Raw genomic sequence first — 96937 nt, forward strand, 5'->3', positions numbered from 1 at the left:
GAGTAGGTCATCGTCAAGCTCTTAAACGAAATACCCCGTCCTGTTATGCAGGGCGGGGTTTTTTTATGCCTGTGAGAAAGCAAGGGCGGACGCTGAGAATAAATAACCCGGGACTGAGCTGGTAAGGGATACCGATGGTTGAGTACGGGTGGGTTTTTGGATTGAAAACAGAATGAGCTATACAGTAAGGTGTCCTGTCGTGACAGGAGAATACTAACTATGACAGAAGATACTGTTTTTGGAAAAATAGCGCGCGGTGAAGCCCAGGCCAATATAGTTTATGAAGATGATCTGGTGGTCGCTTTTCGTGATCTTTACCCGGCAGCACCAACTCATATTCTGATTATTCCGCGTAAACCCATACCTCGCTTGTGTGATGCCGCAATCGAAGACAAGGCATTGCTTGGTCATATGCTGCTGACCGCAAATCAGGTCGCCGAGAGCGAGGGGTTGGGCGACAAGTTCCGTTTGGTGATTAACAATGGCGCAGATGCTAGCCAATCGGTTTTTCACTTACATATGCACGTGATTGGTGGTCGGCCGCTGACCTGGCCGCCGGGTTGAGATAACGATGAAGTTTGAATCAATACAGGCAAAACTGCACGATGGTCGTTACCTGAAGGTAGCGCAGTGGGAAGTGACTGACGGACAGTTCTGGGCCATTGCCGGCACCAATGGCAGCGGTAAAACGGCGCTGTCCTGCCTGCTGGGCGATCAGGTCAAGCTGAGCCATGGGGCGGTTGATGGGCTGCTGGATAGCGTCGCTTATGTGTCTCTCGAGGCACAGGCGGAGCTTATTGAGCATGAGCGCAAGGTCGATGAAAGCGACCTGACGGATATGGCCAGTAAAGGGACTCTGGTTCGGGATCTGATTGCGCCGGTAGAGGATGTTGCAGCGCTGGTTGATGGCTTGGGTATTCGGCATTTGCTTGATCAGGGCTTCCGGTCGTTGTCGACCGGTGAAAGCCGCAAAGTGCTGTGGGTCAGCCGGTTACGCCAACAACAGGACCTGCTGGTGCTGGATGAGCCCTATGAAGGCCTGGATGTTAACAGTCGCGCCTATATCAAACAGTGTCTGGACGATTTGGCTTCCCAAGGCCGGAGGATTGTCTGGGTTGCCAATCGGCTGGATGAACTGCCGGACTGGATCACCCACGTTGCGTTTATGCACGATGCAGAGTTGCTGGCTCAAGGGCCCCGACAAGAAGTTTTGGCGCTGCCAGAAGTAAACGCCTTGATTCACTTCGACAATGAATTACCCGAGTTACCTCCTGCGCCTGTCCCGCCGCTACAGCTTGCCGATGGCGAACCGTTGGTGTGCCTGACTCAAGGTCGCATCCAGTATGAGGAACGGGTGTTGTTTGATCAGCTGGACTGGACAATTACACCAGGGCAGCATTGGGCAGTACAGGGGCCGAATGGCTGTGGCAAAACCAGTCTGTTACAGATGCTGACGGGGGATAACCCACAGTGTTATCGCAATAACCTGCGCTTGTTTGGTATTCAGCGCGGCACCGGTGAAAGTATCTGGGATATTAAAAAGCATATCGGGCTGGTCTCGGCTTCTCTGCAGTGGCAGTACCGCGCATCGACCAATGTGATCAGTGCGTTGGTTTCCGGGCTGCACGATAGCATCGGCTTGTACAAAGCCGTACGCGATGATGACAAAAAGCTGGCATTACAATGGCTGGATATTCTGGGGCTGAAAGAGAAAGCTAACCAGAGCCTGCAACACCTGTCGTATGGTGAGCAGCGTCTGGTGCTGATTGGACGGGCCTTGATCAAGCAACCGGCGTTACTGATTCTGGATGAACCCTGTCAAGGGCTGGATGATCTGAGCCGTCATATGGTCTTGGCGTTTATCAACCGCCTGGTGGAGCAGCAGCGTATGACGATGCTGTATGTGACTCACCATGCGGATGAAATTCCGACGGAATTTTCCCATCGGTTGGTTTTTCAGCCGCAAGCAGAGGGCCGCAGCCTGATTCTGCAAGTAACGGAGGCCTGATGGTCTCCGGAGTCTATCCCCTGGTGTCAGGGGTTCCTGGGTGCGGTGGCAGTACCAGACTCCAGTGCCTGCAGGCGGTTGGTCAGCTCACGAATTTTCTTTTCCAGCGGTGCCTTGATATTGGTCGCCTGCTCGTTCGCTTTCTGTACCAATGCCAGGGTCTGGTCGAGAAAGGCCATATTGCGTAGATCGCCGGCATTCAACGCTTCTGCTAACTGGTGCAGATAACTTTCAAAGCGCAGGGCTGCTTGCTCTGCGTCATCAATATCCATGTTAATGATCTTCTCGGCTTCGCGGCCAATATAGAGTGCATGCTGTGCTGCTCGAAGTGCACGCTTACCAATCTGTTCCGATAAGGTCCGATTGGTATATTGGTCGCTGATGGTGTTGTTGGCCTCTTCCGTTAGCGTTTCTGCAAATTTGAACGTCTCCAAAGCAAAATAATCCACCCCTTCATCCTCGGCTTTTTCCAGGGTCTTTTGAGCCGGTCGCCAATGCAGTTCAAGCATGGTGTCGCGTTCCAGCTCTTGCATGTCTTCCAGTAAGTCACCGATATCGTCATCGAGGCTGTTATCACGTCCGGCTTCAATCGCTTGGGCCAATGATTTGATTTTCTCGAATTGCTTTTTATAGGCAGAGGGCAAGACCTTGTCGGCCTTGATGTCTTCCAGAACTTGTTTTTGTGCCAGTAGCACGGACAGTGTTTCGGCGACCTTGTGTTTATTGGCCATGCCGCTTTCAAACAGTGTCAATGTCCTGGCCGCAGACTCAAGTGCCTGTTGGTCATTGCCTGCCAGATCACTTTTACGGGCGGCGCTGATGGCAGTATTCATCTGTTGCCAATGCAGTGGTGAATAGAGGGCAAGATTTTCACTTCGGCCGGTGATGACTGACTCTTCAGCGGCATCGAGAGCGGTATGGGTATCACCGGTAAAGGTTTTGGCTTTACGGGCGGCGAGATCATCGAATGCATCTTCGTTTGCAATATGTTTGCTGGCACAGCCTGATACCAGTAGCAAGGCCAGCAGAACAGACAAGAAAGTACCGTGCCTGAGCGTCATATAAATATCCTCTGGTGGCAAAAACAGCGCGGCGACATCCATTGTAATGTCGCTGCGCCACCATCAATGACGCATCTGGGCGTCAATAAATCAGACTGCTTTGTGGCAAGCCGGTTCTCGATGGCTGGTATCAATCGAGTAACAATTTGTCACGTACTGCACCCTTGTCGGCACTGGTCGCAAATTTGGCATAAGCCTTGAGCGCCGTGCTGACTTTACGAGGACGCAGCTCCGCTGGCTTCCAGCCCTTGGCGTCTTGCTCGGCACGACGGCTCGCCAGTTCTGCATCATCCAACAGCACATTGATGCTGCGATTGGGGATGTCGATCAGAATAGGGTCGCCGTCCTTGAGCAGGCCAATAGCACCACCGGAAGCTGCTTCTGGTGACGCATGGCCGATCGACAGGCCAGAAGTACCACCAGAGAAGCGGCCATCAGTCAGCAGGGCACAGGCTTTGCCGAGACCTTTGGATTTCAGATAGGACGTTGGATACAGCATCTCCTGCATTCCCGGGCCACCTTTTGGACCTTCGTAACGAATGATCACCACATCACCGGCCACCACTTCGTCAGCCAGAATACCTTTGACGGCTGTGTCCTGGGATTCAAAGATCTTGGCCTTGCCGTTGAACACCAGAATCGAGTCATCCACCCCGGCTGTTTTCACGACACAGCCATCCAGAGCGATATTGCCGTACAACACGGCCAGGCCGCCTTCACGGGAATAGGCGTGTTCGAGGTTACGAATACAACCGTTGGCACGGTCACCGTCCAGGGTTGGCCAGCGCGTGCTTTGGCTAAAGGCGGTCTGGGTCGGAATCCCGGCCGGTCCGGCCTTGTAGAACTCCAGTACTTCCGGCGTTGGATTACGCATAATATCCCACTTGTCCAAGGCCTCAAGCAAGGTGCTGCTGTGCACCGTTGGCAGTTGGGAATGCAGCAGCCCAGCGCGTTCGATCTCGCCGAGAATCCCCATAATGCCACCAGCACGATGAACATCTTCGATATGGTATTTGGGCGAGTTGGGCGCCACTTTACACAGTTGTGGCACGACACGAGAGAGACGGTCGATGTCTTTCAGGTCAAAGTCCACATCCGCTTCCTGGGCTGCCGCCAGCAAGTGCAGAATGGTGTTGGTAGACCCGCCCATCACGATATCCAGGGTGATCGCATTCTCGAAAGCATCAAAACTGACGATGGAGCGTGGCAGTACGGATTCGTCATTGTCTTCGTAATAACGTTTGGCGTTTTTGACAATCAGGCGAGCGGCATCGAGAAACAGCTCTTCACGATCAGAGTGCGTTGCCAGCACGGTGCCGTTGCCAGGTAACGACAACCCGATTGCCTCAGTCAGGCAGTTCATGGAGTTGGCAGTGAACATGCCGGAACAAGAGCCACAGGTCGGGCAGGCGCTGCGTTCATATTCTGCAACGTCTGCATCTGAGGCGGTGTCATCGGCGGCAATCACCATGGCATCCACCAGATCCAGCTTGTTCTCAGACAGCTTGGTTTTGCCTGCTTCCATCGGGCCACCGGAGACAAACACAACCGGGATATTCAGCCGCAGGGCAGCCATCAGCATTCCGGGGGTGATCTTGTCGCAGTTGGAAATACACACCAGGGCATCGGCACAGTGGGCATTAACCATATATTCGACGGAATCCGCGATGATTTCACGGCTGGGCAAGCTGTACAGCATACCGTCGTGACCCATGGCGATACCGTCATCAACCGCGATGGTATTAAATTCCTTGGCGACGCCACCGGCTTTTTCTATCTCGCGGGCCACCAGCTGGCCCATATCCTTAAGATGGACATGTCCCGGGACAAACTGGGTAAAAGAGTTGGCGACGGCGATGATCGGTTTATGGAAATCGTCGTCTTTCATTCCGGTGGCGCGCCACAGGGCACGGGCACCCGCCATATTACGACCCGCAGTGGAGGTCTTGGAGCGGTACTCAGGCATGGTGTCTCTCTCTTTGTTCATAGATCCTGCCACAGAGCGGGCAGTCGGGCTGTTTTATAGTGCCTCGGGTGGCGTCAGTCGCAGCCCGGGTACGTGAAAGACCTTCAGTTTAGCAAAAGGCGGGTCACAACGCAGTGCTCTTGGTGTGCCAGAGGCGGATCGCCCGGTGCTCGACAGGAAAACAAGCGGTGGCCAAGGTCGTAAAGTTATCCCTGTTTTCTGTGGATAAATATTGGGATAACTTTGGGGTAGCCTAAGGATAACAGGCCACATCGCTGATGCTGGCTATCGACACGCTGGACTGGTCAAAAAACGCACAGTCCTGCTGGGTATTGGATTATTTCTCAAGATTTGGGATTTTTATTATAAGTCTTTGTATTTTATTCATATTTTCTGATTTGTTTGGAAGTGCTTACACATGCTGGCGGACTCGCCTTGCCTGGGGATTGATGACAGTCTCTGTCTTGTTAATGGCTGATCTGTGGATAAGAAAATCCCTTGGCAGGATAAGTCTGTGCATAACGTCAGGATAACTGCCGTTATCCTGATCGTTGGTCGACAATTGAGCCTATCCCGGAATCAAGCGCCGGACTGGGTTATTGTTTTTGGATAGCTGTCTGTTCGCCCTGTTCTGGTGTCGCGCATCTGGTGAGACGCCATGCGTGTCTCAGTGTCGATCCTGGCGCACATAGGGCTGACCGAGTGCCGCAGGCTCCATGCCTTTTTTGGAACCGGAACAAGCCGCGACCAGCAGCACCGCGATGGTGAACAGATAAGGGAGCATATTCATCAGATAGATCGGAGCCGGTATACCGATCGCCTGCAGCCGTGGCAACAGCGCTTCGATAGCACCGAACAAAAAAGCCCCGGCCAATGCCTTGAGTGGCTCCCAGCGGGCAAAGACCACCAGCGCAAGGGCGATCCAGCCACGTCCGGCCACCATGTTATCGACCCAGATGCTGCTGCTTGCCACCGACAGGTATGCCCCGGCCAAACCACAAAGGGCACCGCTGGCGGTGATAGCCAGCAGTTGCTGCACCTGCACCTGCACCCCGGCGACATCGGCGCTGGCAGGGTCTTCTCCAACAGCACGGATTTTCAGGCCTGCGCGGGTATGTTCCAGCAGAAACCAGAGTGCAAAACCGATCAGCACGGTGAGATAGACCAGAATATCCTGATGAAAGAGTAGCTGGCCGACCAGCGGCAGCTGATCCAGCCAGGGGAGATCCAGTGGTTGCAGGCCTTCAAAGCTTTTATGGACATAAGACCGCCCGACCACTCCGGCAATACCCAGCCCCACCGCCATGGTGGCAAGGCCAGCCAGAATCTGTTCGCAGCGCATCACGACCACGGCAAAGCCAAAAACCAGTGCCAGGGTCGCGCCAGCCAGGACCGCACAGAGGATACCAATCGCGGGGTTTCCCAGCGTCAGGGTCAAAACCGCCGCAGTCATGGCACCCAGAGACATATAGCCTTCGGCACCCATATTGAGGACACCAGCGCGTTCGCAGAGCACCAGTCCCATGCTGGCCAGAGCCAGGGGAATCGCAAATGCCGGTGTGCTACCGAGCCAGTGGGTGATGAACTGTTCCATAAATCTCTTGTTCTCTCAGGTGATCTGGCGTGCGGTTTGGGGTGGAGTCCGGCGCAGCAGGGATACACGGTAACTGCGGAAAAACTGCACCATCAGCAGTGTTAACAGCACGATGCCCTGTATCAGCACCACAATGGCATCCGGGATACCGTAGAACACCTTCAGCGTACTGCCAGCGTTATAAATGCCCGCCAGCGCAATAGCCGTTGGCAATATTGCCAGCGGATTAAAACGCGCCACAAAGGCGATAACGATGCCACTGAAGGTGGTATTGATACCGATGGTCTGGGTCAGGCGATGTTCGACACCGGTGACGATCAGCCCACCCGCCAACCCGGCCAGCGCCCCCGAGAGCAGAATCATCAGGGTGAGGGTCGCAGTGACCGGAATACCGGTCGCCAGAGCCGTGCGGCGATTATGGCCAATAACATCAATGTAGAAACCCGTACGGCTTTTCTGTACCAGCACTGCCATCAGCAAAGTGATGGCCAGCGCCAGATAAATACCGGAATGCAGATTGCCAAAGCCCAGACTGGCGAGCTGCTCGTTGTCATCAAAACGGGGAGAAACCGGAAAGCTGTTGACCGGATCTTTCCAGGCACCAAACAGCAGATGCTGTAACAACAGATAGGCGACGTTGGACAATAACAGGGTTACCACCAGCTCGTTGACATTGGCCTTCAGCTTTAACAGCAGTGGTACGGCGATCCAGATGGCACCGGCGAGCGCCGAAGCGATCAGCATGATGGGCAGACGCAGCGCCTCACTGCCGAAGTCGTTGTTGGCGACCAGCGTGGCCCCAATGGCACCGAGCCACAGTTGGCCTTCGATCCCGACGTTCCAGAAACGCAGGCGCATGGCCGCGAGGGCTGCCAGACCGACCATAATCAGCGGTACGGCCAGCGTCAGGGTCTGCGCCAGACCGCGAGCGCTGAAAAAGACCTGAACCACCAGGTCATCCATCAAGGTTGAAGCCGGTGCGCCAGCGGCAAGCAAAACCAATACACCGCAGCCCAGCCCAACCAGCAAACCCAGAATATAAGTCGCGGCGGAGCGCAGGGTACTGACTTGCTGTCGCCGTTCGAGCGTTAAGCGGAAATTACTCATGACCAAGGATTAGCCTCCCAATATCAGCGGCACTGGCGTCGCCGGGCAGTTCTCCGGTAATTTTACCGGCGCTGATCACACAGATACGATCAGACAGCGCCATGATTTCTTCCACATCTTCACTGACCAACAGGCAAGCAGCCCCTTGGGCGACCGCTTCACGCAGTCGCTGATGCACCGCCGCTGACGCCCGGATATCCAGGCCGCGGGTGGGCGAATGCGCCAGTAACAGCTTCATGCCGCTGTCGATCTCCCGGGCCAGCAAGACTTTCTGTGCATTGCCGCCCGACAGCAGGCCCATACGGCCGTGGGGACGCGCCCCGGCAATGTCGTGCTGTTCGATACTGGCTTTGGCTTCACGCTCCATACGGCGGCGGTTGAGCCAAAAGCGTCCGAAGCGGCCCCTGACCACCGCGGTCAGGGAGAGATTGGCGGCAATCGTCAGGTCGGATGCCAGCGCGGTTGCCATACGGTCAGCGGGAATCACCCGCAGACCCAGCTGACGGCGCTGATTGGGGGGGAACTCCAGGGCATCGGCACCATCAATCATGACGCTGCCAGCGCTGGCGGAACGAATACCGTTCAGGGTTTCAACCAGCTCGTGCTGGCCGTTGCCGCCGACACCCGCGAGGCCGAGTATTTCACCGGCCCGAACCCGCAAGCTGACATCGGTGAGTGCCGGAGCACCGTCATCCCGTTGGGCGTGCAAGTGGGCGATAGCCAGCAGGTCCGGCCCTCGAGGTTGAAGGCTGCTGGTCGTGGTGTCCGGTGTGCTGCTGGGTGCGACGCTGGATGCCGAGCTGCCCATCATCAGGCTGGCGATTTTTTCGATCGACAGTTGGGTCGTGTCCAGCCCCGCCGCAACGGTCTTGCCGCGACGCATAATGGTCACCCGGTGGCTGAAACCCACTACTTCGCGCAGCTTGTGGGTAATCAGGATAATACTGCGGCCGGATTCGGCCATGCGACGAATGGCACCGAGCATGGAGCTGGCCTCGGCGTCTGTCAGAACGGCAGTGGGTTCGTCCAGAATCAGAATACGAGCGCCGAGGGCCAACACCTTGCAGATCTCTGCACGTTGTTTTTCGGCCACCGACAGTTCGCCCACCGGACAGTCCGGGTTGAGCGTAAAGCCAACTTCCCTGGCGGTTGCCAGCAAGGCGTTGCGGGCGGCGGTGCGGGTCTTCAGGTGAGGATGGTCGTCGGCCGCCAACAACAGGTTTTCTGTTGGCGTCAGCCGATCCACCAGCCGGAAATGCTGATGTACCATGCCGATCCCATGGCGCGCACTGTCCGAGGGCTTGCCGATAATCAGCGGCAACCCCTCCAGTGTCAGGGAACCGGCATCGGCGCTGTAGACGCCGATCAGGATATTCATCAGCGTCGATTTTCCGGCGCCGTTCTCGCCGAGCAAGGCATGCACCTCGCCCTTGGCCAGATCGAACGAGACACCCTCAAGCACGCGATGGATATCAAAGCTTTTATCGATGGCGCTCAGTGTTAACAGGGGAGCCCCCTGGCTCATTGGGCGCCTCCCTGCGTACCTTTCACCAGATAATCCATGGACCAGAGTTGCTCGTCATCAAGAGAGGCGCCGCTGGCCAGCTTTTCGCTGCCATCCTGGGCCAGGATCGGGCCATCAAAAGGGGTCATCTCTCCCGCGATGATGGCGGCCCGTTGCGTGGCGATGGTTTGTTTGACCGCCGCCGGAACGCTGTCTGGCAGTGGCGTGATATCCACAACGCCTTCCGCCAAACCCGGGAATGCACCGTATTCAGACGGTTCCCAGGTGCCTGCAGCGATCGCCTCGATAGTTGGAACCAGGTATTTGTCCCAGTGGAAAGTGACCGAGGTCAGATGGCCTTTGGGGGCATTGGCGCTCATATCCAGCTGGAAGCCAATACTGTATTTGTCTGCTTTTTCCGCTTCGGTGAAAGGCGCGGCGGAAGACAGGTTATTGGCAACAACGGAGACGTTTTGCTCCAACAGGGATTTGGCCCCTTGACCTTCTTTTACCGGGTCCCACCAGGAGTTGGTGTAGAGCACCGCTACCGACGCATCTGGTTTGCTGACCTGAACCCCTCGGGTAAAGCCGTTGATATCCCAGTTGACCACGCTGACGGGGAAGCCGGCCAACATGCCCAGTTTATTGCTATCGGCCATGGCCCCGGCGGCAATACCTGCCAGATACCAGCCTTCATACGTGCGGGCATAGAAGCTTTCGAGGTTGTCGGCATTACGGGTGCCGGAGGCATTGACGAACGCTACATTGGGGTATTTTTCCGCCGCTTCCGCGATGCCATCGGAGTAACCGTAGGTAGTACCGACAATAATGTTGAATCCCCGCTGAACGTACAGATCAATGGCGTTTTTCAGGGCGCTGGCATCTTCCGGGATGCTTTCAGCCACAGCGATCGGGTAGCCCAGCTTGTCGGCGACGACTTGACGCGCATCGTCGAGCGCCTCGTTCCAACCACCATCCCGGGCAGTCGCGGCATAAATAAATGCGATTTTGGGTTCACCTTTCAGCTGAAAAGCATCAGCCTGAGCCAGATTCGGCAGCAGGCTGGCGCTGAGAAGTGTCAGGGATAGTGCTGAAGCAAAGACAGGGTTACGCATCGGTTGGATTCTCCGGTTGGGTGCGGGGTGAGCGCTGTCCTTCAGGACGGCGTCTCCGTGCTGCGATGGGCATAGGTTTCGTTAAAACGTGACTGGATGTAGTCGCTGGCCTTGATCGGTTCAAACTGGGCTGGCCAATCCGGGCGTTGACATGAAGGTAATACTTCAATCATGGCGTCGGAGTTGGTGCCGTAGAAAAACGGAATGGAGTAGCGTTGCTTGCCGGAGCGGTTAATGGCGCGGTGCAGGGTGGAGGCGAAATAGCCATTGGTCCAGCGCGCCATCAGGTCGCCGACATTGACGATAAAGGCGCCGGGGATCGGTGGCGCCTGTATCCATTCGCCAGCGCAGTTCAGTACCTGTAACGATGGTGTTTCATCGGTACAGAGAATGGTGAAACACTCGTAATCGGAATGAGGGCCGATGCCGATCTGGCGTTCATCGATGGGGCCTTCCTGGCTCGGGTAAGAGAGTACCCGCATCTGGGCCATGGGTTTGTTGCTGAGGGGGGCAAAAAAATCGGCTTTCAGATCCAGTGCCAGCGCGAAGGCAGAGAAGATTTTTTGTCCAAAATCCAGTACCGCACGCTGGTAATCGAGCAGGGCATCCTTGAAACCGGGCAGGTTTTCCGGCCATTGATTGGGGCCATAACCAAATTTGCCAGCCATAACGTCAGGGTCATCGGCAGGCAGGTCGAGGGCAATATCGAAACCTTCATGCAGGTCGCCCAGCCCTTCGGCATTGGTGTTTTCTTCCAGCAATCCGGTGTAACCGCGCAGGTTGGGCGATTGGGCAATATCGACTTTTATCTTGTCTTCCAGCGGCTGATCAAAAAACAGCTGCGCTGCCTTGAATGTCTGTGCGATTACCTGCTCAGGCACCTCATGGCCTTTGGCATAGAAAAAACCGACTTCGGTACAGGCCCGGCGCACGGCTTCACCAACAGCGGCCCAGGCCGCGCTGTCATCGGAATACATGGCGGAAAAATCAATCACCGGAATGGATGAGAAAGGCACCGCGAGGCTGTCCAGGTCGTTGTTTTTGACGGCGCGGGGGCCGTTACCCGTCATCACTGTTGCCATGATAAATTCCTGAGTTGGCTTTTGTTCGGTTTTTGGCTGTGCACTTTGTTCGCCTGAGACCCGGTTTGTTAAGTCTCTGTCAGTAGACTAGAGCAAGGGCTATACCAAGTAATAAAGGGCTTTGGCGGAAAATTTCCGCAGTGGATAATGAACACCATATGCCAGAAAGGTATGTGCAGGTTGCACTGTTTGTTCTGATTTGATGGTGGGCTGGCGGCGCAGCGTAAAGACTGGTTCCCTTACGCCGCAAAAGCCGTTTTCTGTCTGCTGTTTTTTTGCTCTCTATCAGTGCGTTGTCCGGCGATAACCGGTCGGTATTGGGCATGGTGGGGTAGCGGCCATCATGCGGACAGATACGTGTCGCTGATTACTCGCGCCGGTGTGCGTTGCATGATGATGTTGCCCTGGCGGACAGACAGCAGCACGTCACCCTGCTTGCGTAATACGCTGTAGTCATCTTCGCCATCGAGCAGGATAAAGCTGCCGGGCTTGCCGATCTCGATGCCGTAGTGCGCCTGGATATTCAGGGTGCGGGCACTGTTGTCGGTAATCAGGTCCAGTGCGGTTGCAAAATCACGATAGCCCATCATCTGACAGATATGCAGGCCAAAATCCAGACTGCGCAGCAGCTTGCCGTTACCAAGGGAATACCAGGGGTCAATAATGGAATCTTCAGCAAAACAGACGTTGATACCGGCTTCGTTCAGCTCTTTGACCCGGGTCAGGCCGCGCCGTTTGGGGTAACTGTCGAACCGGCCCTGCAAGTGAATACTTTCGGTCGGGCAGGAAATAAAATTGATGCCGGCGTTCTTGAGCAAACGGAACAGCTTGGAGCAGTAAGCGTTGTCGTAGGAGTGCATGGCGGTGGTATGGCTGGCGGTGACCCGGGGGCCGAGTTCATGCCGCAGGGCTTCATAGGCCAGTACTTCAAGAAAACGGGAATGAGGGTCATCGATCTCATCACAGTGCACATCCACCAGACGGTCGTATTTTTGCGCCAGCTTGATCACGGTTTGCATCGACTCGACACCCAGCTCGCGGGTGTATTCAAAGTGCGGAATACCGCCGACCACATCGGCACCAAATTCCAGCGCTTCCTCCATCAATCGCAGCCCATTGGGAAACGAGAGCAGGCCATCCTGAGGAAAGGCGACGACCTGGAGTTCGATCTTGTCCTTGAGTTCATCGCGCAGGGTGCACAGGGTCTTGAGTCCGACCAGGCTGGGGTCGGAGGTATCGGCATGGGTCCGTATATGTTGCACACCATTCTGGACCAGCAACTCGATGGTATCGAGCACGCGGCGGCGAATGTCGGCCTCGTTCAGCATCGGTTTGCGTTCACCCCAGCGTTCAATGCCTTCGAACAGGGTGCCGCTCTGGTTCCAGTTTGGTTCGCCAGCGGTCAGTGCCGCATCAAGGTGAATATGAGGTTCAACAAAAGGCGCGCATAACAAGGTGCCGGCGGCGTCGATGGCGTCTGCGGGGCAAGGCAGAGCAGCGCTTTGTGGCGTTATCTGGCTGAATACGCCGTCGGTGATCTCGAGGCTGTGGAGCTGGGACTTCTGTCGCAGACGGGCGTTAACGATTTTCATGGAAACCTCTTCAGAGTTCTTCAGCCTTGGGAGGCTGGGTGTCGATATTGTGATGCTGAAACAGGATCTGCTCGATCAGCAGGGCATTTTGCAAATTCAGACGCACAAAGGCGTCGCCGAGTCGATGGCCGACCAGCTGTTCAATCCGTTTCAGGCGATGTCTGAGCGTATTGCGGTGGATGCCCAGCACTTCAGCGGTCTGTTGCTGGTTGCCGAACAGGTTGAGGTACTGGGTCAGGGTTTCCTTTAGCTGCAGTGACTGATCGTTGCGGGAAAAACAAAGACTGCCCAGCTGTTGTTGGCAGAACTGGGCCAGCAGGCTGCGTTGCGGAATGGCAGCAAACAGACGGGCGATGCCGAGCTGGTCATAAAAGAACAGGCGCTGGCCGCCGTGCTGAACGGCAAATTGTACCGCCTGACGGGACTGTTCGACGGCGGAAGACAGTTGGCTGAGGCCCGGTTGCAGATCACTGGCCCCGGCGTAGAGCTGCAAGTCCGGCATCCGCTGTTGCAGCTGGTCGAGTGCCGAACTGAGGTCTTCGGCCAGGTCGCTGGCGTGGTCACGTTCGGTTGGCCAGATGGCGATCAGATCCTGTTCAAGTACCAGCACTGGCCAGTCGATACCCCGGCGTTTCAGTAGTTCGCCAAACTGCTGCTCCAGCTCATTACGCTGGTTGATCAGCTGCCAATGCTGTTCCTTGTCTTCACTGAGCAGGCGCTGGTGGAAGCCGGAAAGGCGCACGGAGACCACGGTATAGGGGCGGTTGTCGTTGAGATCCAGTTCGGCTGCCCGTAAATGAATAAGCTCCGGTGCATCGGCAAAACCGTTGATCAGCCGGGTCAGGAACAGCTTGGTGGACTGGCCGATCAGGTTGTCCTGCACAATGGCGTTGCTGATAACTTCAGTGACCAACACCATTTTCAGGGAGTAGGGTTGCTCCAGAATCGGGAAGTTGAGCGCGTTGGCCAGCTCCAGCACACCGGCCGGAATCCGGCGGATGTACTCGGGGCCTGTCAGGATCACCAGGCCAGCGACCTGATGCTCAACCGCTTCCTGCACCAGTTGCTTGAGGTTGGCTTCGCTGCGATGCAGGTTGATGCCGGTGACAAACACCAGCTCGCCCCCGCGAACCCAGGGAGCGATGGTTTCGTTTTCGGCAACATAGGGCCAGCGAACGGGCCGGTTACCGCCTTGCAGGCCCGCCCGAAAGAGAATTTCCTCCAAACCGGGCAGGCGCGAAATATCGGCGCAGGTGATGGCCATCTCAACTCTCCGTCGTTGTTGGTGCGCTGCGGAACCGGCAGTGACGCTGGTGGGCCTGTCGATCTGTGTGTTGGTCAGTCTGTTGGTCTGAGTGTCGATTGATGTAGTGATCGATCAGGGTGGACAGCTTTATGGCTGGCTCGGCGAAAGGGAGTGCCGTTGGATGTTTCTGATTGGGCACTTCGCTTAACAAGTTGTCTGGGTGTTGCATCGCCTGCTCCGTCTGGTTTTATCCATGGTCGTTTTGCCTGAGTGCAGATAAAGCAAGGCTTGTTCCAGTCTTCAGGGAGGCTTGTGGCGGTTAATGCTGGTGGTCGGTATCGGTGGCTTTCTGGTTTATATGTTGTGCAATATGCACATTAATAATAAGCGGGCAGGGAATACGGATAAGTGGGCAGGCGGTGGCTGCCCTGTGCCGGTTCATTGAATGCTTTATTGGAGGGCAGGGTGATGGGTTGGGTGAAAGGCAATGAAATGGCAAGAGAATAGCCCGGCCTGACAGGAGGATTCCCGGTTCATCAAGAGAACGGCTGTGCCCGGTTGCAGCATGGATTCTGCACAAGGTCGCAAAATCGTGAGTTTTTGAGTCTGGAGCGGGTGCGTCCTTCACCCGGAGCGCTGAATTTGCGATACTCGCCTTCCTTTCCTGTTTATCGATATCAATCTGATTCCCTGCTTATGAAACCGCAAATTGCTGAGCTGTTGTCCGCCGCCGTTGTCACCCTCAAAGATCAGGATGTGATTCCTGCCACCCATGAAGTGCGCATTCAGATCGATAATACCCGTGACAAGGCCCATGGCGATCTCGCCACCAACCTGGCTTTGACTCTGGCCAAACCGGCGGGCAAAAACCCTCGGGAACTGGCGCAGCGGCTGGTGGATGCCTTGCCTGCAACGCCCTTGATCGAAAAGGTTGAAATCGCAGGTCCTGGCTTTATCAATTTTTACCTCAGTCAGGCCTCAACCAGTCATCTGGTACGAGCAGTGCTGGAAGCGGGTGCAGACTACGGTCGTAATCGCTCGGGTGCGGGCAAAAAAGTGCAGGTGGAATTTGTCTCGGCCAACCCCACCGGGCCACTGCATATTGGTCATGGTCGTGGTGCCGCCGTCGGGGATTGTCTCTGCCGCCTGCTGGATGCCAATGGCTGGGAAGTGACCAGTGAGTTTTATTACAACGATGCCGGGCAGCAGATCAATAATCTGGCGCTGTCGGTACAGTCCCGTTGCAAGGGCCTGACCCCGGACGACGAAGGCTGGCCAGAAAACGGCTATCGCGGTGATTACATTACCGATCTGGCCGCCAGCTATATGAATGGTGACGTGGTGGAAGCCGCCGACCAGCGTTATACCGGTGCCAAGGATGCTGATGACCTGGAAGCCATTCGCCACTTCGCGGTAGCCTATCTGCGTCGTGAACAGGATCTTGATCTCAAGGCCTTTGCGGTCGACTTTGATGTCTATTTTCTCGAATCCTCGCTCTACCATGAGGGCAAGGTGAACAACACGGTTGAACGGCTGATCGACAGCGGTTACACCTACGAAGACGGTGGCGCCCTGTGGCTGAAAACCACCGAATTCGGCGATGACAAAGACCGCGTGATGCGTAAATCCGATGGGGGTTTCACCTACTTTGTCCCGGATGTGGCTTACCATCTGGATAAATGGCAGCGTGGCTTCGAGCGGGTTGTTAACGAACAGGGCGCGGATCACCACAGCACCATTACCCGTGTACGCGCCGGATTACAGGCACTGGATGTTGGTATTCCCCAAGGCTGGCCGGATTACGTGCTGCATCAGATGGTGACGGTGATGCGGGGCGGCGAAGAAGTGAAAATATCCAAGCGAGCAGGCAGTTACGTGACCCTGCGAGACCTGATCGATGAAGTTGGCCGCGATGCGACCCGTTATTTCCTGGCGGCGCGCAAGGCCGACAGTCAGTTGACCTTTGATATCGACCTCGCCCGTGAGCAGTCTTCCGATAACCCGGTGTACTATATTCAATACGCCCATGCCCGGGTTCGCTCCATTTTCCGCAAGCTGGCGGAATCGGGTCTGAGCTGGGATAGCGCCACCGGATTGGCTGCGCTGGAGCATTTGCAGCTGGATTCCGAGAAAGAACTTATCGTGAAGCTGGGACGTTTTCCAGAAGTGGTCAAAGCCGCGGGTGCCGCCAACGAACCGCATCAGGTGGCCAATTATCTCAAGGATCTGGCCGGTGATTTCCACACTTATTACAACTCTGAGAAAACACTGGTCGACGACGAAGGCTTGCGTAACGCTCGTCTGACATTGGCAGAAGCTGTACGTCAGGTGATTGCCAACGGTTTGTACCTGCTGGGTGTCAGTGCTCCGGACGTTATGTAAATCCGCTGGTGATAACGTCCGCTAACACAATTGATTGTTGCCGCTCACTATTTACCAGGATGATAGAGTTATGTCCGACAGTTCCAGCCGCATCCCCGGTTGGGTATGGATTACAACACCGACACTGGCCATTGCCTTTGTCGGATTTGTGATTTATCTCAGCACCTTGCCTGCCAGTGATGAACCCGGTGCAGCCCAGGACGATGCCCGTCAGGCGTTGCAACAAGGGATTGAACGGGCCAAGGCCAGTGTGACAGAGGCCGTCAAGGAGCAGATAGCCAGGGAGGCCGGAGAACCGGCCTACGACTTTTACCAGTTGCTGGAACAGCAAAAGGTAGAAGCGCCACAGGTGGATGCCTATGTCTCGACGCCCAAAGACGCGACGGTCAGCTACGAATACCTGCTACAGGTTGGCTCGTTCCGTTCCGGTGAGGATGCCGACGAAATGCGGGCCAATTTATTGCTGTTGGGCATGAGTGCCTACGCGGTGGAAGCCAGCGTCAATAATGGCACCTGGCATCGGGTATTTGTTGGCCCGTTCAGCAATCGCTCAAAACTGAACAAAGCGCAGGATATTCTGGTCAGTAACAACATCAGTCCTTTATTAATCAAGAAACCGCTGCCCGCAACCTCTGGAACGCAGTAACTTGCACTCCGGGTTTGCTGATGGCGATGGCGAGGAAGCCGTATGAGTCAGCAAGCCCAATCCTGCCGCTATACCTATCAGACCAGCGAAGGTTCGCATCAGGGTCATTATCTGTATTGGCCTTCAGCCCGCCCGGATGCACCACTGTTGGTGTGTGTGCATGGCCTGACGCGTAACGCTCGCGACTTCGATATTCTGGCGCAATCATTGACGGATCACTATCGTGTTATCTGCCCGGATATTGCCGGACGAGGTGATAGCGAACGGCTGCGCACGCCAGCGCTGTATGGCTATCCGCTTTATGTTGGCCAGATGCAGCAATGCCTGCAGCACCTGATGCTGAAGTACCAGGTGACCGAATTCGACTGGGTCGGCACCTCCATGGGGGGACTGATCGGCATGATGCTGGCTGCCCAACCGGTATGTCCGTTGCGCAAGCTGGTGATCAACGACGTCGGTTTTTTTATTCCCAAGGCCTCGCTGGAGCGCTTGTCGGGTTATGTCGGCAAGGGTACCGACTTTGCCGATCTGGCCGCAGTGGAAGTCTATCTGCGCGAGGTGGCGGCCACGTTTGGGCCGCTGACCGATGCACAATGGCAACATCTGGCCCGTTACAGTGTTGAATTATCCAACGGCCGTTACCGGCTGCGATACGATCCTGCCATTGCCCAGGCGTTTGTGGGGGTCACACCGGAAGACGTTGACCTGTCGGCGATCTGGCAATTGGTGCAGCTCGAGACCTTGCTGATTCGTGGTGGGGATTCTGATCTGCTGCTCCGCGAAACGGCGCAAACCATGGCCGCGCAAGCGCATGTCACGCTGGTGGAGTTTCCCGGTATTGGTCATGCACCGGCCTTGATGGCGCGGGATCAGATTCGTGCGATTCGCCATTTTCTTGGCTGTCGGTAAAAAAAGGCGTGTATCACAGACTAGCAACTACACGCAAAAGATGAAGGTCTGGTAACGAAGAATAACCAGCCCTGCAGCAAGCGGATTTATCCTGCTGCATCGACCATCAGTGAACGGGGGAACCGTATTGATGACCTATGAAGCGCATCCCTGCGTTTCATATCTGTTTGGCTTGCGGGCTGCCAATCAGAATTTTACCTTGGTACCTACGCCGATATTGTCATTGTCGGAATCGCTGTATTTACCGGCTTCCATCCAGACTTCCAGCATTGGATCAACCTGATAGCTGACCTTGGCCAGTTTGGCGGTATCAGCGGTCAGCACACCGGCACTTGGCTCTTCACGGTTCTGCCAGGATACGGCCGCAGAGAATGCCCCATCGGTGTACTTGCCGGTAATGGCCTTGACGTTAAAGTCGGCACCGGCAGTGCCCATGGCGGTGTTTTTCTCGTACACACCGGCCAGACCAAAGTTGTCCCAGTTGTAGTGAGAAGCGACGACCAGACGTTTACGGTCATCGACGCCGTTGGAAATACCAGTCAATGACTTGTCATAGACCGACAGGTTGACACCAAACATAAAGCGGTCATCACGGTAAACACCGTGGATGATTTTCAGGTCATCGGCTTCGCCGGATTCGTTGGTTGTCGAGGCGTACACCATTTTGGCAAACATATGGTTCCAGACCGGTGTTTTGTAAACCAGGCCATCTTTGGACCATTTGGTTTGCGTCCACATCCGTGAGCCATTCGGTGCGCCGGTCGGAGTGCTGTCCTGGGTGTTGACTTCGAACACGTCAACCGCGGAGTAGAACTCAGAGTAAACCCCGGACATGGCGTCACCGAAGGCAAACAGACCGTATTTTGTGATCAGGGCTGCACCGGCGTAGCGAATGAAAATAGGGTCTTCGGTTGATGTGGAGCCGTAGTATTTACTCTCGGTACCGTCGGCTTCTGCAATCGGAGCAAAATCAGCCTCAAACTGATAGGCCAGCTTCATGCCGTTGCTCAGGAAGTGCATGCCCTTGAGGCCGACGATGCCTTCGTACAGGGTCGGTGTGGCGTCGACATCCTGACCAATGAAGTTGGTATCACTGAAATCAACGACGCGTGCACTCATGGTGCCGTAGACATGGGGTGGTTTGGTGTCTGCAATGGCCTGGGTCGAAAGAGCCAGGACACAAGCGCCAGTCAGAGCAGTTAGAGTCTGTTTCATGCAGAATTTCCCTCGGGTGCCGGTTGTTTCCGTTTCATATAAGAAACGGTGTTTTGTATTTAAAATAAAACTAAGTGTCAAACGGCCTCAGGTCAATTACTGAACGAGTAAAATTGTTGAGATTGCTGCTTTTCTCATCAAAATCGGCTTTTGGGCGATTGAATGGAATAAATCGTCCTGTTTTCCGCAGGATTACCACCGCTGCGGCATATATCGGTTTGACAAGCTTTGTCTCGCTGTGAGAATTTCCAGACCCGGAGTCGTGCCGCCAGCAGGATGGCAGGTATCGAACAGTGCATACGGAGCAAACCATGAGTGAAAAATCAGAAGGCCTGGAGCGGTATGTGGTACCGGGCCTTGAACGTGGGCTGAAGCTGCTGCTGGAATTTAACCGCCAGAATACCTTGCTGACGGCACCAGAGTTGGCCAAACGGCTGGACTTGCCACGCACCACCGTTTTCCGGCTGCTGGCAACACTGGAAAGCATGGGCTTTGTGACGCGTCACGGGAATGAATACCGTTTGGGTATGGCGGTGTTACGGTTGGGCTTTGAATATCTGGCATCGCTGGAGTTGACGGAGCTGGGTCAGCCAATACTGAATCGCCTGAGTCAGGAAATAGGCTACAGTTGTAACCTGGTGGTGCGGGATGAACGCTCGATTGTGTATGTTGCCAAGGTGACGCCACCTACGATTTTGGCCAGTTCGGTCAACGTGGGGACTCGTCTGCCGGCTCATGCGACGGTGTTGGGGCGTATCCTGCTGGAAGATCTGAGTCTGGCGGAATTGCACGAGCTGTACCCAGAGGAACAGTTACCTGGCTATTCTGACAGTACACCGCGCACCGTGCCCGATTTGCATGCCATGGTGCAGCAAGACATGCAGCGCGGTTACGCGCTGAGTGAAGGGTTTTTCGAATCCAGCATTTCCACCATTGCGGCACCGGTACGGGATAGTACCGGCAAAGTGGTTGCGGCATTGGGAGCGACCATTCCTTCTGGTCATATCGATGACCAACTGCAGCCGCTGGTGAAGCTGGTGCGTAATAACGCCGATGAGCTGTCCCGCCTGCTGGGTTATACCAGGGGCCGACGAGCGCTTGAATACTGAATCAAGGATGTAGAACAGATCAGGCCTCGCAGATGCGGGGCTTTTTTTTGCCTGTTTGCCGTATGACGAGTACTCCGGGCAGGCTATGGCGCGGATATGGCAAATACCTGCTCACTATTGGTGCGAGCACCCCTTGAGTGCGCGAAATTAGTGTGTCGTCTCGACACATTGAGCTGAAATGGTTACCTGGCTACCCATCAGGAGTCTGGCCGGATAACTTGGATGCACTCGTCTTGATTATATAACTTATTGAAAACAAAGAAATTTGTACTATTTTTTAGACTGTTACCCAAGGATCTTGACGGGCTGGCATTATATCTGCATTATAATTTCATATATAAATCAATAATTCATATCTGAAACAAAGGGTACTACCAATGACCTCAACCAGCCCTGTGTATGTCGTCAATGAATCCGCAAGCGGAGAGTCCACTGTGGCGGCTGGTCCTGATAGCTCGAACCATTCAAAACGGGTTGAAATTGAGTTTCGCGGTGTCAGCAAGGCGTTTGCACAAAAAGGCCAGAAAGATGCGCCTGCAGTGGTCAAGGATCTGACCTTTTCGATTCGTAAAGGCGAAGTCGTTTCACTGATCGGGCCATCTGGCTGCGGCAAGAGCACGCTGCTGAACATGGGCAGCGGATTGTACTCAGCCACCACGGGTACCGTGATGGTTGCCGGGCAGGAAGTCAAAGGCCCGGTCAAACGGGTAGCCTTTATGCTGCAAAAAGATTTGCTGATGCCGTGGCGTACCATTCAGAAAAACGTGGAAGTCGGCATGGAAATCGCGCGGGTTCCCAAGGCCGAGCGTCAAGCTGTTGCCCAGGAAATGCTGCATAAATGCCATCTGGCCGGTTTTGAAAAACATTACCCCTTCCAGCTATCTGGCGGTATGCGTCAGCGGGCGGCATTGGCCCGTACTCTGGCGATGAAACCGGATGTACTGTTTCTGGATGAACCTTTCTCGGCGCTGGATGCCCAGACCAAAATGGTGCTGCAGCAGGATCTGGCCAACACTCTTTATAACGAACAGAAAACCGCTCTGTTTATTACCCACGATCTGGCCGAAGCCGTTGCGCTGTCGGACCGCATTCTGGTGATGAGCAGCCGTCCCGGCACCATTATCGAAGAAATCACCGTTGACCTTCCTCACCGCAACAATCCTCTCGAACGGCGCAAACTGGCGGGTACTGGTCCGTTGATCGGTCGCTTGATGGAGCTGCTGCATGTGGGTGATGAAGACGCCATGCACTGAGAGCCATAACTCTCTGAGCAATAACCCGAATACCGCAAGACACTGACCGACTGTACCCACAGGAGCATACGATGAAGCTGTTTAGCAAAAACCTCGCCAGAGTCACGATGGCCAGCGCGGCCATAATCTGGTCTGCCTTCTCTCAGGCAGAACTGAAGGAAATTACCTATTTGATGCCAGCTCCACCTACTTTGCCGGCATTTGCCCCCTGGACCCTGGCCCAATACAAGGGTTACTTCGAGAGTGAAAATCTGAAAGTGAATTTTGTCACCGCCCGTGGTGGTGTGGACGTTGCCAAACAGATTGGTACCGGTAACGCCATGGTGGGCGGGGCTATTGGTGATACGCCACTGATCGTGCGTGCCAATGGTATTCCGGTCAAGGCCGTAGCGGTATTGGGTGCAGGCAGCCTGACGGTATTGGCGACCGGTGATGATGCCGGTATCAAGAGCGTGGCTGATTTGAAAGGCAAAACTGTGACCGTGATGTCTTATTCCGACACGACTTATTACGCCTTGCTGGCGACGCTGAAAAAAGCCGGCCTCAGTAAGACCGATCTGGACATTCAGGCGGCAGGCCCTGCCGGTGTCTGGAAGCTGTTTGCAGCAGGTAAGGCGGATGCCATGGCCGGTGCGCCGGATTGGGTGGTTTCTGCTCGTGATGGCGGTCGCAGTGCCAGCCTGGTCGACGAAGCCAATATGTTCGACAGCATGGCTCAGGCCATTCTGGCCTCGGATGATGCGATCAAGAATCATCCTGACGTGGTGCAGGGCGTAGTGACTGCGACGCTGAAAGGCATGCGCGACATCATGGTCGATCCGAAGCAAGCCGCGATTGATTTTGCTGCTGCCGTGCCGTCATTCAAAGGTCGGGAAAGCTACCTTGAACGTGCCTTTATGCTGTTTAACGAGCGGGTTTACAAAAACCAGTTAATGCCTGGCCTGATTGACGAAAGCCGTTTGGCGGGTGTTGCCCGGTTCTACCTTGACGAAGGCATCGTCAAGCGTGAAGTACCGCTGCAAGACCTGTTCACCAACGAGTTCGCCAGAAACGCACGCCCTGGCAGCACGGTGACATCTCAGTCAGTCAAGCCGCACCTTCGGGCACCTGAAAAACATAACAATCTGTAATACCAACGTACACCGGGAGACCTAATCATGAATTACCGAACCATTGCTGGCAGCATCGCGATCCTGTTGGTGTTTTTGGCAAGCTGGGAGTGGGGTCCTGCGGCCATGGGTATGCCGGAATACGTGCTACCCAGCCTAAGCAATGTATGGCATGAGTTTTTCATCATGTGGCAACACAGTGAACTGCTCAAACATACCTTGATTACCGCCGCAGAAGTACTGCTCGGCTTTGGTATCGGGGCATTCCTCGGATTGGCAATCGGTGTGGCTCTGGGCTTGTCGCCAACTGCGGAAGCCATGTTGTCACCGTACATTCTGGCGCTGCAGATTGCCCCGAAAGTGGCCTTTGCTCCGCTGTTTGTGATGTGGCTGGGCTACACCATCTACCCGAAAATCCTGGTTGCCGTACTGATCGTGTTCTTCCCGGTCATGATCAATGTCTTGTCGGCGGTCCGTGCCGTTGACCCGGACATGGTCAATCTGATTCGCATCATGAACGCCAGTCGCTGGCAAATCTTCCGGCTGGTGGAATTTCCATCCGCGATGCCAGCCCTGTTCTCCGGCCTGCGTATTGCCTCCACTCTGGCGGTGATTGGCGTCACCGTTGGTGAATTGGTCGGCGGCAACCTGGGACTGGGCTACTTGCTGGTGGATTCCGAAGGGCAGGGTAATACCGCTGGGGTCTTTGTCGCCATTGTGGGCCTGACCGTGATTGGCATTGTGGCATACGCCGCGGTGGTGTTCGCAGAGAAGCGGGTACTGCATTACATGCCGAAAGCCAATCTGGCCACCGCGTAAGGATGGATGCAGCAATGAATACGGTTAACCAACTGCTGGATGGTCGCAAGATACTGGTCACCGGAGCCGCACGAGGCCTTGGTTTTGCCTTCGCCAAACAATTGGCACTGGCCGGTGCCGAGGTGGTGCTGGCCGACATTCTGGAAGCGCAGGTCATGGCTTCCGCTGCTGATCTTCGGGCATCCGGTCTGAACGCCACCGGCGTCAGCATCGATGTCCGTGATCCGCACGCTGTCGCCAGCGCTGTCTCACAGGCGATAGAGATTTTGGGTGGTCTGGATGGTCTGGTCAATAACGCCGCCATCACCAACTCCGGTGGCAAAACCACCGAAGAGCTGGATATGGATACCTGGAACCGGGTGATGGAAGTCAATGTCCGGGGCTGCTGGCTGGTCACCAACGCCTGTTTGCCGGCGCTGCGGGCCAGTGGCCGGGGCGCGATTGTGAACCTGGCGTCGGATACCGCGATCTGGGGTGCGCCCAAGTTGTTGGCCTATACCGCCAGTAAAGGGGCTGTGATGGCCATGACCCGCACGCTGGCGACCGAACTGGGTGACGACAATATCACCGTCAACGCTATCGCACCGGGACTGGTCGCTGTGGAAGCCACCGAATATGTACCGCAAGACCGCAAGGACCTGTATTGCCAGCAACGTCCATTAAAACGGACTCAAGTGCCGGAAGACGTGTGTGGCGCAGTGATTTTTGCCTTGTCGGATATGGCCCGTTTTATCACCGGCCAGACCCTGCCGGTGAACGGCGGTTTTGTGATGCCATGAATCGGGTGCAAACCTGATTAAAGCAAGCTCTGAGCAGGAACAGACGAATGAGTGTATTAGGAATTGATGAAATCACCTTCGGTGTTGAAGACCTGGCCTTGTGTCAGCAGTTTTTCAGCGATTGGGGGCTGACGTTGCTGAGTCAGTCGGATACCGAACAGGTGTTCGAAACTTTGAACGGCTGTCGGGTCGTAATCAAGCACAAGGATGATCCATCCTTGCCCCCGGCGTTTGAAGAAGGCCCGACCCTGCGTGAAGTGGTCTGGGGGGTAGAGTCGGACGACGATCTGGATCTGTACGCCGGACGCATGGTCGCCAAGCCCGGTTTCTTCTCCACCACCGAGCGGGTTGGCTGTCTCGATCCGAACGGCATGGGCGTACGACTGCAAAAAAGCCGCAAACGGGCGGTAACGCTGGAATGTGTCGGCCATAACACCTGGGCTGAGCGCGGCCGTATCAATACACCAAGCCCGGTGTACGACAAGGCAACACCGATCGAAGTCGGTCACGTGGTGTTTTTTGTCAAGGACGTCAACGCCTGCGAAGCGTTTTACCGGGATACCTTCGGCTTTGTGATTTCCGATCGTTACCCCAACAAAGGCGCTTTTATGCGCTGCTCGGAGGAAGGCAGCCACCACAATATCTTTTTGCTGCAGCCGCCCGAACCACGCGCCGGACTCAACCACGTCGCCTTTACGGTACGGGATCTGCACGAAGTCTTTGGCGGCGGCATGAATGTGTCACGGTTAGGATGGGATACCGAACTGGGCCCCGGCCGTCACCCGATTTCATCGGCCTTTTTCTGGTACTTCCGCAATCCGGCCGGTGCGCTGGTGGAGTACTACGCTGACGAAGACTTGCTGACCGCTGAATGGCAGCCTCGCGAGTTTGAGCCTGGCCCGACCGTGTTCGCCGAATGGGCGATTTCCGGCGGCATCGACGGCAATACCCGGCGTCAGGCCAATGGCCCGCAAGCCGCCAGCAAAACTTTTATCACTGCCCGCGAAAAATCGTAAGGAGCTGGTTATGGAAAAGCTATCGATTGGTGTTGTGGGTGGTGGTATTGGTGGATTGACCGCCGCCATTGCCCTGCAGAGAATGGGGCATCGTGTCACTGTTTATGAACAGTCGAAGGCGTACGCCCGTATCGGAGCCGACATCAACCTGACCCCGAATGCCGTCAAGGCACTGGATGGCCTGGGTCTGAACGACGCGATTCGCAAAACTGCCGCACGTCCGACCCACCGTATCAGCCGGATGTGGGACAGCGGTAAAGAGACCTCACGACTGGCGATGTCGAATGAAGCCGAACTCAAATACGGCGCACCGCAGCTGACCATTCACCGGGCTGACCTGTTGGTGGCGCTGGCGGATGCCTTTGATATCCAGAATGTCGTCTTCAACGCCCGTATCGATCAAATCACAGAACTGCCCGGTGCCGGTGTGCGTGTAACCACCACCAGCGGCCGCTGCGATGAACTGGATGTGGTGATCGGTGCCGACGGTATTCACTCCGCGGTTCGTGCTTATTTGTTTGGGGCCGAACAGCCGCGCTTTACCGGTGTGGTTGCCTATCGTGCGGTCGTGCCGGCAGAACAGCTGCAAGACCTGCCCGATATCCAGGCATTCACCAAATGGTGGGGTGAAACTCCGGAAAGCCAGACCGTCACTTTCCCGCTGAATCAGGGCAAGGACATCTTTATCTTCGCCACCACCGCACAAGACAGCTGGACGGAAGAAAGCTGGACTGGCGCAGGTGACTGTGACGAATTACGCAGCCACTACACTCATTTTCATCCACAGGCCCGGGCCTTGCTGGATCGTTGTGATGACGTGCTGAAAACCGCCCTGTACGAACGGGACCCTCTGCAATACTGGAGCAAAGGCCGGATTGCCCTGCTGGGCGATGCCTGTCATCCGATGATGCCGTTTATGGCCCAGGGTGCCGGTCAGGCGATTGAAGACGCCATCGTATTGGCGCGGGCGCTGGAGCACGCCAGCAACGGCGATGAAGCAGCAGCGGCTTTACACCTGTATCAGGCGGTGCGTCAGGATCGTGCGCGTCAGATCCAGATCGGTTCGCGCTCCAACCAGTGGCTCAAGAACGCGGGCAGTGCCGACTGGGTTTATGGTTATGACGCCTGGACGGTACCCCTGCAAGGCACTGCAGAAGAAGTGACAGCATGAATAGTGAATCTCAGGAGCTGACACAGGATACCCAGCCAGCACAGGACACCATGTTGCTGACGGTATTGCTGAAGCATGATCAGTCAAAAAACCTGGAAGACATCCAGAGCCATATGAAAAAAATGGACTGGTGGGAACGTTTTCCAGTGGCCGGGGTAGAGGTTGTTTCCTGGACCGTGGCCATGGGCCTGGGGCAAATCGTGACCTTGCGATTGCCACCGGCCTTACTGCCCAAAATCAACGTAGAACTGGAGCGCTCCGCCTGGGGCGTATTCCGCACCGAATGTTACCCGACGTATGACTTTGTACCGGTACGCGCCATGATCCGCGAACGTGTACAGAATGGAGGACAATAAATGAAAGCACCGTATCTGGAGCCCCATCAGGCTCGCACCCGTGATAACACACCCTTTGAAGACCTGCTGGCCGATTCGATTGAGCGTGCATTCGGAGAACAAATTCACGACCTGGATGGCCTGGTGAATTTTCTCAATGTGGTTGGCCCACCGTGCCCGACAGCCACTGGTCTGTGGACCGAAGAGTCTTATAAAACCCTGATGAGCAAGCTGGGCGAGTAACGCGGCATAGCAGAGAGAGAATCAAGTATGAACATCATTCAAACCAGCGCCGATCCGGTCGAAAAAATTCTTCAGCAAGGCATCAAGGATCGTTGGTATCCGGTGCTGCCATCCGACCAGCTGACGGCTGACAAACCGGTCTCGTTGCGGATTCTGGGCTACAAGATTGCGTTGTGGCGCGATACCGACAATACCGCGCATGCGGTCGAAGACCACTGCCCACACCGGGGCGCACCCCTGTCACTGGGAGCCAACCTTGGCGACCGGTTGCAGTGCCCGTATCACGGTGTCGAAGTGGACTGCAGTGGTAAAGTCCGCAAGGTACCGGGCAGCCCGGGCTGCAAACTGGAAGGTAGCAGACCGACCCGTCGTTTTCACACCCAGGAAGTTGCCGGTGCGATCTTTCTTTATAACGCCGTCGATCCACAGCTGGAAACGCCACCAGAGCTGATCCTGCCAGAGCAGCTGACCTCGGACGAATACTCCAGCTTCCTGTGCTACTGCGAATGGAAAGCCGATTACCGTTATGTGCTGGATAACGTGGCTGATCCGATGCACGGGGCTTTCCTGCACAAGATGTCGCATTCCATGTCGGAAGGCGAAACCCAGGCCAAATTTGTAACCACCGATACTGACCACGGTTTTATCTTCGAGAAAGAAGGCCAGCGTGGCGTCAACTTCGACTGGAGTGAATTTGCCGATACCAACCTGATGTGGCAACGGCTGGAAATTCCCTATCCCAAGACCGGTGGGCCTGGTGGCAACTTCCATATTATCGGTATGTACGTTCCCCTGAATCCACAGCTGGCAGGCGTGTTCCACTGGCGTTGTCGCCCGCTGACCGGCTGGCAGGAAGATACCTGGCGCTTCTTGTACAAGAACCGTCTGGAAGCCCGTCACTGGCACGTGCTGGAGCAAGACCGGGTTGCCCTTGAAGCCATGGAACCGGACGCCAACCAGCGTGAAATGCTGTACCAGCACGATCTTGGACTGGTGCGTTTGCGTCGTTATATGAAAAACCTGGCCAAGCAAGAACTGGAAGCCAGCAAGTAGGCGGAATTGAGATGACGGATATGAACAACCTGGTCGCCCATGTTCGGGCAGACAGCGTCCCGGAGCTGGCTACCGCCAGCTGGTCCAATGCCCTGTTACTGGGGCGGGAGCTGGTGACATCCGGCATGACCGGCCACCCGGCGACTCGTCAAGCCGCGGCGGCGGGTGAGCCACTGGATGCGTACCAGCAAACCCTGGTGGTTTTGGGCAAGATCCAGGCTCTGGTGGAAGCGGCCGGTGGTCATATCGGCAACATCTACCGGCTGACGGTGTACGTGACGGATATTCGCGATAAAGACGCCATCAGCCGCGCCCGCAAGGATTTTTTTGTGGGGCAATCGGTATACCCGACCTCCACCCTGGTGGAAGTGTCCGGGTTGGTATTTCCGGAGTTGTGCGTCGAAATCGAAGCCGGTATTCATCTGGATGCCGACCTTGGCAACACGATCAAACAGGCTGATTAACGGAGCCGGACTATGAGCAATGAAACTCTCACCGCATTGGTGTCCCAGATACGCTACGAAGCGGAAGGCATCATCAGTATCGAACTGCGTCCCGAGCCCGGGGCTGCCGATTTTCCGGCGTTTACGGCCGGTTCGCATATTGATCTGAACTTGCCCAACGGCATGGTGCGCAGCTACTCACTGTATAACTCACCGGCGGAGCCAAACCGCTATGTGGTGGGCATCCTGCGAGACAAAAAGAGTCGCGGTGGCTCAGAGTGGGTGCATCGCCAGTTGCGGGTGGGTACCCGGCTGGCCATCAGCGCTCCGCGGAACAACTTCCCGCTGCAGCCGCATAATGGCCACAGCGTGCTGGTCGCGGGTGGCATTGGGATCACCCCGGTGCTGTGTATGTTCCGTGAGTTGCTGCAACAAGGGCAATCGGCGGAACTGATCTATTGCGCCCGCACTCGCTCAGAGGCTGCTTTTATTGCTGAAATCGAGGCACTGACAGCAGAGCTGGGCGGGACTGTCCGCTTCCGCTTTGACGACGAAGCCGGTACACCGCCCAATCTTGAACAGCTGTTGCAAGGTCAGGCGGCCTCCACCCACTTCTATTGTTGTGGCCCGACGCCGATGCTGGATGCGTTTGAAGCCGCTTGTGCCCAGTTGAACCATGCCAATGTGCATATCGAACGTTTTGCCGCTGTCGAGATTGCGGCGTCGGACGATGCCCGCAGCAGCTATGTAGTGGAATTGGCCAGGTCCGGCCAGATTATCCAGATCAACCCGGGCGACAGCTTGCTGGAACGGCTGGAAGGCGAAGGGCTTGACCTTGATTGCTCCTGTCGTGAAGGCGTTTGTGGTGCTTGTGAAGTGGCAGTGCTGGAAGGCGAGATTGATCACCGCGATGGCGTGTTGACCAAAGCCGAACGGGCCGCCAACAACACCATGATGATCTGTGTGTCGGGTTGTAAATCAAGCAAGTTGGTGCTGGATATCTGATCGGTTGATCGCTGCCGTACGGCGGTAGCGACAAAGACGACGAAACAGTCACGACTGGTCAGATTTTCACCTTGACCGAGGGCGGAAATCTGCCTAGCATGTTTCATATAAAGACTGATGTTTTAAATATAAAACAAATGTCGCATAATAAGTACGACCGCGTTATGGATCATGATCCCCGTAACGCAAGCCGCCGAGGGTACGGCAGCAGACCAGTCGGGCCGCTTTATCGCCCGCCACATATGGTGAACTAACCTGAGGAAAACAGCATGTCTGAGACATTCGAAAGCTGGAACAAACCAGCAGAAACAAGCCTTGAAGACTTCATGGCTGGCCGGATTGCCCGCAAGGAAAATCGTACCTACGATTTTAATGCACTGAAATTCCAGGCAGATTACGACCCCAAATACCGCCGTGCCCAAATGCGCTACATGGGCACTGGTGCTGCCGGTGTAACCAGCGATACCAATACCGTGCCATCGGAACATTTCACTTTCTCCACCATGTTGTTACCGGCGCAGTGTGAAGGCCCGCTGCACTTGCACGACGATGTTGAAGAAGTGTTCTTTATGCTGCGTGGTTCGATCCGTTTGACGATGGAACTGAACGGCGAGACCTGTGAGACCGTCTTGAACGAACGTGATCTGGTGTCGATTCCACCAGGCATCTACCGGGGCCTGTACAACTTCACCCAGGAAGATGCGCTGATGTGTGTGATGCTGGGAACGCCGAAGCCGGTGATCCCGACCTATCCGGCCGATCACCCGCTGTCACAGATCAAACGCGATAAAAAATAAGCTCAATTGTCGGGAGCCAGAGCATAGCCATGAACACAGCCACATGTACTACCACATTGATTCAACAACTCGACGACTTTCCCCGTCAGAGCATCCGGCTGGGCGACGTTAACCAGTCCTGGCGCGAGTCTGGCCCGGAGAGTGGTGGTAGTGGTGAGGTGCTGGTGTTACTGCATGGTATCAGCTCGGGTTCCGGCTCTTGGGTGCAACAATTGGCCGCACTGGAAACTGACTGCCGGGTGCTGGCCTGGGATGCCCCCGGATATGGCGACAGTGATGACCTGAGCGTAACCGGGGCCAACGCCAAAGACTATGCCGAACGGCTGGCTCATTGGCTGGATGCGCTGGGTATTCAACGTTGCTGGCTGGTTGGCCACTCGCTGGGTGCCATGGTTGCCGCCGCCTTTGCTGCCCGTTATCCGCAGCGTCTGGCCGGTTTGATGCTGGCCAGCCCGGCCCAGGGGTATGGTCAAGCCGATGCTGAAACCCGGGAGCGGGTGTACCGTCAACGCCCAACCATGCTGGCACAATTGGGGCCTGCCGGATTGGCTGCACAACGTGCCGCCGCACTGGTTTCTGTTAATGCCAGCGCCGCACAGGTGAGCCTGGTTGCCGATGGCATGCGCCAGCTGCGTTTGTCCGGCTTTCAGGCCGCTTCCTGGCTGTTGGCCAACGATGATATCTGGTCGTACTTGCCCGTCGATGTTGAGTCCCGCCGGGTCATCTGTGGCGCTGCCGATACCATCACTCCACCGCAGGCCGCCCGGCAATTGGCCAGCGACCTGGATACTACCGAATTTGTTGAAATCGCCGCCGCAGGCCACGCCTGTTATGTCGAAGCCGCGGCGGCAGTGAATCAGGCGCTGAAGGACTGGATGTCTTCGGCGACCTCCCGGACAGGTACCTCGTTATGAGTTTTATGCTGAAAGATCGTGTTGTGGTTGTCACCGGAGGCTCCTCTGGTATTGGCCTGGAAACTGTCCGGCTGCTGCTGCAGGAACAAGCCAAAGTTGCCTGGTGTGGCCGTAACGAAGAGCGTCTGCTGGCCTCGGAAGACGCGATGCGTACCGCCTTCCCTGATGGCCAGTTTATGACCCGGGTTTGCGATGTTCTGAACGCCGACGACGTTGCCACGTTTGCCGAAGCGGTCAAGACGCAGCTGGGCAACACCGACTGCCTGATCAATAACGCCGGGCAAGGGCGGGTTTCCGGCTTTGATAACACCAGCGACGATGACTGGATGGCTGAAACCGGGTTAAAACTGTTTGGCGTGATCCGTCCGGTACGGGCTTTTATGGATCAGTTGCTGGCATCGGGAATGGGTTCTGTCACCAATGTGAACTCCTTGCTGGCGAAACAACCGGAGCCACACATGATGGCGACTTCCGCGGCGCGAGCAGCGTTGCTGAATTTTACCCACTCACTGGCCCACGAGTATGCGCCAAAGGGCGTAAGGGTAAATTCAATTCTGCTCGGTATGGTGGAGTCTGGCCAATGGCGTCGCCGCTATCTGGATCGATCCGATACCGATGCCAGCTGGGAACAGTGGACCGGGGCAATTGCCAACAAGCGAGGCATTCCGATGGGTCGACTGGGTCGTCCGGAAGAACCGGCCCGGGCGCTGGTTTTTCTGGCCTCGCCCTTGGCCTCGTACACCACCGGCTCAACCCTGGATGTCTCCGGCGGTTTTGCCAAACAGATTTGAATTGTCGCTGACTCAGCCAGCGACCTGCAGACGGTAATCAGACCGGGAACCGACACATGAAACAACTGATGATGATTGGCTTTGGAGCCATGGCAGAAGAAGTACTGGCGTTACTGCCAGAAGGCTTGCGCCTGGGCTGGGTCGTGACCACAGAGCGCAGCCGCGAGCGTATCGCCGCGCAACTGGGCGATCAGGTACAGGTAATTACGGCCATTGCGGCATGTGATGGCCAGCCCGATCTGGTTTTGGAATGTGCCGGTCAGCCGGGTATTCGCGCCCATGGTGTCGAAGTGCTGAAACGTGGCTGGGACCTGATGATGATTTCGATTGGTGCGCTGGCGGATCGTCAGCTGGCGGATCAACTGCAAGCGGCCGCGACGGTGGGTAACGCCCGTTTGCATGCCCTGCCTGGTGCCATTGCCGGTATCGACGGTCTGGCTGCGGCCCGTGAAGGTGGTCTGGATCAGGTGACCTATACCTGCCGTAAAAGCCCGCAAAGCTGGCGTGGCAGCCCGGCAGAAAAACTGATCGACCTGGCGTGTGTTGAGCAGCCGCAGGTGTTTTTTGAAGGCAGCGCCCGGCAAGCCGCGCTGACTTTTCCGGCCAATGCCAATGTCGCCGCAACGATCGCGCTGGCCAGTCTGGGTCTGGACGACACCCGGGTGCAGCTGGTGGTGGACCCGACGACGACCACCAACCAACACCAGATTTCAGCCCGTGGCCGGTTTGGTGAAATGAGTATCCAGCTGTGTGGCAAACCACTGGAACGTAACCCGAAAACCTCGACCCTGGCGGCGTTGAGTGTGGTCCGGGCCTGTCGCCAGAGTGTGTCGACGATCGTGATCTAGTTCGTCGTCCCGTACTGGGCAAGTTAACCCGATGTGCAAAAAAAGATTCCCGAGTGGGAAGGGGCTCCCCTTGCCGTTCGACCGCAATAACAGATGAGGAGGCGGATTATGGTCAAGCCAATATACATCGCAGGTGAATGGAAAAATGGCCGTGGCGATCTTCGCAGCACCTTTTTTCCTGCGGATGGCAGCAGCAATGCCGACATCGCCACCGCCAATGTCGATGATGTCGAAGAAGCGGTACAAGCGGCCGACCAGGCCTGGCGTGATCCGTCCTGGCGCAACAGCTTGCCCCATGAGCGCGCCGCGATTCTCTACCGTGTGGCGGATCTGATCACCGCCCGCGCCAGCGAACTGGCGGCGTTACAAACCCGCGACAACGGCAAGCCGTTGACGGAAACCATGGGTCTGGTGATGAGCGCCGCAGGCACTGCTCGCTACTTTGCCGCCGCCTGTGAAACGCTGGATGAAAGTTTGCCGAGCCAACGCTCCCGCGATTTTATGACCGCCAGCGTACACGAACCGCTGGGAGTGGTGGTGGCCATCACGCCGTGGAATTCCCCCATTGCCAGTGAGATGCAGAAAATAGCTCCAGCGCTGGCCGCTGGGAATGCGGTGATCGTCAAACCCGCCGATGCCACACCGCTGGCTGCTCTGGAACTGGCCAAACTGTTTGAACAGGCCGGCTTGCCCAAAGGCTTGCTGAGTGTCTTGCCTGGCCGGGGTTCGGTCGTGGGTGAAGCGCTGGCCCGCCACCCGAAAGTGAACAAGATTTCGTTTACCGGCGGCACCTCAACCGGTCGCCACCTGGCTCATATTGCCGCTGAAAAGCTGATTCCGATCTCGCTGGAGCTGGGCGGCAAATCGCCCACCATCGTGCTGGAAGACGCCGATATTGAAATGGCTGCCCGTGGCGTGTGTTACGGCATCTTCAGCTCCGCAGGCCAGGCCTGTATCGCCGGTGCCCGACTGTTTGTGCATCAGAGCATATACGACACCTTTATGGCGCGCTTGCTGGAATTGACCCGGGGTTTGCGGGTCGGGCATCCCGAGCACGCCGATACCCATATGGGTTCGCTGATCAATATGGCTCACCTCGACAGTGTGGCCGGATTTGTTGAACGCGCTCGTGCTGATGGCGGCACCGTGTTGTGCGGTGGCGAACGTCTGACCGGCAAAACAGCAAGCTGTGATTACGACGCCGGGTGTTTTTATGCCCCGACGATCATCAGTGGCCTGAACAACAGCAGCTATGTCTGTCAGGAAGAAATTTTTGGCCCGGTGCTGGTGGTGCTGCCGTTTGATGATGAAGCCGACCTGATCGCCCAGGCCAACGACAGTATTTTTGGCCTGGCTGCGGGTATCTGGACGGAGAACTTCCGGCGCGGCTGGCGTCTGGCCCGGACTCTGGAAACCGGCACCATCTGGATGAACACCTATAAAAAATTCTCGGTGTCGGCACCGTTTGGTGGCTTTAAAGAGAGTGGTCTGGGGCGCGAGAAAGGCCGTGCCGGAGTGCTCGAATACATGCAACAAAAAAGTATTTATGTGGGCTTGAGTGACGAGCCCAACAACTGGTCTGCCTGATGGGCGACGAACCGCTATTGTTGGAGTGAATAGAATGAAAGAACAAGTAACCGTCGGTGAAGTCGTCGCTCGTATTCTGGAAGCCCATCGGGTCTCTGATATTTACGGCGTGATATCGATTCATAACTTGCCCATCGCCGATGCGATTGGCCGTCGTGAAAAAATGCACTTTGTTTGCGCCCGGGGTGAAGCCGGTGCGGCCACCATGGCCGATGCCCATAGCCGTTTTCAGGGGCTGGGTGTGTGTTTGACCAGCACCGGAGCCGGAGCCGGCAATGCCATTGGCTCCTTGATCGAAGCCTGCAATGCGGCCAGCCCGATGCTGCATATTACCGGTCAGGTGGAGTCGGCGTATCTGGATCGTGATGCCAGCTTTATCCACGAAGCCAAAGACCAGCTGACGTTTTTACGTGCGGCGAGCAAGGCAGCTTACCGGATTACGCACCCGGACCAGGTCGTTGGCATTCTGTGTGAGGCCATTCGTGTTGCCCGTACCGTGCCGATGGGGCCGGTCAGTGTTGAAATTCCGATCGATGTACAAGCTACCACTATTGATTTGCCCGACAATCTGGGGCCGATTGCCGTCCCGGCCATGCCAGTTGCCAATCAGGAAGAACTGAATGGCCTGTTGCAGCAGCTGCAACAGGCGCGTCGTCCTGTGATCTGGGTGGGCGGTGGTGCTGTTGCATCCGTTGCCGCCGTTACGGCACTGGCCGACAAAGGCATCCCGGTATTGTCGACCACACATGCCCGGGGCTTGCTGCCTGATGCGCATCCGCGCAGCCTGCGAGCCTTCCACAACAGCCCATCGGTCAAGCAACTGCTGGAAGACGCCGACCTGGTACTGGTGGTGGGTTCACGCTTGCGCAGTAATGAGACAGCCAGCTATTCGACTGAATTTGGCCGCCCGTTGATTCAGGTGGATGCTCATCCCGGTGCCCATAATCGTAATTATCAGGTTGACCAGTTTATTTGCTCAGACAGTGCGCCGGTACTGGAGTATCTGGCGGAATATCTGCCAGAACGTATCGACAGCGATTATGACCAAGCGATCACACAAGCCGTTGTACAGGCCGAAAGCACCTTGATTGAGCAGGTCGGCAACTACGCCAATATCTGTCAGGCGTTGCGTGATGCCTTGCCTGCTGATGGCATTTTTGTTCGCGATATCACGGTTTCCGGCTCAACCTGGGGCAGCCGCTTGTTGCCGTTCCAGCAGCCAAACCAGAATATCCACTCGCTGGCCGGTGCCATTGGTCTGGGCCTGGCTCATGGCATCGGTGCGGCTCTGGCCAACCCGGACAAAAAAGTCGCCACCATTGTGGGTGACGGCGGCTTGATGCTGGGTATTGGTGAGCTGGCCACCATGGTGCAGGAAAACACCGACATGGTGCTGATTGTGATGAACGACGGTGGTTATGGCGTGATGCGCGGTATCCAGAACAACTACTTTGGTGGCCGTCAGTATTACAACGAGCTGCACACCCCCAACTACGCCGAAGTGGGCAAGGCGATGGCAATGCCAAGCTGGCAAGTGGGTTCCAGTGACGCATTCCATAGCGCCATTGCGGAAGCTATTGCGCTGGATGGCCCGGCGCTGATTGAAGTCGACATGACACTGGTTGGCCCGCTGGAGTTTGCCGGACCACCCCAGAAAAAACTGTATTAGAGAGGAGATTGCTGACGTCATGACGGATGCTGTTGAATATCGGCTGGAAAAAGACCTGTTGGGCGAACGAGAAGTACCTGCCAGCGCGTATTTTGGCATTCAGAGTCAGCGGGCAAAGGATAACTTTGACTTGAGTGGGGTGACGCTGGCGCATTTCCCCAAATTGATCAACGCCCTGGCGATGGTAAAGCAGGCGTGCGCGCTGGCCAACACCGAGCTGGGCTTGTTGGATCAGCAACGTTGCAACGCCATTGTGGCGGCGGGTGACCGGTTGCTGCAAGGGCAGTTTCACCAGCAGTTTGTGGTGGATATGATTCAGGGCGGGGCGGGCACCTCGACCAATATGAATGCCAATGAAGTGATTGCCAATATCGGTCTGGAGCTGATGGGCCATGCCCGTGGTGACTACCAGTATCTACACCCGAACAACGACGTTAACCGGGCACAATCGACCAACGATGTGTACCCGACGGCGGCCCGGCTGGGCATTCTGCTCAGCCATGGCGATCTGGTCGAGTCACTGGTCAGCCTGCAGGCCTCGTTGCGAGACAAAAGCCACGAATTTGCCGATGTGATCAAAATGGGTCGCACCCAGTTGCAAGACGCTGTGCCCATGACCCTGGGACAGGAGTTTGGTGCCTGGGCTTCGACCCTGGGTGAAGATGTACGGGTGATCGCGGCCCTGTCGGAGCTGCTCAAGGAAGTCAATCTTGGCGGTACAGCCATTGGCACCGGCATTAACGCCGACCCCCGGTATGGCAAACTGGCCATCAAGCACCTGTCGAGTATCAGTGGTTTCGCCCTGACCCAGTCGGAAGATCTGATTGAAGCATCATCGGACATGGGCGCGTTTGTGCTGTTCTCCTCCATGTTGAAACGATTGGCGATCAAGCTATCCAAAATCTCCAATGATTTACGCTTGTTGAGTATGGGGCCACGGGCCGGTATCAATGAAATCAACTTGCCGCCGCAGCAACCTGGCAGCTCGATCATGCCTGGCAAGGTTAACCCGGTGATCCCGGAAGCCGTTAATCAGGTCGCCTATCAAGTCATGGGTCATGATTTGGCCATCTGTATGGCAGCTGAAGCTGGCCAGTTACAGCTGAACGCGATGGAGCCATTGATTGTTTACAATCTGCTGGAATCCATGCGACTGATCAAACGTGCCATGGTGATGCTGGAAAAACGTTGTATCAACGGCATTACCGCCAACCGCCAGGAATGTGCGGATATGGTGCATCATTCCATTGGTTTGGTAACGGCATTAAACCCCTATATCGGCTATGAAAATGCGACCCGGATTGCCCGTCGGGCCTTGCAGGAAAATCGCACAGTGATCGACCTGGTGGAAGAAGAGCAACTCTTGCCTGCCGCGGAACTACGCCGGATTCTGGAGCCAAAACGCCTGATCCATGCGGTACAGGACGTCGCTGTCCAATAGTCTGAGGCTGTAAAGCAACTAATTCAGCAAGCCCCGGATATTCTGTTACCCTTGCAGCTTTCATGTGTGGATATACAGGTATTTATGGCCAGCTTCTCAACCCATCTTGGCGGTGCCGCGATCGTCAGCGCGATGGCTTCATCATTGTTAGTCGTGACCAGCTGGGCTTCGTTTCCTGAAGCCCTCGTCTTGTTTCTGTTGGGGATGTTGGGCGGTATCTTGCCCGATATCGACTCGGATACATCCCGCCCGGTGGTCTGGGTCTTCAACTGTCTCGGATCGTTGGCGGCGGGGGTGGCGTTGTGGCTGCTACTGCCTCACGCCAACGCCAGCTGGACGTCGCTGGCCACTGTCTGGGGTGGCATGGCGCTGGCTTATGCCCTGGCTGGCCCTGCTGCGATGGAGTTGTTTACGCGGTTAACGGTGCACCGGGGAGTGATTCATTCCCTGCTGGCGGCTTTCTGCTGTGGTTTGTTGACCGTCGTGATCATTGATCAGCTGTTTGATCGTGTCGCGGATTTCTGCTGGATCGGTGGTGGTTTTGTGACCGGTGGCTTTGTTGTACATTTATTGCTGGATGAACTCTACGCCGTGGATTTTAATGGGATGCGGTTAAAAAAGTCCTTTGGTACTGCCATCAAACCCATCAGTCTGGTTAACTGGCGTGGAACCATTGTATTGTTAATCACTTGCGGCGTGCTGTATCAGGTTGCTCCGGCACCCATGCGACTGACGCAGCCGGTTCAGTCTCTGATTGACCAGGTTATGACCCGGATACCATTGGTCGGACAGTCATAACAACGGCTATAGGCGTTTGTAGAAACAGGCGTATTGTAGGCCCGTAACTGATGTATGGCTCGCAGACAAGTCGCCATGTTGGCGGTATCGTAATGACACGGATGACACAACGATAATCAGCCCGGCAAGGAGGCCTGTGTGTTCCCATTGGTACGTTATACGGCGTTGATAGTCTGCCTGGCAGCCCTGAACAGTGGCTGCTCAAGGGATGACGCCTCTGATCCAGCGGCTGCAGCAGCCGATACCGCCGCCGGTTCTGGTATATCGGCTTTGGCCAGCTATAACGCCGATATTCAACAGACCTCGGTTTCTGGCCTGTCATCCGGGGCCTTTATGGCCTCTCAGCTGTATATGGCTCACTCCGATATTATGGTGGGCATCGGGGTAATTGCCGGTGGTCCATATCTGTGTTCCCGCTCCTGGCCGATGGCCGCTCCGGCATTGACTGCCACCACCACCTGCATGACACCTCAATCCGAGCTGTTGCGACCCAATGTCTCGCGGCTGGTTGGCCTGACCCGGGAGCTGGAGCAGCAAGGCCGCATCGATGCGGTTATCAACCTGCAGGATGACCACCTATACCTGTTCAGTGGTCGCAGTGACGATACCGTGATCAGTCGAGTAGTGGACGCCACCCGAGACTATTTTGTACAGCTTGGCGTACCAGCCCAGCAAATACTCTACAACGACCAGATTAACGCTGGCCATGCGATCCTCACCAATAACAGCGATGATACCGATTGCGCCCTGACCCGTACTCCCTTTATCAACAACTGCCAGTTTATGCAGTCCACCCGCATTCTTTCCTACCTGTATATGGATGCGATTCCACCGGCTCCAGAGGTATCCGGAGAACTGCTCGCATTTGACCAGCGCCCCTTTCTGGTCGGTGAACGAACCAGCATGGCAGAGACCGGCTATGTGTATGTACCGCAATATTGTCGGCAAAACAGCCGCTGCCGTATTCATGTGGCGCTGCATGGCTGCAAACAATCCTACGATGAAATTGGCGACGCCTATATCCGCACCACTGGCTACAACCAGATGGCCGACAGCAACCGGCTGATTGTGCTTTACCCCCAGGTGAACGTGTCTGACTTTGCACCACTGAACCCGCTCGGTTGCTGGGATTATTGGGGCTACTCATCAGAAGATCTGATTGATGCGGATTTTTACAGCAAGAAAGCACCGCAGATACAAGCGATCTACGCCATGATCCAGCAACTGGCCAGAGGGTGAGAAACCAGTAAATCAATGGGTCTGATATTGTTGGCCAGAGCAGGGTTTTTTGTGCAAATGGCTCAGTCTTACAAGAGTAAAACTTCAGTATTCAATGAAGGTGTTTTTGAGGGAAAACAGACAGACACAAAAAAACCGGCAAAAGCCGGTCTTTTGTGTGCCCAAAGTAGTCTGGACTACTTTTCTGGCCAATCAAGCTATTGTAACTGCTTGATTTTTAAGTAATAAATGGTGCCCGGAGGCGGAATCGAACCACCGACACGGGGATTTTCAATCCCCTGCTCTACCGACTGAGCTATCCGGGCAACGTTAACGAAAACTTTGCTGCTACGCTGAGCGTGGCGTGCTGTTCGTTAAGTGGCGCGTATTAAACCGCTCTGTTGATTTTCTGTCAACAGTATTTGGGTGATTATTTTTCAGAATTTTCAGGGACATAGCCATCAGCTTTGTCGAAGTCGGTGCCGGAGAAGAATTTTTCGCGTTGTTCGGTCAGGTATTTACGTGCTTCCTTGTCCATCATGTTGAGGTGTTTTTCGTTGATCAGCCGGGTTTGATGGGCGGTCCATTCTTCCCAGGCCTGGGCGGAGATGTGTTGGAGGATGTGTTCTCCGGCTGGGCCTGGGAGTGGGGCGGTGGCCAGTGCTGGCAGTGTTTGCTGGTATTTGCGGCAGAAGACTGTGCGGCTCATGTGGCGTTCCTGGTGTGGTGAGTCATAGGCTGGCGTGCAGTAGTTTTTTGACCGGTGCGGCCAGGCCCAGTTCGCTCGGGTTGTGTGGATTGTACCAATGCTGTTGTGCTTCGCCTATGTATGTCGGGGCGCGGGGCAGGTGCACTTCGACCGGGTGTATGTGCAGGTGGTAGTGGCTGAAGGTATGACGGAAGCTGCTGAGTTCTTGAATGTCGGTGCTGTCGCCGTAGTGAGTGCTTAGCCACTGTTCAGCTTGTGCCAGGGAGGTGGCTTCCGGAAAACTCCACAAGCCACCCCAAATGCCGGTTTGTGGGCGTGGCTGCAGCAGGTATTCACCGTGCGGGTTGCGTAGCATCAGCATCCAGGTGTGTTTTTCCGGCTTGTCTTTTTTGGGTTTGCTGTTGGGGTATTGGGTCGGGTTGCCGCTGGCGTAGCCGAGGCAGTCGGGCTGGAGCGGGCAGATGCTGCAGTCGGGTTTGCTGCGGGTGCAGAGGGTGGCACCCATGTCCATCATGACCTGAGTGTATTCACGGGGGCGGTGATTGGGGGTCAGCCGTTCGGCAATGTCCCAGAGCCGGTTTTGTACGGCCGTGGTGCCGGGCCAGCCTTCGATGGCGTAAAAGCGGGTAAGGACTCGTTTGACGTTGCCATCGAGGATGGCGGCGCGGATGCCCATGCTGATGGAGACGATGGCTCCGGCGGTGGAGCGGCCGATGCCCGGCAGCTCTGTCAGTTGTGTTACCGATGGGGGAAATTCACCCTGGTAACGTTCGACGATTTGTTTGGCGCAGGCATGCAGGTTACGGCCTCGGGCGTAGTAGCCGAGGCCGGTCCAGAGGTGGAGTACGTCATCCTGTTCGGCGGCGGCGAGCGCTTGTACGGTGGGAAAGCGTTCCATAAAGCGTTGGTAGTAGGGAATGACGGTGGCCACCTGGGTTTGTTGCAACATTATTTCTGAGACCCACACTCGATAGGGTGTGATGTCTTGTTGCCAGGGCAGGTGTTTGCGCCCGTGGTGGTCATACCAGTGGAGCAGGGTGTCAGAGAATGCGGTATCGGTCTGGGTAGAGGTCATCAGGCTGAGTCATTGGTTGAGTGGGGCGATTGGTGCTTTGTGCAGAAACAGCTGCAGTTGCGGCAGTGTCAGTGGTCGGCTGAACAGATAGCCCTGGCCTTCATCGCAAAGGCTGTTGCGGAGGAAGTTTACCTGATCGTCGGATTCAACACCTTCGGCCACGACGGACAGGCCGAGTTTGTGGGCCATGGCAATGATGGCGGCAGTGATGGCCATGTTGTTGACGTCGGTGGTGATGTCGGCGACAAATGACGGGTCGATCTTGAGTACGGTGATTGGCAGGCGTTTGAGATGGGAGAGTGATGAGTAGCCGGTGCCAAAGTCATCGATAGCAAAGCGGATACCAAGCGCTTGCAGGTTGTTGATGATGGCAATGGAACTTTCGACATCGCGCATCAGGGTGCTTTCGGTGATTTCCAGCTCCAGGTTGGCGGCCGCCAGACCGGATAGTTGCAGTGCTTGCTGAACGTTTTGCTGCAGGTCGGGGGCGGCAAACTGACTGGCCGACAGGTTAACGGACAGGCGAGCGTCGGCGGGTAGTGCTCTGGTCTGCAGGAGCGATTGCATATCGGTGCAGCTGCGTTCCAGAATCCAGCGGCCAATGGCGAGCATTTGACCGTTTTCTTCCGCGACCGGGATAAATTGGCTTGGGGGTATCAGGCCGTTCTTCGGGTGATGCCAACGAACCAGGGCTTCCAGGCCTGTGGTGTGATAACCCTGCAAGCTGATTTTGGGCTGGTAAACGAGGTTAAACTGGTCTTCTGCCAGGGCGGTGTTGATTTTTTGTTCCCAGTCCAGGTGTTCGAGGATTGAGCGGTTCATGTCTTCGGAGAAGAACTGGATGTTGTTACGGCCCAGTTCTTTGGCGCGATACATGGCCAGGTCGGCATTTTTCATCAGGGTGTTGGGGTCGCTGGAGTCTTGCGGTGTCAGGGTGATGCCGATGCTGACGGAGGTGGTGATGTCCTGTCCTTTGATTCTGACCGGGCGGTTGAGAGTGGAGAGTAATTTTTCGGCCACGGCGAGGACGTCGGAGGTCTGTTTGATATCGGTTAGCAGGATGGTGAATTCGTCGCCACCGATACGGGAGACTGTGTCTCGATCACGAACGCAGTTGCTCAGTCGTTTGGCGGCTTCTTGCAGAAGCTGGTCGCCGGCATCATGGCCCATGGAATCGTTGATGCGTTTGAACTGGTCCATGTCGAGATAAACGAGCGCCAGGGTGGATTGGGTACGCTGAGCGGATTTGATGGATTTGGTGAGTCGGTTCTTGAACAGTCGTCGGTTGGCGAGGCCGGTGAGCGAGTCGTAGAAAGCCAGGTTCTCCATTTGTAGCTGGGCGTATTTCAGTTCGGAAATATCAGAGATGGCTCCGAGATAGCCCACGACTTCTCCGTCTGAGCTGTTCATTGGGCTGGCCATCAGATGAATCCAGGTCTGGCTGCTGTCGCGATTCAGTAGGCGCAGGTCCATGGCAATGCCTTCTTGTGTGGTGATTAATTGCTGCCAGGCGTCGCGCAGGCTGACGAGGTCGGCGGGGGCGATGCTGTCAAACCAGCGTTCCAGTTGCGGTAATTCGTCGTACAGCTGGTGGATTTCCCGCCAGCGCTGATTGACGTATTGCAGGGTTTGCTGGGTGTCTACCTGAAAGATGCCAACGGGAGAAAAGGCCGCCAGTTTGCGGAAACGGGCTTCGTTTTCCTTGAGTGAGGCGTGTTCGGTTTCAATGGTTTGCAGCAGGGAGTTAAACAGGTCGACCAGAGCGCCCAGTTCATCGTCGGTTTTACGGGTGGCACGGATGGAGTAGTCCTGGTCTTGCGCAATGCGTTTGAGCGTGGCGTAAAGCTCGTGTAACGGACGCAAGACCAGTTCTTTCAGGTGCGATGAAGCAACAAACCCGAGTAATAGAGCCAGTATGGCAATCAGGATTGAAAAGAGGCCAAACTGCTGCAGTCGTTTGTTTCTGGATTCCTGGGTGGTGTGCAGGGTCAGGGTGCCGACGGTTTTGTGTTGATACTGGATCGGGAATATCTGTTGCTCGTGGTTGTCATGGCTCATGTCCCGTTGTGGTGGGCAGGGAGCCAAGGATGGCTGATTATCGCGCAGGTAAGTGATGACCAGCAGGTTGTTGGCGTCGTAGATGCAGCCGCTCAGAATATCGCTGTTGTCACTGAGGGAGCGGATGCTTTCTTTCAGTTCGCTGGTGTGTCCGGCCAGGAGTTCGTGTGCGCTGTGGCGAGCGATCATGGTGCCAATGGTGTTCAGTTGGCGTTCGTTGTCCTGGCGGGTCAGATAGTATTCCAGCCAGGTAAAGGCGATGCTTGAAAATATCAGAGTCAGGGTGGTCGTCAATAACGTGACGATAACCAGCTTGTGCTTCAGGCGTTGTACCTGTAGATGCATGTCTCTCGGCTCGTTTGGGGCGGTTACGTGATGTGGTCCGCTTGGAATAAACCATAGCATGTACCATAAATCAGGTATTTGCCTAGAGAGACCCGGAGTGCGTATGGGGTTCCGACCACCATACGCACTGAATAATGGCGCGTTTTCTTATTCAGCGGCCAGGTTGGCTTGTGCTGCCCGATCCGCTTCTTGCTGAAGTTGCTGCAACAGGTCGTCCATGCGGGTTTTTGCGTTGCCTGGGTGGGTTCCTTGCAGGCGTTCAGCCATTTGGTCCCGGTAGGTTTTGACCATACTCAGACCCGAGACGACTGCGTCGTATACACGCCATTGGTCTTCCGTATCTTTGCGGTAAAGTTTGAAATCAATTGGGACAGTGTTGCCATTGGACTGGGTCAGAAAGCCTTGAACAAAGGCTTTGTCGCCTTCGGGGTTGATACGGGCTTCTTCAAACTCCAGCTTTTCACCACTGAATGCCTTGAAGGCACCGCTGTAGGTGCGGATCTGTAATTCCCGAAAACGATCGATGAATTCCTGTTGTTGCGTCGAGCTGGCCAGCCGCCAGTATTTGCCCAACGCCCCTTTGGCGATTTTTTCCTGATCGATGGCAGGCACAATGAACGACATTACAAGTTCGCGCACCAGGTTTTCGGTACGTTGCTCTACCGGCGTCTGATTCAGACGCTCGGTCAGTTGGCTGGTTGCCTTGGCTACTACTTCCGAGGGCGTTTGCGCGGCCCAGGCCGTAAGGTTGCAAAGCAACGCTGAAATAAGAATCAAGAATCGAAACATGAGTGAGGCGTCCATTGTTATGTTAGAGGTGGCTACAGGCACAGATCAGGTTCTGATATCTGTGCAGTATGTCGTGCCGCGCATTGCTTGTGTAGCACCCGGGTGGTGAAAAGATTGTTGCCTGTAACGCTTGAAAATGTATCCATGATCGCAGCGGGTACATTGGTATGAACAGGTTACGGCTGCCATACCCAGGCGGATTCGGTGAACTCAAATCCGCGTTTTTCCAAGGCCGGTGCCAGTGTATCGGGTGCTGTTTCGATACGAAGGGTCATGGCCTGATCCCTGGCCCAGTGTTGTAGCAGGTGTATTGTCTGATGTATGACACCCCGGCGCTGCGTAATTGTTCTCACGGCTGCGTTCGACAGGGTTATTGTCTGTTGGTTCTGGGTACAGAGTATGACACCGACGATGCGGTCGTTAAACCGTGCGGCAATAATCCAGCCTTGGTTGGCGAGCCGTTGTTGCAGCATGGGAGCTTGCAGTTGTTCGTCAGCGGTATCGGCCTGAATCTTGGCGATATCAGCCCAGTCGGCAGCAGTAGGCTGTTTGATGTGTTCGAGTAGAACGGGCACTTGGGACTCCTGATTATGGTTTGAAGGGCAAGCGTTTGGTCTTCAGATGCTTGTTGAGGTTTCATGGAGGTTTTTCACTGCGCCCTTTATAATGGTTTCCTTTTTCTTTGGCGATAGTTGGAGCATTCCATGGCCCGTACGGCAACGGTCGAACGTAATACCCTGGAGACCCGGATTCGGGTCTCCATCAATCTCGACGGTACTGGCAAAAGCCAGTTTGATACCGGTGTGCCGTTTCTGGAGCATATGATGGATCAGATTGCTCGCCATGGCCTGATCGATCTGGATATTTTCTGCGAGGGTGACCTGCATATTGATGATCACCACACGGTGGAAGACATTGGCATTACCCTGGGGCAAGCCTTTGCGGAAGCGATTGGCGACAAAAAAGGCATCGTTCGTTATGGCCACAGTTATGTGCCGCTGGATGAAGCCTTGTCGCGGGTGGTGATTGATTTTTCCGGTCGTCCTGGCCTGTGCTTCAATTGTGATTTTACCCGCGCTGCGATTGGCAAGCTCGATACCCAGTTGTTCTGGGAGTTTTTCCAGGGTTTTGTGAATCACGCCAAGGTCAGTTTGCATATCGATAACCTCAAAGGGTTTAACGCACACCATCAGGCTGAGACCATTTTCAAGGCGTTTGGCCGGGCACTGCGGATGGCGGTTGAGATGGACCCTCGAATGGCGGGTGTCATGCCTTCCACCAAGGGCACTTTGTAAGATTTTTTGGAAGGAAGTGGTTTCGTGACAAGTAAAGTGTGTGCAGTGATCGACTATGGCATGGGTAACCTGCATTCCGCCCATGGTGCGTTGCAGGCCGTCGCCCAGGATACCAGGGTGCTGGTGACCAGTGACCCGGAAGTCATTCGTGCTGCTGACCATGTGGTGTTGCCCGGCGTGGGTGCGATTCGGGACTGTATGGCTGAAATTCGCCGTCAGGGTATCGATCAGGTGGTGGAAGAAGCACGCCAGACCAAGCCATTGCTCGGGATTTGCGTGGGCTTGCAGGCCATGATGGATCGTTCGGAAGAAAACAACGGTGTTGATTGTTTGGGGTTGTTTCCTGGGCAGGTGCGGTTTTTTGGTCACGATCTGGTCGAAAATGGTGAAAAACTGAAAGTACCGCATATGGGCTGGAACCAGGTCTCGCAAGTGGATCATCCGCTCTGGCATGGCATTGATAACCACAGCCGCTTTTATTTTGTGCACTCCTATTATGTCCACGCGGAGCGGCCGCAACAGATTAAAGGTCGCGGCCATTATGGTGTTGAGTTTGCTGCCGCGATGGGGGAAGACAATGTATTTGCGGTGCAATTTCACCCGGAAAAAAGCCATAACGCCGGTCTGGCGTTGTTAAAGAATTTTCTCGAATGGGATGGCCAGGCCTGAGGGTCGGCTGTCACTCTGATATTAAGGTTTTCTCATGCTCGTTATACCTGCAATTGATTTGAAAGATGGCGAATGCGTTCGTCTGCGCCAGGGTCGTATGGAAGACTCTACCGTGTTTGGTGATAACCCCGTAGAAATGGCCCGTCGCTGGGTAGACGCTGGTTGTCGGCGGTTGCATTTGGTAGATCTGAATGGTGCCTTTGCTGGTGTACCCGTCAACGGTGGCGCGGTGACGGCCATTGCCAAGGAATTTCCGGGCTTGCCGATCCAGATTGGTGGTGGCATCCGTTCTCTGGAAACTATCGAAGCCTACGTTAAAGCCGGTGTCAGTTACGTCATTATCGGTACCAAGGCGGTGAAAGAACCGGCGTTTGTCAAAGAAGCCTGTGCCGCGTTTCCAGGCAAGGTCATTGTGGGGCTGGATGCCCAGGATGGTTTTGTTGCCACCGACGGCTGGGCTGAGGTTTCTGAGGTCAAGGCGGTGGATCTGGCCCGGCAGTTCAAGCACGACGGCGTATCAGCCATTGTTTACACCGATATTGCCCGGGATGGCATGATGCAAGGGGTGAATGTGGCTGCAACGCTTGAGTTGGCCGTCGAAGGAGGCATTCCGGTGATTGCATCCGGTGGTGTGACCAATATCGACGATATTCGCCAGTTGGCGATGGTTGCCGGCCAGGGGATTCTTGGCGCGATTACCGGTCGGGCCATTTATGAAGGCAGCCTGGATGTTGCCGAAGCCCAGACTCTGGCGGATACGCTGGTGGCGAAGCCAATCGCCTGATTCAGGCCTAATACAGGTAGTGCAGGAGAGTTCCTATGGCTTTGGCCAAACGTATTATTCCTTGTCTGGATGTGGACAAGGGCCGGGTTGTCAAAGGCGTGAACTTTGTCGGTATCCGGGATGCGGGCGATCCGGTAGAGATTGCCAAACGTTATAACGATCAGGGTGCGGATGAAATCACCTTTCTGGATATTACCGCCAGCCATGAAGGGCGTGAAACCACGGTTCATATGGTGGAAGCCATTGCCGAACAGGTGTTTATTCCGCTCACTGTCGGGGGCGGTATTCGGGAACTGGACGATATTCGCCGGATGCTGAATGCCGGTGCCGACAAGGTATCGATCAATTCCGCCGCAGTATATAACCCGGAATTTGTGCGTGAAGCTTCACAGAAATTTGGCGCGCAGTGCATCGTGGTTGCGATTGATGCCAAGCAGGTGGGTGATAACCATTGGGAAATTTTTACCCATGGCGGCCGCAAGCCAACCGGTATCAATGCGGTCGAGTGGGCGGTGAAAATGGCCGACTACGGCGCGGGTGAGATCTTGCTGACCAGTATGGATCGTGACGGTGTGAAATCAGGTTTTGACCTTGGTGTAACGCGGGCAATCTCGGACGCGGTGAACATTCCGGTCATTGCCTCCGGCGGTGTCGGTAACCTCGATCACTTGGTTGAAGGCGTAACACAAGGGCGAGCGGACGCGGTATTGGCCGCCAGTATTTTCCACTTTGGGGAGTACACCGTGCAGCAGGCCAAGCAGCATATGGCCGCTGCCGGGATTGAAATGCGTCTGGTGGATTGACCACTGGTCGAATCCAGTCGTTTTTTGATGCTGATATGGGCATAATCCACAATGTCTCTGTGAACTAGCGCAACTGTGCCGATGGATTGTTTTATGCCTCGTATTGGACGATATATTGGTCTGGTTGCCAGTGTCTTGGGATGCCTGGCAGGCGGATCAGATGTTTGTCAGGCCCAGGCTCTGGACGACTTTGAACCCGACCTGCCCGTTGTATTAAGTCCAATCCGGCTGCAGCAGCCGATGCCAGAAGTGCCTGCCAGTGCAACGCTGATTACCGCCGAGCAAATCCGTCTGTGGGGTATTCAGCGACTGGTGGATGTCTTTCAGTATGTGCCCGGAATGTTTGTGGCACAGGAGCTGGATTCCAACCAGTCGGGTGTGGTGTACCACTCCGGCGACCTCTCTTTGTCCCGCCGCCTGGAAGTGCTGGTGGATGGGCGTTCTGTCTATGGTGCCATTTTTGCCAGTGTTGACTGGGATCAGCTGAATATCGCGCTGGAAGATATTGAGCGGATCGAAATTACCCGTGGCTCCAGTGCCTCTTCGTACGGCATGAATGCGTTTCAGGGGGTGATCAATATCGTCACCCGTCATCCGGGCGACAGCCGCTCGCTTGATGTGTCTGCATCGCTTGGTTCCGACTCCCGCCGTCGAGGTTATTTGTCCACGGCGTTTGATCTGAATGGCTCCCGTCAGCGATTGAGTGCCTTTGGCAGCCAGGAGGGCACCGCTGGCGATTATGACTATGAGTCCGGGGATCTGCCGGATTACAACCGGATGGTGGGTCTCAACTGGAGCGGTGCCAGTGATATCTCCGACGATCTTGAGGTTTTCTGGCAAGCCGGGCGACAGAATCTGCAGCGTAATATTCTCGTGGATGAAAACTTTCATGAAGCGTCGCCAGAGATGGATGCCACAACTGATTTTGTTTCCATCGCGTTTCATGGTCTGGAAAACAGTCGCCATGAATGGAAAGTAAAAGCTTACTGGCAAGCGGAAAACCAGGAAAAATCCTATCGGGCGTGTACGGCAACCATTGCCTACGATCCCAATCTTCGGACACTGTTTAATCTGGATTCTGAGCTGGCCACGGCCCTTGGTTATGGTGTGTTACCGTTATTGGATAGTGATACAACGTCCTCTGAACGAACGGCAATCGAGCAGTATTATAGTGCCTTGGCCTATGGCTTGATGGATGCGTCAACGTTGCAGGCCTATCTTGCCAGTGCGGGTGTTGATACAGAGGTGTCGGAAGAAGAGCTTGCGCTGGCCCAGCAAATTGCAGCAACGGCTGTCGGTGCCGATGGGCTGGATGAAACCACGTGTGGCCAGGGCGATTATGACCTTTATGAGCAGCGCTGGGAAATGGAGGTGGAAAACACCATCTGGTGGAATCGGCGACTGCGTTCCGTTCAAGGCCTGGTGTATCGTCGCGATGAAGTGAACTCCCAGGCTTATTTTGGCCGTGCTCTTACCCGCAACAGTCTGATGGCTTTCTCGAGTGTTGAGTACCGCTTGAGACCCGATTGGCTGATGTTTTTCTCGTTGACGGCAGAGCACCAGACTGACAGTTCGGTGAATTATTCCCCCCGGTTTGCGGTGACTCATCTGCTGACCCCGGATCAAAGCCTGCGGTTCCAGTATTCCCAGACCCATCGTTCCCCCGACCTGGCCGAGCAATACCTGAATGCCAATGCAGACGTGACACAATTAACGGATAACTACCTTGGGCTGGATAGTGGTTCGTTGTTCCTGACCGTGAATGCCGATGACTGGAACAGTAATCTGGAAGGTGAAAGCATCCATGCCTGGGAAGTGGGTTATTACGGCGCGTTCCTTGACCCTCGACTCTCGGTGGATATCAAGTTTTTCCATGAGTGGATGTTCCAATTGATTGAAGGGCAGGTGAATTTGCTGGATGGATCGCTGGATGATAACAACAGCATGACGCTGATGGGGATGGAGTGGCAGCTCGACTGGCGCCTGGCTCGACTGCAGCGTTTGTGGCTGGTGGGCTTGCTGCAGCATCGGGAATTATCTGGCAGTAATGAAGGTGTATTGGGGGCTGAGCGCAGCTTGCGTGCCGCATGGACCTACACTCCTGGGAATTCGGAGTGGATGCTGGGGCTGATTCTGGATGAAGGAAATGGCAGCGTCGGATCAGGCTTTGCGGGCCAGCAATTTTATCGGCAGCGTAAAGTGCAAAGTCGCTTTGGCCATGATTTTGGTCATGCCGGGGTGGCGTTATCGGTTCAGTATGATGCGGATGGCGGCCAGTTGTACTTTGAGCGTACGCCCCGTTGGTTGACGTGGGTGAATGTGCGTTTCCGGCTTTAGCTTCAGGTGTTGGCTGTCGACTGGCTGGCAACGGTATCGCGTAATGACGATTGCATGAAAAACGGCCTGTCACTTTGGTGGCAGGCCGTTTTTGTATCGGCGTGGTATGCGGCTGTCACCAGCCGCTATCCAGCAGGATCAGTACAATACGCGGGCACGAATGGTACCTTCAACTTCCTTGATTTTCTCCAGCGCCAGTTCACTGGCCGATGTTGCCACATCAATTACAACGTAACCGATGTCTTCAGCCGTTTGCAGGTATTGACCGGCGATATTGATGTGATTTTCAGCAAAAATACTGTTGATCGCATTCATCACGCCAGGAACGTTCTGGTGGATGTGCAAGATCCGGTGAACATTCTGGTTGGATGGCAAGGCGACTTCCGGGAAGTTGACGGAGGCTGTGGTGGTACCTCGGTCACTGTAGGTTGCCAGTTTTTCGCCCACTTCTTTGCCGATGTTTTCCTGCGCTTCCATGGTCGAACCACCGACGTGTGGCGTCAGGATAACGTTGTCGAATTCACGCAACGGGCTGACAAACTCTTCCTTGTTGGAGCGAGGTTCTGTCGGGAATACGTCGATGGCGGCTCCCAGTAATTTTTTGCTGCGGACGGCATCCGCGAGCGCGTCGATATCGACGACAGTACCGCGAGAGGCATTCAGCAGGATGGAACCTTGCTTCATTTGGGCAAATTGTTCCGGGCCCATCATCCATTTGGTGGAGGCAGTTTCTGGCACGTGCAGGGAAATGACATCCGACATTGACAGCAGCTCATCGAGTGAGCCGACCTGAGTGGCGTTACCGATGGGCAGTTTGGTGATGATGTCGTAAAAATATACCTTCATGCCCATGCTTTCAGCCATGACCGACAGCTGGGTACCAATGCTTCCGTAGCCAACAATCCCCAGTTTTTTCCCTCTGATTTCATATGAGTTGGTAGCTGACTTGCTCCAACCGCCGCGGTGGCACTGGGTGCTTTTCTCTGGAATGCCGCGCATCAGCATGATGATCTCAGCCAACGACAGCTCAGCGACGGAGCGAGTGTTGGAATAAGGCGCGTTAAATACGGCAACGCCGCGTTTGGTGGCGGCTTTCAGATCAACCTGGTTGGTGCCAATACAAAAGCAGCCAACGGCGATCAGTTTTTCTGCGGCGGCAAAGATGTCTTCGGTCAGCTGGGTGCGTGAACGAATGCCGATAAAGTGTGCATCCTTGATGCGCTCTTTTAATTCGTCTTCAGGCAGCGATGTCTTCAGATAGTCGATGTTGGTGTAGCCAGCGGCATGAAGGGTGTCGAGTGCCGATTGATGCACGCCTTCCAACAAGAGGAATTTGATCTTGCTTTTGTCGAGGGAAGTCTGGGCCATTGGGGTACCTTCTCAAGAGGTGACGGTCAGGTCTGGGAGGGCCTGAGTCCATGCTGATTATATGCGGTCGTGCTGTCCGGGGGCGAAAGCTCTCCGAAAAACAGGGCGCATATGATAGCATACGCGGCTTTCAATGTGATCCTCCGTCCGCACCTTCAAATCGATGATTCTTCAGGATGGTGTGACGACTCTTCATATTCCTGGACTGCTCATGACACAACTTACCCAAGATGTCCTTGTTGAACGCCTGGCTGCCATTGTTGGTGCTGACAAGGTCCGCACTGATGCTGATTCGCTGGATAATTTCGGCAAAGACTGGACTCGAATTTACGAGCCTTGCCCCTGCGCGATTGTTTTTCCCAAAACCACCGAGCAGGTACAGCAGATTGTACTGTTGGCCAATGACGTCGGCTTGGCTCTGGTGCCGTCCGGTGGTCGAACCGGTCTGAGTGCTGGTGCCATGGCATCAAATGGCGAGGTGGTTGTGTCGTTTGACTACATGAATCATCTGACTGATTTTAACGCAATTGATCGTACGGTCCGATGTGGCCCCGGGGTGATTACCGAGCAACTGCAAACCTTTGCGGAAGAGCAGGGATTGTTTTACCCCGTCGACTTTGCTTCGGCAGGCTCTAGCCAGCTTGGCGGCAATATCAGCACCAATGCCGGCGGTATCAAGGTGATTCGTTACGGTATGACCCGCGACTGGGTTGCGGGACTGACCGTGGTGACGGGTAAAGGTGACATTGTTCGTTTGAACAAGGATCTGCTGAAAAACAATACCGGTTACGATATGCGCCACCTGTTTATTGGGGGTGAAGGGACTTTGGGCTTTATCACTGAGGCGACCATGCGCCTGACGCGTCCGCCACAGAATTTGACCGTGCTGGTGCTGGGTGTGCCGGAAATGTCGGCCATCATGAGTGTGTTGCACAAGTTCCAGTCGGGCATCGACCTGACGGCTTTCGAGTTTTTCTCGGATAAAGCGTTGAAAAAAGTGCTGGCTCGCGGTGATGTTCAAGCGCCGTTTGAGACGGAGACGGAATTCTATGCCTTGCTGGAATTTGAAGCCGAGACCGACGACAAGATGAATTTGGCCATGCAGTTGTTTGAGGATTGTATGGAAGCAGGCTGGGTCTACGACGGTGTGATCAGCCAGAACGAAACCCAGGCCGCCAATTTGTGGCGCTTGCGTGAAGATATTTCCGAAACCATTTCACACTGGACTCCGTATAAAAACGACCTGTCGGTGGTTGTTTCCCGAGTGCCTGATTTTCTGCAGGAAGTAGAGGCCGTGGTTGTGGAAGAGTATCCCGACTTCGAGATCATCTGGTTCGGGCATATCGGTGATGGCAATCTGCATCTGAATATTTTGAAGCCGGATGACTTGCCGAAAGAGCAGTTTTTCGAACGTTGCGCACGAGTATCAAAACGAGTTTTTGAAATTACCGAACAGTACGATGGTTCTGTATCAGCCGAGCATGGCGTTGGCATGACCAAAAAACCGTACTTGCACTATTCCCGTTCTGCCGCTGAGATCGGGTATATGCAGGCGATGAAGGCTGCTTTTGACCCTAACAACGTGATGAATCCCGGCAAAGTAATTGATATGAATTGATTGGTCAGCTCTGCTGATACAACAATGCCGATCTCATGAATATGGATCGGCATTGTTGTATCTGGCATTCAGTTAAAGGTCAGAATAGCAGCTCTGGTGTGGCATGCAGGCCACCGTTGTCGCCATTGCCTGAATCTGAGTATGTCGGCATCACCATTTCGGTGGGGACATTTTCGGTGCGGAAATATTCGAAAATCGCATCTTCTTGTCCTGGTGCTGCCAGCAGTCCGGATTGAGGATCGATACGGGTCGAGACAATACCGTCAGGCTGTTCCATGGATACCTGTGGTTCGGTTTCGAGGGCGGTAGCCATGTAGTCAATCCAGATAGGTAATGCCGTTGAGCCACCCAGAGCCCATTTACCCATGCTTCTGGGCTGATCGAAGCCAACCCATACTGTTGTTACCAGGTTCGGATTAAAGCCAGAGAACCAGGCATCCACTTGGTCGTTGGTGGTGCCTGTTTTGCCAGCCAGGTCATGACGATTAAGTGCTCTGGCCCGGCGACCGGTACCGCGCTGGATAACATCCTTGAGCATGTTCACCATCAGGAAGTTGGTGCGTTTGTCCATCACCCGTGGAGCCAGGGTTGGTTCAGTGGCTGTTTCTGGCGCTGCGGTAGTGGATGCCTGGTCGTTAATCGTAGCTGCTGGAGCATTGGCTGATGAGTTGTCGCACTGGCGGCAAGCGATTTCCGGAGTAGCAGCAAACAGCTCATCACCGTCGGTTGTGGTGATGCGTTGGATAAAATAAGGCTTCACCGCAAAACCGCCATTTGCCAGCACGGAATAACCCGTGGCCAACTCTATGGGTGATATCGCTGAGGAGCCCAGCGCCAGAGACAGGTCGGCGCCAAGTTTGGCTTTCGGGAAGCCGAAGCGGGTAATGTAATCGACGGCATTGGCAGGACCGATCTGTTTGAGGATACGGATGGATACCAGGTTCTGGGATTTGTACAGGGCCTGGCGCAAGCGGGTCGGGCCGTAAAACTTGCCGCTGTAATTTTCTGGTCGCCAGGTGTTTTCCAGCCCTGAGTCGTTAAAGACAACCGGGGCATCATTGATGATGCTGGCAGGGGTGAAGCCATTTTCCAAAGCCGCGCTATAAATAAAAGGCTTGAATGATGAGCCTGGTTGGCGATCGGCTTGCAGGACGCGATTGAACTGGTTGCCATCCTGGGAAAATCCTCCGACCAAGGCCTGGATGGCACCGGTGTTTGGATTGATGGATACCAGTGCGCCTTCGACTTCAGGAGGTTGTGCCAGCAGCAATTCGCCATCGCGGTCTTCAAACCAGATTTTCTGCCGTCGGCTCAGACGCTGGGAAGCAGTGGCTGGCTTTTTGCCAACTACGTTGACGCTGACATAGGGGGCTGCCCACTTGATACCCTCAAGAGGTAAAAAGCGGAAACCGTTGGCCGTTACCATCCAGGCGCCATCGTCCTTGACGTCCGCGACAATGGCGGGAATCAACCGGCTTTGTGATTTCTGGCTGCGGAGCTGCTGTTGCCAGTCGGCCAGGGTTTCTGGCCAGTTGATGGCCGGGTCGGCGGTAGTGCTATCAAACCAGTCTGGAAGGTTGTTGGTTGTTGTCTGGTTTGGGCTGACAGCAATGGTGTCGGCAAAGCTCTCTTTCTGACGGTAGCCGTGTGCCCGGTCGTAGTTTAATAATCCACGTTGCAATGCCCGAGTGGCTGCTTCCTGACGGCGAGCATCAACGGTCGTGTGAACAATATAACCATCGGTGTAGGCATTGTCGCCATAGTGTTCAACCATAAACTGGCGCACCATTTCTGCGATATAAGGGGCGGTAATGGCACTGGTTGCACCGTGATAGCGGGCGGTGATTGGCTCAGCGGCTGCGGTTTCAAAGTCTGCCTGGCTGATCATGTTGAGACTGGCCATGCGTGACAGGACGTAGTTGCGTCGATTGACCGCTCTATCCGGATTGTTGATGGGGTTGGCGGCGGAAGGGGCCTGGGGCAGTCCGGCAATCATGGCTGTTTGGGCCAGGGTTAATTCGTTTATTGCTTTGCCATAATAAACCTGGGCTGCAGCCTCAATACCATAGGCTCGTTTGCCGAGGTATATTTTATTGACATAAAGTTCAAGAATTTCCTGTTTTGTGAGCGTCTTCTCTATTTTTATCGCCAATAGTATTTCAGTGAATTTACGAGTGAAGGATTTCTCGCTGGATAAATAGTAATTCTTGGCAACTTGCATGGTAATGGTACTACCGCCCGATTTCTTTCTGCCAGTGCGAATTAGTTCCAGCGTTGCTCGTAAAAGTCCTTTAACATCAATGCCGTAATGCTCGTAAAAACCATCGTCTTCCGAGGCGAGCAGAGCATTGACGAATTGATTGGGAATTTGCTCGAATGTAAGGGGAGTCCGGCGTTTCTCTCCGAATTCACTGATCAGCTGGTCGTCGGCGGTGTACACCCTCAGCGGTGTTTGTAAGTCAATGTCGCGGAGTTGACGAGGGTCAGGAAGAGTAGGAGTTAGATAAAGGTATATGGCAAGACAAGTTAAACCAGTGCCAGAAACGGCGCAAACGAATAACCAGATAACGAATTTAAAAATCGATTTGAGCGTGATCATAAAGGTATTGAAAATTCCTTCGTATGGTCGGTTATCGGCGGTTGCGGCATTATAAGGCTTTTTTGTCCTTTTTATAGGATTGTGCCTATAATAGCCGCCCAAATATAGAATTAATCTGAACTTGTTATCGCAAGTTCTCGATTTTCAAGGGGATTTTGTTGTGCTGGCGAATCTGTTTGGCAAGAAGGGCAAGACTCTTCTTGGTGTGGACATCAGCTCCACGTCGGTAAAGGTCCTTGAGTTGAGTCGCAGCGATGCAGGATATCGGGTAGAAGCCTATGCCTCAGAGGCGCTGCCTAACAATGCCATTATGGAACAGAATATCCATAATGATGAAGAAGTGGGCGAAGCGGTCAAACGGGCTTTGATCAAATCCCGTTCCGGGGCAAAGCGGGCTGCTCTTGCCGTTGCTGGTTCTGCTGTCATTACCAAAACCATCCAGATGAATGCCAATCTGTCCGAATCGGAAATGGATTTGCAGATCCGTGCCGAGGCCGATCAATATATTCCCTACCCTTTGGAAGAGGTCTCGCTGGATTGGGAAGTACAGAATGCAGGTGTGGATGAGACAGAAGCCGTGGCTCAGGTGCTACTGGCGGCCTGTCGCTCTGATACCGTTGAACGGCGTAAGGATGCTGTTGAGTACTCCGGTCTGGAAGCTGTTGTGGTCGATATTGAGGCTTACTGTACCGAACGGGCATTCGAGCTGATTCGGGATCACCTGGAAGGGGATGCCAATGAAGCCGTTGCCATTATTGATATCGGCGCCACCATGACAACGCTCAGTGTCTTGCATAATGGTGTGTCAATTTATACTCGTGAGCAGCTCTTCGGTGGCCGTCAGTTGATTGACGATATTATGCGGCGTTACAGTCTGTCCGAACAGGAAGCAACGGCAGCACGTGATGGCGACGGCCTGCCTGGCGACTATGAAGATGAATTGTTGGAGCCGTTCCGTAACGCCGTTGTTCAGCAAATCAGCCGATCCCTGCAGTTTTTCTTTTCATCCAGCCAGTTTAATGAAGTCGATTGCCTGGTACTGGCTGGAGGGACCGCGACTCTGGCTGGCCTGGTAGACAAGGTTCAGGAAGATATGGGCTTGCCGACGGTGGTTGCCAACCCTTTTCGGGATATGTCGGTGTCATCGAAGGTGAATGTCAAATTACTGAGTCACGATGCGCCTTCTTTACTGGTCGCCTGCGGGTTGGCGATGCGAGGTTTTAATTAATGGCCAATATCAACTTATTGCCTTGGCGTCAGGAACTCCGCAAGGAGAAGCAACAGCAGTTTATCAGTATTGTTGCTGTGGTTGCTGCGATTGCTGCAGGATTGGTCTGGATGGTAAGCAGTTACTACGACAGTGAACTCAGTAACCAGCGGGGACGTAATTCTTTCCTGTCGCAGGAAATTTCCAAACTGGATAAAAAGATTGTCGAAATCAATGAGTTGACGGCAACACGAGGACAGCTGATTGAACGTATGGAACTGATTCAAAACTTGCAGGGTAATCGCCCGGTGATTGTCCGGCTGTTTGACGAGTTGGCGCGCTCCGTCCCTGAAGATCTGTATTATACCAGTCTGTCCATTGAGGGGAATCGGGTTAGCGTAGAGGGTGTTGCCAAGTCCAATAACCGTGTAGCGGCGCTGATGCGTAACTTTGATGAATCTGAATGGTTTGCAGACCCGGCATTGTTGGGAGTTAAGGCTGTCGCGGACGGCAGTAACGTGTTTGAAGTAGCCGTCCGGCGGGTAGAGCCTCAAAGTAGTGAGGAACCTTGATATGGCCAAGCAAGGATTTGATTTCAAGGCATGGGCTAGCAAGCTGCAGGAACTGGACGTCAATGATCTGAACGAGATTGACTGGGAGGATATGGGCTCCTGGCCGACACCCGGCAAGGTCGTTTTCTGCTCGTTGATCTTTGTTGCTGTATTGGTTGCCGGATATTTCCTGTTGGTGAAAGATTCGGGTGAGCGTTTGCAGCAAGAAGCGGCCAAAGAAGTTCAACTAAAAAAAGATGTTGAGAAAAAAGCGTACCGTGTTGCCAATCTGGATGCTTACAAGGAGCAGTTGGCGGAAATGAGGGACAGCTTTGGTTCACTGTTAAAGCAGTTGCCAAAGGATACCGAGGTGCCTGGTCTGATTGATGATATCAGTGCCGCCGCCTTGGGTGCCGGGTTGAAACTGAATGCGATTTCACCAGAACAAATGGTCAACACCGAGTTTTATAACGAGTTGCCGATTCGTATCGAGGTCGATGGTGGCTACCATGAAATGGGAGCGTTTGTTTCCGGTGTGGCTGCCTTGCCCCGGATTGTAACCTTGCATGATTTTGCAATCAGCTCTGCCAAAAAAGACGGATTATCCATGACCATTCTGGCCAAGACGTATCAGTATGGAGGTGGTGATGAATAAGCATTTATGGCTGCTCGCCATGGGCGTGTCGATGCTGCTGTTGCAGGGATGTTCGCAGTCTGCGAATACTGCCGATTTGCAGCAGTTTGTCAGTCAGGCATTGGCCAAGCCCCGGGGGCGAATAGAACCTATTCCGGTATTCAAGCCTTATGAGTACTTCAGTTACAGTGCGGCTGGGCTTCGATCTCCTTTTGAATTGCCCGTTATTGTTGACAGTACACTGCAGTCTGCCCAGGCGTCGAGTAATGTACGTCCTGACTTTGACCGACCCAAAGAACATCTTGAGCAATTCCCACTGGGTCAGTTGTCGATGGTCGGGACGATGACAGGAGTGGATGGTGTTTTATGGGCTCTGGTCAAGGATGGTAGCGGTAGTGTCGTGCGAATAAAGCGTGGCTACTACATGGGCCAGAATTATGGTCGGGTAATAACGGTATCCTCAAACAGGCTTAGTCTGATCGAGATCGTTCCTAATGGTCTTGGCGGCTGGATAGAACGCCCTAAAACAATTGCTCTGGAAGGAATAGGCGGAGATAACTGAAATGAATCTTTTAAATGCTGTACGCACTCTGGGCCGTACCTGGGTTGCAGCTTTGCTGATGCTTCAGGCCGGCCTGTCTTCCGCTGCCGTACTGAACGATATCGCTTTTTCATCACTTCCCGGTGATGTAACAGAAATCAGCCTGACATTTGACAGTGCGCCGCCGGAAATCAGTGGTTACACCATTGAAAAGCCAGCCCGTATTGCCATTGATATGCCTGGTGTTGTCAGTGCCTTGAAAACAAAACGCCACCAGATCGGTGCTGGTAATGCCCGGTCGGCGGTTGTGGTCACTACCCAGGATCGTTCCCGGTTGGTGATTAATCTGTCTCGTATGGTTGCTTATACAACCAGTTCCAATGGCAATCTGTTGCTGATTCGTGTGGGAGCCAGTAATGAAGGGCAAATGACCATAGAAAGTCAGTCGTCTTTGCTGGGCGGGGCGCCGGCTTCGGCAGGAATGAATGAACTGAAAGTGGTCAATGTTGATTTTCGACGTGGCGAGCAAGGCGATGGCCAGGTGCAGATCATGTTGAATGATGCCAAGGCGGCCGCCAATATCCGCAGGGAAGGATCAAAAATTATCGCCGACCTGTCTGGGGTTCGTTTGCCTAATGAGCTGAGCCGTCGCCTGGATGTGACTGACTTTGCTACTCCGGTTCAGTATGTGGACGCCAAGGATCATGAAGGTGGCACGCGCATTGTAATTGAGCCTGTCTCGGATGATTTTGAATACCTGGCTTATCAGACCGATCGTTTATTGTCGATTAACGTGACCAATCTGCCAGAAGAGGCGGCGGAAGAACGTAAGAAAAAATTCCCGTTCACGGGTGAAAAACTGTCACTTAATTTCCAGAATATTGAAGTCCGGGCGGTACTGCAGCTGATTGCAGATTTTACCGGCCTGAATCTGGTCGCCTCGGATACGGTGCAAGGGAGTATTACTTTGCGGCTGCAAAATGTGCCGTGGGATCAGGCGTTGGACCTGGTATTGAAAACCAAGGCGCTTGGTAAACGTCAGCTGGGATCTGTACTGTTGATTGCACCGGCTGAAGAAATTGCTGCCCGTGAAAAAATAGAGCTGGAAGCTGTACGTCAGGTGGAAGAGCTGGCTCCGCTGGTGCAAGAGTTCATGCAGTTCAAATATGCCAAGGCGGCGGATATCGCAACGATCCTGACTTCCGACCAGGGGCTATTGTCTGAGCGCGGTACTGCTGTTGTGGATGAGCGTACCAATACGATTCTGATGAAAGATACCGCCTCGAATCTGGAAAAAGTACGTGAAGCTCTGGTAATGCTGGATGTGCCGGTGCGACAGGTATTGATTGAAGCCCGGATCGTGGCGGCATCGACGGCAGTTGGTGAAGAGCTGGGTGTCAAGTGGGGTGGTGGTTACTATCAGGATAATGGCTCCAACTGGGTGACTGCCGGTGGTAGTCAGCAAACCATTGAGGATACCAACCAGATTCTGTTTGATCGGGCATCCGGTGATGATGCCAGCGCATTGGATCTGGATTCAGCCAATATCGTTGATTTTGGGGCAACCAGCTCATCGGCTTCGACCTTTGCCATTGGTTATCAGACTGTCGATTATCTGCTGGATCTGGAGTTGTCAGCCATTGAGACCGATGGTCGGGCGGAAATTGTTTCCCAGCCTCGGGTGATTACTGCCGATGGACAAACTGCCTTTATTGAATCCGGTACCCAGATTCCATATGAAGAGTCAACGTCCAGTGGTGCGACCAGTGTGACCTTCAAGTCGGCGGTATTGCGACTGGAAGTGACACCTCAAATCACGCCGGATGATCGTATTATCATGGATCTGGTCATTAATCAGGACTCGGTGGGGGAAGATACTTCGGCCGGTCCGACGATTAATACCAATGCGGTACAGACTCAAGTGCTGGTAGATAATGGCGAAACTATCGTATTAGGTGGTATCTTCCGTTCTGAAGAAGTCAGGTCGGTCAGCAAGACGCCTTTCTTCGGGGATTTACCATTAATTGGAGCCCTGTTCCGTTACTCTAGCGTTTCGGATGACAAGAGCGAGTTACTTGTTTTCATCACGCCGAAGCTGGTGAAGGACTCCTTCAGCGCCAGATAGTCTATGCCGTCCGAACAATCGATTTTTCTAATAGGGCCAATGGGAGCGGGTAAAACCACCATTGGCCGTTTGCTTTCCAGCGAGATGCATCTTGAATTTGTCGATTCTGACAAATTTATCGAGGAGCGTTGTGGTGCCAATATTCCCTGGATCTTTGATATGGAAGGGGAAGCGGGTTTTCGTGATCGCGAAGAGCAGGCAATAGATATCCTCACGCAACGCCAGGGTTTGGTTCTGGCGACGGGTGGTGGTGCTGTTATGAGGCCTGTTAATCGTCAGCATCTCGGAGGACGTGGCATTGTGGTGTATTTATGCACTTCCGTTGAGCAACAAATAGCCCGTACCTCAAAGGACAAAAATCGCCCTCTGTTACAAACAGCCAATCCAGCACAAGTGCTGCGAGAGTTGTTCCGCAAGCGTGACCCTCTGTATCGAGAAGTTGCCCACATCGTATTACAAACCGACCAGCGTAATCCTCGCTGGGTCGTCAATGAAATAAAAAAACGTATTAAGGCCCTGTCATGATTACATTGACCGTAGAGCTGGCTGAGCGCAGCTACCCAATTTACATTGGTTCAGGGCTGTCCGCGACGCCAGAACTATTGACTCGTCATATCCGTGGTAAACAGGTCATGATTGTTACCAATACTACGGTCGCGCCACTGTATCTGGATATGGTCAGGCAGATGCTGGATGGCTATCAGGTTGACAGTGTTGTTCTCCCTGATGGTGAGCAGTACAAAAACCTGGAAACACTGAATCTGATTTTTGACGCCTTGCTGGAGCAAGGACATAACCGCACCACAACCCTGCTGGCATTGGGAGGTGGCGTGATTGGTGATATGTGTGGTTACGCGGCCGCCAGTTATCAGCGCGGGGTTGATTTTATTCAAATGCCGACCACGTTATTGTCACAGGTAGACTCTTCTGTTGGTGGTAAGACGGGCGTTAACCACCGCCTCGGTAAAAACATGATCGGTGCTTTCTATCAACCGCAAGCAGTCTTGATCGATACCGATACACTGACAACACTGCCATCTCGGGAAGTGTCGGCAGGCATGGCTGAAGTGATCAAGTACGGTCTGTTGGAAGACGTGGAATTTTATCACTGGATTCAGCAGCATGTTGATGGACTGATGGCTGGAGATGGAGCTCTGCTGGCACAGGCGATTCACACCTCTTGCGCTTGCAAAGCCCGTGTCGTGGCTCAGGATGAGCGTGAAGGAGGCATTCGCGCCATATTGAATCTTGGTCATACCTTCGGACACGCGATTGAGTCCCATCAGGGTTACGGCCAATGGTTGCATGGCGAAGCCGTGGGTACCGGGTTGTTGATGGCGGCGGATCTTTCGTGTCGTATGGGAGCCATATCGAGTGCAGACGTTGCTGAACTGAAGGCACTACTCATCCGCAGCTCTCTTCCGGTATTGCCTCCGGAAAATATGAGCGAAGAGGATTTTTTATCGCGGATGAGTCTGGATAAAAAAGTACTTGATGGTCGTATCCGACTGGTATTGTTACGCCGAATTGGACAAGCCTATATCACCTCAGATATAGACCGGACGCAGCTTTGCCAGACACTGGCAATGGCCGCATTAAACGGTTAACCCCAACGCACGGAGGCCATATGGTATCGCCACTTTCTCAGGCGCCGGGTCAGGATATTTATGCGTCACCGGCCCGTTATCTCGAGCTGATTTGTCACCTGAGTTGCTATTCCCCTCTGATGATGCTGATCCGGTATCAGTCCGAGGCAGATGGAGACTCGCTTGCCGCTGCTGTTGCCCGGCATTATGCGGATTCCAGTCTGGTGTTGCCCCTCGTGGCCGAGGATTTGCAAAAGACCCGGACGCTTATTGGCCAGCTGGCAGGGGCTCTGGGGGTGACCAAACTGCCTGTTGATGAAGTGGTGGCGCGAGAGGTGTTGCTGGAGCAGGCACGTATCCGTGCGGAGACGGCCGACCCGCTATTGGTTATTGTCTCCCGGGCGGAGAGACTGCCTGCCGAGATGTTGCTGGCATTGTCCCAGTTTGCCTTGATGTCATCCCATGCTATTTCCTTTTGTCTGTTTGGACGTGAGGGCTTTGATGACGGCTTGAAAGAAGGCCCTGCGAGCGCGTCCATGTATCGTATTTCCTTGTTGGCACCTGAGGGGGCGCCCGAGCCTGAAGCGGCCATGCAAGCTGTTGCTGATACAAATTCCGGGGTGCAACAATCATCCGTAAAATCACCCAAGTCAGCAGAATCAGTAGCGCTGCCCAAGCGAGCAGAACCGTCCAGACCAGCAGAACCATCCAGGCCAACAGAACCATCCAGGCCAGTGGAGCCGGTCGCGACTACAAAGCGAGAGCCAGGATTCACAACAAAGAGTGATTTTGCAGACCTGCAGCTGGATGGTATCGACTTGAGCTCAACCAGCTCGCGCTCCTCTGCTCCATCATCGTCCAGCAGCAGGCGCTTTGATTGGTGCTTGCCAAACCTGAGTCAGCTGGATACCAATGCGTTGTTAAGTCAGCTGCGCTCTCCGCTGGCACTCGCCTTTATGACTGCCATTCTGTTGATCTTCATCGTTATCGGATTGTTGTCAGGAGGAGATGAAGACAGTGCCGTTGCCACCACGGTACTCCAGGTGCCAATGCCACCGGTGATTGCCCGGCCTGAAGCTGATTTGGCAGCAATGCCTGCAGAGGATTTACCTGTGCCTTCACAGGCCAGCAGGAATCCGACAAACTCCAGTAGTCAGGGTGCAGTCGCTGGTCGAACAGACACATCAGCGGTCGTCTCTACGCCGGCCTCACCAGTAGCGGCAGTTTCTGCGCCGCAGGCGCCGGTAGAGAAAGCATCGGTATCACGGCTATCCGGCTATCCGGCCTGGTTTGCCAAGGACAACGCCTGGGCAGTTCAGCTGTTGGGGACTTCCGAGCAACAGGGTGCGCGTGATTTTGTTACCAAGTGGCAGTCCGGAGCGGATGGCAAGCTGGTTTGGTATCGTAGCCAGAGAAATGGCCAGCCCTGGTACGTGGTGATTGCGGGAGCATTTTCTTCTCGGGAAGATGCGGCGGCATGGGTCAAAAAACGGCCAGCTGGCTTAAAAACAGACTCTCCCTGGATTCGGGAAATGAGCCAGATTTCCCCTTCAGTTGAGCCCCGATAAGCGGCTTTTCAGCCAGCCGTTTGTGATCGTTACTGGCCTGCTGGCCGGGGCATATTTGTTAGAGGACGCCTGGATGTGTAGAATGAGCGTCCTTTTGTCTCTATGTTGCTCAAATTTTGAGCACTCGGCTGTTCCCAGCCGCAAATAATTTTAATAGCATTTTTTTGGTGAGAGCTGTTCTATGAGAACTGGTCTGTATACTCCAGGCGATTACAAAGACAACTGTGGCTTTGGTCTGTTGGCTCACTTGAAGGGCCAGCCAAGTCATGAGCTGTTGAAGACGGCTATCCAATCCCTGACTTGCATGACGCACAGGGGCGGTATTGCGGCTGACGGTAAAACAGGTGATGGCTGTGGGCTGTTGCTGCAGAAACCGGATTCGTTCCTGCGTGCAGTGACTCCGGAAGTGGGCATCGACTTACCCGCTCAATATGCAGTAGGCATGTTGTTTGTGGATCTTGATGACGCCATTTGCGCAGAACAACAAGCGGCGGTAGAAAAAGCAATCAAAGACCAAGGCCTGACAGTGCTGGGTTGGCGTACCGTGCCAACCAACAATGACTGCCTGGGTCCGATGGCCGTAGACTGCTTGCCTCGTTTCGAGCAAATTTTTGTCTCCAGTGAGACAGAAATGACGGATGCCGAACTGGACGTAAAACTTTTTTATGCCCGACGTTACGCAGAAAAGTCCCTGACCCAGTACCCGGATTTTTATATCGCCAGCCTGTCATCCCGAGTGCTGTCGTACAAAGGCCTGACCATGCCGGTCGACCTGCCGAATTTTTATCTGGACCTGGGCGACGAGCGCCTGGAAACCGCAATCTGTGTTTTCCACCAACGTTTCTCAACCAATACCATGCCTCGTTGGCAGCTGGCGCAGCCGTTCCGCATGCTGGCGCACAATGGTGAAATCAATACCATCCAGGGTAACCGCAATTGGGCCAACGCTCGCTCCAGCAAGTTTGTCAGCCCGTTGCTGCCCAACCTGATGGATTTGTCTCCGGTGGTGAATACGACGGGTTCGGATTCGTCGTCGATGGACAATATGCTGGAATTGTTGACCACGGGTGGCATGAGCCTGTTCCGTGCGTTACGGATGATGATTCCGCCAGCATGGCAAAATGTTGAAACCATGGATGCCGACTTGCGCGCATTCTACGAATACAATTCCATGCATATGGAACCATGGGATGGCCCGGCCGGGCTGGTCATTACAGATGGTCGTTACGCGGTCTGTGGCTTGGATCGTAACGGCTTGCGTCCGTCGCGCTGGGTCATTACCAAAAATGACTTTATTACCGTGGCATCTGAAGTGGGTGTGCATGACTACTTGCCACAGGATGTTGTGGCGAAGGGGCGGGTTGGACCTGGCCAGATCCTGGCAATCGATACCGAACAGGGTCGACTACTCAAAACCGATGACATTGATAACGCCCTGAAGGCCGAATTTCCTTACAAAAAATGGCTGCGTGAAAACGCCATTCGTATCGAAAGCGAACTGTATTTACAGAAAGCGGGCTTTGACCCCATTGCCGGTGAAGAGCTGGACTGCCAGCAAAAACTGCACCTGATTACCAACGAAGAGCGTGACCAGGTCTTGCGGCCCATGGGTGAAGAAGGTCAGGAAGCGACCGGCTCCATGGGTGATGACACCCCGATGGCGGTACTGTCATTGCGTGTTCGGCATGTCGCAGATTACTTCCGCCAGCAGTTTGCCCAGGTAACCAACCCGCCTATCGATCCGTTGCGAGAAGCGATTGTGATGTCGTTGGAAACCTGTGTTGGTGCAGAGAAGAATGTCTTTGAACAAACACCGGATCACGCCAATCGTATTATCCTGACGTCGCCTGTGCTGTCGCCATTAAAATTCATTGGCCTGACCAATCGTGCATCGGATGCTTTCCGGCATATCACCCTGTCGATGGCATTTGATCCGGAGATCGGTTTGCAGCAAGCGGTTCAGAACCTGACGCTGGCGGCAGAAAAAGCGATACAGGATGGCTACGTTATCCTGATTCTGAGTGACCGCGATGTGGTCAGGGATCAAGTACTGATTCCTGCCGTGATGGCAACTGGCGCGGTGCATCATCATCTGGTGCAAAAAGGCCTGCGTACCAACGGCAATATCGTGGTTGAAACCGGTGATGCCCGTGATGCGCACCATTTTGCCGTGCTGCTGGGTTTTGGTGCGACAGCTGTTTACCCATGGCTGGCGTATACCGTTCTGACCGACTTGCACCGTTCGGGTGAATTGCTGGGCGATCCGCTTAAATCGCAGCAGAATTACCGCAAGGCGATTCGTAAAGGCCTGATGAAAGTCATGTCCAAAATGGGCATTTCTACCGTCACGTCTTATCGCGGATCGCAGTTGTTTGAAGCGATTGGCCTGAGCCGGGAAGTGGTTGATTTGTGCTTCTGTGGCGTTACCAGCCGTATTGGTGGAGCAACCTTCTCTGACTTTGATGAAGACTTGCAGCTGATTGCGAAAAACGCCTGGAAAGCACGTAAGAAAATTGACCAGGGTGGTTTGCTGAAATACGTCCATGGCGGCGAATATCATGCGTACAACCCGGATGTGGTGAAAAACATCCAGACAGCCGTACAGCAAAACAGCCAGGCAGCCTACGATCGTTTTTCCGAGCTGGTGAATACTCGCCCGGTAGCGACCATTCGCGACTTGCTGGGATTCCGTAAAGGTATCCAGCCAATTGATATCAGCGAAGTTGAGCCGGTAGAGAAACTCTTCACACGTTTTGATACTGCGGCCATGTCGCTGGGTGCTCTATCGCCAGAAGCTCATGAAGCGCTGGCGGAAGCCATGAATGATCTGGGCGGTCGCTCCAACTCTGGTGAAGGGGGTGAAGACCCTGCTCGTTATGGCACTCGCAAGAACTCCAAAATCAAGCAGATTGCTTCCGGACGTTTTGGGGTGACCCCCGCTTATCTGGCCAGTGCCGAAGTGCTGCAGATCAAGGTTGCCCAGGGTGCCAAGCCAGGAGAAGGTGGCCAGTTGCCTGGTGGCAAGGTCAACGACCTGATTGCCACGTTACGGTATTCCGTACCGGGTGTGACGCTTATTTCGCCACCGCCTCATCACGATATTTACTCCATCGAAGATTTGGCTCAGCTGATCTTTGACCTGAAGCAAGTAAATCCAACGGCTCTGGTTTCGGTCAAGCTGGTTTCTGAACCCGGTGTTGGCACCATCGCTGCCGGTGTAGCCAAGGCCTATGCCGACCTGATTACCATTTCCGGTTACGACGGTGGTACTGCGGCATCACCGCTGACATCGATCAAGTACGCCGGTTCGCCATGGGAACTGGGATTGTCCGAAGCGCATCAGGCCCTGCGTGCCAATGACCTTCGAGGCAAGGTACGGGTACAAACGGATGGTGGTTTGAAATCCGGCCTCGACGTTGTCAAGGCGGCTATCCTGGGGGCAGAGTCCTTTGGTTTTGGTACTCTGCCCATGGTTGCGGTTGGTTGTAAATACTTGCGTATTTGTCACCTGAACAACTGTGCGACCGGTGTTGCCACCCAGAACGATGACTTGCGTGAGAAGCACTATATCGGCACTGCCGAGATGGTGAAAAACTACTTCTACTTCCTTGCTGAAGAAGTACGCGGTTTGATGGCTCAACTGGGGGTTCGCAGTCTGGACCAGCTGATTGGTCGTACGGAGTTGCTGGAAATGCTGGAAGGTAAAACCGGCAAGCAACGCCACCTCGATCTGACGCCGATTCTGGTCAATGACCAGATTCCAGAAAATAAACCCCATACCGTTGAGGTCGAGCGTAACGCACCGTATGACGAAGGTTTACTGGCTGAACGTATGGTGGAAGAGATTCTGCCAGCGATTGAAGCCAAAACAGGTGGTGAATTCGATTTTGTGATTACCAACTGTGACCGTTCGATCGGTGCTCGCCTGTCGGGTGAAATTGCCCGTCGTTACGGCAATCAGGGGATGGCAGACAAGCCAGTACGCCTGAGCCTGAAAGGTGTGGCAGGTCAGTCCTTTGGTGTCTGGAATGCCGGTGGTCTGCAAATGGTACTGGAAGGTGACGCCAACGATTATGTCGGTAAAGGCATGACAGGTGGCAAGCTGGTTATTTTCCCGCCCAAGCGCTCCGAATTCAAAACCAACGATACCTCCATTGTGGGTAATACCTGCTTGTATGGGGCAACTGGCGGTAAACTGCTGGCAGCAGGTCGTGCCGGTGAGCGTTTTGCGGTGCGTAACTCTGGTGCTCATGCCGTCGTCGAAGGAACTGGAGATCACTGCTGTGAATATATGACCGGTGGCATGGTCTGTGTGCTGGGTGAAACCGGTTACAACTTTGGCGCTGGTATGACCGGCGGCTTTGCTTATGTGCTGGATCGTAATAACAGCTTTGTTGACAAGTACAATCATGAGCTGGTTGATATTCATCGTATCAGCAATGAAGAAACGGAAGCGCACCGTAACCATTTACGCAGCGTTATTCGTGAATTTGTGGCAGAGACAGGCAGTGCCTGGGGACAAGCAATCCTCGATGACTTTGATGGTTTTATTGGTCGTTTCTGGCTGGTCAAACCAAAGGCTGCTGATCTGCAACAGCTGCTGAAAAACACCCGCGCTCGTCCTGAGTAATCTCACGACGCGACAACAGAATGAGTCCAGGACGAGTATAGAGAGGTTCGAGATGGTACAACGTCTGAACAACAATTTTCAGTTTGTTGAAGTGGGTCGCCAGGACCCGAAGAAAAAAGCAATTTCCACTCGCAAGAAGCAGTTTGTGGAGATTTACGAGCCGTTCAAACAGGCTCAGGTAAACGATCAGGCACACCGTTGCCTGGCGTGTGGTAATCCATACTGTGAATGGAAATGCCCGGTACATAACTACATTCCCAACTGGCTGAAACTGGCCAGCGAAGGCAATATCCTGGAAGCCGTGGAACTGAGTCATCAGACCAACACGCTGCCAGAAGTATGTGGCCGAGTGTGTCCACAAGACCGCTTGTGTGAAGGCTCCTGCACTCTGAACGACGGGTTTGGGGCAGTGACGATTGGTAATGTAGAGAAATACATTACCGATACGGCATTTGCGATGGGCTGGAAACCGGACATGTCCAAAGTCGTACCGACGGGCAAACGCGTTGCTGTTATTGGTGCGGGTCCTGCTGGTTTGGGTGCGGCTGATGTACTGGTTCGCAACGGTGTTACCCCGGTAGTCTTTGATAAATACCCAGAGATCGGTGGCTTGCTGACCTTCGGTATTCCTGAGTTCAAGCTCGAGAAAACCGTCATGTCCAACCGCCGCAAGGTATTTCAGGAAATGGGCGTGGAATTCCGCCTGGAGACCGAAGTAGGCAAGGATGTGGACTTCCAGAGCATCATCGATGAATTTGATGCCGTCTTCCTCGGCATGGGCACTTACAACTACATGAAAGGCGGTTTCCCTGGTGAAGATCTGCCCGGTGTGCACGATGCGTTGGATTTCCTGATCTCCAACGTGAATCGCAACCTGGGCTTTGAAAAAGATGCGGCTGATTTTATCAGCATGAAAGGCAAACAGGTGGTTGTGCTGGGTGGTGGTGATACAGCCATGGACTGTAACCGCACCTCCATCCGCCAGGGCGCTGCGCGTGTCAGCTGTGCCTATCGTCGCGACGAGAAAAACATGCCAGGCTCCAAACGTGAAGTGACCAATGCGCGGGAAGAAGGCGTAAAATTCCTCTTCAACCGTCAACCGGTTGCCATCATCGGCGAAGATAAAGTCGAAGGCGTCAAGGTGGTGACAACCGAAATGGGTGAGCCTGATGAAAACGGCCGTCGCCGTCCACAGGTTGTGGAAGGGTCTGAAGAAATCCTGCCTGCGGATGCGGTGCTGGTTGCTTTTGGCTTTCGTCCAAGCCCTGCGCCCTGGTTCAAGGACTTCGGCATTGAAGTGAACAACTGGGATGGCGTTGTTGCACCAGAAGGCCAGGAATTCAAACATCAAACGACCAATCCGAAGGTTTTTGCCGGTGGTGATATGGTTCGAGGATCTGATTTGGTCGTCACGGCAATATACGAGGGTCGCCAGGCTGCTGAAGGTATTCTTGACTATCTGGATGTCTGATAAATTTTGTTTTTGTGACAGAACGTAGAAAACGCGGCATTAGCCGCGTTTTTTGTGTATGGCTGTTGTTCGTATGTAAATGTTATCCTTCCCGACCTGTTGTGAAATCGTCTGGAACTGCCCGAAAGGAGCTTGTCGTTATGTCATTGCGCGATTTGTTGTTGCTGGTTTTGCTTGCTGGAACCTTGTCTGCGTGCGGAGGAGGAGAGTCTGTTGCGGACGCTAGCGCAGGAGATAGCAGTTCAGATGACACCGACGATACCGACGACACAGATGATAGCGATGATTCGGATCTTACAGAAGAGACGGTGATTGAAGCATTGGGAAATGGTACTGGTGCTGATTTTGAGGAGGGTGCTATCGCCTCGTCGGAAGATTATGTGCTTGTTGGCGGCAGTGTTACATTGACCATCGATGGTGTTGATCAGAATGACAGTAATTCATCACTGACCAGCGACAGTTATTACTACACATTCACATCTGACTGCTCCTTGGGTTTGTTCTCCATTGCGTCTTCCTACACCAGTACGGGGTCTGTTTCTTCTACCTATCGCAACAAGGGATGTAGTGGTGGTGATACCATTACAGCAACGCTGTATTCTGATGCATCTTCCAGTACTGAGCTGGCAACTGCTACGGTGTTTGTCAGCACGGACTACCCGTCCCTGGGGACCGATAGCGGTATTTCCTTTACGGAAGGGCAGCTGGAAGGTGACCTGGAAATCTCCGACGAAGACAGTACCGACCTCTCTGTGAATATTGTTAATCCATTGTCTTCCAATGCGCTGGTGACGGACGATAGTTATATCATTGAATGGTATAGCGATTGTGCTGATGGCGAGTTTTCTGTATCGCGTGAAACCAATTCTGATGGGACTTTCAGCACCAGTTACAATGCTGACTATACGACCTGTCCTGGCGACAATAACCTGACGCTACTGTTGTTTGGTGATACGGATACCGAATGCAGTCTTACGGATACCGACAGCTGTTATGTTGTCATGACGTCGGTTGTAACTGTTGAACAAGGGGTTGAACCTAAATTAGGTGTGCTTGACGATGATGAGTTCTATACCGAGTTGCTGGTGAATGGTATTCGTGAAAGTGAATATGGTGATGATCCAACTTCGGAAAACGTCAGTGACGAGCTCAAGTTATCTGCGGGTGGCACCATGCTGATCACCGCTAATATTGTTGATGATAATGATGATGACAACTTGGCTACAGGTACAACCTATGGTGTCAGTCTGGAATCCAGCTGTGTCGAAGATGGCACAGCTACTCTGGATTCGGATGAAAAAACAACAACGACGGGTACGGTAACTTTTACCTATACTGCGAATGGCTGCCTGGAAGACGCTTTCTCGGCCAATCTTTACTCCGTTGAAAGTGGAGAGCTGGCGACTCAGCTTAATGATGATGAAGTCACTGGTATTATTTTTATCCAGTCTGCAGAAGTTGGAGCGATTACGTTCACCAGTGTATCGGAACCCTATATCTCACTGAAAAATATTGGGGATGCGGTACTGCCAAAGCAGAGTACTGTTACCTTTACTGTGGTGGATAAGCAGGGAGAAGTTGTTGAAGGTCAAGAAGTCTCCTTTGAATTGACCAATACAACGGGGGGAATCACACTTGGTAGCGGAGAAGTAACTGACTCCGACGTAACCGACTCCGGCGGTCAGGTTACTGCAATTATTAACTCCGGGACATCACACGCTGTGACATCGGTTCGTGCAACGACGGAAACCAGCGATGGCACATCCATCAGCACAACCTCTCAAGCAATTTCAATTACGACCGGTATTGCCGACCAGGACAGCTTTGATATTGCCGTCGATATCTTTAACCCCGGAGCGTATGCCACAAACGGCACTGAAGTATCAGTGACTGTATACGCAGCCGACCAGTATCAGAACCCGGTTGCTGATGGCACTGTTGTGAACTTTACTGCGGAAAGCGGCACGATTGAATCTTACTGTGTAACCACCACAGGTACGTGCTCTGTCACCTGGTACAGTAGTGGTGTTCGTCCAGGAAAGCATGAAGCCAGCCTGGATAGGGTGAACGAAATTGATCCTCAGGGACGGGTATATGACGGCTTTATTGAGGATAGTGACTGTGTGAGCACTGTATGTGGTATGACTACGATCACTGCCTACACCGTAGGTGAATCCAGTTATACCGATACCAATGGTAATGGTACTTTTGATGTTCTGGATGATACCGGCGCTGAACCTTATGTTAGCTATCCGGAAGCTTTCCGTGACGATAACTGGAATGAAGCGCTGGATACCAATTCTGATGGTCAGGTAGTTGAGGCTTTTTTCGACTTTGATACCGATGGGGCTTACGACGAGGCACCAACCGTCTTTCAGGGACTCGTCTGTTCAGACTCTGCTATTAATGCTGATACTGCAGGTGAAAGTCACTGTGACTCCTTGATGCATGTACGAGACAGTATCCGGATCGTTCAGAGTTATGCCGAAGCGCCGAATATGCGCTTCTATACGTATGATGGCACCTCATATACGGAAATCAGCGGTATTACACTCGGCACCAGTGGTGAGTTCTATGTATTGCTACAGGATTGGAATGGCAATGCTCCTGCTAATGGAACTACCTTGTCGGTTGAAGGCGATGGTTATGAAATCTATGGTTCTTCGGGTACGGTGAGTAATTCGATTGGTCTCCTATATGGGGAAACCTATAACGGCCTAGCGACTACTGGCTTACCTAGTTATGGAATGCTTTATAACGTGTCATTTGAAGCTGAAGACGAGCCTGAATCCATTTCCGTTACAGCAACGTATGGGGATCTGGAAAACTCCGTTATATTTCTGACTCCCTAGTAGTAACTACAAATCAATTACCCTCGTATCATTTCTGCTATCATCCGTCGCTGGTACACTTCCAGCGACGGATGATTTGCATGGACCCAGTTAAAAACGACCGCTTTCTCAAGGCGCTGCTGCGCCAACCAGTTGATCGTACCCCCATATGGATGATGCGTCAGGCCGGACGTTACCTGCCTGAATATCGCTCCAGTCGGGGAGAAGCCGGCGACTTTATGTCGTTGTGCAAAAATCCCGAATTGGCCTGTGAGGTAACGCTTCAGCCTCTGGAGCGCTTTCCGCTCGATGCCGCTATTCTGTTTTCCGATATTCTGACCATTCCGGATGCCATGGGCCTGGGCCTGTATTTTGAAACAGGGGAAGGACCGCGTTTCAAAAAGGTTATCCGTACCGCCGCGGATGTTCAGCAGTTGAAGGTTGTGAATACCGAGTCCGACCTGAATTACGTCTTGAAAGCGGTGACGACCATTCACTCTGAGCTGAATGGCCGTGTACCTCTGATCGGTTTCTCCGGCAGTCCCTGGACCTTGGCAACCTATATGGTTGAAGGTGGCTCGTCGAAGGACTTCCGTCATGTGAAAGCGATGATGTACGACACGCCGGAAGTCATGCATCAGCTGCTGGATGTGCTTGCCAAATCGGTGATTGATTATCTTAATGCCCAGATTCGGGCCGGAGCCCAGGCGGTACAGATTTTTGATACCTGGGGCGGCAGTCTGAGTGATGTGGCGTATCAGGAATTTTCGCTGCGCTATATGCGTCAAATTGTAGAAGGCCTGACGCGGGTGTATGACGGCCAGCAGATTCCTGTGATCCTGTTTACCAAAGGCGGAGGGCAGTGGCTGGAGTCGATGGCTGACACCGGAGCCGATGCATTGGGGCTGGACTGGACAACCGATATGGGTCAGGCGCGTCAGCGTGTTGGCAGCAAGGTTGCGTTGCAAGGCAATATGGACCCATCGGTGTTATATGCCTCGCCTGCAACAATTCGTGCCGAAGTTAAACGTATTCTCGATAGCTATGGTTATGGTACCGGGCATGTTTTTAACCTGGGTCACGGTATCCATCAGTTTGTGGACCCTGAACGAGCCAAGGCTTTTGTTGAAGCGGTGGTTGAGTTAAGCCCGGCGTATCACGGCTAGACCGACGATAATGACGACAATAGAGATGCGGGTTTATCTCTGTTGCTGCCCGCCAATCCTTGATTGTGCGGGCCGTCCGGTTGTCAGGCGAAGCGACTGAGCGTGATTTGTATCTGTGTCAGATATTTTCCAGTGCTTGTTGCAAGCGCTCGACACCAATAACCGTCATGCCCTCCGGCATGATTTTGGGCATATTGGCTTTGGGTACAATCGCCCGCTTGAAACCATGTTTGGCCGCCTCCCGAATCCGCTCCTGCCCCGAAGGTACCGGGCGGATTTCACCGGATAGCCCCACTTCCCCAAAGACAATCATATCCTGTGGTAATGGCACGTTGCGGAAGCTCGACAGGGCCGCGAGCAATAGCGCCAGGTCGGCACTGGTCTCCGACACCCGGACACCGCCAACCACATTGATATAGACATCCTGATCCCCCAGATGAATGCCTCCATGACGATGCATGGCCGCGAGCAGCAGGTTTAACCGGTTCTGGTCGAGACCAACAGCAACCCGCTTGGGCTGGCCAAAATGACTGTCGTCGACCAGCGCCTGAATCTCGATCAGCAAAGGCCGGGTGCCTTCCCAGATGACCATCACGGCACTGCCGGGTGACGGCTCGTCACTGCGACTGAGGAAAATGGAGCTGGGGTTTTTGACTTCTTTCAGGCCACTGTCCAGCATGGCAAACACCCCCAGCTCGTTAATCGCACCGAACCGATTCTTGATGCCTCGCAGGGTGCGATAACGGCTGTCGTTGGAGCCTTCCAGCATGATGGAACAATCGATCATGTGTTCGAGTACTTTGGGCCCGGCCAGAGTACCGTCCTTGGTGACGTGTCCGACCAGCAACAATACAGTGTTGGTTTGTTTGGCAAAGCGGGTCAGCATGGCAGCGCTTTCGCGTACCTGAGAGACACTGCCGGGGGCGGAATCCACGCCTTCGACATGCATCACCTGAATCGAATCAATCACCACTACTCGGGGCTGATGCTGTTGCAGGGTCTGGATCAACTGTTCCACGCTGGTTTCACTGAGCATATTGAGCTGATCCATCGGCAAGCCCAGACGGCGTGCGCGCATGGCAACCTGCTGCAGGCTTTCTTCGCCGGTGACGTATAACGCCGGCATCTGACGGGCGAGATTACACATGGTTTGTAGCAGCAAGGTGGATTTGCCAGCACCGGGATGACCACCAATCAGAATGGCGGAACCCGGTACCAGGCCACCACCCAGTACCCGGTCAAATTCCTGCATCCCGGAACTGAACCTGGGGACTTCATCGAGATTGACCTGATCCAGTCGCTGGATACCGGTTTGTCCGGCGGCACCTGCGTATCCACCCAAGCCCGCACCTCGAGCCGGGGTTTTGGCGGCTGTAACGACAAATTCCTGCAGTGTGTTCCAGGCGCCGCACCCCGTACATTGACCTTGCCATTTGGAATGATCGGTACCGCAGTCGGCACAGACATAAGCGATTTTTTTCTTGGCCATAACGGGGTCCGGTTTCCGGTCAAACAAAGTAGTGAAACAAAGAATAGAGCGAGTTTACGGCGGGGTGGAGTGAATGCAAGGGCACGCACCGTGGGCGGCCGGTCACTATGGCAAGCCGCCGCATCTTGTTACACTGACATCTTTACGCTAAAGCTGACAATGAGGATTTTTCGTCCATGAAAATAGAAACACAGGCGATTCATGCAGGGTTCAGTGAAGACCCGACGACACGTGCGGTTGCGGTGCCCATTTATCAGACCACGTCATACAGCTTTCGCGATACCCAGCATGGTGCTGATCTGTTTGATCTGAAAGAGCCGGGTAATATTTATTCCCGTATCATGAATCCGACCAATGCGGTTCTGGAAGAGCGTCTGGCAGCGATGGAAGGCGGTATCGGCGCGCTCTGTCTGGCATCCGGCATGGCGGCAATTACTGCCGCGATTCAAACCTTGGCGCGGGCTGGTGATAATATCGTCAGTGTCAGTCAGCTTTATGGTGGTTCCTATAATCTGTTTGCCCATACTTTTCCACAGCAGGGTCTGGAAGTGCGCATGGCTTCCGGTGACGATGTAGCAGCGCTGGAAGCACTGATTGATGACAACACCAAGGCACTGTTCTGCGAATCCATCGGCAACCCGGCTGGCAATATCGTAGACCTGCAAGCACTGTCCGATATGGCGCACAGGCACGGACTGCCGGTGATTGTTGATAATACCGTGGCGACACCGTATCTGTGTCGGCCGTTTGAGTTCGGTGCTGATATTGTGGTGCATTCCCTGACCAAATACATTGGTGGTCATGGAACGACACTGGGCGGCGCCATTGTCGATTCAGGCAAATTCTCATGGAAAGATAACCCGCGTTTCCCGCACTTTAATGAGCCAGACCCGTCGTACCACGGTGTGATTTATACTCAGGACATGGGTGATGCTGCCTTTATTGCCCGTGCCCGTGTGGTGCCTCTGCGTAATATGGGTGCTGCCTTGTCGCCGATGAGTTCCTTCCTGTTGCTGCAGGGGCTGGAAACCCTTGCCCTGCGGATGGATCGCCATGTCGAAAACGCCCAGCAAGTGGCTGAATATCTGCATAATCATCCACAGGTCAGCTGGGTCAATTATGCCGGATTGGAGAGCAGCCCCTATTACGAAGTGGCTCAGAGAATGACCCAAGGGAAGCCGTCAGCGATTCTCAGTTTTGGTATCAAGGGCGGGGCAGAAGCCGGAACAAAATTTATTGATGCACTGCAGCTGATCAAGCGGCTGGTCAATATTGGTGATACCAAAAGCCTGGCCTGTCATCCGGCAACGACCACGCACCGGCAGCTGAATGAAGAAGAGCTGGCGTCTGCGGGTGTCAGCAAGGACCTGATCCGTCTGTCGATTGGTATTGAACACGCCGACGATATTATTGCTGATATCACTCAGGCGCTGGATGCGGCAGGCTAAACGGTCACTGCATGCAAAACCTGCCCAGGCGAATGCCTGGGCTTGAAGGAGAAAAGAATGTCGTTCGGACAGTTTGTTGCGCTGGCCAGTTTTGTGTTATCGATGGGAACCATTGCCGTGACCTATGCGGTGGGAACGGCCCAGGGCACCGCGGAACTTTGCAATCCGTTTCTCGATGGCTGTACCGATATTACCCATACCGGCATGAAGGGAGACGCCGGGTTTATCTTCCGGGGTGGCATGATTACCGCCTGCGCCTTTTTCATGATCTGGTGGCAGGTTATGAGTACCTGGTTGGCCGGGCACAGTCATCGACTGACTTTAGCCATCATGCAGTTTTTTGGTGTGCTGGCGGCTTTGGGGCTGCTGGTTGGTACTGCGGTTTTATTACCGGACAAGTCAGCAACTCACTGGGGTGTGCATGTCCGTGGCGCCAATCTGTTTTTTCAGGGCATGTTGGTGGCGCTGACGATTAACTATGTATTGATCTGGCGTGGCCGCAGGCGGGGTTTGCAGGTGCCATCGTTCTGGTTGAAAACCGTTTTGATGGCGTTGCTGTGGTTCCAGTTTATTGCTTTTGCAGGTGTCACCATCGGTATGGATATGAGCCATGGCAAACGTCTGATCGAGTGGTGGGCGACGCTGTTTATTGGCGTGTATTTTCTTAGCAGCTGGTGGGACTGGTCGTCGCTCCGGCTTGGGGTGGTCAGTACGCCGTCCCGTGAGTAGCTGCGGGTGGGTTGAGTCTGTCGTTGGTTCTGATCTCTGGCGGCAGCGGCGGTTATTGCTGCGCAAACCAAGCGTCACAAGCGTTGCGAGTTAATAGTAGTTAAAAGTCACCCCATAAAAATTGCAAGACCGAGACTGCAGCCAGTGCGGCGGTTTCGGTACGCAGAATCCTTGGCCCCAGCAACAGACCCTGAAAACCATGAGCCGCCCCTGCGGCGACTTCGGTATCTGTCAGGCCTCCTTCGGGGCCAACCAATAAAGCAACACTGGCTGGCGGATGAGCTTGTTGCAGCGGCTGCTGGTTGTGTGGATGTAATATCAGCCGCCGTTCGGCATCACATCGGGCATACCAGTCGTTCAGGGACAGAGCCGGCAAAACCTGTGGAATACGGTTGCGACCACTTTGTTCGCAGGCGGATAACGCGACCTTTTGCCAGTGTTCGATTTTCTTCTCGAGCCGCTCACCTTTCAGGCGTACATCGCAGCGTTCACTGAACAGCGGGGTGATCTGGCTGACCCCCAGCTCGGTGGCTTTCTGGATGGTGAAATCCATCTTGTCGCCCTTGGAGATAACCTGGCCGAGGTGGAGCGGTAACGGAGGTATGGCCTCTGCGGCAGAGGCTGTAACAATATGTATTTCCGCCTGCTTTTTATTGGCCGTAGCGATAGTGCCCTGATACTCACAGCCGTCACCATTAAACAGCCGCACCGGAGCCGTCACGGTCAGGCGCAGCACCCGCAACAGGTGCAGGCTGGGCTGCTCATCGAGCGTAACGGTTTGCCCGACGATCAAGGGCTGATTGGTAAAAATTCTCGGTGACGACATCGTTTTCTCCACAGGCAATCGCGGCGGATAATAGCACCGGCAGCGGGGATGACACAGTGCCACGGCATGGCTTTTGTTTCCCTAGGATTCAGCGTCTGCACCGGCTTTCGTGCCGCAGAGGCTAAACTGCCGACCGGGTATTCCAGCGCGCAAACATCTCTGTTCTATGGCAAAAAATGGCTGTCAGACTTGTTGAAGCTGCAGTCAGGCGCTACTGTGGCGGCACACAGCGTGGGTAGGTGTTATGAGCGATAAACAACAAGCATTTGATTTTGAACAGTCGCTGGCAGAGCTGACGTCTCTGGTACAGCGAATGGAAAGTGGTGAACTGACTCTGGAGCAGTCTCTGGGAGCGTTTGAGCAAGGGATTCGGCTGACCCGCTCGTGTCAGCAGGCACTGGCCGAGGCGGAACAGAAAGTAACGCTGCTGACTGAGCAGAATGGCCAGAGTCTGGCACAACCCATGGTTCGGGATGCTTTTGAATGAGCCTGTTGCCAGAACGGCTGACCGCCGTGCAAAAACAGCTGGAACAGCAATTGCGGGCAGCTGTAATACAGCTGGATAGTTGTGATTCACGGCTGGCCGAAGCCATGCAATACGGCTTGCTTAATGGTGGCAAGCGCTTACGGCCATTATTGGCCTATGCCGCTGCAGAAGCATTGGGTGGCCAGCCAGGCCAGGCCGATAGCGCGGCGACAGCACTGGAAATGGTGCACAGCTACAGTCTGATCCACGACGATTTACCGGCGATGGACGATGACGACCTGCGGCGTGGCAAGCCCACGACTCATATTGCCTTTGATGAAGCCTCGGCCATTCTGGCAGGTGACGCCTTGCTGACTGGCGCCTTTGAAATCCTGCTGGCTGATGACAGCCTGTCGGCAGAGCAGCGGCTGGCGATGACCACACTGCTGGCCAGAGCGGCCGGAGCGTTTGGCATGGTCGGAGGACAAAGCATCGACCTCAACCATGTCGGCAAGCCCATGTCTCTGGTTGAGCTGGAGCAGATGCACCGGGGTAAAACCGGCGCATTGATTCGCGCCTCCGTGATGCTGGGAGCCATGTCGGTGCGCTGGCCACTGGCAGCCGGGCAAGAACAGGCATTGACTGACTACGCCAATGCCATCGGGCTGGCCTTCCAGGTTCAGGATGACATTCTTGATGTGGAAGGGGATACCTCGACTCTGGGCAAGCAGGCTGGAGCTGATATTGCCCTCAACAAACCGACCTATCCGGCCTTGTTGGGGATGGATGCCGCTCGACAAAAAGCGCTGGAACTGTGTCAGCAAGCCCAGGCAGCCTTGCTGGTATTGCAGCAAGACGGCGGCCAAACCGGCTTGCTGCAACAGATTGCCGACTATGTGATTGAGCGTAATCACTGACCTGGCCTGCTCCCGGAGCCAGCCGCAGGTTGGCCATGGCAGGACAGATACCGGAAGGAATCATGACCAAGGTGGCTATTGGCCTACTCAATAGCCACCGCAATCGTTAGAATGGTCGCCCTTTTTTGCTATTACGTAGCAGCATCTGCGCAATATCTGATGCTCAACGACCGGAAACACAACGCCTGATGTTTACCGAAATACCGAGTTCTCGTCCTCTTACTCCTTTACTGGATGCTATCAATCAGCCTGCCGACTTGCGTCTGCTGGCGCCGGAGCAACTTCAGGAGGTCTGCTGTCAGCTGCGAGAATACCTGCTCTACAGTGTTGGACAGTCAGGCGGGCACTTTGCTGCCGGACTTGGCGTGGTGGAACTGACGGTTGCATTACACTATGTCTTTAACACCCCGGATGACCGTCTGGTGTGGGATGTCGGCCATCAAGCCTACCCCCATAAAATACTCACCGGTCGCCGTGAAGCAATGCCCCTTATTCGCAGTGAAGAAGGCCCGGCCGCGTTTCCGCATCGTGATGAGAGCGTATACGACACCTTTGGCGTAGGTCATTCCAGTACCTCCATTGGTGCAGCACTGGGCATGGCGCTGGGTTTTCGCCAGCAAGGACTGGAGCAGGAATCGGTTGCCATTATCGGCGATGGAGCCATCACCGCCGGTATGGCGTTTGAGGCGCTGAACCATGCCGGTCATGTCAAAGCCGATATGCTGGTTATTCTGAACGACAACGATATGTCGATTTCCAATAACGTCGGCGCATTAAACAAGTATTTCACCCGCATCTGGTCATCGAAAACCTATTCAGCCATGCGGGCGGGCAGCAAAAAAGTATTGGAGAAAATCCCGTCAGCGTGGGAATTTGCCCGCCGTACCGAAGAGCATATGAAAGGCATGGTGGCTCCGGGCACCCTGTTTGAAGAGCTGGGTTTTAACTACTATGGCCCGATCGATGGCCATGATCTTGGCGAGCTGGTCCAGACCCTGACCAACCTGGCGAAAATGAAAGGGCCGCGCTTCTTACATATCGTTACGCGCAAGGGCAAGGGTTTCGAACCTGCGGAGCAAGACCCGATTGGTTATCACGCCCTGAAGCCGGTGCATCAGACATCGACTGCGGTCAAAAAACCGACCTACTCGAATATCTTCGGCGAATGGCTGTGCGATATGGCTGCCGCTGATGCACGGCTGGTCGGTATTACTCCGGCGATGCGCGAAGGCTCTGACCTGATTCGTTTTTCACATGAATTCCCGGATCGTTATTACGACGTTGCCATTGCCGAGCAGCATGCGGTGACGCTGGCGGCCGGGCTGGCGTGTGAAGGCAGCAAGCCGGTGGTTGCCATTTATTCGACTTTTCTGCAACGGGCGTACGATCAGCTGATACACGATGTGGCGTTGCAAAATCTGGATGTATTGTTTGCCATCGACCGCGCCGGACTGGTCGGGGAAGACGGCCCGACCCACCATGGCGCCTTCGATCTCAGCTATCTGCGCTGTATTCCGAATCTGGTCGTGATGACACCATCTGATGAAAACGAATGTCGCCAGATGCTGTATAGCGGTTATCAACATATTGGCCCGGCAGCGGTGCGTTATCCTCGTGGCAGCGGCCCCGGCATAGAGACAGAGACCACCATGGCGGTCGTGCCGCTTGGTAAAGGACGGATTGTGCGCTCATCGACTGCTGCTGCCGGCCAGCGAGTGGCCTTGCTGGGCTTTGGTGCCCCGTTAAGCAGCGCGCTGGCAATAGCGGAAGCGCTGGATGCGACCGTTGCGGACATGCGGTTTGTCAAACCACTGGATGATGCCCTGGTTGCCTCGCTGGCAGAATCTCATGACCTGCTGGTAACGCTGGAAGAAAACGCCACGGCGGGTGGAGCAGGCAGTGCGGTGCTGGAATCCCTGGCGGCTGCGGGCGTGATGGTACCGGTTTTACTGACGGGATTACCCGATCGCTATATCGAACATGCCAGCCCGGATCGCCAATGGCTGGATGCCGGTCTTGATAGCAACCATGTGCTGGAGCGGATTCAGCAGCGTCTGGCGCAGCTCTGACCGCTCCAACCGTCGGCCAGTGTTAATCGCTGGCCTGTCCGGCCTTGGAGGACGGTTTGTCAGCTCCAGGCAGTAGACAATGGACAGTAGACAGAGACCGGAAAGACCTCAGACCGCCTCATCATCCTGATGAGTCAACGGCGCAACGGCGGTATTGCTGAGCATATGCCCCAGCTTGCTGGCCTTGGTGGTGAGATAGCCATCGTTGTACGGGTTTCTGCCCACTTCGATGGCCACTCGCTCAATGACTTTCACACCGGCTTCTGACAGAGCCTTCACCTTGCGCGGGTTGTTGGTCATCAGGCGCACGGCATGAATACCCAAATGGCTCAGCATGGGTTCACACATGCTGTAGTCACGCATATCGGCACCAAACCCCAGCTGCTCATTGGCTTCGACCGTATCGGCGCCCTGATCTTGCAGGTGATAGGCACGGATTTTGTTCAACAGACCAATGCCACGGCCTTCCTGACGCAAGTACAGCACCACGCCATGGCCTGCCTCTGCCACCGAACGCATCGCTTCTTCAAGCTGATAACCACAATCGCAGCGCATGCTGAATAACGCATCACCGGTCAGGCACTCGGAGTGAGCACGGGCGAGTACCGGCTCGCCGTTGCCAACATCCCCCAGCGTCAGTGCCACATGCTCTTTGCCGGCAACGGTGTCTTCAAATCCGTGCATGGTAAAGACGCCAAATGGCGTTGGCAGCTTGGACGATGCAATGTATTGGATACTCAAGGCTCTCACCTCCGATAAAACAAGCGGCGTATTCTATCAGCACGAACCATAATCCCCCAAACTTCCCTGACCTTAAAAACGGGACTTGTTGGTGTCACAATGGCACATCGCTGCTTCTGGCCTTGGCAAAGGTTCGAAAATGGCATACATCACCTCGAAACAGAGCATTACGAGGGAATTCTTCCAGCGTCGTAAAGCGTCTGGTTAACACACTGTTGCACAGGATATATAGATGCTGATGATCGCCGGGGTCGTTATTTTGCTGCTGGTACTGGTTTTGCCGGGGTTATGGGTACGCCACGTGCTGACTCGTCACAGCTCGGTGCGTGACGATTTTCCCGGAACCGGGGGAGATATGGCCCGGCACCTGATCCACAAGCTGGAGCTGGAACAGGTGGTGGTCGAAGCAACAGAACAAGGCGACCACTATGACCCCCAACAGCATGCCGTGCGACTGACCGCCGACAAGCTCGATGGCAAGTCGCTCACCGCAGTAGTGGTGGCGGCCCATGAAGTAGGCCATGCCTTGCAGCACCAGCGTGGCGAGCGGATGTTCTCCTGGCGTCAGGGGCTGGCAGTACTGGCGAGCTGGATGCAACGGCTGGCACCAGTGGCACTGTTGCTGTCGCCCTTGCTGCTGGCGGTACAGCCCGGACTGTCACGCTGGACATTGTTGATTGCGGTACTGGCGATGAGCATCAACACCCTGGTGCATCTGGTAACCTTGCCGGTCGAGCTGGATGCCAGTTTTAACAAAGCCCTGCTGCTGTTACAGCAAGGCCAGTACCTGGATGACGCCGATATGCTTCATGCCCGCACCATTTTGCGAGCCGCCGCCCTGACGTACGTTGCCGGTTCCCTGATGAGTCTGTTGAATATCTGGCGCTGGTTGCGTTATTTGCGGCGTTAGAGCGGGTGTTAGATCAGCCCCCTCAGATCAACACCCAGGCCGCCAGCTGCAAGCAGACCAGAGCGAAGATACCTGCCAGTACATCGTCAATCATAATGCCAAAACCGCCTTCGACCTGTTCATCCAGCCATTTGATCGGCCAGGGCTTGAGGATGTCGAAAAAGCGGAACAAGACAAACCCCGCCAGAATCCATTCCCAGCCAGACGGCAGGGCAATATAGGTAATCCACAAGCCGATCCATTCATCCCAGACAATACCCGGGTGATCATGTACCCCCAGGTCGTGCGACGTTTGCTGGCAAAGGTAAACGCCAAAGGCAAAACCGGCGATCAGGATACCGAGATACGGTAACAGGGGAATGTCCGCCAGCAATAGCAGCCAGACCGGCAGCGCTGCGATGGTGCCAAAGGTGCCCGGTGCTTTGGGGGCCAGACCAGAACCCAGGCCAAACGCGAGCCAATGTGTCCAAGATGTTAATTGCGTGCGAGCCACAGGTTACTCCGTTGACAGCGACCAGAATAAAGCAGCGATGATAAAGAGATGACGGCAGGACCGCCAGTTGGCCGTGTGGTTATTTGGCTGGATTCACCCAGGCTAGAGGGTGTCCTGGGGGTCCACATCCAGATGCCAGCGCACCTGGTGAAAGCCTTTTTGCTGGTGGAGAAAATCCACCAATGGATCGAGTACCGCATGCAGCCCTGTGCGTTCGTCACTCAGGAGCTGCAATTGTTGGCGAAAACGTCCGGCGCGGCGTTCCATAATGGCCGGAAACGGCCCCACCAGGACCAGCGGGGTAATACTGGTCGAGTGCGCCCGGTGCTGGGCCGAGAGCGATTGCAGGAATTGTCGTGCCAGCTGCAACAGCTGCTCGGCCAGATGACGCTGGGGCGATTCCGCCCGTAACATGGCCATATGACTGTAAGGCGGCAACTGCCGTTGCTGGCGCTCCTGTAACAGCGCCAGCGCCAGTGCGTGATAACCGTCGTTGATCAACAGGTTTAATTGCGGATGGTCGGCGTACAGGGTCTGAATCCACACTTCGCCCGGATGCTCCGCTCGTCCGGCCCGGCCAGCCACTTGCAAGATCAGTTGTGCCGTGTGTTCCATACCCCGAAAGTCGGCACTGAATAAACCGGCATCGGCATCGAGTACCACCACCATGGTCACCGCCGGGAAATGATGCCCCTTGGCCAGCATTTGAGTACCGATCAATAAGCGCTTGCCGGGGGAATGAATGTCCTCCAGCAACGCATCAAAGGCGTGTTTGTTACGGGCGGTATCGCGATCGACGCGGGTGATCGGCACCTGGGGGAATAACATCGACAGTTCGTCTTGCAGCCGTTCAGTGCCCTGACCCAGGGCTTGAATCTTGTCGCTGTGGCAGTTGGGGCAGAAGCGGGGCACCGCTTGCTGGAAATCACAATGATGGCAGTGCAAATGCGCTGGCGATTGATGCAGTGTTAGCCGGGCGTCGCAGCGAGGGCATTCTGCCAGCCAACCACATTCCTGACACGCCATCAGCGGGGCGTAACCGCGGCGGTTCACAAACACCAGCACCTGGCGGTCAGCGTCCAGATGCTGCTGCATTTTGGCAATCACCGGTTGTGCCAGACCAAAGGTCAATGGTTGATGGAGGATGCTGTGCAAGGTCATGCCCGGCGGCTTGGCCTGACCGGCTCGCTGGGTCAGCTTCAGATGCTGGTAGCGGCCGCTGAGGGCATTGTGCAACGACTCCAGCGACGGAGTTGCCGATCCCAGTACAATGGGAATATTCGCTTGCTTGGCGCGCACCAAGGCAAAATCGCGGGCGGAATAGCGTACCCCATCTTGTTGCTTGAACGAGCTGTCGTGCTCTTCATCGAGAATAATCAGCCCGAGCTCCGGCATCGGCGTAAAGACCGCCGAGCGCGTACCGATCAGAATACGCGCACTGCCGTCACGGCACTGACACCAGGCTTGCAGGCGTTCGCGGTCATTCAACCCTGAGTGTATCAATGCCACCGGCACATCAACCCGCTCCCGGAAGCGCTGCACGGTTTGTGGCGTCAGGCCGATTTCCGGCACCAGCACCAGCACCTGGCGGCCCTGTTGCAGTGTCTGTTTGAGGTGTTGCAAATACACTTCGGTCTTGCCGGAGCCGGTGATGCCTTCCAGCAAGCTGGCCCGGAATTGCTGCCGTGGTTGGTTCAGTTGTGTCAGGGCTTGCTGTTGCTCGTCGTTGAGAGGCAAGTCGTCGCGCCGACGTAAGGACGTGGCGGGTATGGGCAGGCGCTGTTGTGTTTCGATCAGCCCCAGTTGTGCCAGTCGGCGCAGCTGGGCCAGGGTAAACCCCTGGGCCGTCAGCTCGGTATGGGCCCACACGGGCCGCTGTTGGAATAGCTGCCACAGCGCCTGCTGTTGCTTGCCGCGTAAAGACGGTGTTTCATCATGAGCGGTGGGGCATCGCGACCAGCTTTGTTCCAGCGCCTCTTGCAGGGCGCCGCCGCGCCGCAGCAATGCCGGTATCATCAGTTCCAGCACTTCCCCCAGACTGTGATGATAATAGCGCGCCAGCCAGCGCCCCAGAGCCAGCTGACTGGCATCCAGCAAGGGAGCATCATCGAGACGTTCGAGTAAGGGCTTGAGCCTGGCTGTTGGCACATCGGTGGTATGAGCGGTACCGACTACGACGGCGGTCAATAACTGCTGGCCAAAGTTAACCCGCACCCGCTGTCCGGGTTTCCAGGTGTCTTCCGGCTCACCGGCTGAAGGAAGATAGTCGAAACAGCGCCGCAAGGGCACGGGTACAGCGACCTGCACGACGTAAAAAGGCATGAAAAGAACTTGCTGGTAAAAGAGGCTCTGGTATTATGCGCGTCCTTATTGTCTGTGCAAGGGGCTGATGTACGGTTTGGCACCGTCATTGGTTCATGGCGACAGCGAGAATTTGATGTTTTCTTAACAGTAGCGCGGTGCCTGTCCGATGGTCGGAAGGTGGCGGCGTGAAGACCCGAGGTGTTCCCATGAAACAAGATATCCATCCTGAATACGCTGAACTGACAGCTACCTGCTCTTGTGGCAATGTTGTTAAAACTCGTTCCGCCAAGCCTGGCGAAATGTATCTGGACGTTTGCTCCGCTTGCCACCCTTTCTATACTGGCAAGCAGAAAACCGTGGATACCGGTGGTCGTATTGATCGCTTCAACAAGCGTTTCGGTGGTTTTGGCAAGAAGTAATCCCTGTTACTGCCAAAGTCCCGCAACACCAAAACCCGCTTCGGCGGGTTTTTTTGGCCTGGGTTCTGGTTTTTGGGTTCTGGGTTGGGTTTGGAGAGAGTACGACGCCAGTAACAACAATAATGCCGACATCTATTAACAGGGTTAATCATGCCGGCATCGGGATAAACAGGTTAATGACGAATGGTATTGTTTAACTCATATCTGGCTCAAACAAGCCACGCTTCATATAAAATTTTACCCACACGGCAGCAATAATACTTAAAATCAGCAAAATCCCCCCCGTAATGCTATAGACCATTTGAGTCATTTCCGGTGCTGGTGAATTATTCAGAGCAACGTACAGCATCGCGATGATACCCACAATCTGAGGTAGTGGATAAAACGGCGTACGATAAGGGCGTTCATGGTTTGGCATACGCTTGCGTAATACGATGACATTGATATGTGCCACGCTATAAGCCAATAACCAGCTGGTGGTGGCGGCAATAATCAGCATGATCAAGGAATCGATACCAAAGACAAAATAAGGAATCATTGTTAATCCCGCCATCATGACAATACCCACCCAAGGGGCATCAAAACGGTTATGCGCTTTTAATTGTGGGAAAGCCTGGCCTTCATCTGCCATACCTTTCAGCATTCTTGGCACAGCCGCAAGAATTGTATTCATGGTGCTGCACGTGGCGGCCAGTGCCATGACGGTGGCAATAATCAAACCGCTTTGTCCGAATACGGCATTGGCATAATCGAGGAATGGCAGAGGAGAACCCAATAAAGTATCCAGGTCGAGATAAAGGCTGGCACCAAAAATAAAGGCAACAAAAATCGTAAAGATAAAAAACAATGACAAATGCATGGCCATAGGAATACTTTTCTTCGGATTTTTTACCTCACCAATCATTGGGCAAATAAATTCGACGCCCACCATGGTCCATAATGCCAACCCGATCAAGCCAATAAAGTTGCCATCGATAACCCCCGCCATACTCCAGTCAACCGTGGCACCTGTCAGTACCGGGTGTGGTTCAGAAGCACCGGTAATTGCCACCAGGCCGGTCAGGATCAATGCACTGACCAGAATAAATGCCAGAACATTTTGTACCCGGGCAAAGACATCCGTACCAATCAGGTTAGTAATAGTGAAAACCAGCAAAATAAGCAAGGGTACTAATTTTTCTGGTAATACACCGGGTAATAATTCTCCCAGCATGGCATCCACCAAAAACATTTCTACCGGTAATGCCAATACGGCAACCACCACATAACCAGCAAATACAGAAACAATAGCCGGAAAATGCCCAATCGCTTTTTGGGTGTAAGTTGCCAGCGTTCCTTCTTGCGGAAACATCAAGGATAACTCGGCAAAACTCATGGCATTAAATTGCGCCAGTACCAAGGCCGCCACCATGGCAAAGATAAAGCTCAGGCCGCCAATGCCGAGCCCTTGCAGGGCAGAAATCATCGCTCCTTGAACAATCACCAGACCAATACAAATTGCCATCATGGTCAGCAGGCCAATATGGGTCTTTTTATTAGCCCCCGCCAGATCAATCGAGTTTGCCGTTGCTGTGTGTGCAGTACCGCTCATATTCTGTACCTCGTGTGAGTAAAACCGTTATCGGTATTTCAGAGTCGATCAAACCGGTAAGGGTCTGGGTCGATAATGGGAGAAGTATTGGCGACAAGGTCTGCTGCCAATTGCCCTGCTGCTGGCCCGGTACCAAATCCGTGCCCAGAAAACCCGGTGGCGATCGTCAGGCCAGGAATGGCATGAACATGGTCGATCACCGGGTTTGAATCAGGTGTTACGTCAATCACGCCAGCCCAGGATTCTTCGATTTGTGCCTGCTTGAAAACAGGCCAGGCGTCGGCAAGATTGGTTAGCGCCTCTTGATTGAGGGCAGGGTTGGCTGATGGATCCAGCGTACGAATTTTCTCAAGCGGAGAAGGGCGATCGGCTCCCCAGCGGCGTGCCAGGGCCAGGTCCTGCAGAAAAGCCCGGCCTAACGAGGTGCGCAAAAAACTGCGCTGGGCACGGAGCTGGCTGAGATAACGCCAGCCAATCAGCAGATGATCGAGGGTGATGGGAGCATCAAGTGCGCCTCGTTGGGTGATAATAAAACCGCCGCCGTCCTGTTTGCGGAAAGAAAAATCCGGGCCACCCACAGCAATATCGGTTGGCCCTGTCATCGGTGTGGTACGTAACACGGAACAAATCAACGGCAGCGTTGGCAGGGCAATACCCTGATTACCGAGAAAACGCCGTGACCAGGCTCCGCCCGCCAACAACACCTGTTCACACCGGATTTCGCCTTTTTCGGTGACAACACCGCTGATTTTACCGGCCGACCTCACCAATGTTCGTACAGCACAGTGCTGGATCAGGGTTGCCCCTTTGGCGACGGCAGCCCTGGCAATGGCGCTGGTGGCAATCGCGGGTTCGGCCCGGCCGTCCGATGGCGTGTAAATACCGCCAACCCACTGACCCTGACCGTTAGGTACATGCTGATCGATGGCTTGTGGCGTCAGCAACTGAGAGTCCAGAGACAGGTCTTGCACTGAGCGTGACCAGGCTTCGTGCATCGCCATCTGTTCGTCGTTTTTGGCCAGAAACATAATGCCGGACTGGCGGTAGCCGACCGACTGGCCGATACGCTCAGGCATCCCGGCCCACAGCCGGTCGGCCGCCTGTGCCAAGGGCACATCGGCGGCATGACGGCTGGTTTTGCGTATCCAGCCCAGGTTGCGTGATGATTGCTCGCCCGCGATATGGCCTTTTTCCAGCAGCACAACGGGGATGTTACGCTCTGCCAGCGTCAGTGCTGCGGTAACACCGACGATGCCTCCACCAATAATGACCACCGTGGTGGCGTCAGGTAATTGATCTGTTGTGTGTACTGTTTCCAGTGTTTTGGTCATAAGATTGCTGCCGACATCAACGGGTTTGCGGGTATCGCCTGGAACGATCAGGCGATGGACATTTCTTCTACGGTGGCTTGGGAAGCGCCGCGATAGGCGGTGACTTCCAGCTCCATCTTGTAGACGGTTGAACCAAGCGGTGGACAGGTCACCGTGGTGGCCGGATTGATGCCTTTGAACTTCTCGCCAACCAATCCCATCACCGCATGAACATCGGCCGGGTCCTGAATAAACACCCGTGAAAACACCACATCGGCGAGACAGGAATCCGCCGCTGCCAAGGCGGTTTCAATATTGCTGAACACCTGGTGCGTTTGCGCCAGCACGTCCTCTGGGATCTCTTTGGTGTGTGGATTACGGCCCGCAGTATTGGAAACGTAAATCCAGCGATCGACAGCAACGAGGCGGGAATAGCTGCCGATTTCTTCGAATTTTGAGCCGGTTTTCAGTTTTAGAATCTGTGTCATTGGGAATATCCAGGGTGTCAAATACAGTCATGCAGAGGAAATAACGGCGCCGGTCACGACGCCGGATGCTGCTAGCACAATTCAGGGCTATCCCAAAGATTCAGCTTGATGCCAATGCCTTGCTCAATTGCCGTGCGATAAATCACGGTGGCCCAGGCAACGTCTTCGACGGGCATGCCGCCAACCGATAAAATGATAATTTCTTCATCATTCGCCCGACCTGGAGTGGCTCCGGCGGTGATGGCTCCGAGGTCTTCGAGCTGATCCAGCGATAACTTGCCCTCGTCGACCATATCCATAAAACGGGCACCAATGATGGGAATATACTGGTGAGCCGGTTTTGGCACTTCTTCAAACCAGGCTTGATATAAACCGGTGTTATCCAGCACTTTACGGACATCGTTTGTTTCCATTGCATCATCGAGACGACAATACGCTGGCATCGAAAGGAAACAGCCGGGTTTTACCCATTCTCTTTTGACTTCCGGATAACTGGACACATCACCGGTTTCGTTAGAATTGCAATAGGTTACGATATCGGAATCACGTACCACCTCTTCAAGAGTATCGACAGTGGTAATCGTAGTAATTTGAGGGTAGGTTTCCTTAACCCAGCCAATAAAGCTATCGAGGCTTTTTTGCCCACGACCTTTTACCTTGATCGTGTCGATATCCGGGCAAGTGGCCATAAAGGCCGCAATAGACGTTTTACCCATAACGCCAGGCCCCAATAAACCCACCACTTTGGAATCTTTACGGGCAAGGTGGCGTGCACCAACACCAGGAACCGCACCGGTACGATAAGCCGATAGCAGGTTGGCCGACATATAAGCCATGGGAGCACCGGTATCGATATCGTTCAGAATAAACATCAGAATTGAACGCGGCAGGCCTTTTTCACGGTTGGCAATATTGGAGCCATACCATTTCACTCCGCAAGTCTGGAACTCCCCACCCAAATAAGCCGGCATGGCCATAAGACGACGATCGGCAGTAGGTTTTGGCATTGTCGGAAATGGAGATTCTTCGGGGAAGGTAATCATGGCACCGTGGGAATCACTATTCGGGCCAGCCATACGATAATCACCTTTATGTAACAAGGTGAACATGCTTTCCATTGTGTCGACACATTTTTCCATATCCATAACGCCGGCTTTGATCATGTCCGGCTCGGAAAGATAAATAAAATCGATTTTCGTATTCTCTGACATAACAGCACCTTGAATCTGGGAATGAGCACTTCTGTACTTTTATTCAGCTGCCATACGCTCATCAGAATCAATAATGACGGGTCAAACTCATGAGCGAGACGGGCTGAGGAAAAATACGATCCTAGACGTCGAAAAATCATCCGTATTGAACTTTTGCGACATGGAATCAAGAAATATCCACTTCAAAAAATCTGGCACTGGCTTTGCTATGGATTGCGTATCTTCGAAATATCAAGCGAGCGAATCCAGGTTATGTCACATACTTCCCTTGTTCATTGTCTTGCTGGAATTCGTTCCAAACAGCCTTGGTTGGTGCTTAATTCGGCCGAGAGATTTTATCTTTCAGGGTCTGACAATCCGCTCATTTCTCACTTTTACAGTTTTGAAGCCAAAGACTCCGTCGAAGCGACGTTTGCCATACCGGACGGTTGTGTTGATATACTGTTTGACTGCGACAGCAGCCATCCCACCGCCGAAGTTTTTGGCACGCCGATGAAGGCCATCGACATCGACCTGAACAGCCATCACCGTTATTTTGGGGTGCGTTTTGTGTCCGGCACCATGCCGGATTTTCTGAACGTCTCGGCGGAAGAACTGATCGAGCAGCACTTTGCTTTTCAGGAGCTGGTTCCTGAGTCAAATCAAGTGTTTGAAGCGATTGTTGGCAGCGCCAGTTTTGCCGAACAAATTGAAATCTTCGGGCGTTTTTGTGATGGCAAGGAGATGCGGAAATCATCCCGATTGACGACCCAGGCGATCCGCAGTATTTGCGAAAGCCATGGCAGTATTCACATCAACGATCTGGAGGCATTGACCGGATATACCACGCGCTCACTGCAGCGGCAGTTCCGGGCCGATATGGGCATGTCACCCAAGGCATTCAGCCAGATTATCCGTTGCCAATCGGCGGTTTACGACATCAATCACAGTGATCAGGTAGCCTTTTCTGACTTGGCATCCGACCTCGGTTTCAGCGACCAATCCCACTTTTCCAGAGAATTCAAAAAACAGGTGAACACCACGCCTCTGGATTATCTGAAGCGGGTGAAGCACGAAACTTACCTGGAACGGATTCGCTATGTGTGAGCAATCAATGTTCACGGAACATAAATTTGCACTAATTCTGTGCTGAAACGGAGTGATATACACCAGCCTGACGGGATTTAGTGGTTGGCCTGCATGAAGCAATTGGCTCAAATAACCACATTGACCCCAATAAACGCATGAGGCAGAGCTACCCGCGTTGGTCAGCCACAAAAGGATTGCTCTTGCGCTCATGACCAAAGGTTGAACGTGGGCCATGACCTGGGACAAATTCAATCTCATCCCCCAATGGGAACAACTTGTCGCGAATAGAATGGATCAGATCGGCATGGTTTCCCTGCGGAAAGTCGGTGCGTCCAATCGAACCGTTAAACAGCACATCCCCGACCAACGCCAGCTGCTGCTCTGGTTGCACAAATACCACATGGCCCGGCGTATGACCCGGCGTATGAATCACCTCCAGCGTGACATCCCCAACCGTGACCTGATCACCGTCACTGAGCCAGCGATCTGGAGTAAACATCTCAACATCCGGCAGACCAAACATTTGAGACTGCTGTGACAGCGCCTGAATCCAGAAATTATCCCTCTTGTGCGGCCCTTCGATCGGTAACTGGTAACGTTTGGCCAGCTCGGCCGTGCCACCGACATGATCGAGGTGAGCATGCGTCAGCAAGATTTTTTCCGGCTTGGCACCCATGGCGTCGAGTTTGGCGACGATACGATCAATATCGCCACCAGGATCAACAATAGCCGCCTGATGCGTGGCTTCACACATCAGAATGGTGCAGTTTTGCTGAAAGGCGGTTACCGGCACGGTGGCAGTGATCAGGGCCATGGTGGTGTTCTCTCTGACTGGTTGTGATTCTGAAAATTATGATGATGCGGCTGTCGGCCGTGGTGGCCACTGTAGCAGAATTTTTTCAGCGTCGGCGTCTGCTTGTCGGTGCAGAAGGCATTGACGCTGATTCGACGCCGTTGTTCGTCTTCTCGCATGTCGAACCAGAAACCACCTGTTGGTGCCCTGTTTGATGCCTTGTTTGGTACCCGGAACCATTTGGAATCGTCATTTCTTCAACTGACCAAAACAGGCAGTGACACATCATGGCCGACAATACTGATTGTGGATTTCCCAGACAATGATTTTACGACCGCACAGGTCCATGATCAGGTACCGATACCAGTAGCGGTCCTTGACCGTACTCGCACAAGAGCTGATATCCCAACGCCGCCCCTGATTCGGGGCGGTGGCGACACCGAGTCGAGATCATCCGGCAGCCCCCGAAGGGCACGGGTTGCCGCCGTCCAGTGCGGTGTTGACGAATTTGAAAAGGACTCGTCATTTCGCTGCATTCGTCGCCTTGCCCTGAACAACGGCAACACTCGCGCAGAGCCGTGCAGGATTAAATGGATGTCCCCTACAGGCTTGTAGTCTTTCCGTGCACCAAAAAAACTCCACGTTCAGGATAGGTGCTGGCCACAATTATTGGGATTCAATCCAAACAGGCCGAGACCAATCATAATCGTGATAAAGTAATCAACCGCTATAAAAACCGTTACTGATAATTAAAAACCGCTTACCCATCAGCGCGTAATGGTCTGTATTTTCAACCGACCAGAAAAATAACGTGGAGAAAACATGGCCGCAATCACCCGACCTGTTTGAGGTGGCAAACACACCATACGCAGTAGCGATGTGGTATGAAAAACCAGCCTCAGCCATACCACCTTTCTGCCTTACCAATAAACCGTATAAAAGGTGGGTTTAAACGCGTTGGATATAATAGTGAGAGTCATTTCACTACAAATAGCATCAACTTTGGAACGTATACCGGCCTCAAGCCTGTCGTCTGAAAATCAAGGAACCCAAATGGCCATCAAGAAAACTGAACTCTACTCCTCACTTTGGGCCAGCTGCGACGAACTGCGTGGCGGCATGGATGCCAGCCAGTACAAGGACTATGTACTGACCCTGCTGTTTATGAAGTACGTCTCCGACAAGTACAAGGGCGATCCCTACGGCATGATTCTGGTGCCCGAAGGGGCCAGCTTTGACGATATGGTGGCGCTCAAAGGCGACAAAGAAATTGGCGACAAAATCAACAAAGTCATCAGCGCGCTGGCCGAAGAAAATGACCTGAAAGGCGTGATCGATGTGGCCGACTTCAACGACGAAGACAAGCTCGGCAAAGGCAAGGAAATGGTCGACCGTCTAGGCAAGCTGGTGGGTATTTTTGAAGGGCTGAATTTAGGTGATAACCACTCCGATGGCGACGACTTGCTCGGCGACGCTTACGAATACCTGATGCGCCACTTTGCCACCGAATCGGGCAAGTCCAAGGGGCAGTTTTATACCCCGGCGGAAGTGTCTCAGATTTTGTCAAAAGTGATCGGTATTACTACCGATACCCCCCAGGATGCTACCGTCTATGACCCGACCTGCGGCTCTGGCTCACTATTGTTGAAAGCCAGTGATCAGGCCCCCCGGGGGCTGTCGATTTTCGGTCAGGAGATGGACAACGCCACCAGCGCCCTGGCGCGCATGAACATGATCCTGCACAACACCGCTACCGCCAAAATCTGGAAAGGTAATACCATTTCAGACCCGCAGTGGAAGGAAGTCGGGAGCAACGGCAATACCCAGTTAAAAACCTTCGACTTTGCTGTGGCCAACCCGCCGTTTTCCAACAAAAACTGGACCAGCGGCCTCAACCCGGAAGCAGACCCGTTCAACCGCTTTGTGTGGGGCATTCCGCCGGAGAAAAATGGTGATTACACCTTTCTGCTGCACATCCTCAAAAGCCTGAAAAGCACCGGCAAGGGCGCGGTGATCCTGCCCCACGGCGTGCTCTTCCGTGGCAACGCTGAAGCCCGCATCCGTGAGAACCTGATCAAACAGGGCTACATCAAGGGCATAATCGGCCTGCCCGCCAACCTGTTTTACGGCACCGGTATTCCTGCCTGCATCATCGTTATCGACAAGGAGCATGCACAGGCCAGAGTCCTCAGCGCCACTGGTGAAGCCAGTGAAACAAAGAGAGGCATCTTTATGGTGGATGCCAGCAAAGGCTTTATCAAAGACGGCAATAAAAACCGCCTGCGTGCCCAGGACATCCACAAGATCGTCGATATGTTTACCCACCAGCGGGAACTGCCCGGCTACAGCCGCAGGGTCTCTCTAGGTGAAATTGCCGCCAACGACTACAACCTGAATATTCCCCGCTATATCGACAGCAGCGAATCGGAAGACCTGCACGACCTCAGCGCCCACCTGAAAGGCGGTATTCCGAATCGTGACATCGATGCCTTAGAGCGTTACTGGCAAGTCTTCCCCAGTATTCGCGCCACTCTGTTCAAGGCAACGCATAAGGGTTATAGCGAGGCGTTGGTGAAAGCCGCCGAGGTGAAAACCACCATTCTTAACCACGACGAATTCAAAACCTTTGCTGCACAAAGTTTAGTGCCGTTTACCGATTGGGCGCAGCGCTCAAACCTGCAAGGCATTGAGCAAGGTGAGCTGCCGAAACAAATTATCCATCGCATCAGAGAAGACTTATTAGAAAGCTATTCCCACAATTCGCTGCTCAGTAAATACGACATCTACCAAATCCTTATGGATTACTGGGCGGATAGTATGCAAGACGATGTCTATGTGTTGGTTCAAGAAGGATGGCCTGCGGGCAAAGTACTGCGCGAACTGGTGGCCAAAAAAGGTGAAAAGCTTAAAGAGGCTCCCGATTTAGTGATTGGCAAAGCCAAATACAAAGCCGAACTGATGTAGTGGTCAACTAATCCCGGACAGTATTTTAAAGTTTTCCTCAGCTGCAACGGGCGAAATGCCGTCGTTGAATGTATGAGGTCGCTGCCGGTTGTAGTAGTCCATCAGATAACCACCAAC

The 96937-nt window shown here is 54.2% G+C and carries 80 protein-coding genes and 1 tRNA gene; 53 read left to right on the forward strand and 28 right to left on the reverse strand.

The window, feature by feature from the left end; all coding sequences use genetic code 11:
- Positions 1–219: 219 nt before the first annotated feature.
- Together Q8W22_RS09970 and modF are read left to right on the forward strand one after the other, a co-directional pair.
- Positions 220–564, forward strand: coding sequence for a histidine triad nucleotide-binding protein (locus Q8W22_RS09970; RefSeq protein ID WP_305452283.1), 345 nt, complete (start codon positions 220–222; stop codon positions 562–564).
- A gap of 7 nt (positions 565–571) precedes the next feature.
- Positions 572–2008, forward strand: a complete 1437-nt coding sequence (gene modF / locus Q8W22_RS09975; RefSeq protein ID WP_305452284.1) for a molybdate ABC transporter ATP-binding protein ModF — start codon at positions 572–574, stop codon at positions 2006–2008.
- Positions 2009–2034: 26 nt separating this feature from the next.
- Here modF and Q8W22_RS09980 read toward each other — a convergent pair whose 3' ends face one another.
- The 9 genes from Q8W22_RS09980 to Q8W22_RS10020 all read right to left on the reverse strand — a co-directional run bounded on the left by Q8W22_RS09980 (position 2035) and on the right by Q8W22_RS10020 (position 14293).
- The gene (locus tag Q8W22_RS09980; RefSeq protein WP_305452285.1) at positions 2035–3069 is read right to left on the reverse strand and encodes a hypothetical protein; all 1035 of its coding nucleotides are present in this window, start codon (positions 3067–3069) and stop codon (positions 2035–2037) included.
- Between the two features lie 130 nt (positions 3070–3199).
- Entirely contained in the window at positions 3200–5035 is a 1836-nt protein-coding gene (gene ilvD / locus Q8W22_RS09985; RefSeq protein WP_305452320.1) for a dihydroxy-acid dehydratase, read from the reverse strand.
- Positions 5036–5702: 667 nt separating this feature from the next.
- Positions 5703–6629 carry an ABC transporter permease gene (locus tag Q8W22_RS09990; RefSeq protein ID WP_305452286.1) on the reverse strand — a complete coding sequence of 309 codons (927 nt, stop codon included), beginning with the start codon at positions 6627–6629 and terminating at the stop codon, positions 5703–5705.
- Positions 6630–6644: 15 nt separating this feature from the next.
- Complete coding sequence (locus Q8W22_RS09995) at positions 6645–7736, reverse strand: ABC transporter permease (RefSeq protein ID WP_305452287.1); 1092 nt, start codon at positions 7734–7736, stop codon at positions 6645–6647.
- Positions 7729–9261, reverse strand: coding sequence for an ABC transporter ATP-binding protein (locus tag Q8W22_RS10000; RefSeq protein ID WP_305452288.1), 1533 nt, complete (start codon positions 9259–9261; stop codon positions 7729–7731). The genes Q8W22_RS09995 and Q8W22_RS10000 overlap by 8 nt, the downstream gene beginning before the upstream one ends.
- Positions 9258–10355, reverse strand: a complete 1098-nt coding sequence (locus Q8W22_RS10005) for a BMP family ABC transporter substrate-binding protein (protein WP_305413889.1) — start codon at positions 10353–10355, stop codon at positions 9258–9260. Before Q8W22_RS10005 ends, Q8W22_RS10000 begins: the two co-directional genes overlap by 4 nt.
- Positions 10356–10396: 41 nt before the next feature.
- Positions 10397–11437 (reverse strand): isopenicillin N synthase family oxygenase, encoded by a 1041-nt coding sequence (locus Q8W22_RS10010; protein WP_305452289.1) that lies wholly within the window; start codon positions 11435–11437, stop codon positions 10397–10399.
- Between the two features lie 341 nt (positions 11438–11778).
- A complete protein-coding gene (codA, locus tag Q8W22_RS10015) occupies positions 11779–13029 on the reverse strand; it encodes a cytosine deaminase (protein ID WP_305452290.1) in 1251 nt (416 codons plus the stop codon).
- Positions 13030–13039: 10 nt separating this feature from the next.
- Positions 13040–14293 carry a PucR family transcriptional regulator gene (locus Q8W22_RS10020; protein ID WP_303433963.1) on the reverse strand — a complete coding sequence of 418 codons (1254 nt, stop codon included), beginning with the start codon at positions 14291–14293 and terminating at the stop codon, positions 13040–13042.
- Positions 14294–14971: 678 nt separating this feature from the next.
- On the opposite strand from Q8W22_RS10020, the gene argS reads away from it, so the two are divergent.
- From argS to Q8W22_RS10035, 3 genes are all read left to right on the forward strand, one after another.
- The gene (gene argS / locus Q8W22_RS10025; protein ID WP_303433962.1) at positions 14972–16657 is read left to right on the forward strand and encodes an arginine--tRNA ligase; all 1686 of its coding nucleotides are present in this window, start codon (positions 14972–14974) and stop codon (positions 16655–16657) included.
- 70 nt (positions 16658–16727) lie between these two features.
- Positions 16728–17303 (forward strand): SPOR domain-containing protein, encoded by a 576-nt coding sequence (locus Q8W22_RS10030; RefSeq protein ID WP_303433961.1) that lies wholly within the window; start codon positions 16728–16730, stop codon positions 17301–17303.
- Between the two features lie 42 nt (positions 17304–17345).
- The gene (locus tag Q8W22_RS10035; protein WP_303433960.1) at positions 17346–18212 is read left to right on the forward strand and encodes an alpha/beta fold hydrolase; all 867 of its coding nucleotides are present in this window, start codon (positions 17346–17348) and stop codon (positions 18210–18212) included.
- A gap of 186 nt (positions 18213–18398) precedes the next feature.
- Here the strand turns inward: Q8W22_RS10035 and Q8W22_RS10040 are convergent, their stop codons facing one another.
- Entirely contained in the window at positions 18399–19427 is a 1029-nt protein-coding gene (locus Q8W22_RS10040; protein ID WP_303433959.1) for a hypothetical protein, read from the reverse strand.
- A gap of 311 nt (positions 19428–19738) precedes the next feature.
- Here Q8W22_RS10040 and Q8W22_RS10045 point away from each other — a divergent pair, with 311 nt between their 5' ends.
- The 21 genes from Q8W22_RS10045 (at position 19739) to Q8W22_RS10145 (ending at position 39846) form a co-directional block, all read left to right on the forward strand.
- Entirely contained in the window at positions 19739–20536 is a 798-nt protein-coding gene (locus Q8W22_RS10045) for an IclR family transcriptional regulator (protein ID WP_303433958.1), read from the forward strand.
- 377 nt (positions 20537–20913) lie between these two features.
- Positions 20914–21789 carry an ABC transporter ATP-binding protein gene (locus Q8W22_RS10050; RefSeq protein ID WP_303433957.1) on the forward strand — a complete coding sequence of 292 codons (876 nt, stop codon included), beginning with the start codon at positions 20914–20916 and terminating at the stop codon, positions 21787–21789.
- A 71-nt stretch (positions 21790–21860) separates the two neighbouring features.
- Positions 21861–22919, forward strand: a complete 1059-nt coding sequence (locus Q8W22_RS10055; protein WP_303433956.1) for an ABC transporter substrate-binding protein — start codon at positions 21861–21863, stop codon at positions 22917–22919.
- A gap of 27 nt (positions 22920–22946) precedes the next feature.
- Positions 22947–23717 (forward strand): ABC transporter permease, encoded by a 771-nt coding sequence (locus Q8W22_RS10060; RefSeq protein WP_303433955.1) that lies wholly within the window; start codon positions 22947–22949, stop codon positions 23715–23717.
- 14 nt (positions 23718–23731) lie between these two features.
- Positions 23732–24496, forward strand: coding sequence for an SDR family oxidoreductase (locus Q8W22_RS10065; protein ID WP_305452292.1), 765 nt, complete (start codon positions 23732–23734; stop codon positions 24494–24496).
- A gap of 47 nt (positions 24497–24543) precedes the next feature.
- The gene (locus tag Q8W22_RS10070; RefSeq protein WP_305452293.1) at positions 24544–25512 is read left to right on the forward strand and encodes a VOC family protein; all 969 of its coding nucleotides are present in this window, start codon (positions 24544–24546) and stop codon (positions 25510–25512) included.
- A 10-nt stretch (positions 25513–25522) separates the two neighbouring features.
- The gene (locus Q8W22_RS10075; RefSeq protein ID WP_305452294.1) at positions 25523–26683 is read left to right on the forward strand and encodes an FAD-dependent monooxygenase; all 1161 of its coding nucleotides are present in this window, start codon (positions 25523–25525) and stop codon (positions 26681–26683) included.
- The gene (locus Q8W22_RS10080; protein WP_303433951.1) at positions 26680–27039 is read left to right on the forward strand and encodes a hypothetical protein; all 360 of its coding nucleotides are present in this window, start codon (positions 26680–26682) and stop codon (positions 27037–27039) included. Before Q8W22_RS10075 ends, Q8W22_RS10080 begins: the two co-directional genes overlap by 4 nt.
- Positions 27040–27261, forward strand: coding sequence for a recombinase-like helix-turn-helix domain-containing protein (locus Q8W22_RS10085; protein WP_303433950.1), 222 nt, complete (start codon positions 27040–27042; stop codon positions 27259–27261). It abuts the gene before it with no gap.
- 27 nt (positions 27262–27288) lie between these two features.
- Complete coding sequence (locus Q8W22_RS10090; protein WP_303433948.1) at positions 27289–28314, forward strand: aromatic ring-hydroxylating dioxygenase subunit alpha; 1026 nt, start codon at positions 27289–27291, stop codon at positions 28312–28314.
- An 11-nt stretch (positions 28315–28325) separates the two neighbouring features.
- Entirely contained in the window at positions 28326–28778 is a 453-nt protein-coding gene (locus Q8W22_RS10095) for a RidA family protein (RefSeq protein WP_305452295.1), read from the forward strand.
- A gap of 12 nt (positions 28779–28790) precedes the next feature.
- Positions 28791–29762, forward strand: a complete 972-nt coding sequence (locus Q8W22_RS10100; RefSeq protein ID WP_303433944.1) for a PDR/VanB family oxidoreductase — start codon at positions 28791–28793, stop codon at positions 29760–29762.
- A 269-nt stretch (positions 29763–30031) separates the two neighbouring features.
- A complete protein-coding gene (locus Q8W22_RS10105; RefSeq protein WP_303433942.1) occupies positions 30032–30559 on the forward strand; it encodes a cupin domain-containing protein in 528 nt (175 codons plus the stop codon).
- 29 nt (positions 30560–30588) lie between these two features.
- On the forward strand, positions 30589–31473 hold the full coding sequence (locus tag Q8W22_RS10110) for an alpha/beta fold hydrolase (RefSeq protein WP_305452296.1): 885 nt from the start codon (positions 30589–30591) through the stop codon (positions 31471–31473).
- On the forward strand, positions 31470–32264 hold the full coding sequence (locus Q8W22_RS10115) for an SDR family oxidoreductase (protein ID WP_305413873.1): 795 nt from the start codon (positions 31470–31472) through the stop codon (positions 32262–32264). Before Q8W22_RS10110 ends, Q8W22_RS10115 begins: the two co-directional genes overlap by 4 nt.
- A gap of 56 nt (positions 32265–32320) precedes the next feature.
- Complete coding sequence (locus Q8W22_RS10120) at positions 32321–33112, forward strand: aspartate dehydrogenase (protein WP_303433936.1); 792 nt, start codon at positions 32321–32323, stop codon at positions 33110–33112.
- Positions 33113–33220: 108 nt separating this feature from the next.
- Complete coding sequence (locus Q8W22_RS10125; RefSeq protein ID WP_303433934.1) at positions 33221–34699, forward strand: aldehyde dehydrogenase; 1479 nt, start codon at positions 33221–33223, stop codon at positions 34697–34699.
- 34 nt (positions 34700–34733) lie between these two features.
- The gene (locus tag Q8W22_RS10130; protein ID WP_305452297.1) at positions 34734–36368 is read left to right on the forward strand and encodes a thiamine pyrophosphate-binding protein; all 1635 of its coding nucleotides are present in this window, start codon (positions 34734–34736) and stop codon (positions 36366–36368) included.
- Between the two features lie 19 nt (positions 36369–36387).
- On the forward strand, positions 36388–37809 hold the full coding sequence (locus tag Q8W22_RS10135) for an aspartate ammonia-lyase (protein WP_303433930.1): 1422 nt from the start codon (positions 36388–36390) through the stop codon (positions 37807–37809).
- 84 nt (positions 37810–37893) lie between these two features.
- Positions 37894–38607 (forward strand): metal-dependent hydrolase, encoded by a 714-nt coding sequence (locus Q8W22_RS10140; RefSeq protein ID WP_305413871.1) that lies wholly within the window; start codon positions 37894–37896, stop codon positions 38605–38607.
- A gap of 138 nt (positions 38608–38745) precedes the next feature.
- Positions 38746–39846 (forward strand): poly(3-hydroxybutyrate) depolymerase, encoded by a 1101-nt coding sequence (locus tag Q8W22_RS10145; RefSeq protein WP_305452298.1) that lies wholly within the window; start codon positions 38746–38748, stop codon positions 39844–39846.
- Between the two features lie 229 nt (positions 39847–40075).
- Here the strand turns inward: Q8W22_RS10145 and Q8W22_RS10150 are convergent.
- From Q8W22_RS10150 to Q8W22_RS10175, 6 genes are all read right to left on the reverse strand, one after another.
- Positions 40076–40151 (reverse strand) — tRNA-Phe (locus Q8W22_RS10150).
- 104 nt (positions 40152–40255) lie between these two features.
- Positions 40256–40534 carry an oxidative damage protection protein gene (locus Q8W22_RS10155; protein WP_303433925.1) on the reverse strand — a complete coding sequence of 93 codons (279 nt, stop codon included), beginning with the start codon at positions 40532–40534 and terminating at the stop codon, positions 40256–40258.
- A gap of 22 nt (positions 40535–40556) precedes the next feature.
- A complete protein-coding gene (gene mutY, locus Q8W22_RS10160) occupies positions 40557–41609 on the reverse strand; it encodes an A/G-specific adenine glycosylase (RefSeq protein WP_303433923.1) in 1053 nt (350 codons plus the stop codon).
- Positions 41610–41618: 9 nt separating this feature from the next.
- Positions 41619–44012, reverse strand: coding sequence for a bifunctional diguanylate cyclase/phosphodiesterase (locus tag Q8W22_RS10165; protein ID WP_303433922.1), 2394 nt, complete (start codon positions 44010–44012; stop codon positions 41619–41621).
- Positions 44013–44159: 147 nt separating this feature from the next.
- Positions 44160–44801, reverse strand: coding sequence for a phospholipid-binding protein MlaC (locus Q8W22_RS10170; protein WP_303433920.1), 642 nt, complete (start codon positions 44799–44801; stop codon positions 44160–44162).
- Positions 44802–44977: 176 nt separating this feature from the next.
- The gene (locus tag Q8W22_RS10175; RefSeq protein ID WP_303433918.1) at positions 44978–45376 is read right to left on the reverse strand and encodes an acetyl-CoA sensor PanZ family protein; all 399 of its coding nucleotides are present in this window, start codon (positions 45374–45376) and stop codon (positions 44978–44980) included.
- A gap of 129 nt (positions 45377–45505) precedes the next feature.
- On the opposite strand from Q8W22_RS10175, the gene hisB reads away from it, so the two are divergent.
- The 5 genes from hisB (at position 45506) to Q8W22_RS10200 (ending at position 50689) form a co-directional block, all read left to right on the forward strand.
- Complete coding sequence (gene hisB, locus Q8W22_RS10180) at positions 45506–46096, forward strand: imidazoleglycerol-phosphate dehydratase HisB (protein ID WP_303433916.1); 591 nt, start codon at positions 45506–45508, stop codon at positions 46094–46096.
- 60 nt (positions 46097–46156) lie between these two features.
- Positions 46157–46765, forward strand: a complete 609-nt coding sequence (gene hisH, locus Q8W22_RS10185) for an imidazole glycerol phosphate synthase subunit HisH (protein WP_370693305.1) — start codon at positions 46157–46159, stop codon at positions 46763–46765.
- A gap of 34 nt (positions 46766–46799) precedes the next feature.
- Entirely contained in the window at positions 46800–47549 is a 750-nt protein-coding gene (hisA, locus tag Q8W22_RS10190) for a 1-(5-phosphoribosyl)-5-[(5-phosphoribosylamino)methylideneamino]imidazole-4-carboxamide isomerase (protein ID WP_303433913.1), read from the forward strand.
- Positions 47550–47584: 35 nt separating this feature from the next.
- The gene (gene hisF, locus Q8W22_RS10195; protein WP_303433912.1) at positions 47585–48352 is read left to right on the forward strand and encodes an imidazole glycerol phosphate synthase subunit HisF; all 768 of its coding nucleotides are present in this window, start codon (positions 47585–47587) and stop codon (positions 48350–48352) included.
- 93 nt (positions 48353–48445) lie between these two features.
- Positions 48446–50689 (forward strand): TonB-dependent siderophore receptor, encoded by a 2244-nt coding sequence (locus tag Q8W22_RS10200; RefSeq protein ID WP_305452300.1) that lies wholly within the window; start codon positions 48446–48448, stop codon positions 50687–50689.
- A 138-nt stretch (positions 50690–50827) separates the two neighbouring features.
- On the opposite strand, the gene serA is transcribed toward Q8W22_RS10200, so the two are convergent.
- Positions 50828–52057 (reverse strand): phosphoglycerate dehydrogenase, encoded by a 1230-nt coding sequence (gene serA / locus Q8W22_RS10205; RefSeq protein WP_303433908.1) that lies wholly within the window; start codon positions 52055–52057, stop codon positions 50828–50830.
- A 211-nt stretch (positions 52058–52268) separates the two neighbouring features.
- Between serA and Q8W22_RS10210 the strand changes: the two genes are divergently transcribed.
- Positions 52269–53675, forward strand: coding sequence for an FAD-binding oxidoreductase (locus Q8W22_RS10210; protein WP_303433906.1), 1407 nt, complete (start codon positions 52269–52271; stop codon positions 53673–53675).
- 79 nt (positions 53676–53754) lie between these two features.
- On the opposite strand, the gene Q8W22_RS10215 is transcribed toward Q8W22_RS10210, so the two are convergent.
- A complete protein-coding gene (locus tag Q8W22_RS10215; RefSeq protein ID WP_305452301.1) occupies positions 53755–56115 on the reverse strand; it encodes a penicillin-binding protein 1A in 2361 nt (786 codons plus the stop codon).
- 280 nt (positions 56116–56395) lie between these two features.
- On the opposite strand from Q8W22_RS10215, the gene Q8W22_RS10220 reads away from it, so the two are divergent.
- The 12 genes from Q8W22_RS10220 to hemE all read left to right on the forward strand — a co-directional run bounded on the left by Q8W22_RS10220 (position 56396) and on the right by hemE (position 74584).
- Positions 56396–57502 (forward strand): pilus assembly protein PilM, encoded by a 1107-nt coding sequence (locus Q8W22_RS10220; RefSeq protein WP_370694171.1) that lies wholly within the window; start codon positions 56396–56398, stop codon positions 57500–57502.
- Positions 57502–58053 carry a PilN domain-containing protein gene (locus tag Q8W22_RS10225; protein WP_305452302.1) on the forward strand — a complete coding sequence of 184 codons (552 nt, stop codon included), beginning with the start codon at positions 57502–57504 and terminating at the stop codon, positions 58051–58053. The genes Q8W22_RS10220 and Q8W22_RS10225 overlap by 1 nt, the downstream gene beginning before the upstream one ends.
- 1 nt (position 58054) lies before the next feature.
- Positions 58055–58687 (forward strand): type 4a pilus biogenesis protein PilO, encoded by a 633-nt coding sequence (locus tag Q8W22_RS10230; RefSeq protein ID WP_305452303.1) that lies wholly within the window; start codon positions 58055–58057, stop codon positions 58685–58687.
- Positions 58680–59228, forward strand: a complete 549-nt coding sequence (locus Q8W22_RS10235; protein WP_305452304.1) for a pilus assembly protein PilP — start codon at positions 58680–58682, stop codon at positions 59226–59228. The genes Q8W22_RS10230 and Q8W22_RS10235 overlap by 8 nt, the downstream gene beginning before the upstream one ends.
- 1 nt (position 59229) lies before the next feature.
- Positions 59230–61332: a type IV pilus secretin PilQ family protein gene (gene pilQ / locus Q8W22_RS10240; RefSeq protein WP_305452306.1), complete on the forward strand. Its 2103-nt coding sequence runs from the start codon at positions 59230–59232 to the stop codon at positions 61330–61332.
- Between the two features lie 3 nt (positions 61333–61335).
- Positions 61336–61857 (forward strand): shikimate kinase AroK, encoded by a 522-nt coding sequence (gene aroK, locus Q8W22_RS10245; protein WP_303433894.1) that lies wholly within the window; start codon positions 61336–61338, stop codon positions 61855–61857.
- Positions 61854–62939, forward strand: a complete 1086-nt coding sequence (gene aroB, locus Q8W22_RS10250) for a 3-dehydroquinate synthase (protein ID WP_303433892.1) — start codon at positions 61854–61856, stop codon at positions 62937–62939. The genes aroK and aroB overlap by 4 nt, the downstream gene beginning before the upstream one ends.
- A gap of 20 nt (positions 62940–62959) precedes the next feature.
- A complete protein-coding gene (locus Q8W22_RS10255; protein ID WP_305452308.1) occupies positions 62960–64486 on the forward strand; it encodes an SPOR domain-containing protein in 1527 nt (508 codons plus the stop codon).
- Between the two features lie 181 nt (positions 64487–64667).
- On the forward strand, positions 64668–69116 hold the full coding sequence (gltB, locus tag Q8W22_RS10260; protein ID WP_303433888.1) for a glutamate synthase large subunit: 4449 nt from the start codon (positions 64668–64670) through the stop codon (positions 69114–69116).
- A gap of 52 nt (positions 69117–69168) precedes the next feature.
- A complete protein-coding gene (locus Q8W22_RS10265; protein WP_303433886.1) occupies positions 69169–70587 on the forward strand; it encodes an FAD-dependent oxidoreductase in 1419 nt (472 codons plus the stop codon).
- 146 nt (positions 70588–70733) lie between these two features.
- Positions 70734–73439 carry a hypothetical protein gene (locus tag Q8W22_RS10270; protein WP_305452309.1) on the forward strand — a complete coding sequence of 902 codons (2706 nt, stop codon included), beginning with the start codon at positions 70734–70736 and terminating at the stop codon, positions 73437–73439.
- 80 nt (positions 73440–73519) lie between these two features.
- Positions 73520–74584, forward strand: coding sequence for a uroporphyrinogen decarboxylase (gene hemE, locus Q8W22_RS10275; RefSeq protein ID WP_303433882.1), 1065 nt, complete (start codon positions 73520–73522; stop codon positions 74582–74584).
- 118 nt (positions 74585–74702) lie between these two features.
- Here the strand turns inward: hemE and radA are convergent, their stop codons facing one another.
- On the reverse strand, positions 74703–76073 hold the full coding sequence (gene radA, locus Q8W22_RS10280; protein WP_303433880.1) for a DNA repair protein RadA: 1371 nt from the start codon (positions 76071–76073) through the stop codon (positions 74703–74705).
- Positions 76074–76249: 176 nt separating this feature from the next.
- On the opposite strand from radA, the gene Q8W22_RS10285 reads away from it, so the two are divergent.
- Positions 76250–77521 (forward strand): O-acetylhomoserine aminocarboxypropyltransferase/cysteine synthase family protein, encoded by a 1272-nt coding sequence (locus tag Q8W22_RS10285; protein ID WP_305414416.1) that lies wholly within the window; start codon positions 76250–76252, stop codon positions 77519–77521.
- 57 nt (positions 77522–77578) lie between these two features.
- Positions 77579–78250, forward strand: a complete 672-nt coding sequence (locus Q8W22_RS10290) for a hypothetical protein (protein ID WP_303433877.1) — start codon at positions 77579–77581, stop codon at positions 78248–78250.
- Between the two features lie 100 nt (positions 78251–78350).
- Here Q8W22_RS10290 and Q8W22_RS10295 read toward each other — a convergent pair whose 3' ends face one another.
- Positions 78351–79076 carry a 16S rRNA (uracil(1498)-N(3))-methyltransferase gene (locus tag Q8W22_RS10295; protein ID WP_305452310.1) on the reverse strand — a complete coding sequence of 242 codons (726 nt, stop codon included), beginning with the start codon at positions 79074–79076 and terminating at the stop codon, positions 78351–78353.
- A gap of 244 nt (positions 79077–79320) precedes the next feature.
- Here Q8W22_RS10295 and Q8W22_RS10300 point away from each other — a divergent pair, with 244 nt between their 5' ends.
- The 3 genes from Q8W22_RS10300 to dxs all read left to right on the forward strand — a co-directional run bounded on the left by Q8W22_RS10300 (position 79321) and on the right by dxs (position 82528).
- Positions 79321–79563 (forward strand): exodeoxyribonuclease VII small subunit, encoded by a 243-nt coding sequence (locus tag Q8W22_RS10300; RefSeq protein ID WP_303433873.1) that lies wholly within the window; start codon positions 79321–79323, stop codon positions 79561–79563.
- Entirely contained in the window at positions 79560–80459 is a 900-nt protein-coding gene (gene ispA, locus Q8W22_RS10305; RefSeq protein WP_303433872.1) for a (2E,6E)-farnesyl diphosphate synthase, read from the forward strand. Before Q8W22_RS10300 ends, ispA begins: the two co-directional genes overlap by 4 nt.
- A gap of 188 nt (positions 80460–80647) precedes the next feature.
- Entirely contained in the window at positions 80648–82528 is a 1881-nt protein-coding gene (dxs, locus tag Q8W22_RS10310) for a 1-deoxy-D-xylulose-5-phosphate synthase (RefSeq protein WP_305452311.1), read from the forward strand.
- A gap of 108 nt (positions 82529–82636) precedes the next feature.
- Here dxs and ribA read toward each other — a convergent pair whose 3' ends face one another.
- Positions 82637–83269, reverse strand: a complete 633-nt coding sequence (gene ribA, locus Q8W22_RS10315) for a GTP cyclohydrolase II (RefSeq protein WP_303433867.1) — start codon at positions 83267–83269, stop codon at positions 82637–82639.
- 232 nt (positions 83270–83501) lie between these two features.
- On the opposite strand from ribA, the gene Q8W22_RS10320 reads away from it, so the two are divergent.
- Positions 83502–84179, forward strand: coding sequence for a zinc metallopeptidase (locus Q8W22_RS10320; protein ID WP_305452312.1), 678 nt, complete (start codon positions 83502–83504; stop codon positions 84177–84179).
- Between the two features lie 22 nt (positions 84180–84201).
- Here Q8W22_RS10320 and Q8W22_RS10325 read toward each other — a convergent pair whose 3' ends face one another.
- Both Q8W22_RS10325 and Q8W22_RS10330 read right to left on the reverse strand, forming a co-directional pair.
- Entirely contained in the window at positions 84202–84672 is a 471-nt protein-coding gene (locus tag Q8W22_RS10325; protein WP_305414408.1) for a phosphatidylglycerophosphatase A, read from the reverse strand.
- A gap of 102 nt (positions 84673–84774) precedes the next feature.
- Positions 84775–86994, reverse strand: coding sequence for a primosomal protein N' (locus Q8W22_RS10330; RefSeq protein ID WP_305452313.1), 2220 nt, complete (start codon positions 86992–86994; stop codon positions 84775–84777).
- Between the two features lie 188 nt (positions 86995–87182).
- Between Q8W22_RS10330 and rpmE the strand changes: the two genes are divergently transcribed.
- Complete coding sequence (rpmE, locus tag Q8W22_RS10335; protein WP_303433859.1) at positions 87183–87395, forward strand: 50S ribosomal protein L31; 213 nt, start codon at positions 87183–87185, stop codon at positions 87393–87395.
- A 193-nt stretch (positions 87396–87588) separates the two neighbouring features.
- Here rpmE and Q8W22_RS10340 read toward each other — a convergent pair whose 3' ends face one another.
- The 4 genes from Q8W22_RS10340 to Q8W22_RS10355 form a co-directional block, all read right to left on the reverse strand.
- The gene (locus Q8W22_RS10340; protein WP_305452315.1) at positions 87589–88986 is read right to left on the reverse strand and encodes an APC family permease; all 1398 of its coding nucleotides are present in this window, start codon (positions 88984–88986) and stop codon (positions 87589–87591) included.
- A 38-nt stretch (positions 88987–89024) separates the two neighbouring features.
- Positions 89025–90317, reverse strand: coding sequence for an FAD-binding oxidoreductase (locus Q8W22_RS10345; RefSeq protein WP_305452316.1), 1293 nt, complete (start codon positions 90315–90317; stop codon positions 89025–89027).
- Positions 90318–90364: 47 nt separating this feature from the next.
- Positions 90365–90784 carry a Rid family hydrolase gene (locus tag Q8W22_RS10350; protein ID WP_303433853.1) on the reverse strand — a complete coding sequence of 140 codons (420 nt, stop codon included), beginning with the start codon at positions 90782–90784 and terminating at the stop codon, positions 90365–90367.
- Between the two features lie 71 nt (positions 90785–90855).
- Positions 90856–91995, reverse strand: a complete 1140-nt coding sequence (locus Q8W22_RS10355) for a tyramine oxidase subunit B (protein ID WP_305452317.1) — start codon at positions 91993–91995, stop codon at positions 90856–90858.
- 252 nt (positions 91996–92247) lie between these two features.
- Between Q8W22_RS10355 and Q8W22_RS10360 the strand changes: the two genes are divergently transcribed.
- Positions 92248–93081, forward strand: coding sequence for a helix-turn-helix domain-containing protein (locus Q8W22_RS10360; protein ID WP_370693304.1), 834 nt, complete (start codon positions 92248–92250; stop codon positions 93079–93081).
- Between the two features lie 148 nt (positions 93082–93229).
- Here Q8W22_RS10360 and Q8W22_RS10365 read toward each other — a convergent pair whose 3' ends face one another.
- Entirely contained in the window at positions 93230–93877 is a 648-nt protein-coding gene (locus Q8W22_RS10365) for an MBL fold metallo-hydrolase (protein WP_370694172.1), read from the reverse strand.
- A 1032-nt stretch (positions 93878–94909) separates the two neighbouring features.
- Here Q8W22_RS10365 and Q8W22_RS10370 point away from each other — a divergent pair.
- Positions 94910–96820, forward strand: coding sequence for a type I restriction-modification system subunit M (locus Q8W22_RS10370; protein ID WP_305452318.1), 1911 nt, complete (start codon positions 94910–94912; stop codon positions 96818–96820).
- Positions 96821–96937: the final 117 nt, after the last annotated feature.

Origin of the sequence: Oceanobacter sp. 1_MG-2023, assembly GCF_030689025.1 — a bacterium.
In the GTDB taxonomy this organism is placed as follows: Bacteria; Pseudomonadota; Gammaproteobacteria; order Pseudomonadales; family Oceanobacteraceae; genus Oceanobacter.

Coding starts and splice junctions, on each gene's coding strand:
- hisB (WP_303433916.1), top strand. CDS start 45,506: ATGGCCCGTACGGCAACGGTCGAACGTAATACCCTGGAGACCCGGATT.
- Q8W22_RS10080 (WP_303433951.1), top strand. CDS start 26,680: ATGAATAGTGAATCTCAGGAGCTGACACAGGATACCCAGCCAGCACAG.
- aroB (WP_303433892.1), top strand. CDS start 61,854: ATGATTACATTGACCGTAGAGCTGGCTGAGCGCAGCTACCCAATTTAC.
- Q8W22_RS10235 (WP_305452304.1), top strand. CDS start 58,680: ATGAATAAGCATTTATGGCTGCTCGCCATGGGCGTGTCGATGCTGCTG.
- Q8W22_RS10350 (WP_303433853.1), bottom strand. CDS start 90,784: ATGACACAGATTCTAAAACTGAAAACCGGCTCAAAATTCGAAGAAATC.
- Q8W22_RS10340 (WP_305452315.1), bottom strand. CDS start 88,986: ATGAGCGGTACTGCACACACAGCAACGGCAAACTCGATTGATCTGGCG.
- Q8W22_RS10360 (WP_370693304.1), top strand. CDS start 92,248: ATGTCACATACTTCCCTTGTTCATTGTCTTGCTGGAATTCGTTCCAAA.
- hemE (WP_303433882.1), top strand. CDS start 73,520: ATGGACCCAGTTAAAAACGACCGCTTTCTCAAGGCGCTGCTGCGCCAA.
- Q8W22_RS10060 (WP_303433955.1), top strand. CDS start 22,947: ATGAATTACCGAACCATTGCTGGCAGCATCGCGATCCTGTTGGTGTTT.
- serA (WP_303433908.1), bottom strand. CDS start 52,057: ATGGCCCAGACTTCCCTCGACAAAAGCAAGATCAAATTCCTCTTGTTG.
- Q8W22_RS10115 (WP_305413873.1), top strand. CDS start 31,470: ATGAGTTTTATGCTGAAAGATCGTGTTGTGGTTGTCACCGGAGGCTCC.
- Q8W22_RS10045 (WP_303433958.1), top strand. CDS start 19,739: ATGAGTGAAAAATCAGAAGGCCTGGAGCGGTATGTGGTACCGGGCCTT.
- Q8W22_RS10345 (WP_305452316.1), bottom strand. CDS start 90,317: ATGACCAAAACACTGGAAACAGTACACACAACAGATCAATTACCTGAC.
- Q8W22_RS10090 (WP_303433948.1), top strand. CDS start 27,289: ATGAACATCATTCAAACCAGCGCCGATCCGGTCGAAAAAATTCTTCAG.
- Q8W22_RS10200 (WP_305452300.1), top strand. CDS start 48,446: ATGCCTCGTATTGGACGATATATTGGTCTGGTTGCCAGTGTCTTGGGA.
- Q8W22_RS10165 (WP_303433922.1), bottom strand. CDS start 44,012: ATGCATCTACAGGTACAACGCCTGAAGCACAAGCTGGTTATCGTCACG.
- Q8W22_RS10210 (WP_303433906.1), top strand. CDS start 52,269: ATGACACAACTTACCCAAGATGTCCTTGTTGAACGCCTGGCTGCCATT.
- Q8W22_RS10230 (WP_305452303.1), top strand. CDS start 58,055: ATGGCCAAGCAAGGATTTGATTTCAAGGCATGGGCTAGCAAGCTGCAG.
- Q8W22_RS10140 (WP_305413871.1), top strand. CDS start 37,894: ATGGCCAGCTTCTCAACCCATCTTGGCGGTGCCGCGATCGTCAGCGCG.
- dxs (WP_305452311.1), top strand. CDS start 80,648: ATGTTTACCGAAATACCGAGTTCTCGTCCTCTTACTCCTTTACTGGAT.
- Q8W22_RS10125 (WP_303433934.1), top strand. CDS start 33,221: ATGGTCAAGCCAATATACATCGCAGGTGAATGGAAAAATGGCCGTGGC.
- Q8W22_RS09980 (WP_305452285.1), bottom strand. CDS start 3,069: ATGACGCTCAGGCACGGTACTTTCTTGTCTGTTCTGCTGGCCTTGCTA.
- codA (WP_305452290.1), bottom strand. CDS start 13,029: ATGAAAATCGTTAACGCCCGTCTGCGACAGAAGTCCCAGCTCCACAGC.
- aroK (WP_303433894.1), top strand. CDS start 61,336: ATGCCGTCCGAACAATCGATTTTTCTAATAGGGCCAATGGGAGCGGGT.
- pilQ (WP_305452306.1), top strand. CDS start 59,230: ATGAATCTTTTAAATGCTGTACGCACTCTGGGCCGTACCTGGGTTGCA.
- Q8W22_RS10035 (WP_303433960.1), top strand. CDS start 17,346: ATGAGTCAGCAAGCCCAATCCTGCCGCTATACCTATCAGACCAGCGAA.
- Q8W22_RS10155 (WP_303433925.1), bottom strand. CDS start 40,534: ATGAGCCGCACAGTCTTCTGCCGCAAATACCAGCAAACACTGCCAGCA.
- Q8W22_RS09970 (WP_305452283.1), top strand. CDS start 220: ATGACAGAAGATACTGTTTTTGGAAAAATAGCGCGCGGTGAAGCCCAG.
- hisF (WP_303433912.1), top strand. CDS start 47,585: ATGGCTTTGGCCAAACGTATTATTCCTTGTCTGGATGTGGACAAGGGC.
- hisA (WP_303433913.1), top strand. CDS start 46,800: ATGCTCGTTATACCTGCAATTGATTTGAAAGATGGCGAATGCGTTCGT.
- radA (WP_303433880.1), bottom strand. CDS start 76,073: ATGGCCAAGAAAAAAATCGCTTATGTCTGTGCCGACTGCGGTACCGAT.
- Q8W22_RS10355 (WP_305452317.1), bottom strand. CDS start 91,995: ATGTCAGAGAATACGAAAATCGATTTTATTTATCTTTCCGAGCCGGAC.
- ispA (WP_303433872.1), top strand. CDS start 79,560: ATGAGCCTGTTGCCAGAACGGCTGACCGCCGTGCAAAAACAGCTGGAA.
- Q8W22_RS10300 (WP_303433873.1), top strand. CDS start 79,321: ATGAGCGATAAACAACAAGCATTTGATTTTGAACAGTCGCTGGCAGAG.
- Q8W22_RS10170 (WP_303433920.1), bottom strand. CDS start 44,801: ATGTTTCGATTCTTGATTCTTATTTCAGCGTTGCTTTGCAACCTTACG.
- Q8W22_RS10330 (WP_305452313.1), bottom strand. CDS start 86,994: ATGCCTTTTTACGTCGTGCAGGTCGCTGTACCCGTGCCCTTGCGGCGC.
- Q8W22_RS10100 (WP_303433944.1), top strand. CDS start 28,791: ATGAGCAATGAAACTCTCACCGCATTGGTGTCCCAGATACGCTACGAA.
- Q8W22_RS10005 (WP_305413889.1), bottom strand. CDS start 10,355: ATGCGTAACCCTGTCTTTGCTTCAGCACTATCCCTGACACTTCTCAGC.
- gltB (WP_303433888.1), top strand. CDS start 64,668: ATGAGAACTGGTCTGTATACTCCAGGCGATTACAAAGACAACTGTGGC.
- Q8W22_RS09990 (WP_305452286.1), bottom strand. CDS start 6,629: ATGGAACAGTTCATCACCCACTGGCTCGGTAGCACACCGGCATTTGCG.
- ilvD (WP_305452320.1), bottom strand. CDS start 5,035: ATGCCTGAGTACCGCTCCAAGACCTCCACTGCGGGTCGTAATATGGCG.
- Q8W22_RS10055 (WP_303433956.1), top strand. CDS start 21,861: ATGAAGCTGTTTAGCAAAAACCTCGCCAGAGTCACGATGGCCAGCGCG.
- rpmE (WP_303433859.1), top strand. CDS start 87,183: ATGAAACAAGATATCCATCCTGAATACGCTGAACTGACAGCTACCTGC.
- Q8W22_RS09995 (WP_305452287.1), bottom strand. CDS start 7,736: ATGAGTAATTTCCGCTTAACGCTCGAACGGCGACAGCAAGTCAGTACC.
- Q8W22_RS10370 (WP_305452318.1), top strand. CDS start 94,910: ATGGCCATCAAGAAAACTGAACTCTACTCCTCACTTTGGGCCAGCTGC.
- Q8W22_RS10365 (WP_370694172.1), bottom strand. CDS start 93,877: ATGGCCCTGATCACTGCCACCGTGCCGGTAACCGCCTTTCAGCAAAAC.
- Q8W22_RS10295 (WP_305452310.1), bottom strand. CDS start 79,076: ATGTCGTCACCGAGAATTTTTACCAATCAGCCCTTGATCGTCGGGCAA.
- Q8W22_RS10050 (WP_303433957.1), top strand. CDS start 20,914: ATGACCTCAACCAGCCCTGTGTATGTCGTCAATGAATCCGCAAGCGGA.
- Q8W22_RS10010 (WP_305452289.1), bottom strand. CDS start 11,437: ATGGCAACAGTGATGACGGGTAACGGCCCCCGCGCCGTCAAAAACAAC.
- Q8W22_RS10105 (WP_303433942.1), top strand. CDS start 30,032: ATGTCTGAGACATTCGAAAGCTGGAACAAACCAGCAGAAACAAGCCTT.
- Q8W22_RS10290 (WP_303433877.1), top strand. CDS start 77,579: ATGTCGTTCGGACAGTTTGTTGCGCTGGCCAGTTTTGTGTTATCGATG.
- Q8W22_RS10000 (WP_305452288.1), bottom strand. CDS start 9,261: ATGAGCCAGGGGGCTCCCCTGTTAACACTGAGCGCCATCGATAAAAGC.
- Q8W22_RS10065 (WP_305452292.1), top strand. CDS start 23,732: ATGAATACGGTTAACCAACTGCTGGATGGTCGCAAGATACTGGTCACC.
- mutY (WP_303433923.1), bottom strand. CDS start 41,609: ATGACCTCTACCCAGACCGATACCGCATTCTCTGACACCCTGCTCCAC.
- Q8W22_RS10320 (WP_305452312.1), top strand. CDS start 83,502: ATGCTGATGATCGCCGGGGTCGTTATTTTGCTGCTGGTACTGGTTTTG.
- Q8W22_RS10095 (WP_305452295.1), top strand. CDS start 28,326: ATGACGGATATGAACAACCTGGTCGCCCATGTTCGGGCAGACAGCGTC.
- Q8W22_RS10285 (WP_305414416.1), top strand. CDS start 76,250: ATGAAAATAGAAACACAGGCGATTCATGCAGGGTTCAGTGAAGACCCG.
- modF (WP_305452284.1), top strand. CDS start 572: ATGAAGTTTGAATCAATACAGGCAAAACTGCACGATGGTCGTTACCTG.
- Q8W22_RS10085 (WP_303433950.1), top strand. CDS start 27,040: ATGAAAGCACCGTATCTGGAGCCCCATCAGGCTCGCACCCGTGATAAC.
- argS (WP_303433962.1), top strand. CDS start 14,972: ATGAAACCGCAAATTGCTGAGCTGTTGTCCGCCGCCGTTGTCACCCTC.
- Q8W22_RS10040 (WP_303433959.1), bottom strand. CDS start 19,427: ATGAAACAGACTCTAACTGCTCTGACTGGCGCTTGTGTCCTGGCTCTT.
- Q8W22_RS10120 (WP_303433936.1), top strand. CDS start 32,321: ATGAAACAACTGATGATGATTGGCTTTGGAGCCATGGCAGAAGAAGTA.
- hisH (WP_370693305.1), top strand. CDS start 46,157: ATGGGTAACCTGCATTCCGCCCATGGTGCGTTGCAGGCCGTCGCCCAG.
- Q8W22_RS10070 (WP_305452293.1), top strand. CDS start 24,544: ATGAGTGTATTAGGAATTGATGAAATCACCTTCGGTGTTGAAGACCTG.
- Q8W22_RS10135 (WP_303433930.1), top strand. CDS start 36,388: ATGACGGATGCTGTTGAATATCGGCTGGAAAAAGACCTGTTGGGCGAA.
- Q8W22_RS10030 (WP_303433961.1), top strand. CDS start 16,728: ATGTCCGACAGTTCCAGCCGCATCCCCGGTTGGGTATGGATTACAACA.
- Q8W22_RS10075 (WP_305452294.1), top strand. CDS start 25,523: ATGGAAAAGCTATCGATTGGTGTTGTGGGTGGTGGTATTGGTGGATTG.
- Q8W22_RS10265 (WP_303433886.1), top strand. CDS start 69,169: ATGGTACAACGTCTGAACAACAATTTTCAGTTTGTTGAAGTGGGTCGC.
- Q8W22_RS10225 (WP_305452302.1), top strand. CDS start 57,502: ATGGCCAATATCAACTTATTGCCTTGGCGTCAGGAACTCCGCAAGGAG.
- Q8W22_RS10255 (WP_305452308.1), top strand. CDS start 62,960: ATGGTATCGCCACTTTCTCAGGCGCCGGGTCAGGATATTTATGCGTCA.
- Q8W22_RS10130 (WP_305452297.1), top strand. CDS start 34,734: ATGAAAGAACAAGTAACCGTCGGTGAAGTCGTCGCTCGTATTCTGGAA.
- Q8W22_RS10110 (WP_305452296.1), top strand. CDS start 30,589: ATGAACACAGCCACATGTACTACCACATTGATTCAACAACTCGACGAC.
- Q8W22_RS10020 (WP_303433963.1), bottom strand. CDS start 14,293: ATGGCCATCACCTGCGCCGATATTTCGCGCCTGCCCGGTTTGGAGGAA.